The sequence below is a fragment of the Okeania sp. SIO1H4 genome (assembly GCF_010672695.1).
GTDB lineage: Bacteria > Cyanobacteriota > Cyanobacteriia > Cyanobacteriales > Microcoleaceae > Okeania > Okeania hirsuta.
This window is the reverse complement of sequence record NZ_JAAHGB010000019.1, coordinates 1-90,847: the sequence shown is the minus strand read 5'-3', so window position 1 is coordinate 90,847 and position 90,847 is coordinate 1. Positions and strand designations below refer to the sequence as shown.

The 90,847-nt window shown below is 37.7% G+C and carries 75 protein-coding genes, 1 tRNA gene and 2 pseudogenes; 38 read left to right on the top strand and 40 right to left on the bottom strand.

What is annotated here, in order from left to right; genetic code table 11:
• Nucleotides 1-423: copper resistance protein B (locus F6K06_RS15670; RefSeq protein ID WP_287323265.1), on the top strand; the 423-nt coding region annotated here is incomplete at its 5' end.
• Between the two features lie 114 nt (nucleotides 424-537).
• Here the strand turns inward: F6K06_RS15670 and F6K06_RS15665 are convergent.
• Nucleotides 538-1,074 (bottom strand): DNA-binding protein, encoded by a 537-nt coding sequence (locus tag F6K06_RS15665; RefSeq protein ID WP_287241972.1) that lies wholly within the window; start codon nucleotides 1,072-1,074, stop codon nucleotides 538-540.
• A 309-nt stretch (nucleotides 1,075-1,383) separates the two neighbouring features.
• Here F6K06_RS15665 and rppB point away from each other — a divergent pair, with 309 nt between their 5' ends.
• Complete coding sequence (gene rppB, locus F6K06_RS15660) at nucleotides 1,384-2,724, top strand: two-component system sensor histidine kinase RppB (RefSeq protein WP_124142723.1); 1,341 nt, start codon at nucleotides 1,384-1,386, stop codon at nucleotides 2,722-2,724.
• Nucleotides 2,725-3,095: 371 nt separating this feature from the next.
• Here rppB and F6K06_RS15655 read toward each other — a convergent pair whose 3' ends face one another.
• Entirely contained in the window at nucleotides 3,096-4,199 is a 1,104-nt protein-coding gene (locus F6K06_RS15655) for a D-alanine--D-alanine ligase family protein (RefSeq protein ID WP_124142724.1), read from the bottom strand.
• A gap of 1,014 nt (nucleotides 4,200-5,213) precedes the next feature.
• Here F6K06_RS15655 and F6K06_RS15650 point away from each other — a divergent pair.
• From F6K06_RS15650 to F6K06_RS15635, 4 genes are all read left to right on the top strand, one after another.
• Complete coding sequence (locus F6K06_RS15650) at nucleotides 5,214-5,591, top strand: hypothetical protein (RefSeq protein WP_240038729.1); 378 nt, start codon at nucleotides 5,214-5,216, stop codon at nucleotides 5,589-5,591.
• A 141-nt stretch (nucleotides 5,592-5,732) separates the two neighbouring features.
• Nucleotides 5,733-6,515, top strand: a complete 783-nt coding sequence (locus F6K06_RS15645; RefSeq protein WP_124142725.1) for a tryptophan-rich sensory protein — start codon at nucleotides 5,733-5,735, stop codon at nucleotides 6,513-6,515.
• Between the two features lie 342 nt (nucleotides 6,516-6,857).
• A complete protein-coding gene (locus F6K06_RS15640; protein WP_124142726.1) occupies nucleotides 6,858-7,544 on the top strand; it encodes a lecithin retinol acyltransferase family protein in 687 nt (228 codons plus the stop codon).
• Between the two features lie 98 nt (nucleotides 7,545-7,642).
• On the top strand, nucleotides 7,643-9,595 hold the full coding sequence (locus F6K06_RS15635) for an NHLP bacteriocin system secretion protein (protein ID WP_287241977.1): 1,953 nt from the start codon (nucleotides 7,643-7,645) through the stop codon (nucleotides 9,593-9,595).
• A 121-nt stretch (nucleotides 9,596-9,716) separates the two neighbouring features.
• On the opposite strand, the gene F6K06_RS15630 is transcribed toward F6K06_RS15635, so the two are convergent.
• Nucleotides 9,717-10,283 (bottom strand): VOC family protein, encoded by a 567-nt coding sequence (locus F6K06_RS15630; RefSeq protein ID WP_124142728.1) that lies wholly within the window; start codon nucleotides 10,281-10,283, stop codon nucleotides 9,717-9,719.
• 709 nt (nucleotides 10,284-10,992) lie between these two features.
• On the opposite strand from F6K06_RS15630, the gene F6K06_RS15625 reads away from it, so the two are divergent.
• Nucleotides 10,993-12,375, top strand: coding sequence for a cytochrome 450 (locus F6K06_RS15625; protein WP_287241979.1), 1,383 nt, complete (start codon nucleotides 10,993-10,995; stop codon nucleotides 12,373-12,375).
• A gap of 149 nt (nucleotides 12,376-12,524) precedes the next feature.
• Here F6K06_RS15625 and F6K06_RS15620 read toward each other — a convergent pair whose 3' ends face one another.
• On the bottom strand, nucleotides 12,525-12,647 hold the full coding sequence (locus F6K06_RS15620; protein ID WP_275670256.1) for a hypothetical protein: 123 nt from the start codon (nucleotides 12,645-12,647) through the stop codon (nucleotides 12,525-12,527).
• Nucleotides 12,648-13,248: 601 nt separating this feature from the next.
• Between F6K06_RS15620 and glyQ the strand changes: the two genes are divergently transcribed.
• The 5 genes from glyQ to F6K06_RS15595 all read left to right on the top strand — a co-directional run bounded on the left by glyQ (nucleotide 13,249) and on the right by F6K06_RS15595 (nucleotide 18,322).
• Nucleotides 13,249-14,148: a glycine--tRNA ligase subunit alpha gene (gene glyQ, locus F6K06_RS15615; RefSeq protein ID WP_124142729.1), complete on the top strand. Its 900-nt coding sequence runs from the start codon at nucleotides 13,249-13,251 to the stop codon at nucleotides 14,146-14,148.
• A 179-nt stretch (nucleotides 14,149-14,327) separates the two neighbouring features.
• Nucleotides 14,328-14,804, top strand: coding sequence for a DUF4079 domain-containing protein (locus F6K06_RS15610; protein ID WP_124142730.1), 477 nt, complete (start codon nucleotides 14,328-14,330; stop codon nucleotides 14,802-14,804).
• Between the two features lie 308 nt (nucleotides 14,805-15,112).
• Nucleotides 15,113-17,569 (top strand): ComEC/Rec2 family competence protein, encoded by a 2,457-nt coding sequence (locus F6K06_RS15605; RefSeq protein WP_124142731.1) that lies wholly within the window; start codon nucleotides 15,113-15,115, stop codon nucleotides 17,567-17,569.
• A 364-nt stretch (nucleotides 17,570-17,933) separates the two neighbouring features.
• Nucleotides 17,934-18,018: transfer RNA gene (locus F6K06_RS15600), tRNA-Ser, on the top strand.
• 172 nt (nucleotides 18,019-18,190) lie between these two features.
• Nucleotides 18,191-18,322, top strand: a complete 132-nt coding sequence (locus F6K06_RS15595; RefSeq protein WP_287241982.1) for a hypothetical protein — start codon at nucleotides 18,191-18,193, stop codon at nucleotides 18,320-18,322.
• 364 nt (nucleotides 18,323-18,686) lie between these two features.
• Here F6K06_RS15595 and F6K06_RS15590 read toward each other — a convergent pair whose 3' ends face one another.
• The 3 genes and pseudogenes from F6K06_RS15590 to F6K06_RS15580 all read right to left on the bottom strand — a co-directional run.
• Complete coding sequence (locus F6K06_RS15590; RefSeq protein ID WP_124142732.1) at nucleotides 18,687-20,201, bottom strand: site-2 protease family protein; 1,515 nt, start codon at nucleotides 20,199-20,201, stop codon at nucleotides 18,687-18,689.
• A gap of 325 nt (nucleotides 20,202-20,526) precedes the next feature.
• On the bottom strand, nucleotides 20,527-21,027 hold the full coding sequence (locus tag F6K06_RS15585; RefSeq protein ID WP_240038734.1) for a tetratricopeptide repeat protein: 501 nt from the start codon (nucleotides 21,025-21,027) through the stop codon (nucleotides 20,527-20,529).
• Nucleotides 21,028-22,182: pseudogene (locus tag F6K06_RS15580) on the bottom strand (1-deoxy-D-xylulose-5-phosphate reductoisomerase); the annotation flags it as partial.
• Nucleotides 22,183-23,426: 1,244 nt separating this feature from the next.
• Here F6K06_RS15580 and F6K06_RS15575 point away from each other — a divergent pair.
• From F6K06_RS15575 to F6K06_RS15565, 3 genes are all read left to right on the top strand, one after another.
• A complete protein-coding gene (locus F6K06_RS15575) occupies nucleotides 23,427-24,287 on the top strand; it encodes a sulfotransferase (RefSeq protein ID WP_124142734.1) in 861 nt (286 codons plus the stop codon).
• Between the two features lie 643 nt (nucleotides 24,288-24,930).
• Nucleotides 24,931-26,550 carry a DUF2079 domain-containing protein gene (locus tag F6K06_RS15570; RefSeq protein ID WP_124142735.1) on the top strand — a complete coding sequence of 540 codons (1,620 nt, stop codon included), beginning with the start codon at nucleotides 24,931-24,933 and terminating at the stop codon, nucleotides 26,548-26,550.
• A 220-nt stretch (nucleotides 26,551-26,770) separates the two neighbouring features.
• Nucleotides 26,771-26,929: a hypothetical protein gene (locus F6K06_RS15565; protein WP_287323263.1), complete on the top strand. Its 159-nt coding sequence runs from the start codon at nucleotides 26,771-26,773 to the stop codon at nucleotides 26,927-26,929.
• Nucleotides 26,930-27,116: 187 nt separating this feature from the next.
• Here F6K06_RS15565 and F6K06_RS15560 read toward each other — a convergent pair whose 3' ends face one another.
• Entirely contained in the window at nucleotides 27,117-27,308 is a 192-nt protein-coding gene (locus tag F6K06_RS15560) for a hypothetical protein (protein ID WP_192901023.1), read from the bottom strand.
• Between the two features lie 10 nt (nucleotides 27,309-27,318).
• Here F6K06_RS15560 and F6K06_RS15555 point away from each other — a divergent pair, with 10 nt between their 5' ends.
• The gene (locus F6K06_RS15555; RefSeq protein ID WP_240038732.1) at nucleotides 27,319-28,695 is read left to right on the top strand and encodes a DUF2079 domain-containing protein; all 1,377 of its coding nucleotides are present in this window, start codon (nucleotides 27,319-27,321) and stop codon (nucleotides 28,693-28,695) included.
• 580 nt (nucleotides 28,696-29,275) lie between these two features.
• Here the strand turns inward: F6K06_RS15555 and F6K06_RS15550 are convergent.
• Together F6K06_RS15550 and F6K06_RS15545 are read right to left on the bottom strand one after the other, a co-directional pair.
• The gene (locus F6K06_RS15550) at nucleotides 29,276-29,713 is read right to left on the bottom strand and encodes a PIN domain-containing protein (RefSeq protein ID WP_124142737.1); all 438 of its coding nucleotides are present in this window, start codon (nucleotides 29,711-29,713) and stop codon (nucleotides 29,276-29,278) included.
• Nucleotides 29,707-29,964, bottom strand: a complete 258-nt coding sequence (locus F6K06_RS15545) for an AbrB/MazE/SpoVT family DNA-binding domain-containing protein (protein WP_124142738.1) — start codon at nucleotides 29,962-29,964, stop codon at nucleotides 29,707-29,709. The genes F6K06_RS15550 and F6K06_RS15545 overlap by 7 nt, the downstream gene beginning before the upstream one ends.
• Nucleotides 29,965-30,203: 239 nt before the next feature.
• Between F6K06_RS15545 and F6K06_RS15540 the strand changes: the two genes are divergently transcribed.
• Complete coding sequence (locus F6K06_RS15540) at nucleotides 30,204-30,971, top strand: Uma2 family endonuclease (RefSeq protein WP_124142739.1); 768 nt, start codon at nucleotides 30,204-30,206, stop codon at nucleotides 30,969-30,971.
• A 405-nt stretch (nucleotides 30,972-31,376) separates the two neighbouring features.
• Here the strand turns inward: F6K06_RS15540 and F6K06_RS15535 are convergent, their stop codons facing one another.
• The 7 genes from F6K06_RS15535 to F6K06_RS15505 form a co-directional block, all read right to left on the bottom strand.
• The gene (locus F6K06_RS15535; protein WP_124142740.1) at nucleotides 31,377-31,583 is read right to left on the bottom strand and encodes a hypothetical protein; all 207 of its coding nucleotides are present in this window, start codon (nucleotides 31,581-31,583) and stop codon (nucleotides 31,377-31,379) included.
• A gap of 56 nt (nucleotides 31,584-31,639) precedes the next feature.
• The gene (locus F6K06_RS15530) at nucleotides 31,640-32,722 is read right to left on the bottom strand and encodes an RNA-guided endonuclease TnpB family protein (RefSeq protein ID WP_124142741.1); all 1,083 of its coding nucleotides are present in this window, start codon (nucleotides 32,720-32,722) and stop codon (nucleotides 31,640-31,642) included.
• A 137-nt stretch (nucleotides 32,723-32,859) separates the two neighbouring features.
• Nucleotides 32,860-34,728: a hypothetical protein gene (locus F6K06_RS15525; protein ID WP_287241989.1), complete on the bottom strand. Its 1,869-nt coding sequence runs from the start codon at nucleotides 34,726-34,728 to the stop codon at nucleotides 32,860-32,862.
• 124 nt (nucleotides 34,729-34,852) lie between these two features.
• Nucleotides 34,853-37,063: a phosphoketolase gene (locus F6K06_RS15520; protein ID WP_287241991.1), complete on the bottom strand. Its 2,211-nt coding sequence runs from the start codon at nucleotides 37,061-37,063 to the stop codon at nucleotides 34,853-34,855.
• Between the two features lie 485 nt (nucleotides 37,064-37,548).
• Nucleotides 37,549-37,710 carry a hypothetical protein gene (locus F6K06_RS15515; protein ID WP_161564287.1) on the bottom strand — a complete coding sequence of 54 codons (162 nt, stop codon included), beginning with the start codon at nucleotides 37,708-37,710 and terminating at the stop codon, nucleotides 37,549-37,551.
• An 822-nt stretch (nucleotides 37,711-38,532) separates the two neighbouring features.
• Nucleotides 38,533-40,359 carry a hypothetical protein gene (locus tag F6K06_RS15510; protein ID WP_287241994.1) on the bottom strand — a complete coding sequence of 609 codons (1,827 nt, stop codon included), beginning with the start codon at nucleotides 40,357-40,359 and terminating at the stop codon, nucleotides 38,533-38,535.
• A gap of 83 nt (nucleotides 40,360-40,442) precedes the next feature.
• The gene (locus tag F6K06_RS15505; protein ID WP_124145622.1) at nucleotides 40,443-42,149 is read right to left on the bottom strand and encodes a hypothetical protein; all 1,707 of its coding nucleotides are present in this window, start codon (nucleotides 42,147-42,149) and stop codon (nucleotides 40,443-40,445) included.
• A gap of 1,083 nt (nucleotides 42,150-43,232) precedes the next feature.
• Between F6K06_RS15505 and F6K06_RS15500 the strand changes: the two are divergent.
• A pseudogene (locus F6K06_RS15500) lies at nucleotides 43,233-43,484 on the top strand (transposase); the annotation flags it as partial.
• Between the two features lie 646 nt (nucleotides 43,485-44,130).
• Here the strand turns inward: F6K06_RS15500 and F6K06_RS15495 are convergent.
• The 3 genes from F6K06_RS15495 to F6K06_RS15485 form a co-directional block, all read right to left on the bottom strand.
• On the bottom strand, nucleotides 44,131-44,622 hold the full coding sequence (locus F6K06_RS15495; RefSeq protein ID WP_124145619.1) for a YajQ family cyclic di-GMP-binding protein: 492 nt from the start codon (nucleotides 44,620-44,622) through the stop codon (nucleotides 44,131-44,133).
• A gap of 563 nt (nucleotides 44,623-45,185) precedes the next feature.
• Nucleotides 45,186-45,608 (bottom strand): MAPEG family protein, encoded by a 423-nt coding sequence (locus F6K06_RS15490; RefSeq protein ID WP_192901145.1) that lies wholly within the window; start codon nucleotides 45,606-45,608, stop codon nucleotides 45,186-45,188.
• Between the two features lie 13 nt (nucleotides 45,609-45,621).
• Nucleotides 45,622-46,125 carry a DNA recombination-mediator protein A gene (locus tag F6K06_RS15485; protein WP_124145618.1) on the bottom strand — a complete coding sequence of 168 codons (504 nt, stop codon included), beginning with the start codon at nucleotides 46,123-46,125 and terminating at the stop codon, nucleotides 45,622-45,624.
• Between the two features lie 88 nt (nucleotides 46,126-46,213).
• Between F6K06_RS15485 and F6K06_RS15480 the strand changes: the two genes are divergently transcribed.
• Nucleotides 46,214-47,668, top strand: coding sequence for a carotenoid oxygenase family protein (locus tag F6K06_RS15480; RefSeq protein ID WP_240039000.1), 1,455 nt, complete (start codon nucleotides 46,214-46,216; stop codon nucleotides 47,666-47,668).
• An 885-nt stretch (nucleotides 47,669-48,553) separates the two neighbouring features.
• On the opposite strand, the gene F6K06_RS15475 is transcribed toward F6K06_RS15480, so the two are convergent.
• The 3 genes from F6K06_RS15475 to ebsA all read right to left on the bottom strand — a co-directional run bounded on the left by F6K06_RS15475 (nucleotide 48,554) and on the right by ebsA (nucleotide 50,625).
• On the bottom strand, nucleotides 48,554-49,627 hold the full coding sequence (locus F6K06_RS15475; RefSeq protein ID WP_124145617.1) for a phosphotransacetylase family protein: 1,074 nt from the start codon (nucleotides 49,625-49,627) through the stop codon (nucleotides 48,554-48,556).
• A gap of 283 nt (nucleotides 49,628-49,910) precedes the next feature.
• Nucleotides 49,911-50,156: a hypothetical protein gene (locus F6K06_RS15470; RefSeq protein WP_205127411.1), complete on the bottom strand. Its 246-nt coding sequence runs from the start codon at nucleotides 50,154-50,156 to the stop codon at nucleotides 49,911-49,913.
• 97 nt (nucleotides 50,157-50,253) lie between these two features.
• Nucleotides 50,254-50,625, bottom strand: coding sequence for a type IV pilus biogenesis protein EbsA (gene ebsA / locus F6K06_RS15465; protein ID WP_124145616.1), 372 nt, complete (start codon nucleotides 50,623-50,625; stop codon nucleotides 50,254-50,256).
• A 299-nt stretch (nucleotides 50,626-50,924) separates the two neighbouring features.
• On the opposite strand from ebsA, the gene F6K06_RS15460 reads away from it, so the two are divergent.
• The 3 genes from F6K06_RS15460 to F6K06_RS15450 all read left to right on the top strand — a co-directional run bounded on the left by F6K06_RS15460 (nucleotide 50,925) and on the right by F6K06_RS15450 (nucleotide 55,205).
• Complete coding sequence (locus tag F6K06_RS15460) at nucleotides 50,925-52,430, top strand: glycosyltransferase family 2 protein (protein ID WP_124155254.1); 1,506 nt, start codon at nucleotides 50,925-50,927, stop codon at nucleotides 52,428-52,430.
• 522 nt (nucleotides 52,431-52,952) lie between these two features.
• The gene (locus tag F6K06_RS15455) at nucleotides 52,953-54,170 is read left to right on the top strand and encodes a succinate--CoA ligase subunit beta (protein WP_124155255.1); all 1,218 of its coding nucleotides are present in this window, start codon (nucleotides 52,953-52,955) and stop codon (nucleotides 54,168-54,170) included.
• 132 nt (nucleotides 54,171-54,302) lie between these two features.
• Nucleotides 54,303-55,205, top strand: a complete 903-nt coding sequence (locus F6K06_RS15450) for a CoA-binding protein (protein WP_124145613.1) — start codon at nucleotides 54,303-54,305, stop codon at nucleotides 55,203-55,205.
• Nucleotides 55,206-56,107: 902 nt separating this feature from the next.
• Here the strand turns inward: F6K06_RS15450 and F6K06_RS15445 are convergent.
• The 8 genes from F6K06_RS15445 to F6K06_RS15410 all read right to left on the bottom strand — a co-directional run bounded on the left by F6K06_RS15445 (nucleotide 56,108) and on the right by F6K06_RS15410 (nucleotide 62,296).
• Nucleotides 56,108-56,392, bottom strand: coding sequence for a YiaA/YiaB family inner membrane protein (locus tag F6K06_RS15445; RefSeq protein ID WP_124145612.1), 285 nt, complete (start codon nucleotides 56,390-56,392; stop codon nucleotides 56,108-56,110).
• Nucleotides 56,393-56,977: 585 nt separating this feature from the next.
• Nucleotides 56,978-58,078 carry a hypothetical protein gene (locus F6K06_RS15440; protein WP_287242010.1) on the bottom strand — a complete coding sequence of 367 codons (1,101 nt, stop codon included), beginning with the start codon at nucleotides 58,076-58,078 and terminating at the stop codon, nucleotides 56,978-56,980.
• Between the two features lie 894 nt (nucleotides 58,079-58,972).
• Nucleotides 58,973-59,968, bottom strand: coding sequence for a hypothetical protein (locus tag F6K06_RS15435; RefSeq protein WP_124145610.1), 996 nt, complete (start codon nucleotides 59,966-59,968; stop codon nucleotides 58,973-58,975).
• A 460-nt stretch (nucleotides 59,969-60,428) separates the two neighbouring features.
• Nucleotides 60,429-60,638 carry a hypothetical protein gene (locus F6K06_RS15430; protein WP_240038999.1) on the bottom strand — a complete coding sequence of 70 codons (210 nt, stop codon included), beginning with the start codon at nucleotides 60,636-60,638 and terminating at the stop codon, nucleotides 60,429-60,431.
• A 179-nt stretch (nucleotides 60,639-60,817) separates the two neighbouring features.
• The gene (locus tag F6K06_RS15425) at nucleotides 60,818-61,525 is read right to left on the bottom strand and encodes a hypothetical protein (RefSeq protein ID WP_124145609.1); all 708 of its coding nucleotides are present in this window, start codon (nucleotides 61,523-61,525) and stop codon (nucleotides 60,818-60,820) included.
• 136 nt (nucleotides 61,526-61,661) lie between these two features.
• The gene (locus F6K06_RS15420) at nucleotides 61,662-61,814 is read right to left on the bottom strand and encodes a hypothetical protein (protein WP_161565050.1); all 153 of its coding nucleotides are present in this window, start codon (nucleotides 61,812-61,814) and stop codon (nucleotides 61,662-61,664) included.
• A 31-nt stretch (nucleotides 61,815-61,845) separates the two neighbouring features.
• Nucleotides 61,846-62,004, bottom strand: coding sequence for a hypothetical protein (locus F6K06_RS15415; protein ID WP_287242014.1), 159 nt, complete (start codon nucleotides 62,002-62,004; stop codon nucleotides 61,846-61,848).
• 25 nt (nucleotides 62,005-62,029) lie between these two features.
• Nucleotides 62,030-62,296 (bottom strand): hypothetical protein, encoded by a 267-nt coding sequence (locus F6K06_RS15410; protein WP_124147260.1) that lies wholly within the window; start codon nucleotides 62,294-62,296, stop codon nucleotides 62,030-62,032.
• A 246-nt stretch (nucleotides 62,297-62,542) separates the two neighbouring features.
• Between F6K06_RS15410 and F6K06_RS15405 the strand changes: the two genes are divergently transcribed.
• Both F6K06_RS15405 and F6K06_RS15400 read left to right on the top strand, forming a co-directional pair.
• On the top strand, nucleotides 62,543-62,881 hold the full coding sequence (locus F6K06_RS15405) for a RodZ family helix-turn-helix domain-containing protein (RefSeq protein ID WP_124147261.1): 339 nt from the start codon (nucleotides 62,543-62,545) through the stop codon (nucleotides 62,879-62,881).
• A gap of 3 nt (nucleotides 62,882-62,884) precedes the next feature.
• On the top strand, nucleotides 62,885-63,568 hold the full coding sequence (locus F6K06_RS15400; RefSeq protein ID WP_124147262.1) for an ImmA/IrrE family metallo-endopeptidase: 684 nt from the start codon (nucleotides 62,885-62,887) through the stop codon (nucleotides 63,566-63,568).
• Between the two features lie 734 nt (nucleotides 63,569-64,302).
• Here the strand turns inward: F6K06_RS15400 and F6K06_RS15395 are convergent.
• A complete protein-coding gene (locus tag F6K06_RS15395; RefSeq protein ID WP_161564710.1) occupies nucleotides 64,303-64,446 on the bottom strand; it encodes a hypothetical protein in 144 nt (47 codons plus the stop codon).
• A gap of 147 nt (nucleotides 64,447-64,593) precedes the next feature.
• Nucleotides 64,594-66,714 carry a glycogen debranching protein GlgX gene (glgX, locus tag F6K06_RS15390; protein ID WP_124147263.1) on the bottom strand — a complete coding sequence of 707 codons (2,121 nt, stop codon included), beginning with the start codon at nucleotides 66,712-66,714 and terminating at the stop codon, nucleotides 64,594-64,596.
• An 88-nt stretch (nucleotides 66,715-66,802) separates the two neighbouring features.
• Between glgX and F6K06_RS15385 the strand changes: the two genes are divergently transcribed.
• Both F6K06_RS15385 and F6K06_RS15380 read left to right on the top strand, forming a co-directional pair.
• The gene (locus F6K06_RS15385; RefSeq protein ID WP_124147273.1) at nucleotides 66,803-67,276 is read left to right on the top strand and encodes a universal stress protein; all 474 of its coding nucleotides are present in this window, start codon (nucleotides 66,803-66,805) and stop codon (nucleotides 67,274-67,276) included.
• A gap of 901 nt (nucleotides 67,277-68,177) precedes the next feature.
• Nucleotides 68,178-68,642 (top strand): universal stress protein, encoded by a 465-nt coding sequence (locus F6K06_RS15380; protein WP_124147264.1) that lies wholly within the window; start codon nucleotides 68,178-68,180, stop codon nucleotides 68,640-68,642.
• 519 nt (nucleotides 68,643-69,161) lie between these two features.
• Here the strand turns inward: F6K06_RS15380 and F6K06_RS15375 are convergent.
• Nucleotides 69,162-69,383, bottom strand: a complete 222-nt coding sequence (locus F6K06_RS15375) for a hypothetical protein (RefSeq protein WP_124147265.1) — start codon at nucleotides 69,381-69,383, stop codon at nucleotides 69,162-69,164.
• Complete coding sequence (locus F6K06_RS15370) at nucleotides 69,380-70,753, bottom strand: cytochrome P450 (protein ID WP_287242024.1); 1,374 nt, start codon at nucleotides 70,751-70,753, stop codon at nucleotides 69,380-69,382. The genes F6K06_RS15375 and F6K06_RS15370 overlap by 4 nt, the downstream gene beginning before the upstream one ends.
• 191 nt (nucleotides 70,754-70,944) lie before the next feature.
• Between F6K06_RS15370 and F6K06_RS15365 the strand changes: the two genes are divergently transcribed.
• Nucleotides 70,945-71,139, top strand: a complete 195-nt coding sequence (locus tag F6K06_RS15365) for a hypothetical protein (RefSeq protein WP_124147266.1) — start codon at nucleotides 70,945-70,947, stop codon at nucleotides 71,137-71,139.
• Between the two features lie 136 nt (nucleotides 71,140-71,275).
• Here F6K06_RS15365 and F6K06_RS15360 read toward each other — a convergent pair whose 3' ends face one another.
• Nucleotides 71,276-72,454 (bottom strand): tetratricopeptide repeat protein, encoded by a 1,179-nt coding sequence (locus tag F6K06_RS15360; RefSeq protein ID WP_287242027.1) that lies wholly within the window; start codon nucleotides 72,452-72,454, stop codon nucleotides 71,276-71,278.
• Nucleotides 72,455-72,490: 36 nt separating this feature from the next.
• On the opposite strand from F6K06_RS15360, the gene F6K06_RS15355 reads away from it, so the two are divergent.
• Nucleotides 72,491-72,661 (top strand): hypothetical protein, encoded by a 171-nt coding sequence (locus F6K06_RS15355; RefSeq protein ID WP_161565019.1) that lies wholly within the window; start codon nucleotides 72,491-72,493, stop codon nucleotides 72,659-72,661.
• A 614-nt stretch (nucleotides 72,662-73,275) separates the two neighbouring features.
• On the opposite strand, the gene hemL is transcribed toward F6K06_RS15355, so the two are convergent.
• Entirely contained in the window at nucleotides 73,276-74,574 is a 1,299-nt protein-coding gene (hemL, locus tag F6K06_RS15350; RefSeq protein ID WP_287242029.1) for a glutamate-1-semialdehyde 2,1-aminomutase, read from the bottom strand.
• Nucleotides 74,575-74,851: 277 nt separating this feature from the next.
• On the opposite strand from hemL, the gene hisIE reads away from it, so the two are divergent.
• The 4 genes from hisIE (at nucleotide 74,852) to F6K06_RS15330 (ending at nucleotide 79,033) form a co-directional block, all read left to right on the top strand.
• Complete coding sequence (gene hisIE / locus F6K06_RS15345; RefSeq protein WP_124147269.1) at nucleotides 74,852-75,511, top strand: bifunctional phosphoribosyl-AMP cyclohydrolase/phosphoribosyl-ATP diphosphatase HisIE; 660 nt, start codon at nucleotides 74,852-74,854, stop codon at nucleotides 75,509-75,511.
• 142 nt (nucleotides 75,512-75,653) lie between these two features.
• On the top strand, nucleotides 75,654-76,097 hold the full coding sequence (locus tag F6K06_RS15340; protein ID WP_124147270.1) for a lipocalin-like domain-containing protein: 444 nt from the start codon (nucleotides 75,654-75,656) through the stop codon (nucleotides 76,095-76,097).
• Nucleotides 76,098-76,331: 234 nt separating this feature from the next.
• Entirely contained in the window at nucleotides 76,332-77,798 is a 1,467-nt protein-coding gene (locus F6K06_RS15335) for an alpha-amylase family glycosyl hydrolase (protein WP_124147271.1), read from the top strand.
• 188 nt (nucleotides 77,799-77,986) lie between these two features.
• On the top strand, nucleotides 77,987-79,033 hold the full coding sequence (locus F6K06_RS15330) for a M23 family metallopeptidase (RefSeq protein WP_124155071.1): 1,047 nt from the start codon (nucleotides 77,987-77,989) through the stop codon (nucleotides 79,031-79,033).
• 482 nt (nucleotides 79,034-79,515) lie between these two features.
• On the opposite strand, the gene F6K06_RS15325 is transcribed toward F6K06_RS15330, so the two are convergent.
• Nucleotides 79,516-80,115 carry a sigma-70 family RNA polymerase sigma factor gene (locus tag F6K06_RS15325; protein ID WP_287242035.1) on the bottom strand — a complete coding sequence of 200 codons (600 nt, stop codon included), beginning with the start codon at nucleotides 80,113-80,115 and terminating at the stop codon, nucleotides 79,516-79,518.
• A 666-nt stretch (nucleotides 80,116-80,781) separates the two neighbouring features.
• On the opposite strand from F6K06_RS15325, the gene F6K06_RS15320 reads away from it, so the two are divergent.
• The 3 genes from F6K06_RS15320 to F6K06_RS15310 all read left to right on the top strand — a co-directional run bounded on the left by F6K06_RS15320 (nucleotide 80,782) and on the right by F6K06_RS15310 (nucleotide 85,814).
• Nucleotides 80,782-82,095 carry a hypothetical protein gene (locus F6K06_RS15320; protein ID WP_287242038.1) on the top strand — a complete coding sequence of 438 codons (1,314 nt, stop codon included), beginning with the start codon at nucleotides 80,782-80,784 and terminating at the stop codon, nucleotides 82,093-82,095.
• A gap of 53 nt (nucleotides 82,096-82,148) precedes the next feature.
• Nucleotides 82,149-82,928 carry a S8 family serine peptidase gene (locus F6K06_RS15315; RefSeq protein ID WP_287242041.1) on the top strand — a complete coding sequence of 260 codons (780 nt, stop codon included), beginning with the start codon at nucleotides 82,149-82,151 and terminating at the stop codon, nucleotides 82,926-82,928.
• Between the two features lie 735 nt (nucleotides 82,929-83,663).
• Nucleotides 83,664-85,814 (top strand): S8 family serine peptidase, encoded by a 2,151-nt coding sequence (locus F6K06_RS15310; protein ID WP_287242044.1) that lies wholly within the window; start codon nucleotides 83,664-83,666, stop codon nucleotides 85,812-85,814.
• Between the two features lie 413 nt (nucleotides 85,815-86,227).
• Here F6K06_RS15310 and F6K06_RS15305 read toward each other — a convergent pair whose 3' ends face one another.
• Nucleotides 86,228-87,286 (bottom strand): dipeptide epimerase, encoded by a 1,059-nt coding sequence (locus F6K06_RS15305; RefSeq protein WP_287242046.1) that lies wholly within the window; start codon nucleotides 87,284-87,286, stop codon nucleotides 86,228-86,230.
• Here F6K06_RS15305 and F6K06_RS15300 point away from each other — a divergent pair.
• The 3 genes from F6K06_RS15300 to F6K06_RS15290 all read left to right on the top strand — a co-directional run bounded on the left by F6K06_RS15300 (nucleotide 87,285) and on the right by F6K06_RS15290 (nucleotide 89,970).
• Nucleotides 87,285-87,440 (top strand): hypothetical protein, encoded by a 156-nt coding sequence (locus F6K06_RS15300; RefSeq protein ID WP_161564342.1) that lies wholly within the window; start codon nucleotides 87,285-87,287, stop codon nucleotides 87,438-87,440. The genes F6K06_RS15305 and F6K06_RS15300 overlap by 2 nt on opposite strands.
• Before the next feature lie 280 nt (nucleotides 87,441-87,720).
• Complete coding sequence (locus F6K06_RS15295; protein ID WP_124155065.1) at nucleotides 87,721-89,025, top strand: serine/threonine-protein kinase; 1,305 nt, start codon at nucleotides 87,721-87,723, stop codon at nucleotides 89,023-89,025.
• A 96-nt stretch (nucleotides 89,026-89,121) separates the two neighbouring features.
• Nucleotides 89,122-89,970 carry an alpha/beta fold hydrolase gene (locus F6K06_RS15290; protein ID WP_124155064.1) on the top strand — a complete coding sequence of 283 codons (849 nt, stop codon included), beginning with the start codon at nucleotides 89,122-89,124 and terminating at the stop codon, nucleotides 89,968-89,970.
• A gap of 309 nt (nucleotides 89,971-90,279) precedes the next feature.
• Here the strand turns inward: F6K06_RS15290 and F6K06_RS15285 are convergent, their stop codons facing one another.
• Nucleotides 90,280-90,729: a patatin-like phospholipase family protein gene (locus tag F6K06_RS15285; RefSeq protein WP_192901291.1), complete on the bottom strand. Its 450-nt coding sequence runs from the start codon at nucleotides 90,727-90,729 to the stop codon at nucleotides 90,280-90,282.
• Nucleotides 90,730-90,847: the final 118 nt, after the last annotated feature.

The following is a 90,847-nucleotide window of genomic DNA, read 5'->3' as shown; positions in this document are numbered from 1 at the left end:
GGTGTGCGTTACGACAGAACATTTGGTTCTGAGTCTGACGGCCGTGCTTTTGCAGTATTTGGTTTGCAAGGATTAGCTCCCTATTTCTTGGAAGTAGATGCTGCTCTTTTTGTCAGCGAAGATGGAGATATTTCTGCTCGCTTGAGTGTAGAGTATGAATTATTGCTTACCCAAAGGTTGGTATTGCAGCCAGAATTTGAAGTTAATGTAGCAGCACAGGAGGTTGAAGAATTTGAAATTGGTACAGGTTTTAACGATATTGAATTAGAAATGCGACTGCGTTATGAATTTAGTCGTCGGTTTGCACCTTATATTGGTATTTCCTGGGAACGTAAATTTGCTGGTACTGCCGACTTTGCCAGAGAAGAAGGGGAAAGTGTTGATGAGGTGAAATTTGTGGGTGGTTTCAGGTTTATGTTTTGAAGTCAAGAAGTGTACATTAGTCAAATTTTCCCACGATAACTTAAACACAGATTTATAATTAACCTGTGAGATTATAGAGGAACCCTATCGCTGTGATTCAAATTAACTTTTTGACTAGGATGCTTTTATCGACTCATCAATATCTATCTTATTAATTTCCCAGATTTCTTCTTCTTCCCATTCCCAAATCCATCTGCTATTGACCCGTTTCACGTTCCCGTCAAAATTATAAACTGTTGCCGTTGCCAAAGTTTCAATCCAGACAGTCGCTCCACAAGTATGAGGTTTTTCTGGTCGATAAACAATCCGGCAAGGACCGTGAATATCTATTTCGTGACCTTTTGCTAAATTTTCAGAACCTCGTTTGGCAGAAACTACATGAAGTTCAGTATTCTGATTATTTTTATTGATACCTATATTAGGGCGATTGAAATGAATTGTATTCTTGCCACAGTGTCTACAGGAACGCCAACGAGGTTTGGGACCACGACTCCTACCTGCAATTCTCGGCATCCCTTTATATAGAGGAATCACCCAAGTGCGACCATTGATCTTTCTAGCTCCTTGAATCCTACCTTCTTGGAGTAAAACTCGGACTCTTTGAGCAGAAATACTTAATAGAGAAGCTGCTTCAGTAGTACCAACAAACATGATTTTTTAACTATTTTGATATACGCAATAGTATAACATCAAAGTTAGCTCATAGTTTCAGTAGGAGTAATTGTTTATAAGTAATGGTATGAAATATTATATTAATAAAAATCAAACTATTCGTATGATTTATTGAATACTCAACGAATAAAGGAAATAGATTTAATAGACATAGGCGTAAAAATCAAAAATCAAATTAATTATTACCCATAAATTATCAATTATTCTTCCCTGTTCCCTGTTCCCTATTCCCTATTCCCTCTTTTGGAGGAGATGTCTAATGTAAAGCAAGCCCTATCTAGCTAAAAAATGCACGAAAATAAACTCTTTCAACGCACTCGCCTTTCCCTTGCTAGTTGGTATGTCATGGTAATGGGTATTATTCTGAGTATATGCACTTTAGGATTTTACGAAGCAATTCTCCATGCCCACCGAATTACCATTGACAGAGAACTAAAATCAGTGGCAAAAACAATTCACGATAGTTTGAAAGTAGTTCTCAAACAACCTTCAAAGCTAACAGCTACAGCAACTCGTATCTTGCCCGATCTTTGTTTGGTGGAAACGTCTTGCGATCTAATTCAGTCTCATTTGACAAGAGTTCCCGAAACAGGAAATTATTATCTACGCTTACTCGATCGCTCCAACAATTTAATAGCAATAGCAGGGTTACGACCAAAGAAACTACAACTGACTCAAACAGCAGCATCACAACTACAAACCCTAACTTCCAATGGTAAGCGTTATCGGCAAATTTCTCTAATGCTACATACCCAAGATGCTTCGGAGTGGGGATATCTTCAAGTTGGACGGAGTTTACAAGATTTTGATGAATATATTAAAACAGTTACTCATATCTTACTTTTAGGTTTGCCAATAGGAATTTTGTCGATTGCTGGTGCTAGTTGGTGGTTATCTGGCAAGGCAATGCGCCCCATTTACCATTCATATCGGCAAATTCAGCAATTTACGGCTGATGCTGCCCACGAGTTACGAACGCCGTTAGCTGCGATTCGTGCTACTGTTGAATCTACTTTAATGCTGCCAAAATTAACTGAGGTGGAAGCTAGGGAAACTCTGGAAATAATGGCGCGACAAAATCAACGTTTATCTCAAATGGTGGCAGATTTATTGGTTCTCTGTCGCATGGATAGTGGGATGGAAAAATTGCCCCAAAAACAGGAATGTATTTGTTTGAATGATTTAGTTAACGATATTGCTGAAGAATTTGCATTTTTGGCCGTTGCAGCTAAGGTTAAACTTCTGTCTGAAATTAGGGTTTTTCAACCTGTGGAAGTGATGGGAAATACGGAACAATTGTATCGTTTAGTTTCAAATTTAGTTGTTAACGCTATTAACTATACAAACCCAGAAGGTGAGGTGAAAATAATTTTAGAAGTTAATGTTAATTCCGTTTTTATTCATGTTAAAGATACAGGTATTGGCATTCCAGAAAGAGAACAAAAACGAATTTTTGACCGATTTTATCGCGTGAATAGCGATCGCTCTCGTCAGAGTGGGGGTTCGGGATTGGGTTTATCTATTGCAGTAGCGATCGCTCAACTTCATCAAGGGAATGTTACTGTTCAAAGTCTACCAGATCGAGGCAGTACATTTACTTTGAAATTACCTTTAGTTAGCCAAATTTAGGAAGTTTGTTGTACAATGTTTTTATATATCCTTAGATTTTTTACCGAAAAATTTTGGTTTAAAGCCTCCCCTTTTAAGGGGATAATAAAGAAAAATTTTCATTATTAATTATTACCTCTCCTTGAAAAGAAGAGGTAATAATTAATAATTGTTGAACGAATAGACATCTCCTCCAAAAGAGGGAGTAGGCAGTAGACAATAGGCATTAGGGAGAAATAATTGATAATTTATGTGTGAGAATTGATTTTATTTTTTATTTTTGGAGATGAATCAGCAATTCCTAGACCAACTGAATACAAAATATCACAAAATTTTTTGATGCCAATGTTGGGTTTCGCTGTCGCTCTACCCAACCTACAGAAAATTGTTAGTTACTTAGAATGTCTTTCTAAAGCTAATTGAATTAAACAGTCTACTAACTCATCAAAAGGAATTCCACTAGCTTTCCAGAGCATAGGATACATACTCGTCGCAGTAAAACCAGGCATTGTATTAATTTCATTAATAAAAATTTCCCCTGTTTTCTCTACATAGAAAAAATCTACTCTAGCTAAACCCGCAGCATCCACAGCTAAAAATGCTTGAGTTGCCATTTCTTGAATTTGAGCAGTGATCGCTTCACTGACTCGCGCTGGAATAAATAAGTCCGCTTTTCCTTCTGTATACTTAGTCTCATAATCATAAAAATCACTGTCAAAAGTAATCTCTCCCACCACAGAAGCTTTCGGGACATCATTTCCCAGCACCGCGCATTCTAACTCTCTTGCTTCTACACCCGCTTCAACAATAATTCGACGGTCATAACTAGCAGCATTATCCAAAGCAGTTTCCAATTCTGCTCGCGACCGCACCTTAGCAATACCCACTGATGAGCCTAAATTAGCAGGTTTAACAAAACAGGGATATCCTAAAGCTGCCTCAATATCATCGCACAACTTGGGAAACACACAAGGATTAGACCAAATCTGCGATCGCGTCACTGCCTGATATTTTACCTGGGGCAAACCTGCTTGAGCAAAAGCCATTTTCATAGCTATCTTATCCATACCCATTGCAGAGCCCAAAACCCCAGACCCCACAAATGGAACCTGCATTAACTTCAGTAGACCCTGTATGGTACCATCTTCGCCATTGGGACCGTGAAGCACTGGAAACCAAACATCTACTTGGGCAGCTTGAGGAGGAGTTTGCCAGAGGTTAGACGAACTTTGAGAAGCAAGAGAGGAGGTAGTTTCAGTATCGGAATTATCATCTGTAAGCTTAGAAGATGGTAGGTTACCAGACTCTAGAACTTGTTGAGAAAAATCAGTTGGTTGCCAACGACCATCTTTTTGAATGTAAATTGGCATCAATTCGTATTTGTCTGTATTTTGACCTTTAGTTAAAGCAGTAGCGATCGCTTTTGCTGAATTAAGGGATACTTCATGTTCACCGGAACAACCGCCAAATAATAAACCTACTCGTAATTTTGTCATTATTTAGATTCCTTTAATAGAATTTTATTGTTGATAGATTATCATATTCAGGTTAATCAGTCATTATCAGAAAAATTCAGGAAAGTTTATTTCTACCTTGATTTTTGACTAGATCTATTGCAAAAGTCAAAATAATTTGTTTTACTTCTTTTGCGGTCTATTTTTCTTTTTTGTTAACTGTGTCTTGTTCGCTCTTAATAGTTGGTGTGAAAAATTTAACATTCCTTTGTTTTTAATTTCCTATATATTGAGGTTAAGTGTTCCAGAAGACAGTAAAAAAAAGTTGATTTTTGAATAAAAAATAAGTAAGCATTCAGCTATCAGCAATAAGACCCTGTGCTTGAGGACGAAGTTTAAATGAATATAGACTTTAGAGATGACTTTTGTAGCAAGGTTTTTCTAGCTCAATAGACATCTCCGCAAATCAAAATTTAAATCAATTTTTATCCATAAATTATCAATTATTCTTCCCTTTCCCCTCTTTTCTGGAGATGTCTAATTAAATATTGCTTTTAGTCAGTTATCAAAGCAATAGCTGATAGCTGACTGCTGAATTCTTACAAAAATAATTCATATATTATAGCGTTTCTCAAGTTACTGAAGTACAGTGATTTTTCTACTCCCTACTCCCTAAAACAAACTAATTTTGTATCTCATCAGGATGGGAATTGCTATCTTTGAAATTCACCGAATTTTTCCTGTGAAAAAAAAATTAGCTTAATAATCAGCAATTTATGAAAGATGTAAATCTCTGCCATTATTTATTAATAATACATCGGGTAAAAATCCAAAATAAAATAAATTATTATCCATAAATCATCAATTATTTTTCCCTACTCCCTACTTCCTACTCCCTACTCCCTCTTTTTTGGATAACTAATTATCTGACATAAAATCAAGAGGCCATGTAGGAACTAAATTATTCAAAATTTAAGATTATATTCATGGGAGTCAACAGTGTAGATGTGATATATAAAATTAGATAGTCGATAATCATATATTTAGGAGTTAATCATGATGACTAACGACGAATTTCAGATATTGACACAGCAACGTAATGCTAAACTTGCTGCAGTTTTGATCGAGATAATTGATGGTGAATGGAATCGAGTTAGTAGGCAACTAGATGCTCTTGATACTGATTCTAATGATGTTACTAAAGCAGCAATTTTAGTGGGACAATTTCAAATATTAGATAAATTGAGGTTAGCATTATCTGAAGGTAGCCTAAGTTCTGATTATGAAATAGAAGCTATATGGCGTTCAAAATTAATTCAGCGTGTTATAGAAGGTTTTAATTTAGACTTAGATACTCACACTCCACCTCGTCAATATAAGAGTATAGCACAACAACTGGCAGAAGCTTGTGGACTAGAAGTAATTAAAGATTAATTCTACAAATATAAATGTTATAATTTGATTAAGATTAACTAATTATTTGAACAAGTAGCCCGGTGAGTTGTAGAGGTAACAACTTCCGGGCTAAATTATAATTTTGCTTAATCGGATTTATTTATAAGAGTAAAGACAATTATGGAAACTAATACTAACAAATTTAATTCAAACATTATTCGACAGTGGGCTAATTTAATAGGAATTATTGCTGCTTTTTTTCTGAATGTATATGTTAATCTTGCTCCTCCTGGTGGCAAAACTATTGGTGAAATTTCTAACACTGTATTTCAGGATGTTTTGATTATTCCGGCTAGTTATGCTTTTGCAATTTGGGGATTAATTTATTTAGGTTTAATTAGTTTTGGAGTTTATCAAGTATTACCAGCACAAAGAGAGAATCCAATTTTACAGAGATGTGGATATTTTTTAGTGGGTGCGAGTCTGGCACAAATAGTTTGGGTATTTTTATTTCAATTTCAGTTATTTACCTTTTCAGTTTTGGCAATGTTAGGAATTTTAGGCTGTTTAATTTGCCTATATCTAAATTTAGGAATTAGTTATGAAAGAGTGCCCAAAAAAGATAAATGGTTAGTTCATTATCCGATAAGTATATATTTTGCTTGGATTAGTGTGGCAACGATTGTGAATATAGCAAGCGCCCTACATTATTTAGGCTGGAATAGTACAGGGCAAGTCGCCATAGTTTGGACAATAATCATGTTAATAATTGGAGCAATTATTGCAGGAATTATTAATATGCAAAAGCAAGATATTGCTTATCCTCTAGTATTTGTTTGGGCACTTATAGCCATTGTAATTCGTCATTTAGATATGCCAATCATTGCAGTTACTGCTGGAATTTTAGCTTTAGGATTAGTGGTTTTAGTTTGTGTAAAAGTTGCGTCAATTAGATTAAAATAGAATTAGGTTAAAAAGTATTCCAGAACGAAAATGGTATGAACAACCCCTCCTAAAATTAAACGACTTGCTCACGCGTCGGGGATATTTTACCGAATAATTAAGGTAAAAATCCTCTCCTTTATTTAAAGGAGAAACAATGAATTAATTTCCCCTACCGCGTCAATCCTATCCGTTTTCAAGCAAAGGTAATTATTAATTATTAATTGTTGAACCAAGCTTTTCCTAACGGATTACTCCGCAAACAGATACCATTATCTATGCACTACCTTTTTAAGCTAATAGCTGACAGCTAATAGCTGATAGCTGATAGCTAGTTAAATTAAGTAAAACTTGAAAAATAATATGGCAAGAGGAGAGCAAATATATACTCTTAGAGAGTTTTTAAATATAGATGGTGTTTACGAACATCATGGCATTGACTGTGGTGATGGAACAGTTATTCATTATCGTAAGGGTACAGAAACTATTGAAAGAACTTCTAAAGAATATTTTACTGATAGAAGAAAAGTTTATGTAAAACGTTACCCAGTTCGTTATATTGCTGATACAGTCATTCAAAGAGCAGAAAGTAGATTAGGAGAAAGAAAATATAATATTATTAAAAATAATTGTGAACATTTTGCTACTTGGTGCATAACTGGAGTTAGTCAAAGTCAACAGGTAAAAAACTTTATTCCTCTGCTTTATCACATTAATGTTGAGCAAATTTCAGAACCAATTAAGCAAGCAATTTTAGGAGTAAAAACTGACTTAGATACTACTGAATTAGTCAACAAAGCTTTAGCAGATATAAAAATAGCTTGGGAAAATATTCAACCAGAATATAAACAACTTAAACAGGAAATAAATACCTGGCAAAAAGTAGCAGTGGCGGCGGTAAAACAAGACCGGGAAGATTTAGCTCGTGCTGCTCTAATGCGTAAGCAAAAACATCAACAACGTGCTGATGAATTAGAAGCTAGTTTGCATAAATTGGCTACCATGACAGAAACACTTTTAAGAAGTCAAAATTTAATTACAAATAAATAATTGAAGATTTATTGAGTTTCTCTTCTTACTTATTTACTTCTTGAATCATATCTAAGTTAATTTAAAAAAAGTCATGGGAAGTTAATCTACAGTTATTAATGTCTGAAAAACAGCGCCGTATATTCCGCAAAGAATCTTTAGAACGGCTTTCTTCCCCAGAACGACTAGACAAATTAATGCAAGTAGTTACTCTCAAAGATTGGCTACCTTTAGCAACATTAGGTAGTCTAGTAATTCTGGGTTTATTATGGAGTATTTTCGGCAAAATACCTATTACTATTAGTGGAAAAGGAGTATTAATTCGCCCTCGACAAGTAATAGAATTTCAGTCAGCGATCGCTGGTAGATTACAGTCTTTAAATATACAGGATGGGCAGTGCATAAAAAAAAATTATGTACTGGCAACTATCGATCCATCTCAGCTCAAAAAACAATTAGAATTACAACAGAATAAACTAATTCAATTAGAATCTCAAGCTCAAGATACCCAACAACTACAAAATCAACGTACTCAACTCGAAATAGAAGCTTTAGTAGGAAAAAAAAACAGTTTAGAACAACGCTTGAAAGATACTCAAGCAATAACACCAATACTGCAAAATGATACTTTAAATGCCATCCGAGAACAACGTCAGAGTTTAGAAAAACGTTTGTCAGACCTAGAAACAGTAACTCCTATATTAAAAGAGAAAAAATTAGAGGCGATTGCCAAGCAACGAACTAGCTTACAACAGCGTTTACAAGATGCTAAAGCACTAACTCCCGAGTTACAAGAAAAACAACTAGCAGCACTCACCGAACAAAAAATTACCCTGGAACAAAGGTTAGAAAATACCAAGGCTTTAACCCCTATTTTGCTGAATCAAAATGAAGTAGCATTACAACAAAAACGAGAAAGTCTACTGCAACGTTTACAAGATGCACGAGAGTTAACTCCTACTTTTGAGGAGAGACTAAAAAGACGTCAGGACTTATATGAACAGGGAGCAATTTCTGAAGATACTCTACTGCAAAGCAAACAAGAATATCAACAAAATCTGCAAAATATTACAGAAATAGAAGCAGAGCTAAAGCAACTAGAAGTAGAGCGAACAGAAGCTATAGAAAAATATGCACAAAACCTCAATAATATCAAAGAAATTGAGACTGAATTAACAGAATTAAAAGTGCAGGAAGCACAAGTTAATCAACAATATTTAGACAACCTCAATACTATTAGAGAAATTGAAACCAAAATCCAAGAATTAGATTTACAAACAACCGAAACTGACGAACGATTTTTAGATAATACCAACAGAATTAATGAAATTAAAGCTGAATTACAAGGACTAAAATTACAAGAAACAGAAACAAAGCAAAAATTTTTAGAAAATCAGAATACAATAACTCAAATAAAAGCAGATTTACAAGATTTAGATACTCAGAGAAAACGTTTAGAACAAGAAAATTTAGAAGCAGTTAATACACGCAAAAATCAAATTGAAGAAGTTAAACGAGAAATTGCTCAATTAGAAAAACAAATTACTGATAATAGTAAAATTCTTAGTCCTGTAGATGGATGTATTTTGGAAATACAAACTACTCTCGGACAATTTGTAAATCCAGGTACGACTTTGGGTAAAATTAATATCAAAGGAAAATCAGGAGAATTACAAGCAGTCAGTTATTTTGCTGTTTCAGATGGCAAACGCATCACACCAGAAATGGAAATTTTAATCACTCCTGATACTGTAAAACGGGAAAGGTTTGGTGGAATTATCGGCAAAATTATTTCTGTATCTGATTTTCCTGTAACAAAAGAAGGTGCAAACTTCGTAGTAGGAAATCCTGAAATAGTAGAAAATATTATCGGCGAAAGTGGGGGGAAAATTGAAGCGATCGCTCAACTAAAATTAGACCCCAATACCTTTAGTAGTTATCAATGGTCTTCTTCAAAAGGACCCCAACAAAAATTAACTGCTGGTACAACTACAACAACGCGAGTACGAGTAGAAGAAAGAGCGCCTATTACTTTTGTTTTACCAATTTTAAGGGAGTGGAGTGGGATTTGATTTTCAACTTGATTTTCAGCTAGCGGTTACTAATATCAAGTTCGGACAATCGACTATTTATCCGAACTTGATACTAGCAGTCAATCAGAAATAATTGCAGGGCAATTCACGACCGACATCCCTAGTATTCGCAATTATTGCATACAGGCGATCCACAATCATCAAAAGAATTCGGAAAACCATCCTGACGAAGAGCCAAATTATTGCCATCAGGATCGCAAAAGAAGGCGAGTACCGTATAACCATCCCCCGCATTGCAAAGTGGCCCAACTTCAACCCCTTTATAATCTAGGAAATCTACCGCTTGCTCAATATCATCTACAGCGATCGTAGCAGTTGCTTTTCCCGATTGAACAGGTTTACTCTGACTCAGGCCAATTTGGGTATCAGGAAGTTCTGGATAGAAAAGTTGCACATAATAAGGGAATGCGGAATTTTCCTCATTGACGATCATGCCAAGTTTTTCCTCATACCACTGAGTTGCTTCCACTCCATCACTAACATTAAACCGTGTCACCCATCCTGTTGTATAGGTTCCGCCTGGCCCAGCAAACGCTGGGGAAGTCACCCCCGAAAAGCCAAATAGGACAAAAGTGAAAGCAAATAGAGCGATAATAGCTGTAATCAACTTTCGGTGAGCTTTTGTGTGGTTCACTTTAGTTGAGTGAACTCCATTATTTGGTGTCATATAGTCCTCCAACATTTTTTTTGTGTGTAAAGCTGAACATCTATATCCTATATCCAAAAGTTAGAGACTTTTTGTAAAGTTTTGTCAATGTTGGCGGATCCTAGTGGCAGCTATTTTGTGGTTGGTCTAATAGTCAGGCAATCGCATCAGATGACACTGAAGATCATTAAAACTATTAGACATCTCCAGAAAATAAACTTGCTCTTTATTTACTATAAACTAGGGTTGTAAAAGTTACTCACAAAATCATTTTCCGTGTTTTTTTCCTAAAAACATCTTCCCTGTTCCCTGTTCTCTACTGTTACAAAAAGTTTACATCTTTTTCACCAGATGTCTATTATATAGCACTACCCATTCAAGTTAGGACATTTTTCAATCCTGTTTGCGGAGCATTTCCGCAGGAAAAACCCTTTGACAGTCTACTGTTCCCTGTTCCCTATTCCCTAGCGCGTAGCGCCATATATAGTCGTAATATCATGTCCGGATAATAGCGTGATCAAAAAACCTTCTCCCTTTGAACCAATATTCCCTTCTGCCTTCTGCCTTCTGCCTTCCTTCCACCAAAGTGTAAGTATTCAAGCGGACATGATATAAGTACTGTATTTTATCTGCAAAATGTAGGTCATAAAATTCGTATCAAATGCTAGACTGTTTACTACTTATTACTACTTATACCCCCATTTTTTCAACAACAACAGAGAGAAACTATATGACTTCAACCACCCCGCCAAGACAACAACCAACCTATAAAGCATCATTTATAGATATTGGGCTGAATAATTTTCAAATCTGGGCGCTTCAACATCCAGAAAATATCTTTAGCAAAGTCTTGCTACCAATAATTATCTTCATAGAAGGTTTAGCAGCAAATCTTCCTACATACCTAGACCAGAAACGCCTAGTTTTAGGACCAAACTTTTGTTGTGCTGGCCAAGTAGTAATGGGAGAATTTGAAGCTATAGAAACAGCACTGACTTCTCCACAAGCTCGAACATGGCGTTTAGGCACCACCGTACTAGAAGCAAATCATTTGCCTAACCAAGATGTAGATGGCAGAAATGTTTTCCTACTAGCACTTTCAGACCAAGAAGCAACAGGTAGTAATGACCATGAAGCTTTCCGCAGATGTTTACAGGATTATATTCTCAATGACTCCTCAATAGCACGTCAGCAAGATGCGATCGCCAGACAACTTATTGAAAAGTTAGCAGCAGATTATATAGATATGTCTCACGGTCCTGGTGGAGCTTTCTTTAGCGAGGATAAGCGGGGTTGGAAACGGTTTCTGATTGAATATCTTCACTATGTTTTATTTCAGTTAGACCCTAACGATCAAGCTACAATGGACTTCCTCACAGATTTACACTATACACGCCAGGGTACACTGCGCTACTTTGCAGGTGTTAGTACTATCTTAGAAGAGTTAAACATATTTAGGCATGGAAAAATTTCAGAGTCCATCGAGCAAGCAGCAACCATATATGAAAATTCTCCTGTATTAGCCAACTTTAACGAACAGAGCGATCAGTATAATGGCATGACAAGACGAGAATTAGCCAAACTGATGACATCTATTATGAGTATAGCCGCTTTACAAGGTCCTCTACATCTTGGTCAAACTGCTATGGGCGATCGACCTCTTCCCGCCTACAAAGGACAAAATACATCTGAAATTAACCCTACTCATTATTGGGATGAACTTGACCTCGACAACCGAGAGTCGGTGCGACTATATCTCTTAGAATGTTCCCGTCTCTGGGCACCCGTTAGCGCCTCCCATAAAATAGCAACTGATGCTTTTACAGTGACAATAGCTGGCAGATATCGAACTTTTCCTACTGGTACAAAAATATTGATTCCTATGAGTTTAGGATTATTAGACGAGAACTTTTGGGGTCCGACAACCTATCAATTTGATGCCAACCGAGAAAATCTTTGCCCTTACCACATGGGTTTCCATTCTGTAGGCGATCGTAGTGCTGGACGCATCTGTCCTGGTAAAGACGTAGCAATGAATATGCTTGTGGATGTCACGATCGCTTTAGGTAAGGTAAGACGTTCAACTTTTAGTTCTAATATTAATCCTGTTTAATTATGCAACCGCTTTGCAGGAGGAAGAATGCCTTTAGTTATCTAGGAGAGAAGGAAAGACCGAAAAATCTGACGTTGTTTGAGTTTTAAGATTTTGATATGTCCGCACCCTTTCCTTCCACTGCTATATGGTTTATGATGTGGTAATTATCATTTTCTTTGTGGGTGTAATACCCCACCGTCAACGGGGGTGTTCAAAATTACTTGGGGGAGCGAATCCCCATGTAATTTTCCTCCTGTCTCCTGTCTCCTGTCTCCTGTCTCCTTCTTCAATTAGGATATTGCCATTCAAGAAGAGCGTGGTAATTTTTGTGCGTTATGTATCAAATTGTAAATTAATTCAAAAGTTAGTTACATCAGTGACTTGAAGCGTTTTGTGGCTAAATATGCAACGTCTTTTTTTTAGCTTGCTCTACTTAATTACTTATAATCAAGTTTTTGTTTGTAGTTTTGCTCTAACCCTTGCAATACTTATATGAGGACTAAAGCTCTACTACGAGCCTGATTATAAATGATATCTTTTTCAAAGAACATCAAGTAATATCATGTTCAATTGACAAGTTGAAATAATTTTTGCAGAAAGGAAATAATGACTTAACTATAGCAATAGAAAGATAGTTTAGGTTCTATACTGATAATGCCCTTGAGATAGGTAAATGTTTTTCAATCTGTTTCCTGCTATAATTAACGACAATATTAATTACCTATTTTGATTTCCAATTAAACTATAGTAAAAAATCGGTTTTTTGGGAGTTGACAAGGTAATTATTCTATGTTAGAAAAAGGTATAAATTGGGAAAATAACAAGAGTGTTTGCTCCCAAAATGTTAAAAACTCTCTGATTTCAAATAAACTCAAAACCAAAGAAAAGTCTGTGAATTTCCAATCAGTCATAGCCACCTTAAATCAGTTCTGGAGCGAGCGCGGTTGTCTCATCGCTCAACCTTATGATACTGAAAAAGGAGCAGGTACAATGAATCCCCATACATTTCTGCGGGCGATCGGTCCTGAACCTTGGTCAGTTGCTTATGTCGAACCCTGTCGTCGTCCTACTGATGGGCGTTACGGAGAAAACCCCAACCGCTTCCAACACTACTACCAATATCAAGTCCTGATCAAACCTTCTCCTAATAACATTCAGGATGTTTATCTAGACTCCCTCCGCGCTCTGGGTATTCGCCCAGAAGACCACGATATTCGTTTCGTAGAAGACAACTGGGAATCTCCCACTCTAGGAGCTTGGGGAGTAGGTTGGGAGGTTTGGCTTGATGGCATGGAAATTACGCAGTTTACCTATTTTCAACAATGTGGTAGTATAGATTGCCGACCAGTGTGCATCGAAATTACTTATGGTTTAGAACGCCTTGCTATGTATCTCCAAGAAGTAGATGCGATTACAAAAATAGCTTGGACTGATAAGGTAACTTATGGAGACGTTTATCTTCAGGGAGAAATTGAACAATGTACCTATAATTTTGAGGCATCTAATCCTGAGTTTTTGTTTACCCTCTTTGGTCTCTATGAAAAAGAAGCTGAACAACTAACAAAACAAGGATTAGTTTTACCAAGTCTTGATTACGTTCTCAAATGTTCTCATAGTTTTAACTTACTTGATGCTAGAGGGGTAATTTCTGTCACCGAACGCACTCGTTACATTGGCAGGATTCGTAATCTCGCACGTCAAGTCGGTCAACTTTATTTACAACAACGGGAAAGTCTTAACTTTCCATTGCTAAAATCTAACCCAGAAGATAAGGCTAAAGCAGCAGCTTAACGAAGTCAAAAGTCAGAAGTTAACCCACCCCTCGCCCCTCCCCCTCCCAGGAGGGGAAGTAGGGGATTTGAGCAAGCCTCCAAAAACATTTCGCCTTAAAAGGCGGGGTTGCGCGACCCAATTATTTTGATCAACTTAAACTTTGAACAAGAAAGCAAAAACTACCACCAGAGAAAGAAATGGAAATCAGAGAATATTTAGAACCAATAGCTGACATATTCCGCAATTTAGGTACGCCAGAACCAATTGTACATTGGGGACATCCATTGATGATGGCGATCGTTGTATTTGTTATGGGTAGTTTTGTGGGTTTAACTGGATGGCGTAGACGAGTAGTTACTGATGAAGCCATAGCTGTTGAAAGTGCCTCTAATCATCGTAAGATGGCACCATTTATGTTTTTATTTATCGCATTAGGTTATACGGGTGGAATATTATCTCTAGTGATGCAGGAACAGCAAATATTTGAAAGTCCTCATTTTTGGACTGGTTCGGCAGTATTGGTACTACTGGCAACAAATGGTTTGATCTCCCTGACAAAATTTGGTGGAAATCAAGCTGCATTGCGTACTACTCACGCTTACCTTGGTAGCATTGCACTTTGTATCATGTTTGTTCATGCAGTGTTGGGTCTAAGACTTGGTTTAGCTATCTAAATTAGGCATTGCTGAATTAAGGTATGAAAGTAGGTTTATAGGGAATAGGGAATAGGGAACACCGGATCTGGGAATTAATATTAACAAGTAGTTCAAACCATCCAAAATAAAAAATCCCAAATACAAAATTCTCAAATCATACCCAGAATCAGCAACGCCCTAAATTATTTATATTTTCTGTGGCGGGTTTAATACCCCACCGTCAACGGAGGTGCTTAAAATTGTTTGGGGTTTGTAGACACGAAGTGGCCTTCGTTGACTATCCATAAGTAATTTTTCCTTCTGCCTTCTTCCTTCTTCAATGAAATATGAATCAAGCTGTAGCGATTGTCATCAGCCTAGCTTACATATTGGGGCTAGTATCTACCATTGTTCCTTGGGGTATATATGTTATGCTAACTGTGGGCTTAGTCTTAGCAATTATCGTACAACAAGGATACCGACAAAACTTACGAAGATCGACTAAAATCATAGCAACTCCTCAGCAAAAAATTAATTCTGAAGACTTACTCAGAAATGGTCAGTTTCCAGATTTACTCCCAAAAAGAACAAGAAAATCTCTACTAAATTCAAATTGGTTGTGGATAACTGCTGGAGCGGTCGCTTTTCTTGCTAGTTTTTATTTTTTAGTCCGAGTACCCCAACCATCAATAGATGACGTTAGTAAAATAATTCCCGTTGATCGTGACTCCCAACAACAACAAGTAGTTACTGTTCGTGGAAAAGTGCTTTCTCTTCCCCGCAAGACTCGCTCACAAAAAGCACAACTGTGGCTAAATGTCACTCAAGTTAGTGAAATAGTAGGTACTGATGGTTCGGCCAATGTACACCAAGACGTTACAGGCAAACTTTATGTTACAGTTCCCCTATTACATGCAACAGGTGTCTATCCTGGTGAGGCAGTAGCAATTACTGGATCTTTATACAAACCATCACCAACAACTAATCCCGGAGGCTTTGACTTTCGTGCTTACTTGGCTAGACAAGGTGCTTTTGCTGGGATTACAGGTTATAAACTCACCATCACAAACCAAGAAAGGACTAATATTTGGGGATTAAGTCGCATACGACAACGAATTATTCGCTCTCATGTAAGTTCATTGGGCGTACCAGAGGGTCCCCTTGTGAGTGCAATGGTATTAGGGCGTAGAGCTGTAGATTTATCTTATCAATTACGAGACAAGTTTGTCAAAGTAGGGTTAGCTCATGTATTAGCAGCATCAGGTTTTCATATTTCCTTAATTTTAGGTGTGGTGCTGACTTTGACTAAAAGCTTGTCTCCCGGAGCAAGATTTGGTTTTGGCATCCTAACTTTAATTATTTATGTTGGTTTAGCAGGTATTTCGCCTTCAGTGTTACGAGCAGCATTGATGGGGTTAGCTGCTTTGGTTGCCATCGTTTCCCAACGTCAAGTTCAACCATTAGCTTCTCTAGTTGTGGCTGCAACTTTTCTACTATTAATTAATCCTTTATGGATTTGGGATTTAGGATTTCAGTTGAGTTTCTTGGCAACTTTAGGATTGTTGGTAACAGCGCCACCATTAATGAAACATTTGGATTGGTTGCCCTCTGGTATTGCATCTCTAGTTGCTATTCCGATCGCTGCTTCTATTTGGACTTTACCTCTATTACTGTATGTTTTTCATGTTGTATCTCCTTATACTATTTTTGTGAATATAATTACTGCGCCTTTGGTTGCGGTGATTACACTGGGTGGTTTTATCAGCGCCATCGTGGCTTTGATTTCTCCTTATGTAGGTAGTCTTATTGCTGGAATATTGTATTTTCCAGTCAGGGTTTTAATAGAGATCGTAAATTTTTTTAGTGCGTTGCCAGGAAATCAAGTAGCAGTGGGTGCTATATCAATTTATCAATTGGTTGTGCTTTATGGGTTGATTTGTGGTATTTGGTTGTGGAGAAATAGACCGCCAGAAGCGAATCAGAGAAACAAGAAAAAGCTTTCTCTGAAATTTTGGCAGTCGGGTGTGATTTTGGCGATCGCCATCATTATTATTCCTCTTTGGTATACTCGAGCTTCTGTGTTTCAAGCTACGATTCTTGATTCATCTGAGGAACCAGTGTTTGTGATTCAAGATGGACGGAAAGTAACTTTGATTAACTCTGGAGGTGAAAATACGGCCAGGTTTATGGTATTACCATTTTTACGCCAGCAAGGTATTAATAGAATTAATTGGTCTATTGCCCTTCATTCTCAAAAAGGTATAAGTCGTGGCTGGCCAGATATTTTGAATACCTTGAGAGTGAAGATATTTTATGATGTGGAAACTGATGATCAAAAGAATTATCAAACTAATAATCAACCTGTGTTAGATGCTGTGGGAGCTAGTCAAGCTGATTATTTTACTTTGGTAAATAATCAAACTATTGAATTGGGTTCGATACAGATGAAGTTAATTAATTCTGAGACCCCAATCGTGGAATTTATGCTTCATGGCCAAAAGTGGTTATTATTGGGAGATGTGAAATTGCCTGAACAGAGTCGGTTACTAGCGGCAAGAAGTTTTCCGCAGACTCAGGTGCTTTGGTGGTCTGGGAACAAGTTAAATCCAGAGTTGTTGAATATTATTCGGCCAGAGGTAGCGATCGCTTCGTCTGATTCTGTCCATCCAGATATGGTGGAACTTTGCCAGGAAAATAATATTCTTCTATTTTGGACTGGTCGTGATGGTGCAATTCAATGGACTCCTGCTACAGGCTTTCAAACTACTTTAGAATCGGATAAGGTTGATAGTTCTTTACTTTGATGAGGCAGTGGGCAGTAGGCAGTAGGGGAGTGGGGGAGTGGCTCACACTGATTATGGCACGGATACACGGATACCGAAGGGAGTGGGGGAGTAGAGGAGTAGGGGAGTAGGGGAGTAGGGGAGTAGGGGAGTGGCTCACACTGATTATGGCACGGATACACAGATACTGAAGTGAGTAGGGGAGTAGGGGAGTAGGGGAGTGGAGAAATACCCGCGCTCTGTTTGCGTAGTGCTATGGATTCGGGATTTTTTACAAATCAATTCAGATTTGCTATATAATATAAAAATGTGTATTTTCTGAAGATCGAAATTTAATTATCATTTTTGACTTTTTACTTTTGACTTTTAAATTTTGATTTTTTATGGAGAGGTGGCAGAGTGGTCGAATGCGGCGAACTCGAAATTCGTTGAAGGGTGACTTTCCGTGGGTTCGAATCCCACCCTCTCCGTTTAAGTTTAACTTATCTACAACATTGGTGATCACCCTCACTATCAACTATTTAGTTGAATAAAAAGTCATGCGTATAGCCGAACAAAACCTTATAGTTTATTAATATATCATACAAATTGTAAGGATGCAACCAACATTCCTTTGACCCGCGTTTTTGGAAGCCTGATAAAATGATAATAAATATTGGTTATTTTTTACTGAAGAGCTATGGATGGAAAGATTCGGTCGGGGAAAAACAAATATTTTTAGGAGCTTTACACAATGAAAATTTTTCTGGTATTGCTCCTGGAAAAAATTCCTGAATATTTTGATTGTCTCTTAGTTTAGAAGCTTAGTTGAATAAAAAGTCATGCGTATAGCCGAACAACCCCTTATAGTTTATTAAGATATCACAAAAATTGTGAGGATGCAACCAAAATTCCTTTGACTCGCGATTTTTCAGGATCCTTATAAAATGAAAAGGTTGGTAATTTTCTACTAAGTAAGGAAGTATAGATCGATCAGGAAAAATCTGATTTTAATCTTAGAAGTAGAGGTCAGACCCCGGCGAGGTTTCGGAGCCATAGGAATGCTGACTCCTGTGAGTGGACCGGCACCAAGCAGCTCACAGTTAGTCAGAGATAACTTTTAACTTCTGAGTTCTGACTTCTAACTTCTGACTTTCACTTAACCACCTATACCCAACCGACCAGCTAAACCAGGAGTTAAAGGAAATAAAGTAGCGATCGCCATAAACAAAGCTAACAAACACAAAGTAGCTCGTAGATCGTCAGGTTCTATTAATTCATTTAAACAAGGACGTTCCAAATTTCGCTGTAATACCAAAATAATAATTGCCCAATACAATGCTAAAGGATTAACTAGGGAAGCAATGACTAAAACTACAAAAGTGAAAAATGTTGCTCTACCTGCAACTTTCCGAGCATAAATTGCCTGAATAATTCTACCGCCATCCAACTGACCCGCAGGCATAAGATTTAGCGCTGTAATTACCAAACCCAACCAACCGATAATTGCTAGTGGGTGAACATCTACTATATTTTGATTTACCGCCGAACCTAAAATCACCCGTGCTAAAGTTCCCACTAAAACAGAAGCTCTGAAAAATTCGGACGGCATCTGAAACATACTACCTTCGTGGGAAAGCAATAAACCCACCAATAGCATTGCCAAAGAAAGTATTCCTCCAGCAGCAGGTCCGGCAAAAGCTACATCAAACAGGACTTTCCTATTCGGTATCGCTGACTCGAAACGGTTAACAGACCCAAAACTGCCAATTTGCCAAGCTGGTAGAAAAAATGGCCAACTAAAGCGGACATTGTGACGTTTTGCCAAGACTTGATGGGCGACTTCGTGAATACCTAAAACTGCACATAGACCAAGTGCAATGGGTAATGCTTCTGGATACCGTGTGGGTTCGTTGAAAAAGTCAAACCCTAATAATAAACCACCTGCTTCAAAACTGGTGGCAATAGTAGCGATCGCTAGCACAACTGCCAGAATTTTTTGGGATGTAGTAGCGGGTTGAGGGTCATTTTTGCTTGGTAAAATGATGACTACTGGTTTCTCTTCAGGACTTTCTATGAGGAATAGTCGATAACGATCGCCTAGTTTTTCTTGCAAACTGACTGATAACTGGGTATGGATTTTTTCTACATCTCCCCGTAAATTACCTTTGAAAATAGCTCCTTCTTGATAAGGAATAGTTTCGGTTGTGAAGAAAGTATCGATACCAAAAATATCTTTGATTTTCTGGAGGTCTTCACTAGGGATAGGGATAAATTCTGGAGTTTGTTCTTTTTGTGATTCAGTGTTTGCTATTTTATCCTGGGTTGATTGAGTTTCTTCTTCATTGCTAGATAGTTGTGAGTCGCCGATGGTTTTGAGACTGGGTTGGTTTTCTGGGTCTTTAGCTGCTATTGTTCGTAGTTGTCGTCCCAAGTATATATATAATCCTGTACAAGCTACGAGCAAAAATAGGACAAATACTAGGTTCAGATAGATTCCAGCAGCAAATAGAGCAAAAAATAGTAACCAAGGTGCCATTAATACTACTGATTGTAACCAGGCGAGAATGCCTACTCTACCATAAGGTCTTGCTCTGTAGTATCCCCAGCCAAGAATTCCAAGAGTTATTAAAGCTACTATTACTGTGGTTATGTTTTCAGATATGTTATACATAATTGTATGTGCAATTCAAAATTCAAAAGTCGAAAGTAGTAAGTTTTCCCTTATATTTTTGTAAATAAAGGAAAGAGTTTACCTGTGATAATTATTCGTTTTTCATAATTGTTTTTAAGGAATTTAATAACTTACTTTTTTAATTGCAGTAATTAATTATTTAAACAATATTCTGTCAATTAGGCTTCAATCATGAAGATACCTAAATAAATTTTAGGAAAAATTATTTGAGTTAATTAATTTTTTTTTCACTTTAAATTTAGACTATATCAATAATGATTGAATTAATCATTATTTGCTATTTCAAAAAAATGATGTTATCGACTCACTCTTGTATAAATGTTTCTGTAGATCCTGTATCAACATGAACATAACTACGATGTTTGGCAGATGTATAATTTGGATTGAGTCTAATTGCTTGATTATAATCAGCGATCGCCCCCCAATTATCTCCTACTTTTCGCAATACATTTCCCCGTCGATAATAAACTTTTGGATGAGTCGCATCTAATTTAATTGCCTGGTTATAGTCATCAATTGCTCCTTGATAATCTTCTAATTTTTCTTTCACATCACCTCTATAAATATAAGCATCTGAGTTACCGTTATCTATCTCTATTGCATGATTAAATTCTGCCAAAGCTAATTGATAATTTTGTTGCTGATATTCTGCTAATCCCTTTTTATAAAAATCATTAAATCCTAGGTTATCATTTTCACTTTTTATTTCTGTAGATGCATCATCTTCGATTTTTTTTTCTTCTGCATTTGCTAGCTTTTCTTCAACATTAACTAATACATTTTTTAGAGGATTAGCTACTATCAAGCTTCCAGCTACAGCTTCTTTTCTTGCCCATTTATCTGTAGCTAAAATATCATCTAAACTGGGATTTTTCTGACAATCTGACTTATGCTTTTCACATACATATTCAATCAACTTAGGAATATCCAAAAAAGGAATTTTTTCTTCTAAAAATAATGCCACAGCCTGTTCATTTGCTGCATTCAAAGCCGCCGGCATCGAACCACCTATACGACCTGCAGTATAAGCCAATTGAATACAAGGATATTTCAAATTATCGGGTTCCTTAAAAGTCAAACTACCAGCTTTAACTAAATCTAATTGTTTCCAATCAGTATAAAGCCTTTCCGGCCAAGATAAAGCGTAAAGTAGAGGCAAACGCATATCTGGCCAACCCAACTGAGCTAAAACAGAAGTATCTTGTAACTCAATTAAAGAGTGAATTATACTCTGAGGATGAATCACTATATCAATATTTTCATAATCTAATCCAAACAAATAATGAGCTTCAATAACTTCCAAACCTTTATTCATCATCGTGGCAGAATCCACGGTAATTTTACGACCCATTGACCAGTTAGGATGTTTAATGGCATCTGCTACTTTGACTTTTGATAATTTATCAATTGGCCAGTCTCGAAAAGCACCACCAGAAGCAGTTAAAATAATTCTACGTAAACCCTCTTTAGGTACACCTTGAAGACATTGAAAAATTGCTGAATGTTCTGAGTCGGCAGGCAACAATTTTACTCCGTGTTCTTCAATTAAAGGATTAACAACTGGGCCTGCTGCGATAAGTGTTTCTTTATTTGCCAAAGCAATATCTTTTCGGGCCTCAATAGCGGCAATAGTAGGTAATAAACCAGCACAACCGACAATACCCGTTACTACAGCTTCTGAGTCACCATATTTCGCAACTTCAATGACACCATCTTGGCCTGCAAGCAATATGGGTTGAGGTGTCAGGTCAGCAATGGCCTCTTTTAACTCTGTAAATTGGGACTCATTGTTAATAGCAACAATTTCAGGGCGGAACTGTCGTACTTGTTGAGCTAACATTTCTACGTTGCTTCCAGCAGCTAACCCAATAACTCGAAACTTATCTGGGTTTTGAGTAACAATATCTAAGGTTTGAGTACCAATAGACCCTGTAGATCCCAAGATTGTAATTGCTTTCATATTTTTTTGAGAAATTTGTCCACAATTCCACTATACGATTCATTGGTTATTTTGTGTTAAGAGCAAGGTTGCCAGAGTAATAGATTTTAGTTATTCAGATTTTTAATATCAAAAGAGAAATCATAATTTTGCTGACAAATTATCCCAGATTAATCCAGCATTAGATGTACTTTTCTCTAGATATTCCTGTTTCTGAATTTTTTTTTACTATTGGGACTTTAGCAAAAAACGCCAAAAGTATTAAACCCTTGCTGTATAATACTTTAACGTCAAAATAGCCTATTTCTTGATATATCTAGTGCAGGATGGCGGAAATAACTGACCAGTTACAAAATCCCAAAACAATTACAAATCAAAAATGATTGACTGTCAGATATGCGTCTTACATTCTGAGGTGTCCTCAGAATTACGCACTCGATGCATGAATTTTGACTTTTAACTTCCGCGTAGCGGCACTAGGTTTTCCTGGGTCATGCTACGCAAAGAGCAATTTTTAGCCTGAGTTTCGTATTTTCCTTGCTACCGTTGAGTTGGAAGCCATTTTTACCATCAAAAATATCAAAGTCCCGCTATGAAATTTTCCTAATGCAATAGTATCAAGCTATTGACACTCTCACCGTATAAATCTAAAGATTATAATGGGAGATTGTTGCGAGTGCTGACGCAACGCTAGGCGTTTTCGTTGCGGAATGCTGCGCAAACATGTCGTGGAGGGTTAACGTTTGTGGTAGCATGACCTTAGGAAAGTTGTGCGCCAGCTAAATATAAATTCTTACCTAGGCAACAAATCAAACAAGTTGAGTTGTACCCCCACAATTACTGCAATTATGTTTTCTATTCCTGCGAAATGCTGCGCAAACAGAGAAGAGAGTTTCTTTAAGAATATGATTAATATCTATTTCTTGCTGTTTAGTTGACAAAAGTTTTGTACTGGTAAGTTAAAGTAATCAAAGGTTGAAAATAAAACATTAATAACTTTGATTGATTCGCTACCGCTCAATTAATTTGCTGATTTAAATTCGCATTGTGGCTGTCTAGCGTGCCTTTACCAAGCAGTTTATACGTCCCGTATCACCGCTAAATCATAGATTATAGCGGGAGTCCTCTTTTAAGATTTCCTGATAGTATCAAGCTAATATACTAGATATAATATAAAAATCAAAACTGATATAAAAAAACTTAGTAATGCTTGGCAGCTTTTTCTAAATAAGCTATTATAGAGCAAAAAATTATTACTGTGAAAAATGAGTAATTTAATCAAGGAAATACGTCAATCTATCCGACTTATTAAAAATGATATGATTCATAAGTATTATGACTTGAGAATCAATCAAGTTGAAGACCCATACCGAGCAATGTTCAGAACGGAACCATACAAGTTCATTTTTATTCTCAGCCATATGCGTTCTGGTTCTTCATTACTAGCTAATATATTAAGTTCTCATACAGAAATCTTAGGATATGGTGAAACTCACATTCAATATGCCTCTGAATTTGATTTGAATAAATTAGTATCTAAAGTGTATCGTAAAACCCAAAATATTCGCAATTTGCAAGACTTAAAAAGTTTGAGAATGAATCATAAATATATTCTCGATAAAGCTTTACATAATAAGATTTTTTTAGATGAAAAATTGTTAACTTCGGAAAATTTATATAGTATATTTCTCATCAGAGATCCAGAGAGAACAATAGCTAGTATTCTCGACCTCAAGCCACACTGGAGTGAAGAAAAAGTATTAACTTATTATTTAAATCGCTTATCAACTTTAGAAAGATATGCAAAGTTAATCAATAGCAAAGAACGTACTTTGATGATTTCCTACGATCAACTACTGAATCAGACGGACTTAGTTTTTGATGCTTTAAAAAAAGTCCTTAGAACACAATCAGAATTTTCGGAGGAATACAAAGTAACGAATAAAACAGGAAGACCTGGAATAGGTGATTCTAAAGAGAATATCAAAGCAGGTCGTATTGTCAGAAACCCTAGAAAATTAGAACAAAAAATAACTCCGACATCAATGGCAGAAGGGATTAAGCAGTATGAAAATTGTGCTTTAACACTTTCTGAGTATTGTAAATTCGTGAAAAATCCCAACTAATACCGTTTCACCCCCTTTGGGAGGAAGTCAAAAGTCATGCATTAAGATTTTATAGAGTTTGAAACTATTTGTAAAATTATTTTTTCAAATTGGTATAACCTGTTCAAAACATTAGTAAAAAAATCATGGGAATACTTGTTGAAAAAGAGCGAAAAAATAAGATTTAACTTACATTCCGCACTTCAAAACCTAGTATATAAAGATAAGTAGTCAGGTAAGAAAGCTGTCAAATTGGCGACGTACAGTCAGGAGAGAGTAGTAGTCGCCAATAACTCAAAATAAATTCATTATTTATACTTAATATTTTCTTGATAATTTGACTCTTACCGAAAAATTGTGGGTATGCGCCTCCCCTTTTAAGGGGATAATAAGCGGTCGTTTGCGCAGCATTCCGTAGGATGGGATGGCGAGGTCTCCTCGCCATATCCAATCGACTCCTGTGAAAAAAAATTTTCATGAATTTGTCAATCCTCTTCTTTTCAAGGAGAGGTAATTATTCATTATTCATTATTCATTATTAATTGTTGAAAAAGGCCAATAAAGATAATTTACGCGATATAAATACTTAGAGAATCGCTAGTTTTTGTCCTTTGTGCTACTTTTTATTTGACAAATTGACTTGCGGAATGTGGGATTTAAAAATATGATGCTTTTTCCACCACCTGTTGTGAGTAGGATAATAATTGTTGCAGCTTTGATTTTCTTTCTGTGTAGTAGTTTACGCCACGCATTGTTCTATTCTACTGGTTTTGACTTAGGTATTTATGACCAAGTTGTATATTTGATTAGTCAAGGAGAATCTCCCATTTCTTCTTTTTTGGGGTATCACCATCTGGGGAATCATGCTGCTTGGGCAGTTTATCCTCTGGGATTATTGTATCTGATTTATCCTAATGTACACTGGCTACTTTTAGTACAAGCTATATGTTTGGCCTTGGGAGCGTGGCCTACTTGGTGTTTGGCCAAACAGGCAAGTTTAAATCAAGGACAAGCAGTAGCGATCGCTTTTTCTTATCTCTTTTACCCAGTAGTTTTTAATATTAATTTATTTGATTTTCACCCAGAAGTTATGGCATTACCTGCTATTTTAGTTGCTATTTTAGCTGCTAGACTGCAACGTATTTTCTGGTTTTGTCTGGCAATTATTTGGGTGTTAGGTTGCAAGGCAGTTTTATCATTAACTGTAGTTTTTATGGGTGTTTGGTTACTAACTTTTGAAAGGCGGAAGTTTTGTGGTTTAGTTGCTCTTTGTTTAGGTATTTTTTGGTTTGTGGTTGTCACTCAAGGAATTATTCCTTTTTTCAGTGGTGGAGAAGTAGCTGGAGTAGGGCGTTATAGTTATCTGGGAGATTCTGTTGTGGGAATTATGATTAATATTTTGCTACAACCAGGAGTAGTGTTAGGGAAGATATTATCTTTTGAGACTATCAAATATATTTGTCTGTTATTGTTACCTGTAACTTGGGGAATATTTCCTCTACTTCAGACAAATCAGACTATTTTGCCTCATCTTATCCCTCTCATTCCAACTATTCCCACAATTGTGTTGAATGTGTTGTCTGAAGTATCATTTCAAAGAAGTTTAAATTATCAATATTCCTTGCCAGCGATCGCTTTTTTATTATTAGCAGTAATTTCTTGTTTAGCAGCAGCTTCAAAAGCTGAAGAAAATGATATTTCATTAAATTTATCTGGGAAAAGAGAGTTAGAAATTCCTAAGTTTAATCTGAGATTATCAGTACCAAATTTTCAAGCTCCTAAAATGATTATTTTGTGGTCTGTTTTAATGTTTTTATTGCTAGGGAATGTAGCAGATTTATTTTTATATTGGCAGAGTTTGGATACTTGGCAAGCCACAAGGAATGCAATTACTTATGTCAAAACTGAAGGAGGGGTACTTACAGATAATAGATTAGCACCCCATTTTACTCATCGTTCAACAGTAAAATTATTAAATCAAACAAAGCCAGATAATTTAGATGAATTTGATTATGTAGTTCTGAATTTACGTCATCCTTGGCCAGATACTGAGGAGGCAGGTATTATCCTTTCTAAAAATCTCCAAAATAACCAAGAATGGGAATTAAATTATCAAGAAAATGATGTACTGGTATTTCAAAGGAAAGAAGGAAGAAGGAAGAAGGAAGAAGGAAGAAATATGAAAAATTTAAGTATTGTCAAACTATCATTTACTTCGTCATTTCAGTTACCAGTTATCGGTCAATTACCCGCAATCAAAATGTTAAATAATTTCCCTTTTTGATGGAGGTTAAGAGAGATAATAAGTTGATTATGGGCGGTCTGTCGGACATTATTGAAAACTTCTTTTCGATCGTGAGAATAGACAGTAAACCTCGCAGAAATAGTATGAAGTAAAGATATTTTTTGAGAAACAGTATAACATTCTTCAATTGCATAATAAATACTAAATATAGTAAGTCTAAATCAATGGCGATAGTTCTGCATAGTAATGGTATATGTAGATGAACAACGGCGTTTCATGGGAGCAAGATGCTCCCACTGCTTTTGTCCTTGACCAAAATAATTACAATAGACCACCATTACTTGAATGGCAAAAAATCTCTACATCAGAACTTACGCATTTTTATGGTAAAAACACTATATGTACCATAGTGCTATAGTTTTTATCTAGTATATGTAGTGTCTTTGCGTAAGTCCTGTAAATAGAAGTATAGTCAGCAAATATTACTTAATGTTATCACAGTCAGACTCAGTTGCTAAAAATTTGCTTACTTATTCTTTCTTCCTTTTTACTTCTAAATAGAAGTATAGTTAGCAAATATTACTTAATGCTGTCAATAGTCAGACTTAGCTGCCAAAATTTGCTTCCTTCTTCTTTCTTCCTTCTTCCTTCCTTGTCAGACTCAGTTGCCAAAATTTTCTTCCTTCTTCCTTCTTCTTTCTTCCTTCTAAAATGCTAATTGTCAAACAACTAAAATCTGCTCCTCTCTCTACAATAACCATAATTGCTGCCATAATTTTATTTATCTGTAGCAGCATACGTCATTTATTGTTTCAATCTACGGCTTTTGAAATGGGAATTTATGACCAAGTTACTTATTTAATTAGTCAAGGTTTACCCCCTATTTCTTCCTTCTTAGAAGTACATCATTTAGGTAATCATGCTGCTTGGTCAATGTACCCTGTAGCATTACTTTATAAAATTTATCCTTCAGTTTATTGGTTATTACTAATACAAGCCATTTGTTTAGCAATAGGAACAATACCTACCTGGAGTTTAGCGCGTCATTCTGGCTTAAATAAAAAACTTGCTTTTGCTATGGTAATAGTTTATTTATTATACCCAGTAGTGTTCAATCTCAATTTATTTGATTTTCATCCAGAAGTAATGGCATTGCCAGCAATGTTAGGAGCAATTTTAGCAGCAAAATTAGATAAAACTTTTTGGTTTTGTATAGCTATTATTTGGGTTTTAGGTTGTAAAGATGCTTTATCTTTACCTATTGCTGGAATGGGTTTTTGGTTATATTTCTATGAAAAAAAACGACTGTGCGGAGCAATAGCTTTATTTGCTGGTGTAGCTTGGTTTATTATTGCTACTCAAGTACTAATACCTTATTTTAAAGATGGTCAACCACCAGGAGGAGTCGGACGTTATCAATATTTAGGTGGCTCTATACAAGAAATTTTACTGAATATATTTTTAAGACCAGAACTGGTGTTTGGTAAATTAATTTCACTGAAAACTCTAGAATATTTACTATTACTAAATCTGCCCGTAATTTGGTGGCTTGCTCCTAAATATTTAACTCCTTTAATAGCAGCTTATCCCGTTTTGGCGATGAATATTTTATCTAAAATTGATGCTCAAAGAGATTTAATTCATCAGTATTCTTTGCCAATATTACCTTTTTTATTAATGGCTGTAATTTATACTATTGCTGATGGAAAATGTGGTTTATGGTATTGGTTGTGGAATTTACGCAAACCTCAAACAGATAAAGCTGAAAATATATCTACAATAGTTGGCGATCGCTTACCAAAATTTATTATTATTTGGTCTTGCATCGGATTTTTAGCTTTGGCTAAATATGGGTATTTTTGGTCTATTTATTTAGATTATCTAGATACTTGGCAAGCAGCACGAGAAGCAGTTGCTTTAGTGAATACAAAAGGCGGTGTTTTTACTACTTCTGAAATTACGCCTCATTTAACTCATCGTAAGTTTATTAAGTTAATTGTTGAAGAAGATGAATTACCAACAAATGAAGCATTAGTTGAGTATGATTATGTATTGGTAAATGTACGTCATCCAGGGTGGAAAAGTAGTCAGGAATATTCAGAAAAATTAGTAGATAAACTCAAAGTTAATTCAGAATTTCAGCTTAGTTACGAACGGGATGATGTTTATTTGTTCAAAAAATAGGTATAGCGCTACGCGCAAGTCAAAAGTTAAAAGTAATCTCTAAGTGAGTTTTAGATGCCCAAATGCGTAGAGAGCGATCGCCTATTACCGTTGATTTAAACTATTTAGGGCTTGCTGATTAAATATCAAAGCATTGACTAATATTGGTTTGCTGCCTTTTTTTGCCTTGAAAAAGTGCAAGCTTTTCGGTCGCTCAAGCTCAAAAAGCTAGTGTTTTGGGGCGATTATGGCAGAAAAATCACTCTTACAATTTTTCCGACTACCTCCTCTACAATTTCCCGTTCCTCCTGTCTCCTGTCTCCTGTCTCCTGTCTCCTGTCTCCTGTCTCCTACCCCTACTAAAAGACTTTTTCAGCAAACCCTATTTAACTGGACATAATATTATCAGAACTTACGCACCTGCAACGTATTTTCGTCATTGCAACCCACAGGGTTTGCGGAGCATTCCGGGACGGAAAGCAATCTCAAATCCTAATTTTTTGTACTTCATGCGTAAGTCCTGATTATTTAATTCATGCTACTCTAAAAAAATGAAAGCATAAAATAGGGGGCTAACAATATTATGCGATCGCTGTAAATTTTATGTCGGTACTTCTACTAATTTTGCTACTTCTTCACCAAGACGTATGAAATGGTTAGGATTTAAAGTAAGTAACCGATCTACCTCTACTTTAAAAACAACTTGAGCAATTAAACCATCGTAAATTCCACCTCCTGTTAAATTCAAATTTACCATTTTATTAATAACAGTTTGATAATCTTCAGTAGAGAGAGAAATCACTTCAAATTCTGCTAAATTTTCTCTGATTAATTGTTGTGCAAGTTTTGGGGAAACAGCAGGTTTTATCGGAAGGCGAGTTAAAACGGAATAGAGTTCTGCCAAAGTATGAGTGCAAATTATTCCTTGAATATTTCCAGATTTAACTTTTTTTAATCGTGAAAGACAAGCTGAATGTTTAGGATGATTAGTCCATAATGCAGTGACTAAAACACTTGTATCAAATAAAGCTTTTACCACGATGTTAATTCATTAATTCTTTCTGTTCTCAGTTCATCAATGATTGTTTCTGTATTACATATCGGTTCAGCTTTAAAGACTAATATTCCATCTTCATAGTAGGTTTCTAATTCTGGTTCTAAGGGTTGAAGAATAAGTTGACCATTTTCAACTTTTAAGGATAACTTAGTTTGATTGTTAATTCCTAATTGCTGGCGTATTTTTTCAGGGATTTCGATACGACCAAATTGATCGACAGTGAGTTGTTCCATATTGTAATTATCTGCTGTAATAATCCTCTTGAACCATCAGAGTTTAGTAGTAGACTGACACAGCTAAAACTGTGCAGAGTGCTTTTTTCGTATAATTCTTATTATAGCAAGGTTTGAGAATTTTTTCCTAATGCACCATTTAAGGTGTGTCAGTCCATTAGGGTGCGTTGCGTCAGTCCTGATATTATTTCATCCATGCTACTCTAAAAAAATGAAAACATGATCGGAGGGGGCGAACAATGACTACAGAAACATCTCCCAAAACCGAGTTACTCACCGAAGTAACTCCCGACTGGGAACCACCCATGCCACCTACAGACTTAATCTTTGATGATGGAGAACTCTTGGAAAGCAAACGTCACCGTATTGCCATGAATCTTCTGATAGATTCTTTGTATCAACATTGGTCAGACCGCAACGACTTTTTTGCTGGTGGCAATATGTTTATTTATTATAGTAGCGCTCAAGCGAGAAATCGTGATTACAAAGGTCCTGATTTCTTTGTGGTTTTGGATGTTGATGGCAAGACAGATCGTCAAGGATGGGTAGTTTGGGAAGAAGAAGGTCGTTATCCAGATGTGATAGTTGAACTCACATCTCCTTCAACTGCTAGTGTAGACATTGGTAAAAAAAAGGATATTTACGAGGGAACATTCCGTACTCCATATTATTTCATCTTTAATCCATTTGATCGGAAATCATTAGAGGGATGGTCTCTGGAAAACGATAGATATCAGAAGTTACAGCCGGACGAGCGAGGATGGTTGTGGTGCAAGAAGTTGGAGTTATGGTTGGGTACTTGGGAAGGGAGTATTCAGCAAGAGTCGGCAGTGTGGTTACGATTTTATGACGAGCAAGGAAATTTGGTATTATTGCCAGGAGAAGTAGCCCAACAAGAACGTCAACGTGCTGACCAGGAACGTCAACGTGCTGAACAACAACAGCAACGAGCGGAACGTCTGGCTGCTAAACTAAAAGAGTTAGGGGTCGATCCTGATTCTGTCTAATATATCCCCCCCTGCCCCCAGATCCCCCCTAACCCCCCTTCATAAGGGGGGAACCGCTTAAAAAAGGGGGGAGCCTTCAAAGTCCCCCTTTTCAAGCTATGCTTTATAAACATCTTTCTTAACATAAAACTTGACAAAAGATACAAGTTCTGTGTATGTCTGGAAACGGCTTTTTCCGGAGAAAATTGTATTGAATGAGACAATTTTTTGAGGACTTTAAAGAAAATTCTTACTTCCCCCTCTTCCCCCTCTTCCCCCTCTTCCCACCCTCCTACAAAGGTTTCAGGAGTTCCTTATAAAGGATAGCTTTTCAAGGGGGATTTAGGGGGATCGTAAATGTATCTCATTTTAATGGGAAATGCTATAACAGCAATCTTGGTATTTTCCTTATTCTCTAGACAAACGTTATCTATCCCGAAATTCTGCTTTGGTTTGATCGTCCCAACCTGCATACTTGAGACAAGCTTCTGCTGCATCTTTATTTTCAGGTTTAACGAGGTCAGGATGAAATTGTAGTTGATTACATCTTTTAACAAATTTTACCCATATAAACCCCGCCACAAATGCAAAGTCTTGTCCCCACTGCTCTATAAAACTGATACAAACAGTCACATAATGTAATAATCTGATGTTTACTTCCTGCTTCTACTGAGTCCGTCGGCGGTTACTCATCCACAGGCATTTACGATCGAGCCGACCGCATTTCTCAAATTAATACTGGCGTTTAAATCTCTATCTATCGACAGGCCACACTCTGGACAATCATAAGTCCTTTGATTTAAGGGCATATCTTGGACATGACCACAGTTTGAGCAAGTCTTTGATGATGGAAAGAATCTATCTACTACTACTAGCTCTGAACCGTACCATTGGCACTTGTACCTAAGCTGTCTCCGAAATTCATAAAATCCTTGGTCTGCTATTAATTTAGCTAGTTTATGGTTGGCTAACATACCGCGAACGTTCAAATCTTCTATGACAACAGTGCCGTGGTTTTTGGCTAAGTAAGTTGTCAATTTATGAAGTGTGTCTTTACGGATATTTGCTACTCTTCTATGCAATGCTGCTATTTTCAGTTGTGCTTTTTTCCAATTAGCTGAACCAATTTTTTTATTGCGGTTCAAGTATTGTAGTCTAGATAGTTTGTTTTCAAATTTCTTGTAAGACTTAGCTCCTTCAAATACTTCTCCTGTGCTTAAAGTTGCTAAAGTTTTTACTCCTAAATCTACACCCACAACTTCAGTTTTTTTAGGTGTTGGAGTGGGAGTAAATTCGTAGCTACAACTTAAGTACCAATCGCCTGCTTGTCTACTAATGGTTATTTTTTGAGTTGTTGCCTCAATAGGTTCGTAAGTTTTGACACAACCAATAACAGGTAATTTATGATTCCATCCATTTAATTCTATGGGTCTTCCAGAATTATCAATTGTGAAAGAATCAGACCTACCTTTTTTCTTAAATATTGGATATTTACTTAACCCTTGAAAGAAGTTCTCAAATGCTTCACCCAAGTTGATAAAAGCATATTGATAGACTTTAGATGACAAGTTTTTCATCCAGGGATAAAGTGGTTTTGTGTGGTTAGTAAAAGTTTCTCTAAGCTTACGAATATTTGGTTTATAACCATCTTTATAAGCAGCATTCCATAAATTTAAACCCCAATTATAACACCATCTGCTATAACCAGCGTGTTGAGCCATCAGGGTTTTCTGTTTGTTATTCAGTTTGAGCTTGGTTCTGATGGATTTCATGTATGCGTAAGTCGAGGCTGTCTAATAGTATGCTTTTCTAAGGCATTGTATTGTTATTCTTTGATTAAGTCAATGTAGATGAAAAAACACAAAACTTCAAAACTGATGAGCCGTTTAAGTCATCTCCAAGACCAAGATTACTCTGTTATACGGATAAGTGTACCCGAATCTGTATCCCACAAGCGCAAAGTCCTGTCTCTACTTGCACTGAGAATCTGTTTGCCATCTGGACTAAAGGCGACCGCCGTGACACTATCTGTATCACCTTCTAATTCCTGGGTCTCGACAAGTTGACCCGAATCTGTATCCCACAAGCGCAAAGTCCTGTCTCTACTTGCACTGAGAATCTGTTTGCCATCTGGACTAAAGGCGACCGCTGTGACATCATCTGTATGACCTTCTATGGTACGGATAAGTGTACCCGAATCTGTATCCCACAAGCGCAAAGTCCTGTCTCTACTTGCACTGAGAATCTGTTTGCCATCTGGACTAAAGGCAATTGCTGAAGGACTTCCGAAATTCTGGAAAAGTGTCTGGTTTTGTATCTGAAAAAGTGTCTGGTTTTCTAATTGTACACTCAATTGTATCCCCAAATAAATCGATAAACCTGCTCCTAGCACAACCACACTGATAAAAGCAGCAAATTCCCCAACCCTAAACCATTTATTTATCTTGCGTTGCCGAATGCTGCGATCCATAAATTCCTTCCCCAACACAGACAGCAAACCTAACTTTTCATAATTCCCCAAAAAATTCTCTGCTTCCGTCAACTTTAACCCCACAAACAAATAATCCTTTAATTTCCCTTGACTTTCCCACTCTTCAGCCGCCATCTCAATCTTACGCTTGACTCTAATTGCATCGCGGTTTTCACTCACCCAACTCCGCAATAGACTCCAGTGACGAATCAATGCTTCATGTGCCACATCCACCACTGCTACTCTCTCTGCTCGTCCTCCTTTTGCTACTATTTCAGTCGTAACAACCAACTTTTCATCAGCTAACTTCTGAACTACAGTCTCAATCAGTTTTTCTCCATAACGCTCATTAACTAAATTCGGCTGCAATACTCTTCTGCGGGTATCCTCGGTACCTTCTCCCAACTGCGTTAGTTCTAGAAAAATATATCGCGCTGCTGCTTTTTCCTCTTCAGAAAATCCTTCATACACCTGATCAGCACGTTGACGCAATGTACCCATCACACCACCCAATTGCACATAAGTCTTGAGCTGCAAACAATTATCTGTTCTTTCCTCCCACAGCCTTGTCAGTGTATATTGTAACAATGGCAGATACCCTGGAGCATCCGCTACATCTGCCAGTATTTGTTCCACCAGTGCTGGCTCAATTTCCAATTCTACCTGTTTTGCTGGTTCTACAATTGCTTTTCTTAACTCCTCTTCGGACATTCCCATCACAACAACACCATGTTGCTGCATAAGTTGTGCCAGTCCGCTATATTCCTGTTCAATACATTTACTAAAAAAATCTGCCCGCATAGTCAAGACTAAACAGAGTTTATCCGTTTTCGGTAAAGCATCAAACAAGCAGGCAAAAAACTGCTGACGTTCTGAGGTATCCTGACATAAGGTAAAAGCTTCTTCAAACTGATCTACTACCAGCACCAGTTTTGGTGTATCCGCCACAGAAATTATTTGCCTCAAACCTTCAGAACCTTTTTTGATCAATTCCTCAGCTTGAGCTAATTGGGTAGCGCGTTTAATATCAGATAACTCAGAATCTAAAAAATCGAGTGCCAAAGAATTTAGGGGATGTTCGCCAGGATGAAAAATTTTAATCTGCCAACTTTCACTACCAGACAAACGCCTTCCCAACTGTAATTGATATAACAATCCTGCCCTGACAACACTAGATTTACCACTGCCCGAAGCACCCAAGACAGCCAGAAAATTACCAACACGCACCTTTTCTAATAATTCATCAGTTAGAGCAGTACGTCCATAGAAATATCTGGCATCCTCTTCTGTACAATCAAAATAAGCCAAACCTTTGTAAGGACAAATACCTTACTTCTTGACTTTTGAATGCATGACTTCCGTGTAGTGACATTAGGGTGTTGGGTTGCGATCAACGCTTAACCCAACCTACGACTCAGATTAACTCATCATCTCAATGTACCAACTCGATCGCTCGCTTAGTCAAAGTCTCGGCAGTTAAACCATTAAAAGCCATCACCTGACCAGCACTGGAAGCAGTCTCTCCCCGACGCCAAGCAAAGGTATCCCGCTTAACCTGACTCCGTAACATTATCGGTTCCAACATTAAACTCGCACCGCCAGTCACGCCAATTAAGGCATCACCACCAAATAACTTTTCAAAACCAGCATCATCTAAAAATCCGCCATCAGCTTCAGAGCAAGTATCCCAACCTGTATCCTGGGAACGATACAAACGGCGGGGATTAATCACCGAGACTATGCGCACCCCAATACCTTCAGTTTCCAAATAAGCAGCAGCTTCAAATACTGGAATTAATGGCATATCTCCCACTACCGCAAACACAACTGTCTGGTCTCCTGCAACTTCTTGGAGAACAACAGCACCATCCCGCAACCCTTGTCTTGTCTGTTCAAAAGTAGTCCGAATTGGTAGCGGAGATTTACTTGCAGTGATTGTTATACCCTTATTCTTGGTTGTCAGCGCCCACTCATAGCAAGCTTGAATACTGTTAGCATCGGGTGGGAACAGGGCAAACACATTCCCATTGCGCATCATCGCTGCAAAATAAGCCTCAATTTCTGGGCGTTGGTGCGTCCAACCGTTGCGCCCCTGCTCTAATGCTCCCGCAGTAAATAATGTAATTGTTGAAGGAGTAAGGTGACGCAATTCAGCCATTGCTTGGGTGACAGTCTGCCAAATAGGTACGCCGTTAATAGCAAAAGATTCATAGGAACACCAAACTGTCCTCGCTCCCATCAATGCCAAACCCGCAGCCATTCCCGCACAAGCATCTTCGCTCAAAGGTTCGTAAACTTGACCTTTCGGGCCTTGGAAATAAATGTCGTCGGGGGTGGGGTGAATAATTTTCAATGCCTGGTTAACATTGTTAATTCCCGATGCAGCGTTACCATCCGCATTTGTCAGCAAGAAATGAGGGTCTTTTTGACCGACATGAGCTATTAATGCTCCCATTGCAGTTGTGGCAACTTTCGGATCTCCACCAACAGCAAATTCTTCTAGAGGTAGTTGACCTAATTCTGCTAGCGGGTATTCAAATTCAGTGACAACAGTTTTAGAAGCAGGACCCCCACCAGCACGTTCGCAATTTTTCCGGACTAATTCCCAACCTGCTACTGGTAAAGCACGTTCTTTGAGAGCTTCGATCATGTGGGGACTGTCGAGAGTATCTTTAGGATAGAGGTTATGAGATTTTGAACCTCTGGCATGAACCCCTGTACCCTTAAGTTGTTTGATAATAAAAATGGTAAGTGTGCCACCGAGAGCAGATTTTGCAGCTTTATCCACATTTTCTAATACAGCTTTTGTGAATTCTAGACGCTTTTCAAAAGAGAAAGCACTGCTATCTATATAATCTCCTGCTTGGTTTTTGTCGTCGAAGTCTTTAGCATCTACCAGTACTACTTCCGCAAAACCGTTACCTTTCCAATAGGCAATCATTTCTTCATTGGTTTTGGTAGATACCATACTGTGGTGTTCTTGACTGTAACCATTCCACACTAATACTGGTAAAAAGTTGGTAACTTCAGGATAAGCAGTATTGAAATGTGCCATGGCGCTGACTGGGTATGGTTCGCCCATACCACCATCTCCCATGGTAAATGGAAATAGAGTGTCACGGTGTAATAATGCTGCTGCCATGGCGAAGTGTTGCCCTTGACCCAGTGGTCCGGCAGGGTTTAAAAGTCCTGGGATGCAGCCAGATAGGTGCCCGAGAAGTCCGTGCATTTCCCGGAAGCGATCGCGCATTTGCTGTACTGTGGAGATTTCCATGTCTTCTAGGGAGCGGTCTAGAAATGCAGCGCTATAAAAACCGGGGGCATGGTGTCCGACTTCTGTCATAATATTTTTGTAGCCTAACATTACCAGTGCTGCATAAGCTTCAGCTTGACTAGCAAAACCACCAGGGTGTCCTGATGCTTTGCTGCCTGTAACTTGTAGCATTAGGTAACGCAGAGCATCAGCATAGAGGAGAGTTTGATATACCCCAGCAGGGTCCCTTGGTGAGGCGATCGCTTTACTTCCTTCTGCTATTGCTGGAGTATTACCGTGGGTCTCAAAATCAGGCCAAGCTTCTCCAAAATATTGGATACCTTCGCAAAAATCTGGAACTGTTGTTGGTTTTGGCGTTGTTGCAGTCATACAAATTTATCTGTATTTTTATCTCTTTAATTTTCAGTTAACAATAATTTAACATCTACAGGGATCGATGTTAATTTCTTTTACTTTGGATAGTAATAAGCTCTAGCAATGTTTATTAAGTTATATCTAAATTGAAAAAAACTTAACAATTCAAGTCATTAGAAAATCGAAAAGATAACTAGATAAGAATATGACTCCGACCCAACTACCAATGCCAAAAGCTTATACTCTCATTCGACCCCTAAAATGGGTGGTTCACTTATTGACATTTTTTCATAAATGTGGTTAATAATATGACGATGTATTTCAGGTTCAGCTTGATGGTCTGTGAGTATTCTTCAGCCAATTCCAGGCCATTGTTAATTGTTTAAGAAAAGTCTCTAAAAGAAAATTGCTTTTCAAGGATTTTTTGGCCTCAACAACAAAATTGCGAGATATAGCACTACGTAATTAGGGCGCGGACAATACTAAATGATGAAAATAAGTCAGAGATTACTTTTGTATGGGCGAACGGCCGTATTTGAGTTAAATCCTGACCTGATGGCAGCAGCATTAGCAGTTTGGATATGAGCGAAAGTCGCGCCTAAAGTTACTAATCCTACTGTTGCTGTAGCTACTGATAATTGTTTCACAACTTTGTTCAACATGATTAAATCTGCTGTATAATACCTACACAATTCCGGCACTCACTGAGTAAAACCTGACCCACCCCTCTAGGGCGTGTTTTCAAATCAAATTAAAAATGGGGATTCTGGTTTGTTTGGTTGATTGCATGTAGAAATTTTGAATAACTACTGATAGCCGGGGGGACGGGTCTAGGTGAAGGCGATCGCCCGAACACATATCGCAAATAATCGATCTCAAAAATTCAAACGAACGTTTAATCTCAGCGATTGGTTCCGCCACTGACGCGCTCCGCGTCAATTGAGAAACAGAAACAACAAATATTTCAGTGGTGAAGTGGCTCATCTCTCTTTAAAGATAACTAATATAGCAATGAGCGCTGGTATATTTACAAATTGTAGTAGGGGCAAAAGAGCTAGAAGTCTTAATATTATCGGCAATTTATTCCCCCTGTTCCCTGTTGCCTGTTCCCTGTTCCCTGCGCACAGCGCTATAATTTTCTAAAGTTCATTTTTAATAAGGATTAGTTATATAGCAATGTGCGCTGGCATATTTACAAATTACAGTAACTGTCCAATAGCTAAAAGCCTGATATTATCGGTTTTTTATTCCCCCAGATGAGCTGTTGCCTGTTGCCTGTTGCCTGCGCACAGCGCTATAATTAAACTCCCAATGATATGATTTTGAAAAATCCATCGAAAAAAACACCACTATTACCTGCCTAAGCAGGCAGGAAAGATTCATAACTAAAAAGCTACTTGTGAAGATTAGTTAAGACAAGGTGGGTTTACTTTGCAGCAACCCACCCGATAAAATCAACGATTGTACTTGACTGATGTGAAAGTTTATTCAGGTGTAGATAAATCTCTAACCATCAGAGAGAGGAGAGCGCGAGCAGACTCTTCATTAGGAAATCGGTCCGTTGGATTTGTGTCTAAATCAGATGCGTCCCACTCTGCTTTTGCAGAATCATTAACCTTATTCTGAATAAAGGCGTCACGATCAAATTCTTCGATATTGACAGTAATGCCCATAGCCAGAAGTGCTTGATCGATATCTTCCTCAGTCGGATTGGTATTACCTTGTAGAATTAGATTCTGTTTAATGAGATCCTGAAAAGCTTGATTTTGTTTTCGACTCTCTTCGTTTCTGGCGTTAACAGCCTCTTCTTCCTGATTAGCCTCCTGAATAATCTGTCGAGCTTCGACTGCCATCTGAGCCGCAAACTGAGCATTTCTCAACAGCTCCGTTGCCGAATCTACCACTTGAGACAACAGCGTTTGCAAAGAGTCTTGAAAGTGTTCTTGAATCTTGTCAAATCCATGATCTTTACGGTCTTGAGAAGAATCCTCGCGATCGCCTGCAATTGCTGCTAACGTTTCAAATGCCTCTTTTTCACGCTTGACATCATCAATAACCGTGGGGTCAGAGATGTAGCTTTGTGCAAATTGGTCGTATTCGTCAGTAGAATTGAGAGTGCTATCAAGTGCCTCAATCATATCCTCAAACAGATTACGAATGTTGGTCAAGATGCCGTCGCTGCGTTGATTATTTTCCTCAACAATTGACTTCATTCCAAAAGCCAAGCCTAAATCATCTTCAGTGCTCCACTCGATCTTCTCTTCTGGGTTATCGGGATCGTCAACTTGAAAGAAAAATTTGGCTTGAGCGAAATCGTCATTATTATTGAGCTGAATAGATAGATTCTCTTCTGCCGTTTCCAGGTTTTCATTCAGTCCCGTTAAATTCACCTCTTCGGGATTGGTTTCGTCTAAGTTGGCAATCTGTTCTTGAAGAGAATTAGCGACTTCAACAGCTTCACGAATCGCTTGATCGTCAGGAGCTGAACTATACCCACCAATCAAGTAATTATAGGCAGCCAATTCATCTTGGTACTCATCAAGTTTCTCTTCCAGTGCCGCGAAAGCTTCGTTGCGGGCATTGACTCGATCAAAGATATTGTAGATTGTGAATCCCAGAGAAACAGAACTAACCGTCTTAGAGACGACATCAGCACCAATTGCAATCCTTCTTCGGCGAATTTTTTTGATGGCCTGGGCCTGGGCTTCATCCAGCATTTCTGCACCAGAAAAGGCATTTCTGCGCTCTCTTACCGTTGAAGTTGAAGGTTGACCAAAGCGTTTTCGGATGGCATGACAGACTGCTGTAAACAGTAGATCCGCAGAGGTGATTGCCAAAACGGCGGGGCTGAAACTGATTTGTGCTAAATATTCCTGCACTTCTTGGATTTCTAAAGCAAATTCTTCAGCACTCAGATGATTGTCAGTTCGTTGAGCAGGACCCGTGAGCCAAGCATAGGCGGTCGGAAAATCCCCAAAAGTCAGATTAAACTGACCCACTTTTTCCATCAGTTCCTTGACTTGAACCTGCTTGAAATCGTAAAGCTCCAAGCTGAGATCTAAGGTATTCATTGCATTGTCGAGATTGTCAATGTCAGTCTGCACATTTTTGACTTGTGCGACTTTGGCATCAACCTGTTTTCCGACCTCTGCCACCTCCTGAGACTTATCGCGAAAAGCCGGATCGTAATCATCGCCTAGTGCAGCTTTCGCAATCTCATCTCCCAGAGTCGCGACATCAGCAGTGGTATCTACAATCTCAATAAATGTGCCGACATTTTTAGCAATCTTAAAAAAAGACCCAAATCCCATGATAATTCTCCTAAATTTGATGTTGATTAATTAACTGAAAAATTGAGTGGATGAAAGAGTAATCCTCTCCATCGCGCTAAAGGCTACCCAAAGAATTGAATGGTGAGAGAGCCTAAAGTCATGTTCATAGAGGCAGAATCTTGTTGAACTTCTGCCGAGCCTGTTTTGGCTGTGATAATAATGCCGAAAGCCTGCTGCTCATAAACTTGGATAGAAGCACTGCCCTCAGACGGATCGCTCATTAATGGAGGAACATCATCGTATAAAGTAATGACTTCACGTCCAGAGGGGCTATCCGCAAAAACAACAACCTCGCCAATCGGATTCTCAGAAGCATGAGAACCTCCATAACTCCACTTGATTGACAGAGTTTTTGTCAGTTGTGCAGTTGTGTAATATTTCCAGGTTGCGTCAGAAGAGGTATCGTTTCCCGGAAGGCTATACATACAGACGATCTGATTCAGTTTTTCATTCTGCACGATCAAAGGCTCACTAGAACCTTCAACAGACCAGGACAGCGATGAAATAGCCTGGAAGTTCCTCTGATCAGTCGATTGAGCCTCAGAATAACCCGCTTCGCGATCGACCATCTTGATAATCTCCAACGCTTCTGCTTTGGAAATATTCGGATCAATTGCCGCAACTTTATTTACTCTCTGCTCTAATGGCTTTCCTCTGGTTTGCTCTGCTTTCTGCTTTGCTCGATCAATAATGCCATTGACTGAAATCAAACGATTGACTACCGATCTCAATGCCTCCTGCGTTGATTCAGCCCAAGCTGGCCAACTTTTTAAGGTTTGAGGTGGCTCTACACTGTTGAGAAGCTCATTAATCCGAGAGAGAATTTCAGATTTTTCTTGACGCAATGCGGACAAATCTCGTTTAGCCTCGGCAATATCACGATCTAATTCAGCCAGTGTTTTCTCAAGTTGAGCTTTCTGACGCTCTAATTCTGCAACACTTAAACCAACATCAAGCCCCACAGAAACGACTGCTAAAACCCCTGATGCTCTCCCGGCAAGCTTGCCCACTTTGAGAAACTTTGAGGACTTGGCAGCAGTATTAACCACCGCTGATGAGCCTGTGCGAGTCAGATTTGAGACTTTCGTCAATCGTTTAGCTTTTGACAATGAACCCAGAGCGATTAGTGCAGCGGTTCCATCTGCGACACCGACAATCAGGTTAGACATCGCTATTTTTTTGCCAACTTGCTCCCATTTCTTTGTAGAAGCACTGATCTGATTCACTTGCGCAATAGTTATTGGAGGAAGATCCAGGATTGTTGCCCATTTCTCCCACTCAGGTATCTTCTGAGCTTCTGCTAATAATGTTTCAGCTTCCAGACTCTCCTGAGACAAGAGGGTGACATCCCCACACATATCACTGAGGGTACTCACCAGTTGATCTCGCTGGCGCTCTAAATTTTGACCGCTTTGAAACAATGTTTGAATCTGCGATAACTTTCTTCTGGCTTCCTCCTCCATTCGTTCCAAAAAAGGATAGTGATTTTTCTTAATCGCATCAGCCGCACTCAGGACTCCGGCATCTGACATTGTTTGCTTGGCAGCTTCCATTTCATCATTAAACTGAAAGCCTGTACTCACGTTCGCAATGTCAATCGCGGTGTCTGTAACAATTCGTGTTGCCGATGTGCCAACGTCTTTAGTTACTGACGCAATATCATTAATGACTGGAGATTTGGAAATTTCATTCACAGTCTTTTCCGTCTCCTCAGCAATGACTTTTCCGACATCTTTAAAGGCTTTTCCAACCTTCTTAAAAAAACTCATGTCTATTTCTCCTGTTTTGAGATGCTAAGTACATTCTTGTTGGCAGCAGTTGAGATGCCACCCTGATCGCAGAATATATTGTAATCCCTGACATGATTGATTTTCATCCTAGTTGTGAGTTAATTTTCAGGCGAATTAATCCTGATTTTTTCTGTTCTGCCTATACTTATTTCTCGTTGTTTTGGAGTTATGCAATTTTCAAAAAAATGAATTCAATTCAATATTGCTCAAAACTGCCTGTTGTAGTAAAGAGACTAATAGAAAGAGTGCTGGGATTTGGATTAAAATTCAACTCGTCTTTTGTAAGTTCAGTAACATCGAAACCACTAGAAAATTGAAATTCACCAATTAAAGCAGCAGCAACTGCCGTACCAGTACCAGCAAATAAAGTACCTAAAGCGAAAGGGATAGCAGCGATGGATGCAATGATTTAGTTTTTCATGTTTTTGGCTTTCCTTTCTTTGAACTCTATGTTTTTATCATCTCCCTTGTTTCTGGAGATGGTGGTGACAAAAGTTACTTAATTCTGGTGATTTTTCGGTTAGGTTTAAGTGATTCAGGAAGTATTTATAGAGTGACTTTGTTAGCAGACAGAATGTGAAGCAGGTAGATAATTCTAGTGATGAGAGTCACAGTCAAAAAATTGCAATAATTAGGTGTAACGGCTTGCAAACAAGCTCAAATTATTTGCAAAATAGGTGCTCTATAGTAGATTTCCAGAGATAAGAGGGGTTTGTCTTCATCAAAACTTCATAACCTATATTCCGCAGGTTTTAATGCTCAATTTGAATGTTTTTTAAGTCAGATAATTGAGATTCAAGCCTTGTCCTTAAGCGTAGGTGTCTAGTAAACTGTACAGTATTCACTAGACACATCACTGTAACTGTACAGCCCAGTTCTTGACAGCAACAGCATTTCTATCAGGATTTAGTTTAGGAGTTTTTATCTAATGAACTTAGCAACTGAGAGAATTATAATTCATCTAAACGAACTGCATGTCGATGGCAGTGTGATTCGTGCCCATCAACATGCTGCTGGAGGGAAACAGGGTGCCAAGCCTCAGAAAAACTAGGTCGTTCTCGTGGTGGTTTTAGTACAAAAATACACATACGTTGTGAGGGGAAAGGTCAACCGATGACTTTTCTATTGAGCCGTGGCCAGCGTCACGAGTCACTGTTTCTGGAAGAATTGATGGAACAAGGAGCAGTGAAGCGTTCTGGGGCAGGCCGTCCGCGTTTACGCCCTGTACGATTAGTTGGAGACAAAGGCTACACAGGTCGTCGCATACGCAATTATTTAAGTCGTCGCGGTATTGGCCTGACAATTCCAAGATGATCCAATGAGCCACGCCGAGGCTCGTTTAGCCGTGAAATATATCGTCAACGCAACGGGTGTTGAACGCGCTATCAATCGACTCAAGCAATGGAGACGTATCGCTACTCGGTATGAAAAACTTGCTGCCAATTATACAGCCATGATCACGATCGCCTGGATTATTTTGTGGCTATAGTTTGAAAACACGCCCTAGCTCCCCTCCCAGGAGGGGATGGGGGTGGGTGATGTTTGCTTCTTGCTTCAACTTTTGAGCGCTCCTGATTACTCAGTTTTAGTTCAAATTTTTTGGCGTACAATCAAATCACCTCCAAGCAGGTTATCAACTATTTTTTTGGCTAAGTCAAAAAAATCCCCTTCTTTTTTTCAGTTATTGCCGGAAATTGCCATAGATATTGATACTAGCAATCAGCTCCTAGAGAATTTCATCTTTTGAAATTCAAAACAATCAAAATTATCCCGAAAATATCCAAAACCAGGATATTACTCGAGATATTCCATAGAAATTAAGGTAAATTGTTATAGCAGTCGAAGCAAAGGCTAGGACAGATCAAAAGCTTAAAACTCAGACAACGTGATACTTTTCCTTCTTCCTTCTTCCTTCTTCCTTCTTCCTTCTTCCTTCTTCCTTCTTCCTTCTGCTATCTAATTAACGATAATTTGTAAATTGTAATGGCACAGGTAAATCTTCTTCTTTTAACCTTTGCATTACTGCTTGTAAATCATCTTTAGACTTAGCAGAAATTCTAACTGAATCACCTTGAATAGATGCTTGTACTTTCTTAAATTCATCTTTAATCAACTTAGTGATTTTTTTAGAAATTTCTTGAGTAAGACCTTTTTGCAGTTTAACTTCTTGCCTAACTCTACCGCCACTAGCAGATTCTACCTTACCAAAATCAAATATCTTTAACGATAAATTACGTTTTGCTGCTTTAGTTTGTAAAACAGTATGAACTGCATCTAAAGCAAATTGACTACTGGTATTAATTGTAATTGTATCTTCTCCCAATTCTAATGTCGTATTAGAATCTTTCAAATCATAACGAGCTTTTATTTCTCGTTCAGCTTGGTCTATAGAATTAACTAATTCCTGTCTATCAAAATCGCTGACAATATCAAAAGATGATGTAGATGCCATAATTATTCAATATATTACTTTTGTTTAACTTCTAAGTATGAAAAAATTGACTAAATTAATATAGCAGTCGCAGAAAAGGTTAGGACATTTCAAAAGTTTAAAAAATCAGACAACTTCAAGAATTTAGAATTTAGAATTTAGAATTTAGAATTACCTCTTCCTATAAATTAAGAGGATTGAATCAAAGGATTTTTTTTTCTTCTTTCTCCATGAATGGAGAGGCTTTATACCTGAATTTTTCGGTAATACTTTTCCTTACTTTCTTATTCCTTGTTCCTTCTCCTAAACCATGAATTACAGCACTTTTTAGAAAACGTGAGGTACACTTTGAAGACTAATCTTTTTTCCCTACTCCCTAAAGTCCTAAAATTTTGTACCTTATTAACTCCAAAACTGCTATAATTTTAGATTTTTGATTGGAAAAAATCTCTTTATCTCTTTATATATTTCAGGTCTTGATATTAGGATTTTTTTTCCTAATACCAACAAATAGTATTACATTTATTACACTTAAACTTTAATTGAGAAACAGAGACTATTCTAAATTAAACCAGCATAATAGATTAAAAATTATTAATACTAATCAAACTGAGAATAAATAAAATAGTAGTACCAGAAGAACTAACAACAAACATTAGCGATCGCCCGATCGGCACATTCAAAATATAAAATATCGAATAAAAAAATCGCGCAATGACAAAAGCAACTGCCGCTCCTATTGCCAAAATAGAATCTTGTTGTGTTAGATATGCCATCAAAGAAGCTGCTGTAAACACAATAAAAGTTTCAAAAGAATTTTGATGTGCCCAAGTTGCCCTCTTAGCATAATCAGGTAATTTTTCAAACATAGCCCGAGGTGCACCCAGGTCATAGCCTACTTTAACACGACCGTAGGCTACTACTAAAAAAGGTGCGTAGACTAGCACTACTCCTATTACTATGGAATCTAATAATATTGATGATGCTGGTAAATCCAACAAACTCATTTTTTTCGCTATGTTAATCTAGATAGAACAGAGTTACTACTTTACGTTGATCTTCTGCATCTTGACAAGTCTTCAACAGAGTATTACTTTCATGAAAAGCAAAGCAAATAAGCTGTTGACATCGAGAAATAATTTCCTGGTTACAAATAGAGCTTGCTTCAGCTAAAGATAATTGGTCATTTTTAGGATTTTCCACTAAATGAATAACCTTATCCAATTCTTGGCGAGATTCTCTAGGTTGCCGTTTCATACTTTGAGGTAAAATAACAGTAACTAAGTTAGGATCGGCTCTCATTGCCCCCCGAACTACTGCTAAATTAGTACCTGTTGCCCCTGATGTAATAACATGATTCGATCCTAAAACCAAGGCATAACTTAACAACTCAATTAATTGTTGATGAGTAATAGGAACATGACGAGAACCCAAAATAGCAATTCGTTTAGAACCTGTTTGTTGGATTGCTAAAAGTTCCTCTAAAAAGTCATCTACCTTGGGAATATCAATTGATTGACTCAAAGATTTTATCTACTGTAATAAAATTGCCTAGAGGATTATAACAATTAAATATATTTTTGTACATCTATATTTGTAGGAAAAATAACAATTGATCGTTAAAAATCAATCGCTCAAAACTCCAGGATGGGCAAAGGCTTTTTCTCAACCAGCTCAAGAATTCCCACCTACTCCCCTACCAATTATTTCTGGTGTTGTCCCCTCTGGATTAAGAGGTTGTTTATATAGAAATGGTCCTGCTAGATTATCCCGGAATCAACAAAAAGTAGGACACTGGTTTGATGGAGATGGTGCAATTCTAGCAGTGCATTTTAATTCTTCTTTTCTAGAAAATCAAGAACCTTGGGCTGTTTATCGTTATGTGCAGACAGCAGGGTATCAACTTGAGACAGAAAAAGAAAGATTTATTTTTGGTGGCTATGGAATGAACCCTCCAGGAAATCTGTGGGACAAGCTCACTCAACCAATAAAAAATGCTGCTAATACCTCAGTTTTGGCTTTGCCAGACCGTCTTTTAGCGCTATGGGAAGGTGGAAATCCCCACACTCTTAATCTGGAAACTTTGGCAACTTTGGGACTAGAAGATTTAGGAGGCTTAGAAAATCATCAAAGCTATTCAGCTCATCCTAAAATAGATAGTGCCACAGGTGACATATATAACTTTGGAGTAACTCCTGGACTAAATAGCTCGCTCAATATATACCGCAGTAATAGTACTGGAAAAATTCAGCAAAAAGGTCTGATTCCCATATCTGGTGTCCCTCTAATTCACGATTTTGTGTTAGCAGGTCCATATCTAATATTTTTTATTTCACCAGTACGTTTACAACTACTGCCAGCTTTTACAAAGATAAAAAGCTTTAGTGATGCTTTAACCTGGCAACCAGAGCTAGGAACACAGATTTTACTGGTTGATTGCTCATCTCTACAACTCATCAGTCGTCAAGAAACGGAACCCTGGTTTCAGTGGCACTTTGGCAATAGCTATGTAGACTCGGATGGCACAATATTAGTCTACTTAATCCGCTATACAGATTTTGACCAAACAAATAAGTACCTTCAAGACGTACCTACTGGCCAAACTCATACTCCTGCTAATGGGATATTTTGGCAGATACGCCTAGACCCTAAATCTGGTCGTATCATAGATAGTTATAAATTATTAGACATTCCCTGTGAGTTTCCTACGGTTGCTCCTGCTAAGGTCGGAAAACCATCTCGCTTTACTTATTTGTCAGTTCATCAACCGGGAATAGATATTAGTCAAGAAATGTTTGGGGCGATCGCCTGTTTCGACCATCACAAAAATACCCTTACTACCACCGATTTAAGGCCAAACTGCTACCCAATGGAACCTATCTATGCTCCTGATGCTGAAGATTCTCAGAAAGGATGGGTATTAACTGTTATTTTTGACGGAGAGCGCAACTGTAGTGAGGTCTGGATATTTGATGCTTCTAACTTAGATGCTGAACCTGTTTGTCGGTTAGCCTTACCAGAAGTTATACCAATGGGTTTCCACGGTATTTGGAGTCAGGAGCATTGAAAAAGGCAAAAGGTACCTATGCTGAAGGTCTAATAATATCAAATCCGGTTAAACAGTTATAGATTGGTTAAGTCTTGAGGAGTCAACCCACCCGCGCGCTCCTCCCAGGAGAGGGAGGACTGAGTCAGGAGGAGAGAGAATCACTTTGATGAGCGTAGTTATGACGATTGAATAATTTTTTTATGTCTAATTCAACGGATTTGATATAACAATTACCAAAAGTAAGATTATACTTAGGTAGCACTTCAATTATTAAGTAATTAACACAAGCTAAATTATCTTTTTGATAATTAGGGCTTACATATCAAATATAAAAGCATTGACAGGTAAAGGTTTTAGCTTTTTTTCGCTATAAAAAAGTGCAACTTTTTAAGCTTGAGCGACCAAAAAGTTAGGATAAAAGGCAGAATAATTGCAGAAAAATCAAGGGATAAAATATCCGACTATCTCCTCTAAATCCCCCATTCCTCCTGAATCCTGACTCTTTAATCCTGACTTCCCCTCCTGGGAGGGGGAGGGGCCAGGGGTGGGTTCACTCCTACCTCATAGCAAAAGACTTCCATAAGCAAACCCTAATTACCACGCTGGTTAGCATTAATTATTCTTGTTTTTACTTCCACTCCTGGGAGCAGGTCTAATTTTTTGTCGTCAGAGAATATTTACAACCCTATTTTTTTTGAGATTCTGTGCTTCCCACACTCCCCACACTTCCCACACTCCCCACCCCCTCTTCCTTTTTTTTCTAGTGACAATAAATTGACCCTGCCTCCTGGGAGGGGTTAGGGGTGGGTTCACTCCCTTGCCTTTCCCCATAACCCCAAACAATTTCAAGCACCGTGTAGACGGTGGAGTATTAAACCCGTAAAAGAAAAGATAATTTTTTGACTAAATCTCTAGCTGAAAATGACTGAGCAAATGCTCAAAGTTGAAGTCTTGTGCCATTAGTCTATTCACACATTCTACTTTCATAGGTTCGTGTAAACGTACAGTACCAAAAGTTCTATCTATAATTTCTACAGTAGATAGAGTATCACAGTCCACTGACAAAACAGGTACTTCCACATACTCAGCACGACGCAGTACTAACTCATCCGGAGGCAGTTGCCCAGTTAAAATTAGACAATGGGTAGAAGTTTCTAAAGCTGCTAGTTGAATGTCTGTGCGATCGCCTCCGGTAACTACTGCCATATTTGTAGTTTTACGGAAATATTTAATAGCTGCACTAACATTCATTGCACCAATTGTCAAGCTTTCGACCATTAAATCCAGACGGTCAGGGCGACAAAGTACCTGGGCGTTTAATTGTTTAACTAATTCTGCCACTGTGACACTGCGTAAGAGACTGCTTCTCGGCAATATTCCTAATACAGGAATGTTCCTAGACTCTAGAAAAGGTCTCACTAAAGTAGTTACTGTTTCTTGTGCTGCTAGTGGTACATCATTAATGACCACACCCAAAAGGGAACTACCCAAACGTTGTTTAGCTGAGAGTAAAGAGTCTATATAAGAACCTGAATTTGGACGAGTAACCAAAATTACGGCAGCATTAAGAATTTCCGCAACTTGTACTATGGATAGTTCAAATAGATTACCCTCATCTAAATTACTTGGTCCTTCTAATAAAACTAAATCTTCTCCTTCTACCTGTAGATATTGAGCTAGAGATTTTTGATAGTCAGTGTTGTCCTCTCCAAGCAAACGCTTTGTGATAGTACTTTCATCTAGCATCAACAGAGTTGGCCGAATACTATTTTCTGAAAGCTTGAGAGTTTCAGTAATAAACTTTACATCAGCATCAATTTCTACAGATACTGAATTTAAAGAGTTTCCCAAGGGTTTTCCATAAGCAATGCTTATCCCTTGCTTTTGCAGCTTATGGGCTATTCCTAAAGTAATTGTAGACTTGCCACTGTAAGCTTCGGTCGATCCAATTAGCAAATGATTGGCAGATTTTGGCACACCCTCACTCCCGCAATCAATGAACTTGTCAATGTCAATATAATTTGGATTTTAGATTAAATGTTGTCAATTTGTTTCACATTTTTAAATTATAAGGTTGACACTCCCGCGCCGTCAAACGGCGGGAATTGTTAAGAAATATAAATCCTTAAAGGGTTAGCCAAAAGCCCCCTATACACTCGCTCAAAATTGAGTTTGTGCTTACTTTTCACTAAAATATTGACACTACCATTAATATCTTCTGAAACCAAATGTTGAGCTTTTGTCTGATACAACCCATACTTTATTCTGTTACCCGAAAATTTAGTTTGACTGGGGTTATTGGCATTGTCAACAGGTATTTATCTCGGTCGTAAAAACTCACCTTGGACGAGTAAGACTGTTGTTGTTCCAAATAGTCAATTCCGTATCGAAAACACAAGGCTTTAAGTTTTTGCCTCAATTGCCAAAAAGGAATCTGAACAAAGTTTTTATTGTTGGAGTGACCAATATTAATCTCTTGTTTGATATTTTTAGTATATAGCGACATTAATCAAATGTAAAACACTGCTAAAAGCACGGGGTTTCAAATCCAAACTTTTCGATGAGAACAAGATTAAATCTCAGGAATTACATTTCAAGCTGAATCACTCATAGCGAAGTAACTTTCCATAAAAATTCTTAGAAAAATCTACATTACGAGTACGATGATAAATTAGCAATACATCGATTAAAGAATCAACAAACTCATAAGTGGCCATTGTTGTATCATAACTAAGCTCCTGATTACCATCAAACTGCATTCGGCAACGAGTTATGTCTGCAGGTAATATAGAAACATTCCAGGTGATAACAAAAGGGATATTTTCTCCTCCTTCTATACCTCTCGCTCCTTCAAGACTTTTTTGTTTGTAAAGACTAATAGCATGAGCTAAGTATTTACGTCTGTTATCTGGGTAATATGGAGTGTAAACAGCTATTTCCCCTTTTTCGGCTGGCTTTAATTGATTAATTGACATCCTCTAGTTTCCTGAATCAATAATATCCATTCCTCGGAAATTATATTATAAGTAACTATAGTCTCAATGTATAAAAGCTAAATTTAAGTCAACGTTTCAGCTGTCTTAAAAAATCAGCTCTAAAACTTTATATTACCTGTGGTGTAGCAATTGTTAGCCAAACTACCCTCTAGATTCTTGACTTACTAAATTCTTTACTTAACAAAGATTATATTTATAGTTTTTTCAGACGGAATTAGGTTAGTCTCTTAAAACATAAGAAAATTATTAGTGATTGGATCTTTAAGATTAATTTAGTTATGCCCAACAGTTCTTGGCCAAAAAATGATTATTATAGGGAAACCCAAATCAATCAAAACGATAACTTCTGTAACGAACAGCAAAATAATCAGGTAGCACAAACTAAGAAATACTTAGATCAGAGTCAAATCAAACAAGAAAAGGAAGTGTTAAGTAGTCATCAGAATATTTACGATGGTCGTAGACGTAAAGCAGCACTTATGTCATTTCTGATTTGGACCACTACTATCGCTCTGCACTTACTTTCCTGGGGATATTGGGTAATTTTAGGTCTGACTGGTTTACTATCAGTTCAACTTATGAGAATACTATTCGCTCAACCAAAACTACCTCCAAAACCTCTATCAGAAGAAAATTCGACAGACTGGCCTTATATATCTCTGTTAGTAGCAGCTAAAAATGAAGAGGCTGTAATTAGTAAATTGGTAAAAAATATCTGTACTTTAGATTATCCAACCAATAATTACGAACTTTGGGTAATAGATGACAATAGTACAGATCAAACCCCTGTATTGTTAGAACAGTTGGCAAAAGAATATCAGCAGCTTAATGTTATTAGGAGAAGTCCAGATGCCAGTGGAGGTAAATCAGGCGCTCTCAATACTGCGATACCTTTGATTAAGGGAGAAATTTTAGGAGTGTTTGATGCAGATGCAGAGGTAACACCGGATCTCCTCCGAAAGGTAGTACCACTTTTTGCCAGAGAAAAAGTAGGGGCAGTACAAGTTAGAAAAGCGATCGCCAATGCAGGTCTAAATTTTTGGACAAAAGGCCAATCAGCAGAAATGGCTCTAGATAGTTTTTTTCAGGAACAACGAATTGCAATTGGTGGGATTGGAGAACTCAGGGGGAATGGCCAATTTGTACGTTTGAATGCCCTGAAAGAATGTGAGGGATGGAATGAACAGACTATTACTGATGATTTAGATTTAACAATTCGTCTACACTTAAACCAATGGGATATAGATTTTCTCAGTTTTCCGGCAGTAATGGAGGAAGGAGTAACTAACCCAAAAGCTTTGTGGCATCAACGTTCCCGATGGGCAGAAGGTGGGTATCAGCGTTATCTAGATTACTGGCAATTGATTTTGCGTAACCGAATGAGATTTGGTAAGACTTGGGATTTATGGCAATTTTTGGTGACCCAATATCTAATATCGGTTGCTGCTGTACCTGATTTTCTGATGGCAATAATTTTGCGTCGTTTACCCATCACCAGTCCTTTGACTGTGTTTACTGTAACAGTTTCTGTATTGGGAATGTTTATTGGTTTACGTCGAACTAGGAAACAAGAAAAGAGTATGGTTGGAGAAGGGAAGTTGGACTTTGTTTCTGAGAAAGAACATCCATTGTCTATACTACTTACTTTTTTAGAAAGTGTGCGAGGCACTTTTTATATGTTGCATTGGTTTGTAGTGATGGGCGCTACTATTACCCGGATGTCTATATTACCTAAGCGACTAAAGTGGGTAAAAACAGTTCATAAAGGGGATTGGGAAAGTTAAAAATTTAGGTTATTATTATCTAATTACTTAGTTTGATGGTAATTTGAACTACTCTTACTAGCGATCAATAATGTTTTTAACAGACTAAGTATCGGAGATGAAATATATAGCAATTCTATTTCTAAAGTGTGAAACCTAAGTTTGATGTTATTTAACTAAAATCACGATACTCAAAGTTATAGGCATAAAAATTTTTCAGATTTAGAATTGCTAAAATTATCATAAACTAATCAATTGATTGATCTACATAAAATTAATCTAATTACTTCTAATAGTAACATTGATCAAATAAATTATGCAAATTCCGTTTTGAACAAAAAGGAATAAAGACAGTAGTTCCTTTTTAAAAGAAATAATGATGCTCCTTCAAGACTATTAATTAATAATTTAAGAAAAATTAAATTTTATTTTAACTATTAAGTACATTCGCAAACATAATAGCTGCAAAATTGATAAAATAAATATCGGAGAACTTAAAACAATCATATTATCAACTTAAGAAAATTAAACGTTAAAGTTAGTATGGATTTATTAGAATATCAGGCAAAAGCTTTGTTTAGTGGGATGGGAATTCCTGTTTTACCATCTCAAAGAATAGATTATCCTAAAGATTTAAAAAAATTAAAAATACCTTATCCAGTCGTACTTAAATCTCAAGTTCATGCTGGAGAAAGAAGTAGCTTAGGTGGAATTAAATTTGTTGAAAATACAATTGATGCTGTGGCAGCAGCTCAGGCAATTTTTAATTTGCCGATCAAAGATGAGTATCCAGAAGTTTTATTGGCAGAAGCAAAATATAATGCTAATCAAGAATTATACTTAGCAGTTGTTTTAGATCCAATAGTACGCCGTCCTGTACTTCTCGGTTCAGCACAAGGAGGTATTGATACAGAAGCAGCGATGACAAGGATGCAACAGGTAGTTGTTAATCAACAATTTTCTCCCTTTTATGCACGTCGTCTAATGGTAAAAATTGGACTCGAAGGAAAACTGATAGAATTAGTGAGTCATATAGTGGAAAAAATGTATCAATTATTTATAGAAAAGGATTTAGATTTAGTAGAAATTAATCCTTTAGGTGTGAGTCCGACAGGAGAAGTCATGGCTTTAGATGGTAAAGTAAGTGTTAATGACCGTGCCCTAGGTCGTCATCTAGAATTGGTAAATTTAGTGGGCAAAAATATTACTAATAATGATGAAATTCAAGAAAAACAAGTAAGTCAAATAGACAAAAATTCTTTATTAATTACAAATAATTCCAATGCAGCAGCTAATGAAAAAATTATTCCAGATTATCAACTAAAGTTTACAGAATTGCAAGGAAATATCGGAATTTTATGCAATGGTGAAGGTTTAACAATGGCTACTGTTGATTTGGTAATGGAAGCTAATGGAAACCCAGCAAATTTTCTGAATATTAAGTTGGGTGATTATTTGGAGATCAAGGATAGTTTACGAATAAAAATGTTTGCTGCTTTGGATTTAGTTAGTCAAAAGGAAAATGTAAAGGTAGTATTGGTGAATTTTCTAGGTATAGTTCAGACAAGTGATGAGTTGATTACTATAGTTTACGAGTATTTGAATAATTTAAAAACTATGGACAAGAGTAATATTATTTTTATACTGCGTTTATTAGGAGGTGAAGTGAGTAGAGCTAGAGAACGTTTATCAGGTCTACCAGTAGAGGTAATCGAAAATTTAGAAGATGCAGTTACTAAAGCTGTTTCTTTAGCTAAGTAGTGGTAATCAGAAGAGAAATTACATATAATTTTAACTCGAATATCATTAAGGGTAATAAATCAAAACCTTTGACTGATACTGATAATGATGGCCTGCTTAATAAATGCCTATACAAATAAGGGCTGAAGAATTATGAATTTAACTCTAGATAGTAAGGTAATAGTTCAGGGTGTTACAGAAAAAATGTCTACCCAGATAGCCTTAATGATGAAGTCCTATGGAACAAATGTAGTAGCAGGTATTAGTCCTGGAGAAGGGGGACAAGAATGGTCTGGTATACCTGTGTTTAGTTTGGTAGAGCAAGCAGTGGCAAAAGTGGGTATTATTGATACCACTTTGATAGTTGTGCCTGCTTATAGGGTATTAGATGCTAGTTTAGAGGCGATCGCTTCTGGCATTAAACAAATTGTCATCGTTACAGAAGGAGTGCCACCTCTAGATATGGTCCAGTTATTGAGAAAAGCTGAGGCTACAGAAACTCTGATTGTTGGACCTAACTGTGCAGGTATTATCGTGCCGGATAAATTACTGTTGGGCACTCATCCAACTCAGTTTTACACACCAGGCCCAGTGGGGATTATTAGTCGCAGCAATACTCTTACTTATGAAGTAGCTTGGGAATTAACAAAGTCAAGATTGGGGCAATCTATCTGTGTTAGTATTGGTTGCGATCCAATTGTTGGTTCTTCTTTTTTGCAATGGTTACAAATACTAGATGAGGATGACCGCACAGAGTTAATTGTTTTAGTAGGAGAAGTTGGTGGTGCAAGTGAGGAAATTGCAGCTTCTTATATATCAGAAACAATTGATAAACCTGTAGTTGCTTATATTGCTGGTATTTATGCTCCAATAAATCAAAATTACACTCACGCTAGTAGTTTAATTAGTGCTAGAAACTCAAGGGTAAAACATAATTTCCACAATCAGATGAAGAGTAAAATTTCAGCTTTTAAAGAATTTAAAATACCAGTAGCAAAACGACCTTCGGAAATCCCTAGCTTAGTGAAATATTCACTAGAAAAAAAGTATGTTTAATTGAATTTTTGACTAATTAATTATTAGTCAAAGTTAATGAAGTTTTAACTTTTTTAGTTTAAAGAGCTAAGTAAGAGTTTAGAGCTGATTTATAAAGTAAATCTTAAGTTAGCTAGTGGCCCAACAATCAAGTGAATTAAAGGGCCATAAATCATCGCTTCACTTACATCTGAATACACCTCATAATCTTTACTTAAATGTCGAAATCTATTCAACCAAGCAAAAGTGCCTTCAACAATCGATCACTTAGGTAGGCGCTCAAAAGTTTGGGCAGTTCTTCTGATGACTTCCACTCTAACGCGATACTGCTGACGCAAAGCTAGGCGAATGCCACAAACTTTCGCTTACTGCACTCGCAAAATTTTTACCAGAATAACCCTGATCTACCCAAAGCACCTCTAGTTTCAACAGCTTATCCTTAGCTTCATTCAGTACCACGACTGCTCCTAATCGTTCTGATTAAACCTGTGATTGCCAGGCAGACTTATAAGTATGTCTGATGTCAAATCCGGTGCTGATTCTCATTGTTAACAGACCCACTTCTAGTCTACTTCATATCAAATTTTCCTCATTGCTGAAAAATACAATTGTTTGATCACAAAGATTTCAGCTATTTTTTGGTGAGTCTGTTTAACCGGATTTGATGTAATTAGGGCTTGCTGATTAAATCTAAAAGCATTGACATATAAAGACAAGTGCCTTTTTGAGGTCGAAAAAAGTGCCTGGTTTTCAGCTCTTCATGCTCATGCATGGAGGGTATTTTAGGCAAAAGTTGGGCAGAGAAATCATTCTGACAATTCTTACTCCTACCTACTCTAAATTCCCCGTTCCTCCTGTCTCCTGTCTCCTGTCTCCTGTCTCCTACCCTTCACCCATAAGACTTTTTCAGCAAACCCTAATTATTATTTGTCTAAAGGGTGATGCTCTGCCAATAGTTTTTCAACTTTTGCTTCATCAAGTCTGGCAGTTATCCTTTGATATTCGTGATTATCTCTAATAGTTTTTGCTAGGGTAAAAGTGGAACCTACTGAGAATGTTAAACCCATTCCTAAAAAGCCTTTAATCCAATTATCTACAGGTAGGTAAATAATACCGATCGCGGTGCCAGAAGTAGCTAGAATAAAGGAAGCCCAAACTTGAAGTATCCATGCAGCAGTATCTTTTTGTTGAGTATATTTGTTAGTCATAAAATTATTACCTCAAATCAAAGTTTTTGGCTGATTTCTTTGTATTTTATATGTATAAACTTACAGTAATATTAGTAGAGTGACAGTTTGAATATATACACAGGTGATCACTCTTATTTTAGCTTTTTTTAAACGCTACAAATAGGGTTTGAGATGTACAACATGATATTTAGGAGTAGACAGTCAAAAAATTGTACTATAGCAGTACGTTTTTTGGTGTTTGACGGTAAATTTTGGTTGTAATATCATGTCCGGTTAAATAACCTCACAATTATTAGAAATCTCTATAAAAGAGGGAGTAGGGAGTAGGGGGAAAGAATTGATGAATAAAAGTACGATAATTAATTTTATTTTTTATGATTGGAGATGTCTATTAGACTAAAATCTTGATCATTAGGTAATTGGAAGTATGTGCAATTAGACAAACTTTTTATTAGATCATTTCCGGATAATTAGCTATCCAAAACCTTTTACCTTTAAACCAATATTTCCTTCTGCCTTCTGCCCTCTGCCTTATGCCTTCTACCTTATTCAATTTGTAGGAGTTAACGGCCGTTAACCCCTACTATGTTTTATCGTCAAAAATTAACTTTTCTTTTGTTGATTATTTTGTTCTAGAACAATTTCTTTCATCGCTTGAAATGAACGAGAATTTGATGCTCCTTCAATAGCTTTCACTGCTAAATCTTGAACCTGTGTCAAGGTGGAATCTAATTGTGCAGATAAATTTTTAATTCGTTGTTCTTGATTTTGAATTGTCTGCTGTAAAGATTGAATCCGTAGTTCATAAAATTGCTTTTCTCCTTCGACTTCTTTTGCTAATAAATCAGATTTAATTTTCGCTTGATAAGTACCAATATTTCGCCCATTTTCCTTACCGTTATTAATATTAGACTCTAGTTCTTTTTTAAAGTTTTCTACCTCAGTTTTGACCTCTGCAAATTCTTTTTCCCGTTCAGAAATAGACTGCTCTCTTTCAGACCATATTTTCTCTTGTTGCTGTTGAAATTCTTCTAACTCCTTATACAAATTTTTCTTGTTTTGTTCATACTGGTCAATATCTAGATTGTGTTGCAAATTCAAGTCATATTTATAAGTTTCTTCATCTCGTTGGCGAGTTTTATTCTGCTGTTCATTTCGTTCTTTTATTGTGCGTTGATATTCCTGTTGTTCCTTTGACCAAGTTTGTTTACTTGACTCTATTTCTTGTTGTAATTCTTCCTGGCGATCGCTAAATTCTGTCTCGAATTCTTTGGCGCTTTGTTCATACTGTTGAATCAAATCATCTAAAGTATTTTCCTCGATATTTTCTAAACTATGCAAATTGTTTAATTGTTGAATTTCTTCTGTCACTTGCTGTCGAACTTCTTCTAATTTAGTTGCTTCTGAAGTAAGTTTTTCTGATAATTCGCTGATAGCTCCACCAAAGCCATTTTGCACCATCAACAAATTTTCAATTGTGTACTGCATACTTGGTTTGTTACAAGTTTGATTTAAGTTCATAAATTTTGCAACTTCTTTTTCTGGTTTTTTTGATATTGAATCTACAGAGGTTTTACCTGTAGTTTTACTTTCCTGACTTAGCTGATCTATTTCTGCTTCTAGGGCAGACTTTTCTTTTTTTAGTTCTGCAAAAGCTTCTAAAATTTCAGCCTTAGTATTTTTATAATTAACTCTTTTAGCCATGTGTTTTCTCCTGTTAAACTTGAAATTATTCGATTGATTTGAGCTGGAATATAGGTGGAAAAATTTGGTATAAATACCACCTAAATATTTATACCAATTGAAATAGCAGTCAGCAGTCAGCAGTCATATCAAATCCACTTAATTGAACATAAAAAAATTCTCTAATTGCCATAACTACACTCATCTTTTTAATTCTTTCTTCTCCTGAATTCTGAATTCTAAAGACTTAACCATTCTATAACTGTTTAACCGGAAATGAGGGATTTAAACCCCGATAAAAACGCACCACAGGCTTTTTCAAATGTAAGCAAACAGCCGTCAGGTATTAGCTATCAGCTATTAATTTTGGGTCTGTGTAAAAGCAACCTTTGAGATTGAAAAAGAATAAAAAGTTACTGCCATGCGTCCCTGGACAAAACCTAAGAAGTAATTATTCATTACTAATTGCTGATAACTTAATTATTACTTTCAAATATAGTGGAGGACTTAAACCCTTAGATTTTTAGCTGATAGCTAAATGCTTACGAGCTACTAGATAGAGTAGACAAATTTTAGGGTTGCTGAATGGCTATATGATGAATGTAGTTTATAGCTTTTATCACAGTCGAAGAAAAGGTTAAAACTCAGAAAGCGTAAGGTAAGGATTCAGCTACTAGCTGTTAGCTATCAGCAACAATATTCTCTGCTTAAAGGACAGTGTTTAAATTAACAACTGACTTTAAGGACAAGGGAGGTAACTTTTTTAGTAAGACAGTTAATAAAGGTATTATCCTAAACTAAAAGTACAATAGCTGATAGCTGATGGCTGACAACTGAATGCTTACAGCGTAAGATTTTTTCTTCTTCCTTCTTCCTTCTTCCTTCTCCCTTCTTCCTTCTTCCTTTCAACAACAACTACTTAGCTTGAGCGCCATTATTAGAACTAGCAAAAGCTCTCATCGCTAAATCTTGTGCTTGCTTCATTCCCGCTTGTAACTGAGTGGAAATATCGTTAATTTGTTCAGTTTGTCGCTCAATTGTTTCTTCTAAAGATTCAATCTTTAACTCATAACCATTCTTCATTCCTTCCCACTCTTTGGCAAATAAATCTTCTTTAACTTTTGCCTGTCGGGTTGCTTCTTTAATTGCATCATCTTTCGCTTTCACATAAGCCTGCTTCAACTCTTCTTCAAAACCTTCAACTTTCTGTCTGTTTTCTTCAAATTCAGCTTGATTTTCTGCCAAATAACTTTCTCTTTCCTGCCATTTTTTTTCCTTCTCTTGATTTAACTCCTGTAATTCTCGTTCCAAATTCCGCTTCGTTTCTTCATATTCATCCATTTCAATTTTACGCTGATGTTCCAATTCATATTGATAGTCAGCAGCTTCATTTTCTCGTTGTTTAATTAACAATTGATTTTCTTCCTCAATTGCTGCTTCATACTCTTGTTGTTCCTTTTGCCAAGCTTTTCGCTTAGTAGTCATATCCTTTGATATATTTTCTTGATGTTCGCTAAAATTCTGCTCTAGAAATCCTAACTTTTCTTGATGTTCTTGAGTTAAAATATGTAGTGCATCAGCAACAACACGAATTTTTTGTAACTCTTGTAGATGTTGATTTTCAATTTCAATTGCAAGCTTTAATTCCTCAAGTTTAGTAGATTCTTGATGCAAATTGTCTAATAACTGATTAACAATACTACCAAAATCTAATTGTAAATCAGCCAAACCTTTAACAATACTATCTGCAGTATAAGTAGCAGCAGTTTCTAGGATTTGTTTCCCTTTTTCTTTCTCTGCTTCCTCCTCCTTAGTTGCTACTTTTGATGCAAGATTTTTCCTGGCAGCTAAAATTTCTTCAAATGATTTCATCACTCTAAATTTGCTACTTTCTGATGCAGTTTGTGTCATTTTTTTTCTCCATAATGTTGATAATTTTACTCGCTTCATCTCCATAAATCACTCGCTGTTTGCGGAGCATGAACTTAGGAAATGCTAACTGTTTAAATGCCGTTTGCGGAAAATTCCGTCAGGAAACGCTTTTTAATGTGATACAGTAACAACTAACCCAATAATTGAGATTTAAAGCCTTTCCTTTAAAGGATAAACAAGAAAACATTTTCATTTTAGTCAATCCTTTTCTTTTCAAAGAAGGGTAATTATTAATTATTAATTATTAATTATTAATTGTTGAACCCAGTTTCCGAAGTTGCTTCAAAATATCTTCATATTCTTGGGCAGTATTTAATTTTTTCCTAGTCGTTTCTGGTGCTAATCACTTAAGAGTTTTCTGGCATTTTTCACAGCGATTTCCTTTCCAGCAGCAACAATCATCTACTAACTCTAAAAGAGTCGATTTTAAGCGACTATTTTATGTCAGTAATGCCTGGTAGTTATTTTGAATAGATTCAACAACTAAACTAATATGTTGTAAATCTTGACTGAAGTTTTCCAGGTCATTAATAGCATCAGTTCTAATTTGATGTTTAACTTCTAATTTTCCCCGTAAACTATCTTCCCATTCCTGGGTTTGTGGTGTTTTTGCACCCTGATGAATCCTGAATTTAGCAATTTTACTCATTTGTACCTCTTTAAGTTTTCCCGATGTTTTTTATTGGCATAAAACTACAAAAACTTTCAAGCTAAAAGCTGTAAATAGAGACGCAAAAAATTCATCAACAGCCTTTGGCTGGAAGTCACGAAGACCTCCTCAGGAGTCAATTGATTCTGTCTCCTGACTCCTGACTCCTGACTCCTTCTTCAAGAAGATAATGCAGCAGCTAAAGACTCATTTCCCTGTGGTAACGCTTGATCATTACTAACATTTAAACTCAGCGAATAATTTTGTTCGCTATTAGTATGAGCTACCATCAAATTAGCAGTTTCTTCAGCAGATAAATTATCTAAGCAAACCATCTTTCTAGTTCCTTCTAAATCAATCATTCTTGAAAGATTATTTTCGTCAGAAAGCACTGCTGCTGCCTGCTGAATAATCGACCAATCTGTACGTTCTTGCCAACGCCATTTTAAGCTATAATAATTGATGGGTTTTACTACACCATTTTCATCTGGTTTCTGACCGCTATGCTTGACAAATTCAGGAAGAAAAATCCCTGTTGCTGGCTCCACTCCTTGACTTTGAACTGAAGCAATTAAACGATTAAAATCATTCAAAGAACGACCTTTAATATATGTCACCATTAACACTCCATGAGGTAATTCTCCTGACTCAGCAATAAACCAGATTTGACCCCATAATGTATTAATTGTTTGACCTAAATTGCCGAAAAACTTGCTAAACTTGATGATTGTCATTGAAACTTTAGAACCATAATCTGTGTCTCCAATCACCCATTGTCCTGACTGACAATTATTACGAACTGCAATAGGAATTTCTGGTACTAATAAAGCTTGTTTCGGTTTAGCTCCAAACACATAAATTTTTGCTTTAACATTAGAATTAGACATCTTTTATTTCCTTGAATTTTATTTTTTTCCTGCTTTGAAGAAAGTAGTAGGTTATATAACAGGCAACAGTGAGAAAAGTATCTCTGGCGTCTTACGGTTCATCATCAACATAAGTCAAACACCAACTCGTTCCTTGCTATGGTGAAACCATTGCCTGTTCAACCATCTCCGCGTCACCGCGTCCCCGCGTCCCCCCATCTCCCCATCTCCATCTCCCCATCTCCCCATCTCCCCATCTCCCCATCTCCCCATCTGAGAAAAGTATCTCTGGCGTCTTACGGTTCATCATCAACATAAGTCAAACACCAACTCGTTCCTTGCTATGGTGAAACCATTGCCTGTTCAACCATCTCCGCGTCACCGCGTCCCCGCGTCCCCCCATCTCCCCATCTCCATCTCCCCATCTCCCCATCTCCCCATCTCCCCATCTCCCCATCTCCCCATCTCCCCATCTCCGCGTCTCCGCATCCTACCCCCACCAACCAATTTTTTCAGCAGTCTAAATTAATTAATTAGATGTGTCGCCTTTGCTGGTTGTGGATATTGATAATCTGTAGTTGCTTCCTGCTGCGCTTTAATAATTCGCAATGCTCCCAACAAATGCTCTAACATTTCTATGTGAGCAGGAGTAAAGTGAATACTGAAGCCTTCCACGTCTCTTGCATACCCTGGGCAAACAAGAGAAGCTGAACTCTGTTCTTCATGGGTAGCAATATACAGCCAGTCTTCGTCTTCCAATTTGTAGTGTGTATCTGTCCAGGTTCTCAGCATAATGCTATCCTCCAGGTGAGCGGTACTTGTTGAGACTCTCATAAATTTACAATTAGCCAACTTGAGCATGACTCCATATATAGAGCCTAAATTTAATTGACTTAATTTTCAACCTTACCAGTAGTGTATCATAAGTTGACTTTTTTTTCAACTAAATCTATTGTAGCGCTAGTTGATTTTATCGTCAAGAGTAAAGTTGAAATTTTCGTCAAAGTTGCTTACAATGCTTATTAGGAGGTAAAAGCCGTGGAAAAAAGTTTTGGAAAGTTAATTAGACAGGCCCGTAAAGACAAAGGATATTCCCAACGAGAGTTGGCCAAATTCTTAGGAGTGGACTTTACATATTTGTCCAAGCTAGAAAACGATCGCGCCGACTATGCACCAAAAGAAGAAGTGATTCGTGGGTTAGCTAGGAATCTCGATTTGGATGAAGAGGAATTAATTTTCCTCGCTGGCAGAATTCCTCAACAGTATGAGGAGATTCTTAAGCAAAATCCAAAAGAGATGCTCGCATTGTTCCGACGAATGCAAGAAAATCCTGAATTCGCTCAAACAATATCTCAAGCTGCAACAGAGGGAGAATGAACCGTGAGTATCCTCAAACCGTATTGCTTTTATCGCAAGGAGTCGATTGAGCATCGGGCAAATGATATTCTCAGGCTAATGCATAAAACCGCAAATTTTGCTCCCAGGTGGCCTTTTGAAGCTTCTTTAGTTGCTGATTTTTTAGACTTGGGAGTAGTTTGGGATGAAATTCCTCCTGACGAAGGGGGGGCGATCGCTGCCCGAATTTTACCAACAGAACGACTGATTGAACTCAATGAAAAGATTTTAGACAAGCCTCAAGGCTTTCAAGAATCAACACTTGCTCATGAAATTGGTCATTGGGTGCTACATATTAATCAGGATGAAGCAGATGGAGCTGTGAAGCAGTTAGAACTCGACCTTGGTAATTATGGAACGCCAAATCAGTCAGAACAACCTTTTGTTTGTCGGGGTGCAAGTGGCAGCAAGATTGATTCTATTGAATGGCAAGCTCAATATTTTGCAGGCTGTTTATTGATGCCAAAATCGATTCTTGAGGAAAAAAGACAAGGCAAAGATTTAACTAAGTGGTCAAATCTTTATAAAATCAAAGATGAGTTAGGCGTCAGCATTTCTAATTTAACTTACCGTCTGCAAGAGTTTGGCTGGATTTATATTCCTAAAGGTAGTCGAACAATTCATCGGGGACCTGAGGAAATTCAAGGACAAACACAACTGTTTGGATAAGTTTAAAAACGGACAGGAGGAAATTAGCCAGCCTGTTTCAACGGCTGGTTGAATAATATTAGGAGTCAGGAGTCAGGAGTCAGGAGAAATGCGAATTACACAGGATGTAGTTGGAAGAATTGTCCCTTAATTTTTCTGTGCTTGTCTGCACAAAATGCTAATACCCATAAGCTTTCTTGACCGAAAAGCTGGTACTTTTTTTCAACCAAATAAGACTGAAACCTTTATATGTCAATGCTTTTATAGTTGATCGGCAAGTCCTACAACGCTTTTCATATTGATGAACCACATCGTCATAATCACGCGCCTTGTAGGGATGTTCCATGGAACGTCTCTACTGTGGTCTACCGAAATGAAAACCGCTGTAATTAAACAGACATGATATCAGGAGTAAAAATAGTTACTCTGAGCGCCATTGCCAAATATTTCTCTATCTCCCCACATTCCCCTCCTGGGAGGGGTTAGGGGTGGGTCCAAATCACACCAATGCTACCGGACATGATATAACTTCTAACTCCTGACTCCTGACTCCTGACTCCTGTGAAATCATACATTTATTCAGCAACGCCGATTTAACTTATTGTCTGAATCTTTAAGAAATTTGTACCTCGTGTATGCTTGGTAGGAATACCACCCACCATCAAAACTTTCTCCCCTGGGGTAGCAAAATTTAGTTTCAATAAATAATTTTGAGCTTGTGCCGTTTAAATCTTCAAAAGATTCTACTTCTTCATTCAATCTTGATATTGACTTTTAAGAATCGGCAAAATATTCTCATCAAAAGCCTGTTGGAAACCAGAGGTATCTAGCGGATACAGTCCATCAATTCCCTGCACAGAACCAATAGTTCCCCCAGTGTATAAAATGCCTATGTTCATTAGGAAATGAAAAAATTAACTATGTTTACCACTAAGACTATACAATTAATCCTATAATTAAGATACATCCATAAATTAGATTAGGCAATGGAGAGAATTGAAGCTTTTCAGTCATTTCTTGATAATTGCTGAGGTAAAGTCTCCATATTAATTGAGTTTTGCCATTAAAACAATAGCAGACCGCGGCTCGACCCGATACCTAACACCAATAACTTTTGTAGCTGTATCTAAATCATTAAAATCTTTAGGAGAAGGAAAAGCAGTATTAATAATTAAATACCAACTTTCCCCTTTTTTTAAACGTGGTAACTCAAACATTAAAGGTTTCCAATAAGCATTCAAAATAATATGAAAATATTCACCACTTTTTGGATGCTTCAAACTAAAAGCTAAAGTCCGAGAATCTAGATGCCAATCAGGTTTACCTAAACGTACTCCATGCCAACTAATATTAGGTACTTTATTCGAGTCAACTTCCTTTTTCTCTCTAGGTAAAGATGATTCTGGAGAACCCGAACCAACTGTAGCTAAAACCTTATCTACCCGCATCATTTCTAACTCTTGGGTAAAATGAATAATCCCTTTAACAAATCGCAGTAAATCCCTTTGTTTGTCAATTTGCTCCCAATCAAACCAACTTAGTTCATTATTCTGACAATAACCATTATTATTACCAAGTTGAGTTCGCCTTACTTCATCTCCCATTAAAATCATTGGCGTGCCTTGGGAGAAAAATAATATGGCGAACAAATTCTTAATTTGTCGCAGTCGTAATCTTTCAATTTCCTGCTTATTAGTTAATCCTTCAACCCCACAATTCCAGCTATAATTATCATTAGCACCATCGCGATTATCTTCACAATTAGCTTCATTATGTTTTTCATTATAAGAAACTAAATCATTCATAGTAAAACCATCATGGCAAGTAATAAAATTAATACTATGATTGGGTTCGCGGTCTGGTTGAGGATAAATATCAGGACTACCCATAATTCTAGCCGCTAACTTATCAACTATCTTGGGGTCACTTTTGACAAACTGACGAACATCATCACGATAATGTCCGTTCCATTCAGCAAAGCGATCGCCAATAAATGAACCAACTTGATATAATCCCGCAGCATCCCAAGCTTCTGCAATAATTTTTGCCCCTGCCAGAACAGGATCGGATTCAATTGCCCATAACACAGGTGGATCTTCCAACGGATCGCCAGTCATACTCCGAGACATAACAGATGCCAAATCAAACCGGAACCCATCAACGTGCATTTCTCTAACCCAGTAACAAAGACAGTCAACAATTAAGCGATGTACAAAAGGATTATTTGTATTGAAAGTATTGCCACAACCACTATAGTTACTGTAATAAGTGGAGTCGTCTGTCTCCAGAATGTAATAAGTAGAATTTTCCAGTCCCCGAAAAGAAACTGTCGGTCCGTTTTCATTACCCTCTGCAGTATGATTAAAAACCACATCCAAAATTACTTCTATTCCAGCTTTGTGCAAAGCTTTTACCATATCTCGGAATTCATCCATCGGTCCGAAAATATCTTTGCGAGAACTATAATTGTGGTGAGGAGTAAAAAATGCGATCGGGCTATAACCCCAATAATTGATTAGAGGTTCGCGCACATCTTGTTCATCAAATTGTTGTACGGGTAATAATTCTACAGCAGTAATTCCCAATTCTTTCAGGTAGGGAATTTTTTCAATTAGTCCGGCAAAAGTACCCCGCTTTTCTGGGGAAACGCCAGAATTAGGATTACGAGTAAATCCACCAACGTGCATTTCATAGATAACTGTATGAGCGTAAGGTATGTTTAGAGGTATATCGTCTTCCCAGTCATAAGTAGTTGGGTCAACTACTACCCCTTTGAGAGCATAGGCACAATTATCACCATAACCAGTAGCAGCTTCACGACTATATTTTTCTTGTCCCACTACTACCCTAGCGTAAGGGTCTAGTAATACCTTTGTACCATCAAATCGATGACCTTTTTCTGGCTCAAGTGGTCCATAAACTCGGTAAGCATATATTTGTCCTGCCTTAAGACCATAAATAAATATGTGCCAGTAATGATGGGTTTTATGTTGTTTAGGGTCGAGTAAAATTACTTGCTCTGGTTGAGCTGCGTCAGGTTCATCAAATAGTAATAATTCTATTGCTGTAGCATTTTTAGAGTAAATGGAAAAATTTACTCCTTTGGGGTCTTTTAAGAGTGTTGCGCCAATGGGAAAACTATTACCTGGTAATATATTAAGATTCATAATTCTTGACTTATTTAACTATTAGATAACCTTGGTAATTTTATACAATGTAAATAGATATTTAACAAAACCATTGGAAGTATTAATTATGTATGAAAAAATTTTAGTTGCCATCGATACATCTGCTATGGGCGATCGCGTGTTTGATATAGCCCTAAAGTTAGCAAAAATCAGTAACCCTAGTCTGATGTTGGTTCATATTCTCTCGGAGGAGGCAGAAGAAAGTCCGATAAATTATTGGCCAATGATTGGTACTGACATTGGCACTAACCCAGAGATGATGAAAGAGTATCATCAACTTTGGGAAAAATTTGAGAAACAATGTTTACAAATGTTGAAATCAAAAGCAGATAAAGCAAAAGAACTTGGGTTCAATACAGAATTTACCCAAATCAGAGGCAACCCTGGTCGGGAAATATGTAAATTAGCTCAAAAGTGTAATGCTGATTTAATCGTTATGGGACGCCGTGGGCATTCCGTTTTTAGTGAACTGCTATTGGGTAGTGTCAGTAATTATGTTATTCATCGTGCTCATTGTTCTGTTCATATTGTACAGGATTAGCTTTTTTTATTAGGCATCTCCTCCAAAAGTAGGGAACAGGGAACAGGGAACAGGGAACAGGGAACCCACCCCTAACCCCTCCCAGGAGGGGAATAATTGATAACTTATGGATAATAATTGATTTGATTTTTGATTTTTACCAGATGTCTATTAGGCATCTCCTCCAAAAGTAGGGACGTTGCATGCAACGTCCGTAGGGAGTAGAGGGAAAGGGTGGTGGTGCATAGTAATGAGAGAGTGTGCAGAGTGTGCGGAGTGTGCGGAGTGTGGTCAGAAATTAAAAAATATGTATCTTCACTATTACTATGCAGGACTACCGGGGAAAGAATTGATGAATAAGACTGCAATAATTGATTTTATTTTTTATTATTGGAGATATCTATTAGTAATGAGCAATTATTCATTAGTATTCATTTATATCTATAGTGTTTTTATTTTAGATGTCAATCTAAATTGAGGTTTTTTCTCAGAAAAAAAGCACGGCAATCAATTACTTTATCCCTTTGTGTTTGCCACTATTTAATGCTGCTTTCCCCCTTTACTATTCTCTCCATACCTCCATATCTTTTTCATACCACTTGTTTTCCACCTCCCAGATAAAAAGGCTATATTAATAATTGCTTATGGATATTCTGGTAAGAGCTAACTCTATCAAGAAAGCTACTCAAAATCATAATTTCCATTTTCACTAGGAATAATTAGTCTGAGATTGACTATAGTGAAATCAACATTAAAATATATATTCTTTTTCTGATAATTCAGATACAATAATTACTATAGCAGTCTAAGGAAAGGTTAGGACATATCAAAAGCTCATAACTCAGACAAAGCAAGCTTTTTCCTTCTTTTTTCTTCCTTCTCCTATATCAGACAAAATAATTAAATTTTCATCATAAAGATTATGTATCAAAAAATTCTAGCAACAATGGACACATCAGCAGCAAGCGATCGCGTATTTGCCACTGCTCTCAATTTAGCAAAACTCAATAATTCCTACTTAAAACTAATGCACGTTTTATCTCCCGAAGAAGGAGAAATACCCGTTAAATTTGGAGCTATTTCCCGGGAATTTAACAAAGAATTGATTGCGGAATATCAACAAAAATGGAAAGATTTTGACCAAAAATGTCTAGAAATGTTGCAGTCACGAGCTAACGAAGCTACAACAGCAGGGATAAACACAGAATTTATTCAAACTGAGGGTGTACCTGGAAAGCAGATCTGTAAGGTAGCTCAGGAATGGGGTGCTGAACTAATAGTTATGGGACGCAGAGGACATTCTGTTTTCAGCGAAATGGTTATAGGTAGTGTGAGCAGTTATGTAATTCACCGGGCGAAATGTTCGGTGTTAGTTGTGCAGCAATAGTTTTTGGGTAGTTGTGCATTGTAATGGTATAGCTAGTGGGAGCATCTTGCTCCCGTTCTAATTAGGGTTTGCGCTTCACTAGTCTTTTAGTAGGGGTAGGAGACAGGAGACAGGAGACAGGAGACAGGAGAAATAGGAATTAATTAGGAGGTAGTCGGAAAAATTGTAAGAGTGATTTTTCTGCCATAATCGTCCCAAAATACTAGCATGCATGAGCTTTTTGAGCTGAAAAGCTGGTACTTTTTTAGACAAAAAAATACTAAAACCTTTATCTGTCAATGCTTTGATATTTATTCAGCAAACCCTAATTATTTTGGTCACGGTATAGACAGTGAGAGAATCTTGCTCCCGTTCTAATTATTTTGGTCATGGCATAGACAGTGAGAGAATCTTGCTCCCGTTCTAAGTTTTCCCGATCTCAACCTACCATTACGGGAGCAGGACTACCAATTTTTGTAGGTGTGGATTCAATTTGTCAATTTTACTGTACAGTGCTTTTCAAATGCATGAACCACATCGTCACAACTGAAATCCTGTAGGGGAAAATATCAGGAACGGGCAAGATGCCCATTCCACAAAACTATTAAAATCATCCCGCATTTTATGCAACGCCCATGAATGTTGCTTAAAATTGGTTCGGGTGATAGGAGGCAAAGTGGCGTGCTGGAGACTATCCATAAGCAATTTTTCCTTCTGCCTTCTGCCTTCTGCCTTCTGCCTTCTGCCTTCTGCCTTCTTCAAACAGCCGCAACCGAGGGAGATTGTTGTGTTTGTGACATACACTTCCCAGTCATTACCATTTTTACTCCACCAGCAGGAGCTAAAGTTACACCGCGACGTACTGCTTTGACTGTTTTTTTCTCCGCCAAAACCAAACTATAAGGTTTGAGAATAGTTGCTAATACCAGTTTCATTTCAAACATAGCAAATGCTGCTCCAATACAACGACGACTACTACCGCCAAAAGGCAAAAATTCATAAGCAGAATATTGCCTTTCCAAAAATCGTTCTGGTTTAAATTTTTCCGGTTCGGGATACAAATCTTCCCGGTGATGAGTTAAATAAATACAGGGAGATAGAGCAGTACCCTCTGGATATGTTTGACCCATAATTGTGATTGGTGATTTAGCTATTCGTGAAAATGCAATTATTGCTACTGGGTAGATACGCAGGGTTTCAGAGCAAACTGCATTCAGATAAGGGAGCTTGATAACTGCCATTGGATCTGGGTTATCTCCAAGGTCTTCCAATTCTGACAATAGCTTATTATAAATTTCTGGTTGGAGGTGAATCCAGTAAAACGCCCATGCTAATGCTGTGGCAGTAGTTTCATGTCCGGCAAATAGTAGTGTCATTAACTCATCCCGCAATTCACGATCGCTCATAGGTTCCCCTGCTTCATCCCTAGCTAATAGCAACATTGTTAGGATATCAGAGCGTTCAGAGTCTAGTTGTTGACGACGTGCTGCAATTTCTGCATATAGTAACTCATCAACTTCTTGCCGTTGTCTGAGAAATTTACCCCACGGACTCCATTTACCCAAATCAACTTGGAGAAACTTGAAAAATAGCATACTTGCTTTCGAGGGAGAAGCTAGTGATTCTAGAGCTAAAGTCAAAAGTTGCTCTAATTTATCATACCTCTGTCCTTCCTCTAAACCGAAGACCGCCTGTAATATCACCTTTAAAGATATCTCTTGAGTTGATTCTCTCATAGAAAATGGCTGCCCTACTACCCACTTACTAGCTACTTTTTCAGCGATCGCGCAAATTAACTCACCATAAGCTTGCATTCGTTCCCCATGAAAGGGTGGCATTAATAGTTGACGTTGACGTTGGTGGAGAGTACCATCAAGCAAAGCTAGGGAGCTATCTCCCAATAGTGGTAGCAAAAACAAATTTCCCATACCAGAATCAAACTGTTTGGGATTAGTCTTGAGAATCTCTTCAATGGCCTTCGGATGACTGATAAATACCATTGGATAATTCAATTTTACTTGAAATGCGTCTCCATATTCCTCTGCACATTTTTCCATAAATGTCAAGGGTTTGGCTACCCACTGGAGGAGTTGAATCAAAGCTGGAGCTTTTGGACCTAGCAGTTGTGTCATAGTCATATTTCTATCTAGTTATCTTTTCCCTAACTATTTTAAAAGAAATAAAAAAATAAAGATTTATCCTATTTAAGACTATTAGATATCTCCAGAAAATAAACTTGCCCTTTGTTTAATATAAGCTAGAGTTGTAAAATTCACTTCCCTAAATCATTTTTCGTACCTTTTTCCTAAAAATATCTTCCCTGTTGCCTGTTGCCTACTATGCGCAAAAAGTCTATATCTTTTTCACCAGATGTCTATTAGACATCTCCAGAAAAGAGGGAATAGGGAATAGGTATGGAGGGGGAAATAATATCAAATCCGGTAGCATCGGTGTAATTAGATGGGGAGATGGGGAGATGGGGAGATGGGGAGATGGGGAAATATTTGGTAATGGTTGAAGATGGAACATTTTTTTATACCGAATTAAACGGATTTGATATAATTGATAATTTCTGTACGATAATTGATTTGATTTTTGATTTTTACCAGATGTCTATTAGCTCAGAATTTCTATGACTTTAGTCTCTAAAGTAGTCAATTAGACTTTATTTCCCTAGCGCGCTCCCAACTTTTATTAGCTTCTTCCATTAAACCTAAATCTCTCAAAACATTCCCCCGCTCATACCAACCATTGTCAAAATTAGGTTTAATTTCTAAAGCCTTGTTATAACAACCAATAGCTTCTGTTAAACTTCCTAAGTTAACTAGAAAACTAGCTTTATTATACCAAGCCAAATAATAATCTACCTTAATTTTTAGAGCCTTGTCACAACTAGCGATCGCCTCTTGCCACCTTCCTAACTTTCCCAGTGCTTCAGCACGGTTATTCCAAGCCAAATAATCATCAGACTTAATTTCTATTGCTTTATCATGGCTAGCGATCGCTTCTTCCCACCTTTCTAGTTGTACTAAAGCTTTCCCACGATTGTACCAAACTTGATGGTAATCTGGCTTTAGAGTCAGAGCGCTTTCCCAACTATCAACTGCTCCAAGTAAATCTCCTGCTTTAGCTTGCTCTAAACCCAACTTCGCCCATATTTCAGCATTACTCTCAGCAGACTGTGCTTGATTTTCCACTCCTACCCCAAGCTGACTAACCATTGCCTGAATAACTACTCTAGGGTCACTCGTTTGTACCCCTAACTGTTGGGCAACTGTTGCTAATAAATTAGGGTTTTCCTGAAGTTTAACTACTAATTCTGACATGGCATCATCATCTTTTTCTTCACTCACAAATGTTTGTAGAGGTGGAGAAACACCAACATCAAGTCCATCATATTCCCAGATCGCCCCACTATCATCCCTACTTAAAAGTTGAGTACCAATGTTGTGACCCATTGCTCCCAAAGATTGTAGAGAAGGTAGCGATCGCGTCAATTCAGCAAACCCTAACATTCTCTGAGCTAACTCATCATTAGGTTTAGGGGAGACTAATAACCTTTCTCCAAACCGTTGCAACCATTCCTGCCAAAGTTCAGGTTTGCCCCTTTCTCCTAATTCATCAAAAAATTTCTGCACGCGCTCAGACTGCCAACCCTGGGCAACACCCTCCAATAGTTGACCAAACAAAAAATCGTAATCTGTATCTGTCAGTGGGGGCAAAGACTCAGAAGTTGGTTGAGTGTTCTCAGATACATCTAGATGAGACTGAGAAAATAACCCCAAAAGTTTTGTCCATAAATTTTTTAGCCATTGCCAAATTCTATGAAGCATTTGTTATATCATGTCCGGTTGAATAGTTATAAATAAATGACGGAGGAGTCAGGAGTCAGGAGTCAGGAGTCAGGAGGGAAGAAAGAAGGAAAAAGTAAGAAAACAGAGGAGGAAAAGGAGAAAGTTTTTTTTGTCACTAATTATCCGGACATAATATTAAATATAAGAAGTAGTTTAAAAGACTGTAGAAAATCGTTACCTAAATAAGTATCATTCTGACAAGACTTTTCCAAGCCAATTGTAGATGTTTTACTAGCATAACTCTCTTCATTTTCTATGACTTTTATGCCAACTATTCGAGCCTTCATCTCCCAAAAAATAATCTATCAGTAATAGACATCTCCGATAATAAAAAATCAAATCAATTATCACACTATATATATCAATTCTTTCCCCCTACTGCCTACTCCCTCTTTTGGTGGAGATGTCTAATGGGTAATGATCAACTTATAAAGTCATCAATTACCCATTTGAAAACTTTTATGGCACTACGGATTTAGGTTAGGACACTACTAAACCCTATTTGCGTTTGCGTAGCATCCCGTAGGGAAGCATTGGCCTAGGAAAAACTAGCGTCATAGATTACTTTTTAATTTTGACTTTTTAATTTTGACTTTTGACTTCTAACTTGCGCGTAGCGCTATACTTTCCTCGCGGGAAGTCCCGCGCTGTAATATTCGATTCAGCGCCGTATGGGAGAGCCAGAACATCCTATACTGAGGGAGACAGGGGGAGAACATCACCTCTGTCTGTATAAACTGCAACTCCTTTGCGGGTTGAAGAACCCCGCGTTGTCGCTCAAGCGCAACGTCGGAAGTATGTCAAAGACTAGACATAACTTCTTTTGCTGCAGCTAAAGTTTTGTCAATATCTTCCTCTGTGTGAGCTAAAGAAGTAAAACCTGCTTCAAATTGAGAAGGTGCTAGATAAATTCCTCGCTCCAACATTCCACGATGGAACTTGCTAAACTTACTCAAATCAGACTTTTTGGCATTTTCATAATCGTGAACTGGGCCTTTATTGAAAAAGATACCAAACATTGCACTAATATGCCCACCACAAATAGGGTTACCAGTTTCTTTTCCAACCGCTAATAAGCCATCAGCAAGTCTTTTAGTAATTTTATCTAACTGTTCATAGGTACCTGGTTCCTTTAGTAACTCCAGAGTCTTAATACCAGCAGTCATAGCTAGAGGATTACCAGACAGAGTACCTGCTTGATACATTGGGCCTGCTGGGGCTACCATTGACATAATATCCTCGCGACCACCATAAGCTCCTACAGGCAAACCACCACCAATAATTTTGCCTAAAGTTGTTAGGTCTGGAGTAACCTGAAATTTTTCCTGAGCACCACCATAAGCAATACGAAAGCCAGTCATAACTTCGTCAAACACCAGTAAAGCATCATTGTCTTGAGTAATCATCCGTAACCCTTCCAAGAAACCTGCATCTGGGGTAATAAATCCAGAGTTACCAACTACTGGTTCGAGGATAACACCAGAAATTTGGTCAGGGTTGTCGGCAAAAAGTTGCTTAACTGCTTCTAAGTCGTTGTAGGGAGCAGTTAGGGTATTGCTAGTAACAGACTTAGGGACTCCAGGAGAGTCTGGCAGACCCAGAGTTGCCACACCAGAACCAGCTTTAACGAGGAACATATCAGCGTGGCCATGATAACAACCTTCAAATTTTATGACTTTGTCTCTACCTGTAAAAGCTCTCATTAAACGCAGTACGGCCATACAAGCTTCTGTACCAGAATTGACAAAGCGGACCATTTCGATGCTAGGTACAGCATCAATAACCATTTCAGCCAAGATATTTTCTAAAGCACAGGGTGCGCCAAAGCTGGTGCCTTTTTCCAGAACTTCTTTGAGGGAATTTAATACATCTGGGTGAGCATGACCACAGATAGCAGGTCCCCAAGTACCAACATAGTCAATATATTGATTGCCATCAACATCCCAGATATATGCTCCCTTGACTTGATCGAATACAATTGGTTGGCCACCAACAGACTTAAATGCTCTGACTGGGGAACTTACTCCCCCAGGCATGAGTTTTTGGGCTGCTGCAAAAATTTCTTCAGATTTAGTTGTGTTGAGTGTAGTAACTACCAAGTTAATCTCCTTCATTTGTGTTTGTTTCAATCCCTACGGGGGATTTTATGTTATCACCAAATTCAAATAAACCTTATGTATATTTAGGTAATTGTATCATTGCCCTAGGGGCATATTTATAGTTAATCTTGGAGAATTATGAAGCTTTTTTTGACAATTTATTGATGGTATGATATAGGCGATAAAAAAATAAATTAAAACTTAAAATTAAATATTCAGAAAATACTCAGAAGATATCCTAGACTTCGAGTATACAAATAGATTTTTTTGGCAAATTATGTCTACCTCCGAACCAGTAGCTTTAAGTCAATCGATTCCAGTGGAGCAGGTTCGTTACAATGAACAAGGACTTGTGCCTGCTATTATTCAAGATTATTTAGATGGTACAGTGTTAATGATGGCCTGGATGAATCAGGGAGCATTGCAAAAAACTCTAGAAACAGGGCAAACTTGGTTTTGGAGTCGTTCTCGTCAGCAGTTTTGGCATAAAGGGGCAACTTCTGGTCATTTTCAGAATATTCAGTGGATACGCTACGACTGTGACAGCGATACTTTGTTACTAGGAGTGGAACAGGTCGGAGATATTGCCTGCCATAGGGGAGAGAGGAGTTGTTTTCATCAGGTGGATGGAGAAGTTGTCAAGCCACCTGCGGATATTTTATCTCAGCTTTTTGATGTGATTTGCGATCGCCGCGACCATCCCCAGAAGGGTTCTTATACTTGTAAATTATTTGCCGGGGGAGATAATAAGATTCTCAAGAAAATTGGGGAAGAGTCAGCGGAGGTAGTCATGGCGTGTAAGGATGATGAGAAAGAGGCGATCGCTTCGGAGGTGGCAGATTTATTTTACCATACTTTGGTTGCTCTAGCCCAACATAATGTTGAGTTGCGAGATGTATATCGGAAGTTGGATGAACGCAGACCAAAAAATAAATAAGTGGCGCTGCTGAATTAGACATTGATTTTCCAAGGCGAGACCTTATTCTTTTGTCAAAATTAGACAAGTTAGAAAGTTAAGCAGTCAACAATCTAATCCTCTACTATATATTAATTTCTGGAAAACAAAATCAGGAACTAAAATGGTACAAAACCGATTTGTTGGAACTTGGCGACTGGTATCTTTTGAACTCAAAGATGTAAATGGTAAAGTAAGCTACCCATACGGTAAAGATACAATCGGATATCTAATGTATACAGAAGATGGATATATGTCAACGGTAATTATGGCTGCAAGGCGTCCCAAGTTTTCCTCTGCAGATTTTTTGGGAGGAAGTACACAGGAGAAAGCTAACGCTATGGAAACATATATCTCCTATTGTGGTAGCTATGAAATTAAGGATAAAAAAGTAATTCATCATGTTAAAGCCTCTTTATTTCCTAATTGGGTTGGTACAAACCAAGAACGTTTCTTTGAATTTACAGAAAATTATTTATTATTAACTACACCTTCCTTTAAGGTGAGTGACAAACGGTTGACTGGAGATCTGATATGGGAACCTTGTATTAAAACAATACTAAATTGATCGGGACTTACGCTGAAACTCTACTTATGGGGAGGGCGTTAGCGGAGCTTGGCGTTAGCCAATTCGCCTCTACAGATGGTGGTTTAACAGTCAATTTGCGTAAGTCCTGTTGATATTAGATACAGCATCAATAACCTTCTAGACAAAGATGATGAAAAACAAGCGATCGCTTTGCCAGTAAGGGATTTGTTCTATGATGTTATGGATAGTTTGAAACTCTCAAATATGAAATATATGATTAATCCTTCCCTATATCAAATAAACACCCGTGTTTGGCTCAATAGATTGTCCCAAAAGTTTGGTCGTCGCGCCACCTTAGATGATATTCCCGATCCAGAATTAGACCAAATAGTACACTGGGGATTTGACTGGGTATACTTTTTAGGAGTTTGGCAAACAGGAATAATGGCGCGAGATATCTCTCGTGCAAATCCTGATGTGCGAAAGGAAGCTATAGAACTTTTTGATGATGAGTTCCAAGAAGATTATATTTGCGGGTCTTGTTTTGCGGTAACAGGTTATCACATCCATGAAAATCTTGGTGACAATGCAGCTATGTTACGACTGCGCGATCGCCTCCATCAAAGGGGGCTAAAACTCATGCTTGATTTTGTTCCCAACCATACCGCCCCCGACCATCCTTGGGTACAAACAAATCCTGACTTTTATGTTCACGGAACTCAGGCCGATCTTGAACGAGAACCCCAGAACTATATACGAATAGAATTGCCAACAGGTAGCCAAATATTTGCTCATGGAAGAGACCCCTATTTTCCAGGTTGGTCTGATACTTTGCAACTGAACTACGGCAACCCCAAATTACAGGAGGGGATGTTAGCAGAATTATTCAATATTGCTCATTTGTGCGATGGTGTTCGTTGCGATATGGCAATGCTAATATTGCCAGATATTTTTGAGCAGACTTGGGGTATTCCAGTGCAACCGTTTTGGCCTAATGCAATTTCCCAAATTAAACAGCAACATCCAGATTTGATCTTTATGGCAGAAGTATATTGGGATTTGGAGTGGGAATTGCAACAGCGAGGATTTAATTACACTTATGACAAACGCTTATACGATCGCCTCCATCAACAGCAGGCAGTTCCAGTCAGAGAAAATCTTTATGCTGGTCTTGATTTTCAAAGTAAGTTAGCACGGTTTATGGAAAATCACGATGAACCCAGGGCAAATGCAGATTTTCCACTAAGAGTTCATGAAGCTGCTGCCATTTTGGCTTATTTTACCCCTGGTTTACATTTTTTCCATCAAGGTCAGTTACAAGGTTGGTCTAAAAAAATTTCGATGCACTTATGTTATGCTCCTGAAGAAGCTACTGTTCCACACATAGAGAGATTTTACCATCAATTATTAGATTCTTTAGCTCTGGATATTTTCCATGAGGGAAATTGGCAATTACTTGAATGTGTTACTGCATGGAAAGGAAATTCTACATGGAATAATTTTATTGCTTTCAGTTGGGAAGGAAAAGATGAGCGACTGTTGTTGATAATTGTTAACTATGCTTCTGATCGAGGGCAATGTTATGTTCAGTTGCCATTTGAGAGTCTCAGGGGTGAAACATATCGACTACAAGATTTAATGAGTGATATTAGTTACGACCGTTTGGGAGATAATTTGGTTTCACGAGGCTTATATTTGGATTTACCTGCATGGGGTTATCATGTTTTTGATGTTAATTAGGAGAGAGGCAATAGGCAACAGGCAACAGGCAACAGGCAATAGGGAGAAATAATTGATAATTTATCAGGAAAGGCAGAGGGCAGCAGACAGAAGGCAGAAGGGAATTATTAATTCTTTCCTCCTACTCCCTCTGTTCTAAAGTTGTCTATTGTTAGACTGATGATAAGTTTTAGAGGATAAAAAAACTTATGAAACTGAAAAAATATTTTTACACCTTCCTCACAATATTAGTCATAATATTAGCCAGCTATAATGCTAATGCCAATACAGTACTATTTGAAAATTCTATTATTGACAAATCTATTGCTCAAATACCAAACTCCAAGTTTGACTTGCCCATAAAATGTAACTTAGACAAAGACTGCTTTATTCTATTGTACAGCGATCGCGACCCCAGTCCAAATGCAGTAGATTTTGGCTGCGGTCGGCAAACTTACGACGGTCATAAAGGAACAGACTTTGCTATACCGGATGAAAAAACAATGGCCAGAGGTGTACCTGTAGAAGCAGTAGCTCCAGGTAAAGTATTAAGAGTGCGAGATGGAATACCTGACAAACGGGTAAAAAATCAGGCAGATAAAGAAGCAGTTGATGGTATTGAATGCGGTAATGGAGTCGTAATAGATCATGGTAATGGTTGGGAAACTCAGTCTTGCCATCTGCGCAATAGTAGTGTTACCGTTAAACCAGGAAAAGTTGTGGAAGCAGGTACTCAATTAGGAATGGTAGGAGAATCTGGTTTAGCTTCTTTTCCTCATGTACATTTGAGTATTAGATATCAGGGAAAAATTGTAGACCCATTTGTGGGAGTTAATGCTGAGAGTGGTTGCAATACTCCTCGTAACCCAATTTGGCAAAAACCGTTGAGTTATAAACCAACTGGTATTATTCGGACTGGGTTTGCTGGGGAGGCGCCTACTATGGATGATTTATGGAAAGGCAAATTTTATGACACAGTTTTACCTGGAGATATTGGAGCATTAATATTTTGGGTACAAATATACGGTGTTTTGCCTGGAGATATAGAGCATTATCAATTATTTGCTCCTAATGGCGAGCAGGTTATAGACAATAAAAAAGAAATTAAATCTGCCAGTAAAACATGGATAGGATATGCAGGAAAACGTAATAATTCTCAGCGTCCACTTGCTCTGGGTAAATGGAAGAGTCAGTATAATTTGATTCGAGGCAATAAAGTATTAATAGATGTTAGAAAAGAGGTGCAACTAAATTAGATGGGGAGATGGGGAGATGGGGAGATGGGGAGATGGGGAGATGGGGAAATATTTGGCAATGGCTGAAAATAGAAAGTTTTTTGGAGATGTCTATTGTATGATTTCACAGGAGTCAGGAGTTAGGAGTTAGTGGGACTTACACAAAATCAAGCTATAAAATAGGCTCAAGCATAGATAGGCAGAGGATTTTACGTCAAAAAGGCATAAATCCGTATGGAAGCAGGGGTTCTAGCCATTTTTAAGGCATCGACGTAATTCCCTTGTCTAGATTGACTTTGACGCATTTTTCCTACCAGAAAATGTCTAAGTACCATTAGTAGCATTGAGAAAGAAAAGGTTTGAATAGCATGAATTTAAAAATTCGTATTCAATAGAAATGAAGTAATTTTGCGATTACTGTATAACCAGATTTTATAAAATTAACACAAATTAACCTAAAAATTTGGTTAATAATAGGAATAATCACAACGCCCTACTAATTGTTAAAATCCCATCTCTTCAAGTAAACGACTTTCTAGCTCTTTCCAGCGCTTAGAAATAGTACTTTGGGTTAATCCAATTTCTTGAGCAAGTTGTCTTTGAGTTTTGCCCTGAACTCTTCCGAACCAAAGCTCCTGGTACTTTCGTTTTGGATAACATTGGTCAAGATTTTGGACAATCTGAGCTGCTTTGATGGCTAAATCTTCTATTTCCAAATTTTCCCATAGATTTAATTGGCTAGATAGTGTTTCTAGTAAAGGGACATCTGTCTCAGATACATATCGGTCTAAACTAATGCAATATCGATTTTTCCCTTGGTAAATGTAATCAATTATCGAATTTTTTGCTACTTTGGCTGACCAACGATAAAAATCCTTAATTGTGTCACCAGAAAATTTTCCTGCTTGAATTGCTTCTACAATTTTCAAGTAAGCTATCTGTAGAGCATCTTCCCAAGCAATGCTCGTATTATAAGTACGTTTGCGGGCAATCTTTTCGAGAATATTTCTGTGTTCGGAACTATTAATTAATTGATTCCAATAGTCAACTTCTCGTTTGAAGATTATTTGACTTTGAGTCTTTACAAATGTCTGAGAAAGCATAAAATACAGGTCCTAATATTTAAACTTGTGTGGCACTTACCTAATAGTTTTAGGAAAATTGATAATTATTTGTGAAATGCTTAGTATCAGGAAGTTTCGGTTGTAATTGACGACTATAAAAAATCAAACAGAAACACAACTTAGACTAATACCTCAACTAAAAGAGATAGTATTTCCAGGAATTTCATAGTTATGCAGTAAGTTTCAGCGTAGTCTAAGTTCCTTAGTCTAAAACTTGGGATAACTAGAAATTTATTAGACTATAGATATATTTGAGTGTTGAATCAGACAGTAACGCAATTGGTATTAATGCCCCAGAGATGGGAGTTATAAACAAGTGACCTCGACTTGTCAGTCCAAGATTCTTTACTATAAATCTGGGACAACCAGAAATTGATCGCACTATACATATACTTGAGTATTGAATCAGGCAGAAATGCTATTGGCATTAATATCCCAGAAAATAAAAATGCTATAACTTTTGTATAGCAAAATTTTGATCTACATCTAGACCTTTTGAAAAAAAGATTTTTGAGAAATTTGGGAATATTTTCTGTGGCGAAACCGTTAATAGTAACAAGAGGGTTGAAGCATGAAACAATTAAATGCCTCAACTCAAGTCAGAAAAATTATTCGCAAGAATAGAATTTCAACGAGAAAATAATTATGCAAGACTTTTCAAACATTGACTCTACTAGATTAACTCTAGAACCTGGGTTCTTGAAACCTACAGTTTCTGATACAGATCAAATTGCAGACATCGAAAATAGCGAACTGCGTAAGATTGCCAATGATGTTCTAGATGCAGCTAAGTATTCTTTTACAACTGCGGCTGCTAATGTAGAACAACAGGCTCGTCCGGAAACATTGGAGGCAACTTTTCAAGAAGCCATCAAAGGCATGAATGAGGAGAAGCGTGCCAGTGTCCGATCCAAAGCCACCGAACTGACAATGGCACCTCAAGCAATACGAGAGATTCAGTTTGGACGTTACGGAAAACTGAGTAGCCAAGAATATCTCAGCATGGGAATAGATCGCGTTGAAGAAGCAAATGTCTTACCGAAACTCGAAATTGACCAAAAACTTCTGGGATTAAAAACTCCTGTTCTTACCTTACCACAAAGTGTTGCTCAAATGACCGATGCGGGTTTGCTTATTCCTAAAGATCAACTTCCGGCTAGAATTTCCAATCAAACTGATTTTGAGGGAGCAGCTCAAGAGGTTGTTAAAACTTCTGTTGATTCCGAAGTTTATGATGCAGAAAAACTGCAACAAGTTTGGGGGCCTGTCTACTCAGAAGATCCATTCGGAGTGAGTGATTCAGACGACTTTGAAGAACAAGCTGTTACAGACAAACTTGGATTTTATATCACGCGAGTTAAATGTCTTGATGAAACAAACCCAGAGTTCTGGGGAAGTGACGAAATTGCCTTGGCTGGTGTTTCCGTCGATGAAACTGGTGATACGAAGAAGGTTCCTGAAAAATTTATTGGAGGTGGATTTGATGATGGAGATCAAAAAACCTACTCTCCTCATTGGAAATATCACTGGTTCAATATGCGGGAAGGTCAATATTGGCCGAAAGCTTACAAGGTTTCTCTGATTTTGGCAGAAAAAGATAACGGAGGACTTTCCTCAGTTTTGAATACTATTTATGTCAAAATTCGGGATTATGTCAAAAAGGCGATCGCTAAGGCTGTAGCAGGTGCTTTATCCTCTCTAGTCGGGCCGGCAATTGCGAAAGCTATCGGACAAATTACAGCTTGGCTTGTAGACAAGCTGATCGGCTGGATCATCAATTTGTTTAAAGATGATATTTTCCCTGTCAAGGTTCTAAGTTGTACTGTTCCTAGTTTCGGTGCGCGTTGGTATTATCCTAATGGCAAATGGGGTAGCCCAACTTCTGGCATTCGTACCGCTCACTTCTATGGACATGGCGGTCACTACATTATTAACTATTACTGGAAGTTGTACGCCTAAGTGTCCTATCTTCTCGTAGTCTGAACTTTTGATCCCTTTTCCCAGAATTGAGTATGGTTTCTACCCCTTCTCCCGTGAAAAACTCGCAAACCCAACTCGATCTGCGAGAAGTCCTTCGTCATTTTACCTCTAATAGCAGTCATCCAAACCGACTGCGTTGGCATCCGGCTTTGAACAAGGAGGATGGAGCAGGAATGCGAGTCGCACTACTGGACTCTGGGATTTCCGGAACCGATAGTCAACTGCAAAGCGCTCAAATTCGAGCGCGAGATTTCACAGGGTCTGGTGGGGTTTTCGATCCCACTGGACACGGCACAAAAAACGCCAGATTATTGGTTGCTCAGGGAACAAATGGATTTTGGGGATTGGTTCCTGCTTCTGTGCTTTTAGTAGGAAAAGTTCTGGGAACAGGCGACCCACATAGGGGTGCAGAAGCTTTAGCCAAAGGAATTCGTTGGGCTGTTTACGAAAAGGCAGATGTGATTATCATGCCTTTAGGACGAATTCGCGGCACAACTGTTGTAACTCAGGCGGTGCGTCAAGCAATCAAAGCAGGTTGTGTGGTTTTAGCAGCTGCTGGAAATAGGGGTGCTGAGACATTACTCTTTCCAGCTCGTTTATCTGATGTAATTGCCGTTTCAGCGGCAGATATTAATGGTCAACCCTTAAATTGGTGCTGTCAGATGCCGCAAGTCAACTGCTACGCTCCAGGCTTGGAAATAGGAGTTAGAGGCAAGTCTACAAGTGGCTCTTCGGTTGCTACTGTTTTGGCAGGAGGAGTAGAAACGCTCTATTTAGCTTCAGGAGTCAGGCGTTCATTAATTGATAATTGATCATGGATAATTGATAATTACCTCGGGTTTTAACCGTTACGGAATTGAATATTGGGAAATATCATTTCTTCTCTTGGTCTCATGGATATGGCGTTTAGCGTTCCGCACAACATAAAAAAATGTTCTATCTTCAGTCACTTGGGACTTAGGCATAGACCACATATATAGTAGAGTTGTTGGGAAATAACAATTGAATAATGCTCAAAGGCTTACTATATAAGCTTTTCAGGAGCTTATGCATAAAAAACCGCTGTAAACTTTGACTAATAAGGGTTTTAGCCATTTTTTTCGCTTAATTCCCAACAACTCTAGTATCAATAACTATAACGTTATAGTTTTCAAACTTTATATATAGTATTTTTGCGTAAATCCTATCACTGCCAAATCTTTCTAAATTCTCTTCCCTCCTAAATCAAATCCGGTTAAATAGACATTTGGTGATCATTAAAAATAAAATCAATTATCGTACATAAATTATTAATTCTTTCCCCCTACTCCCTACTCCCTCTTTTCCAGAGAGGTCTATTATATAACCGGATTCTATATAACTCTTAACTCTTGACTCCTGATCTAATTACACCAATGCTACCTCCTTTGATATGAACCTATCTTGATTAGGACTTACGCAGATACACTATATATAGTGCTCGCGACTATTGTCCAATAGTTAACAACCCCTATAAATAGTGCCTTTACCTAAGTCCTGTTGATAACAATTGAAGTCGAAAAAATAAGATGACCGGAACAAAAACATTCAGCTTGTTGCCTCAACAGAAATTACGCTTTATTCTAGACTTGAGTGTTACAGAGATAGAAGCGATAGTGCAGTGGCGTCAAATGCTCTCAACAGCGATCAACCTTGAAGACATTAGCCGTCGCGCTCAACTCGATCCAGAAACTGTAGAGCAATTACTCCTAAATTCAAGCAATGTAGAAAAGATGCGATTAAATCCTAACCGAGTTAATCGCAATCAATTGGAACAAATTCCTCAATTAAAACCGGATCGAATTGACATAGTGTTACAGGGAAAACCCTATTACTCCATGACAGAATTGGCGGTTGCAACAGCTTTACCGCTTACAGTATTAGATTATTTTTTTGTCATTCCGCCTCTGTCTTTTCCTGACAAACCTGCCAACAAAGAAGTTATTTTAGAACCTGTAACTGGATACTACCTCATCCCCCGTCAACCAGATTTTGAAAGATTAGATCCTGCTGCTCAGTTAGGGTATGTTGAGAGTCTAGCAATACCAGAAACTCTTGAATTTCGGATTGTAGAAAATAGTGATTTTGAGAGTGGTTCACAAGCTGCTCATCTATTAAAAGCTGCCTTTGCAGGAAATGTTCACCCTGTCTTGCGAGATGTTCAAGGGTCTAAACTTTATCTAGTTCCTGGTTCTATAGATTTATGGTTTCATTTGAATACCTCGTCCCCTCGACGTGAGGAAATTATTCAGGAGTTAGGACTAGAAATTGTCGATCCTCGCCCTCGAATGGGCTACTACCGCGCTCAACTCACTCACAAACCTGAAGATTTCGATGTCACTCGGGAAGTGCTTCGGGTAATTTCTAAAGCGAACCAATTTCAGGAAGTGGCTTTTGCTGAACCAGATCGAGTAGGTTTTGACGATTTTCAATTTGATCCTTCTTTTCCGATCACAGAAGCAGAGGGAGATTTTGAAGCAGTCGATCGCTTCTGGAATTATGAACTGATTGAACTTGAAGCTGCTCACGCTATTACAACTGGTTCTCCTCTAGTTACTCTGATCGTGATTGATAGTGGAATTGATACTAATCATTCTGATTTAGTACCTGCTTTGCGATCGGACTGGCAAAGCCTCGATCTCAACTTTGAAAGGGGTATACCTGCGACTGTCTTATCTCCCCATGCTTCCTATATTGCTCACGGAACAAAGGTTTCTGGTCTTGTTGCGGGAAGGAGAAATGCTACTATCTCTCAAGTCAGAGGGGTTGCACCGAACTGTTCAATTTTGCCGATTAAGATTTCAGGGAGCCAAGGGTATGGCTTGAGAGCAGAAGCAATTTTGGAGAGTTTAACCTATCTCCAACCTAATGAACGGGGGGTTATTAATCTCAGTTGGCGTATTGATGGCGAGCATATTGGTATTCGCCAAGCTTTAATTGCAGCTCAAAATCAAGGGGTAGCAATTGTCTGTTCGGCGGGAAATTATACTCTGGGAATGCCTCAAAAACCTGATGAGATTCACTATCCTTCTGCCTATTCCTATCTTTATCCCCAGTTAACTGCATTATGTTCTGTTGCTGCTGTTGGAGCAGGAGATCGCAAAGCCAACTATTCTTATTATGGAGAACAAAGTGTGACGCTCTCTGCTCCTGGGGGCGAGCAAGGGAGAGCAGGTACAGCAATTTATACAACCTCAACCTCCAATAGTTATACATACACTTGGGGAACTTCCTTTGCAGCTCCTCATGTAGCAGGTTTAATTGCATTGGTATTTTCTTTGAAACCAGAACTCACTCCTCAACAGGCGATCGCTATCATTAAAGAGACTGCTGATTCTGTTGATAGGGTCAATCCTTTGTATGTGGGAATGTTGGGTGCAGGTCGTATTAATGCTCGTGCTGCATTAGAAAAGTTGCAAGATGATTTTGGGATTCAACCTCCAGCACCACCAAGTCCAAGTATTTCTCACTATGACGATCGTGGTCGATTAAACATCAACCTGGCTACATTCGATGAACTTGTGAAACTTCCTTTAATTGAAGCTTGGCGAGCTAATCAGATTCTTGATTATAGGGAAACTCATGGCCTTTTTACGACTATTTGGAGTTTACTACTAATAGGAGTATTTGATCCGTGGACAATTCGATCGCTTGAACCTTATATAACTGTACTTTCGTGAGTTATTTCCCAAAAAAAGTGGATTATGAGGAGATATTCTTGAAACAGTTACATTTCTCAAAAAATTACCGAAAAATATTGATATTTTTGTAGATAGCAATCGCATACTTTAGGCAAGCGATCGCTATTTTTCTATACCAGTTTGATAAATATTTGCTACAAATAGCTAGGGTATTTCTTAGGAGTCAACCCACCCCTAACCCCTCCTGGGAGGGGAAGACAGGAGGATAGAGTCATAATGAATAGGTTTGATACCATTTTTTATGTAGTAATTTATCTTTTTCGTCCAATAGATATTTCCTACAAATTATTTTAATACTACTTATTGTTTGTAACATTCTTTTTTTAAATTGGTATTACAGATCGCTGTTTCCTGTTCCCTATTCCCTGGCGCGTAGCGCTATATAAGTCTGATTAAATCATTCCACCATTCAGACAAACTCCTAACCCAGGTAAATCATTCGGCAACAACCGCCCTTTTTCCATCACCGCACCAATAAACGGATCGTCAATCAAATTGAGATGACTATCTAAGTCCAAATAATCAGCGAGGGGAGCAAGTTGTGCTGCTGCTGTATTTGCCAAACAACTGTCAGAATAGCAACCAAACATTACCTTCAACCCACAAGCTTTAGCTACATAAACCATTCGCATTGCTTCAGTTAACCCCCCAGACTTCATCAACTTAATATTGATGCCATGTACCATTTCTGCCAAAACGGGAATATCTTTAGCGGTAAAACAACTTTCATCCACAAAAATAGGTAGGGGCGATCGACTGTAAAGATGAGGTAGATCGGCGATCGCTAAAACAGCAGCTAATGGTTGTTCCACATAAATAACCCCAACTGTAGCCAACCAGTCACACATTTTCACTGCATCCTCCAGACTCCAACCTCCATTAGCATCTACATATAACAAAGCATCTGCGGGCGCTTCTTCTTTGACTGCCATCAACATTGCTTTGTCTGCTTCAATACCTTCCGGACTACCTAATTTTACTTTCAACACCCGCGCATCAATAAATTCTAGCCAGTTCCGCACCCTCTGTTTAGCAGCTTCGGGGGTGCTGATACCAATAGTAACTGAGATGGGAACAATGTGATTTCGTTCTAACCCCCAAAGTCGCCATAAAGGCAACCCGACTTTTTTGCCTACCCAGTCATGCAAGGCCATATCAATAGCTGCTCTAGCGGCTGATGGTATTTCCAACTCTATCAAGACTTGTTCTATTTGTTGTCGGTCAAGTGGAGTAAACTTTTTTAGAGTAGGGGTAAGTTGCTCTAAAGTTTGCTGTAAATTTTTTGTAGTTTGCGGTTTTTCCCCTAAAGAAAAAGGTGAAGCTTCCCCCCAACCTTCGATACCTTCTTGTTGTATTTTTACCAAAATGTTGTTACTTTCGGCGGTAGTTCCTCGACTAATAGTTAAAGGAAATCTTTTATGGACAGTAAATGTTTGAATCTGAATTTGCATGATTAATAAATTTATTGAAGAAGGAGTCAGGAGTCAGGAGTCAGGAGTCAGGAGGGAAAATTGCTTATGGATAGTCAACGAAGGGCCGCTCCGCGTCTACGTCCCCCAAACAATTTTGATCGCCCCCATTGACGGTGGGGTATTAAACCCATAAGGGAAATGATAATTCTCTGCCACCTTATACCAATTTGATAAATTTTTGCTACAAATAGCTAGGATATTTTTTAGGACTCAGGAGTCAGCAGTCAGAATGAATAGCTTCAATACCAGTTTTGAACTAGAAAATTCTCTTTTTAGATTAACGTGAATTAGTCTGAGGTAAAATAGAATAAAGACTTTTCTATAAAATAGTGAATATGACCGAAAATTTCTGGTATCAAGTCTCCCTATTCCATGAGTTACTGATAACTGATAACTATTAACTGATAACTGAAATGACCTTACACCAACCTAATGATATTATTGCTCAACGATATCGCATTGTCACTGCTTTAGGACAGGGAGGAATGGGAATTACTTATGAAGCAGAAGACCTGACAAATTATCGGCGAGTAGCACTTAAAGCTGTTTCTTTTCAACAAGCAAAAGACTGGAAAATATTAGAACTTTTTGAGAGGGAAGCTAAAGTTATTGCCAATTTGCATCATCCTCAAATTCCTAAATATTTGAATTATTTTTATATTGATACAGAACAAGATAGATGTTTTTATTTAGTTCGTGAATTAGTATGGGGAAATTCCTTAGCAACTTGGGTGATAAAAGGTTGGCATCCGACAGAAATACAAGTTAAAAATATTGGGATTCAAATTTTGAACATTCTCAGTTATTTACATCAGTTAAATCCGCCAATAATTCACCGGGATATTAAACCAGAAAATATTATTTTACAACCTGATGGTCAAGTATTTTTAGTAGATTTTGGGGCAGTTAAAGATATTTATCGTCAGACAATGTCTTTCAGTGGAACTTTTGTCGGAACTATTGGATATATGCCACCAGAACAGTTACAAGGAAAAGCTTATTATGCTTCAGATTTATATAGTTTAGGTGGAACTTTATTGTATTTATTAACCCATCGTTCTCCAGATGAACTACCTCAAAAAAGAATGAAAATAGATTTTCGTTCTTGTGTGAAAATTTCACCAGAATTTACAGATTGGTTAGAAGTAATATTAGAACCGATGTGGGAAGATAGATTTCAGTCGGCAACAGCAGCTTTGAATGTACTTAGTAAGAAATCAGAAATTGTTTATGATGATTATTATACAGTTAAATATCCCAATAAAAGACCTCTAAAAAGTCGAATCACCCTGGAAAAGAAATCGACAAGTTTAATTATTAAAATTCCAGCTCAAAGTATAATTGTAAATCTATTGGTAATATGCTTATTTATTCATATTGTTAATATAGGCATTTCTTTGATTTCAAAAGAATTTCCTTTCAACCCTATAATTTTAATATGTTTTTTCATAACTTGTTTTCAATTGTCTATGTTTAGCAGTAAAATTCATCTTCAAATTTATCCAAATGAGTATTGGATTAAACAGAAAAATAGGATGTTTAGTCGTAGAAGTAGAGGTAAAACATCAGATATTATTGAAGGCAGAAAAATACTTCCTTTTGGCTATGGTGTGAGTAAAAGAGAACAAGAATGGTTAGTCACTGAAATTAGGGATTTTATACGGCAATTAAAATCACAAGAAAGCAGAGAAAAACTAGATAAAAAAATCTTGGATTAAGAAATAGTAAACAGAAAATTTCTATTCCCTGCTCCCTGTTGTCTATCAAATGATATAATCACCATATTCATTTATTAGTCAACAGATAAAAAAGTCGTGTCAATTGAGAAAAAAAATATAACAGTCGATTCTCTAGAATGGTTTTACCGGGAAGCTAAACCCGATGAGGAAACAGATAAACTGCCAATTTTACTATTACATGGATTTCCTGCTCAAAGTCATAGTTGGACTGCTATGATGCCCGAATTAGCTGAAGCAGGTTATCGAGCGATCGCTCCAGACTGGATAGGTTGTGGTTTATCCCCTAAGTTAGATAAGCGAGATTTTTCTTACAAACCAGAAGCTTTTATTCAGGCTTTAGCAGAATTAATTGACGCTCTAGAAATTGAACGATTTTATCTAGTTATTCAAGGATTTTTAGGCTCTGTCGGTTTACAATATGCTTTGCAAAATCGAGAAAAGATTGAGCGTTTAACTATTTTAAATACACCACTTTCTTCTACAGCAAAATTACCTTGGCAAATGAAACAATTAGGCATACCTTTTGTTGGTGATATGCTAGTTCAAGACCCTCTATTTGTCGATAGAACTTTAGAAAAAGGTAGTTGTTTAACAGTTGCTGATGAAGATTTAGACGTCTATCGTAGTCCTTATCTAAAAAGTTCTGCTGCTGGTAGATCCGTATCAGCAATTGTGCAAAATTTAGACTTAAAAAAGTCAATGGCAGAAATTGAATCTGGTTTTAAAGGATGGCAACAACCGACATTAATTGTTTGGGGAACAAAAGACCCTTGGTTAGATATTAGTCAAGCTGAAAATTTAGTTAATATTTGTGAAAATGGAAAGTTAGTTAAATTAGCAGAAGCTGCACATTATCCTCAAGAACATTGGTCTGGAGATATTACAGATGAACTACTGTTATTTTTGAGGAGGAAAGAAGTTTAGCTTTCCGGTGTCGAATTATTCATCGCGTAGGAGTTGGTTATATCAAATCCGCTGTCTCCGGAGTAATGTACAGGATAAATGGTGAAAATCATGTAGTGCGGGCATCTTGCCCGCGTGGATGTACCTAATAAAAACGGGAAGCGCTGTAATTGTGTTGATCGTCATATAATCGGTGAGGGCGAATGCCATTCGCCCCTACATATGGCTTTTCAAGGTGAATTTGTGTAGTTCCTGATTCTTATGTTTACTTCTCCCCCACTCCCCCACTCCCTTACTCCCCTACTCCCCCACTCCTCTTAGTGACAACAGTTACCAGTTAGCTAAGAATTTTTCTAACCTCTCTTTTTCCTGATCGAGATAACGATCTGTTTCCTTCAAAAGTGCTTGTAAATTTGTCTCCCTCGCATCATCCATTGCCAGTAATGGGTCTTTGAGGGGTAACTGTAGACGAATATACCGTGATTTATCGTCATTTTTACCCACACCTATAATTTGTTCGGCAACATATCTATGCACATCAGGTGGTGCATCCATGAATACATCTGCAATTCGCAAACCCCATTGTACAAGTCCCCATCCTCGTACTTTTTCCCAGGGAATAGGAGATGCAGGATCTCCAGTACCAATAGATATTACTTTAATTTGATCGATTACGCTTCCCAAAGATTGATTTGGAGACTCCCGTAATATTCTAATAGCCTCTGCTACAGCACAGGAAACAGGATTATTAGCGCAAACCCCTCCATCAATTAATATCATGTCCGGTAGCATCGGTCTTGTATAGCAAAGGTAAGGAAGAAGGAAGAAGGAAGAAGGAAGAAGAAAGAGGGAAGAGGAAAGAAGGCTACCCTCGCAAGAAAAAACCATCATTTCCTGT

Excerpts from the sequence above, each read along its gene's own strand:
- F6K06_RS15430 (WP_240038999.1), bottom strand. The coding sequence starts at position 60,638 with ATGAGTAAAATTGCTAAATTCAGGATTCATCAGGGTGCAAAAACACCA.
- F6K06_RS15495 (WP_124145619.1), bottom strand. The coding sequence starts at position 44,622 with ATGGCATCTACATCATCTTTTGATATTGTCAGCGATTTTGATAGACAG.
- F6K06_RS15605 (WP_124142731.1), top strand. The coding sequence starts at position 15,113 with ATGAATCAAGCTGTAGCGATTGTCATCAGCCTAGCTTACATATTGGGG.
- F6K06_RS15320 (WP_287242038.1), top strand. The coding sequence starts at position 80,782 with ATGCAAGACTTTTCAAACATTGACTCTACTAGATTAACTCTAGAACCT.
- F6K06_RS15655 (WP_124142724.1), bottom strand. The coding sequence starts at position 4,199 with ATGACAAAATTACGAGTAGGTTTATTATTTGGCGGTTGTTCCGGTGAA.
- F6K06_RS15380 (WP_124147264.1), top strand. The coding sequence starts at position 68,178 with ATGTATCAAAAAATTCTAGCAACAATGGACACATCAGCAGCAAGCGAT.
- F6K06_RS15570 (WP_124142735.1), top strand. The coding sequence starts at position 24,931 with ATGATGCTTTTTCCACCACCTGTTGTGAGTAGGATAATAATTGTTGCA.
- F6K06_RS15630 (WP_124142728.1), bottom strand. The coding sequence starts at position 10,283 with ATGACACCAAATAATGGAGTTCACTCAACTAAAGTGAACCACACAAAA.
- F6K06_RS15540 (WP_124142739.1), top strand. The coding sequence starts at position 30,204 with ATGACTACAGAAACATCTCCCAAAACCGAGTTACTCACCGAAGTAACT.
- F6K06_RS15505 (WP_124145622.1), bottom strand. The coding sequence starts at position 42,149 with ATGAGTTTTTTTAAGAAGGTTGGAAAAGCCTTTAAAGATGTCGGAAAA.
- F6K06_RS15490 (WP_192901145.1), bottom strand. The coding sequence starts at position 45,608 with ATGAGTTTGTTGGATTTACCAGCATCATCAATATTATTAGATTCCATA.
- F6K06_RS15395 (WP_161564710.1), bottom strand. The coding sequence starts at position 64,446 with ATGAACATAGGCATTTTATACACTGGGGGAACTATTGGTTCTGTGCAG.
- F6K06_RS15645 (WP_124142725.1), top strand. The coding sequence starts at position 5,733 with ATGGAAACTAATACTAACAAATTTAATTCAAACATTATTCGACAGTGG.
- F6K06_RS15285 (WP_192901291.1), bottom strand. The coding sequence starts at position 90,729 with ATGATATTAATTGATGGAGGGGTTTGCGCTAATAATCCTGTTTCCTGT.
- F6K06_RS15625 (WP_287241979.1), top strand. The coding sequence starts at position 10,993 with ATGACTTCAACCACCCCGCCAAGACAACAACCAACCTATAAAGCATCA.
- F6K06_RS15330 (WP_124155071.1), top strand. The coding sequence starts at position 77,987 with ATGAAACTGAAAAAATATTTTTACACCTTCCTCACAATATTAGTCATA.
- F6K06_RS15455 (WP_124155255.1), top strand. The coding sequence starts at position 52,953 with ATGGATTTATTAGAATATCAGGCAAAAGCTTTGTTTAGTGGGATGGGA.
- F6K06_RS15560 (WP_192901023.1), bottom strand. The coding sequence starts at position 27,308 with ATGCTGCTACAGATAAATAAAATTATGGCAGCAATTATGGTTATTGTA.
- F6K06_RS15545 (WP_124142738.1), bottom strand. The coding sequence starts at position 29,964 with ATGGAACAACTCACTGTCGATCAATTTGGTCGTATCGAAATCCCTGAA.
- F6K06_RS15305 (WP_287242046.1), bottom strand. The coding sequence starts at position 87,286 with ATGCAAATTCAGATTCAAACATTTACTGTCCATAAAAGATTTCCTTTA.
- F6K06_RS15385 (WP_124147273.1), top strand. The coding sequence starts at position 66,803 with ATGTATGAAAAAATTTTAGTTGCCATCGATACATCTGCTATGGGCGAT.
- F6K06_RS15370 (WP_287242024.1), bottom strand. The coding sequence starts at position 70,753 with ATGACACAACTGCTAGGTCCAAAAGCTCCAGCTTTGATTCAACTCCTC.
- F6K06_RS15530 (WP_124142741.1), bottom strand. The coding sequence starts at position 32,722 with ATGAAATCCATCAGAACCAAGCTCAAACTGAATAACAAACAGAAAACC.
- F6K06_RS15420 (WP_161565050.1), bottom strand. The coding sequence starts at position 61,814 with ATGATGAACCGTAAGACGCCAGAGATACTTTTCTCAGATGGGGAGATG.
- F6K06_RS15435 (WP_124145610.1), bottom strand. The coding sequence starts at position 59,968 with ATGACACAAACTGCATCAGAAAGTAGCAAATTTAGAGTGATGAAATCA.
- F6K06_RS15360 (WP_287242027.1), bottom strand. The coding sequence starts at position 72,454 with ATGCTTCATAGAATTTGGCAATGGCTAAAAAATTTATGGACAAAACTT.
- F6K06_RS15650 (WP_240038729.1), top strand. The coding sequence starts at position 5,214 with ATGATGACTAACGACGAATTTCAGATATTGACACAGCAACGTAATGCT.
- F6K06_RS15460 (WP_124155254.1), top strand. The coding sequence starts at position 50,925 with ATGCCCAACAGTTCTTGGCCAAAAAATGATTATTATAGGGAAACCCAA.
- F6K06_RS15440 (WP_287242010.1), bottom strand. The coding sequence starts at position 58,078 with ATGGCTAAAAGAGTTAATTATAAAAATACTAAGGCTGAAATTTTAGAA.
- F6K06_RS15315 (WP_287242041.1), top strand. The coding sequence starts at position 82,149 with ATGGTTTCTACCCCTTCTCCCGTGAAAAACTCGCAAACCCAACTCGAT.
- F6K06_RS15425 (WP_124145609.1), bottom strand. The coding sequence starts at position 61,525 with ATGTCTAATTCTAATGTTAAAGCAAAAATTTATGTGTTTGGAGCTAAA.
- F6K06_RS15470 (WP_205127411.1), bottom strand. The coding sequence starts at position 50,156 with ATGTCGCTATATACTAAAAATATCAAACAAGAGATTAATATTGGTCAC.
- F6K06_RS15295 (WP_124155065.1), top strand. The coding sequence starts at position 87,721 with ATGACCTTACACCAACCTAATGATATTATTGCTCAACGATATCGCATT.
- ebsA (WP_124145616.1), bottom strand. The coding sequence starts at position 50,625 with ATGTCAATTAATCAATTAAAGCCAGCCGAAAAAGGGGAAATAGCTGTT.
- glgX (WP_124147263.1), bottom strand. The coding sequence starts at position 66,714 with ATGAATCTTAATATATTACCAGGTAATAGTTTTCCCATTGGCGCAACA.
- F6K06_RS15335 (WP_124147271.1), top strand. The coding sequence starts at position 76,332 with ATGATTAATCCTTCCCTATATCAAATAAACACCCGTGTTTGGCTCAAT.
- F6K06_RS15590 (WP_124142732.1), bottom strand. The coding sequence starts at position 20,201 with ATGTATAACATATCTGAAAACATAACCACAGTAATAGTAGCTTTAATA.
- hisIE (WP_124147269.1), top strand. The coding sequence starts at position 74,852 with ATGTCTACCTCCGAACCAGTAGCTTTAAGTCAATCGATTCCAGTGGAG.
- F6K06_RS15445 (WP_124145612.1), bottom strand. The coding sequence starts at position 56,392 with ATGACTAACAAATATACTCAACAAAAAGATACTGCTGCATGGATACTT.
- rppB (WP_124142723.1), top strand. The coding sequence starts at position 1,384 with ATGCACGAAAATAAACTCTTTCAACGCACTCGCCTTTCCCTTGCTAGT.
- F6K06_RS15635 (WP_287241977.1), top strand. The coding sequence starts at position 7,643 with ATGTCTGAAAAACAGCGCCGTATATTCCGCAAAGAATCTTTAGAACGG.
- F6K06_RS15565 (WP_287323263.1), top strand. The coding sequence starts at position 26,771 with ATGAACAACGGCGTTTCATGGGAGCAAGATGCTCCCACTGCTTTTGTC.
- F6K06_RS15520 (WP_287241991.1), bottom strand. The coding sequence starts at position 37,063 with ATGACTGCAACAACGCCAAAACCAACAACAGTTCCAGATTTTTGCGAA.
- F6K06_RS15665 (WP_287241972.1), bottom strand. The coding sequence starts at position 1,074 with ATGTTTGTTGGTACTACTGAAGCAGCTTCTCTATTAAGTATTTCTGCT.
- F6K06_RS15515 (WP_161564287.1), bottom strand. The coding sequence starts at position 37,710 with ATGTTGAACAAAGTTGTGAAACAATTATCAGTAGCTACAGCAACAGTA.
- F6K06_RS15355 (WP_161565019.1), top strand. The coding sequence starts at position 72,491 with ATGACGGAGGAGTCAGGAGTCAGGAGTCAGGAGTCAGGAGGGAAGAAA.
- F6K06_RS15325 (WP_287242035.1), bottom strand. The coding sequence starts at position 80,115 with ATGCTTTCTCAGACATTTGTAAAGACTCAAAGTCAAATAATCTTCAAA.
- F6K06_RS15575 (WP_124142734.1), top strand. The coding sequence starts at position 23,427 with ATGAGTAATTTAATCAAGGAAATACGTCAATCTATCCGACTTATTAAA.
- F6K06_RS15595 (WP_287241982.1), top strand. The coding sequence starts at position 18,191 with ATGATAATAAATATTGGTTATTTTTTACTGAAGAGCTATGGATGGAAA.
- F6K06_RS15310 (WP_287242044.1), top strand. The coding sequence starts at position 83,664 with ATGACCGGAACAAAAACATTCAGCTTGTTGCCTCAACAGAAATTACGC.
- F6K06_RS15450 (WP_124145613.1), top strand. The coding sequence starts at position 54,303 with ATGAATTTAACTCTAGATAGTAAGGTAATAGTTCAGGGTGTTACAGAA.
- F6K06_RS15410 (WP_124147260.1), bottom strand. The coding sequence starts at position 62,296 with ATGCTGAGAACCTGGACAGATACACACTACAAATTGGAAGACGAAGAC.
- F6K06_RS15340 (WP_124147270.1), top strand. The coding sequence starts at position 75,654 with ATGGTACAAAACCGATTTGTTGGAACTTGGCGACTGGTATCTTTTGAA.
- F6K06_RS15510 (WP_287241994.1), bottom strand. The coding sequence starts at position 40,359 with ATGGGATTTGGGTCTTTTTTTAAGATTGCTAAAAATGTCGGCACATTT.
- F6K06_RS15640 (WP_124142726.1), top strand. The coding sequence starts at position 6,858 with ATGGCAAGAGGAGAGCAAATATATACTCTTAGAGAGTTTTTAAATATA.
- F6K06_RS15300 (WP_161564342.1), top strand. The coding sequence starts at position 87,285 with ATGATTAATAAATTTATTGAAGAAGGAGTCAGGAGTCAGGAGTCAGGA.
- F6K06_RS15610 (WP_124142730.1), top strand. The coding sequence starts at position 14,328 with ATGGAAATCAGAGAATATTTAGAACCAATAGCTGACATATTCCGCAAT.